The 114,101-nt window shown below is 68.2% G+C and carries 112 protein-coding genes (1 of these 112 only partly in view); 59 read left to right on the forward strand and 53 right to left on the reverse strand.

From position 1 onward, the window contains the following. A protein-coding gene (locus NVV99_RS11185) for an enoyl-CoA hydratase (protein ID WP_024102658.1) crosses the window boundary here: on the forward strand, nt 1-498 show its 3' portion. 282 nt of this gene lie to the left of the window's left edge; the window shows 498 of its 780 coding nt (coding positions 283-780); the start codon falls outside the window, past its left edge; the stop codon is at nt 496-498. A 61-nt stretch (nt 499-559) separates the two neighbouring features. On the opposite strand, the gene NVV99_RS11190 is transcribed toward NVV99_RS11185, so the two are convergent. Next, complete coding sequence (locus NVV99_RS11190; protein ID WP_006553414.1) at nt 560-1,135, reverse strand: TetR/AcrR family transcriptional regulator; 576 nt, start codon at nt 1,133-1,135, stop codon at nt 560-562. A 70-nt stretch (nt 1,136-1,205) separates the two neighbouring features. On the opposite strand from NVV99_RS11190, the gene NVV99_RS11195 reads away from it, so the two are divergent. Next, nucleotides 1,206-1,781: a dihydrofolate reductase family protein gene (locus tag NVV99_RS11195; protein WP_024102657.1), complete on the forward strand. Its 576-nt coding sequence runs from the start codon at nt 1,206-1,208 to the stop codon at nt 1,779-1,781. A 40-nt stretch (nt 1,782-1,821) separates the two neighbouring features. Here NVV99_RS11195 and NVV99_RS11200 read toward each other — a convergent pair whose 3' ends face one another. From NVV99_RS11200 to NVV99_RS11215, 4 genes are all read right to left on the reverse strand, one after another. Then, nucleotides 1,822-2,457 (reverse strand): TetR/AcrR family transcriptional regulator, encoded by a 636-nt coding sequence (locus tag NVV99_RS11200; protein WP_006553412.1) that lies wholly within the window; start codon nt 2,455-2,457, stop codon nt 1,822-1,824. A gap of 92 nt (nt 2,458-2,549) precedes the next feature. Then, nucleotides 2,550-3,212 (reverse strand): histidine phosphatase family protein, encoded by a 663-nt coding sequence (locus NVV99_RS11205; RefSeq protein WP_024102656.1) that lies wholly within the window; start codon nt 3,210-3,212, stop codon nt 2,550-2,552. Nucleotides 3,213-3,214: 2 nt separating this feature from the next. Continuing rightward, a complete protein-coding gene (gene pheA, locus NVV99_RS11210) occupies nt 3,215-4,141 on the reverse strand; it encodes a prephenate dehydratase (RefSeq protein ID WP_024102655.1) in 927 nt (308 codons plus the stop codon). Nucleotides 4,142-4,214: 73 nt separating this feature from the next. Then, nucleotides 4,215-4,877 (reverse strand): hypothetical protein, encoded by a 663-nt coding sequence (locus NVV99_RS11215; RefSeq protein WP_041803513.1) that lies wholly within the window; start codon nt 4,875-4,877, stop codon nt 4,215-4,217. Between the two features lie 108 nt (nt 4,878-4,985). Between NVV99_RS11215 and NVV99_RS11220 the strand changes: the two genes are divergently transcribed. After that, nucleotides 4,986-5,753 (forward strand): DUF2470 domain-containing protein, encoded by a 768-nt coding sequence (locus tag NVV99_RS11220; RefSeq protein WP_024102653.1) that lies wholly within the window; start codon nt 4,986-4,988, stop codon nt 5,751-5,753. Nucleotides 5,754-5,785: 32 nt separating this feature from the next. Here NVV99_RS11220 and NVV99_RS11225 read toward each other — a convergent pair whose 3' ends face one another. After that, nucleotides 5,786-7,087, reverse strand: coding sequence for an MFS transporter (locus tag NVV99_RS11225; protein WP_024102652.1), 1,302 nt, complete (start codon nt 7,085-7,087; stop codon nt 5,786-5,788). A 195-nt stretch (nt 7,088-7,282) separates the two neighbouring features. Between NVV99_RS11225 and NVV99_RS11230 the strand changes: the two genes are divergently transcribed. From NVV99_RS11230 to NVV99_RS11240, 3 genes are all read left to right on the forward strand, one after another. After that, nucleotides 7,283-8,089 (forward strand): CPBP family intramembrane glutamic endopeptidase, encoded by an 807-nt coding sequence (locus NVV99_RS11230; RefSeq protein WP_006553406.1) that lies wholly within the window; start codon nt 7,283-7,285, stop codon nt 8,087-8,089. Between the two features lie 199 nt (nt 8,090-8,288). Continuing rightward, a complete protein-coding gene (locus NVV99_RS11235) occupies nt 8,289-9,518 on the forward strand; it encodes an LCP family protein (protein ID WP_024102651.1) in 1,230 nt (409 codons plus the stop codon). Between the two features lie 131 nt (nt 9,519-9,649). After that, nucleotides 9,650-10,204, forward strand: a complete 555-nt coding sequence (locus NVV99_RS11240) for a ferritin (protein ID WP_024102650.1) — start codon at nt 9,650-9,652, stop codon at nt 10,202-10,204. An 84-nt stretch (nt 10,205-10,288) separates the two neighbouring features. Here the strand turns inward: NVV99_RS11240 and NVV99_RS11245 are convergent, their stop codons facing one another. From NVV99_RS11245 to NVV99_RS11260, 4 genes are all read right to left on the reverse strand, one after another. After that, the gene (locus NVV99_RS11245) at nt 10,289-11,206 is read right to left on the reverse strand and encodes a DUF5926 family protein (RefSeq protein ID WP_024102649.1); all 918 of its coding nucleotides are present in this window, start codon (nt 11,204-11,206) and stop codon (nt 10,289-10,291) included. Nucleotides 11,207-11,268: 62 nt separating this feature from the next. Further along, nucleotides 11,269-12,042 carry a glycerophosphodiester phosphodiesterase gene (locus NVV99_RS11250; protein WP_016694581.1) on the reverse strand — a complete coding sequence of 258 codons (774 nt, stop codon included), beginning with the start codon at nt 12,040-12,042 and terminating at the stop codon, nt 11,269-11,271. Beyond that, a complete protein-coding gene (locus NVV99_RS11255; protein ID WP_024102648.1) occupies nt 12,039-13,094 on the reverse strand; it encodes a DUF4328 domain-containing protein in 1,056 nt (351 codons plus the stop codon). The genes NVV99_RS11250 and NVV99_RS11255 overlap by 4 nt, the downstream gene beginning before the upstream one ends. Then, on the reverse strand, nt 13,094-13,420 hold the full coding sequence (locus tag NVV99_RS11260; protein ID WP_006553400.1) for a rhodanese-like domain-containing protein: 327 nt from the start codon (nt 13,418-13,420) through the stop codon (nt 13,094-13,096). The genes NVV99_RS11255 and NVV99_RS11260 overlap by 1 nt, the downstream gene beginning before the upstream one ends. A gap of 258 nt (nt 13,421-13,678) precedes the next feature. Here NVV99_RS11260 and NVV99_RS11265 point away from each other — a divergent pair, with 258 nt between their 5' ends. Next, nucleotides 13,679-14,614 (forward strand): LLM class F420-dependent oxidoreductase, encoded by a 936-nt coding sequence (locus NVV99_RS11265; RefSeq protein ID WP_006553399.1) that lies wholly within the window; start codon nt 13,679-13,681, stop codon nt 14,612-14,614. Between the two features lie 31 nt (nt 14,615-14,645). Here NVV99_RS11265 and NVV99_RS11270 read toward each other — a convergent pair whose 3' ends face one another. The 3 genes from NVV99_RS11270 to NVV99_RS11280 form a co-directional block, all read right to left on the reverse strand. Further along, a complete protein-coding gene (locus tag NVV99_RS11270) occupies nt 14,646-15,236 on the reverse strand; it encodes a hypothetical protein (RefSeq protein WP_242411670.1) in 591 nt (196 codons plus the stop codon). Nucleotides 15,237-15,392: 156 nt separating this feature from the next. Beyond that, on the reverse strand, nt 15,393-16,061 hold the full coding sequence (gene msrA / locus NVV99_RS11275) for a peptide-methionine (S)-S-oxide reductase MsrA (protein ID WP_024102645.1): 669 nt from the start codon (nt 16,059-16,061) through the stop codon (nt 15,393-15,395). A gap of 9 nt (nt 16,062-16,070) precedes the next feature. Beyond that, nucleotides 16,071-17,165, reverse strand: coding sequence for an acyltransferase (locus NVV99_RS11280; protein ID WP_033097862.1), 1,095 nt, complete (start codon nt 17,163-17,165; stop codon nt 16,071-16,073). Between the two features lie 297 nt (nt 17,166-17,462). On the opposite strand from NVV99_RS11280, the gene NVV99_RS11285 reads away from it, so the two are divergent. The 7 genes from NVV99_RS11285 to NVV99_RS11315 all read left to right on the forward strand — a co-directional run bounded on the left by NVV99_RS11285 (nt 17,463) and on the right by NVV99_RS11315 (nt 23,435). Next, nucleotides 17,463-18,086, forward strand: a complete 624-nt coding sequence (locus NVV99_RS11285; protein ID WP_006553395.1) for a superoxide dismutase — start codon at nt 17,463-17,465, stop codon at nt 18,084-18,086. Nucleotides 18,087-18,318: 232 nt separating this feature from the next. Further along, nucleotides 18,319-18,852 (forward strand): hypothetical protein, encoded by a 534-nt coding sequence (locus NVV99_RS11290; protein WP_024102643.1) that lies wholly within the window; start codon nt 18,319-18,321, stop codon nt 18,850-18,852. Between the two features lie 264 nt (nt 18,853-19,116). Then, entirely contained in the window at nt 19,117-19,815 is a 699-nt protein-coding gene (locus NVV99_RS11295) for a TMEM165/GDT1 family protein (RefSeq protein ID WP_006553393.1), read from the forward strand. Nucleotides 19,816-19,893: 78 nt separating this feature from the next. Next, complete coding sequence (locus tag NVV99_RS11300; protein ID WP_006553392.1) at nt 19,894-20,397, forward strand: MarR family winged helix-turn-helix transcriptional regulator; 504 nt, start codon at nt 19,894-19,896, stop codon at nt 20,395-20,397. Continuing rightward, nucleotides 20,394-21,641, forward strand: a complete 1,248-nt coding sequence (locus NVV99_RS11305) for an MFS transporter (RefSeq protein ID WP_197539104.1) — start codon at nt 20,394-20,396, stop codon at nt 21,639-21,641. The genes NVV99_RS11300 and NVV99_RS11305 overlap by 4 nt, the downstream gene beginning before the upstream one ends. Nucleotides 21,642-21,771: 130 nt before the next feature. Continuing rightward, nucleotides 21,772-22,539: an SDR family NAD(P)-dependent oxidoreductase gene (locus NVV99_RS11310; protein WP_024102641.1), complete on the forward strand. Its 768-nt coding sequence runs from the start codon at nt 21,772-21,774 to the stop codon at nt 22,537-22,539. A gap of 86 nt (nt 22,540-22,625) precedes the next feature. After that, on the forward strand, nt 22,626-23,435 hold the full coding sequence (locus NVV99_RS11315) for an alpha/beta hydrolase (RefSeq protein ID WP_024102640.1): 810 nt from the start codon (nt 22,626-22,628) through the stop codon (nt 23,433-23,435). Here NVV99_RS11315 and NVV99_RS11320 read toward each other — a convergent pair. Then, nucleotides 23,419-24,177: an IclR family transcriptional regulator gene (locus NVV99_RS11320; protein ID WP_006553387.1), complete on the reverse strand. Its 759-nt coding sequence runs from the start codon at nt 24,175-24,177 to the stop codon at nt 23,419-23,421. The two genes, NVV99_RS11315 and NVV99_RS11320, sit on opposite strands and share 17 nt — an antisense overlap. Continuing rightward, complete coding sequence (locus tag NVV99_RS11325; protein ID WP_024102638.1) at nt 24,174-25,688, reverse strand: APC family permease; 1,515 nt, start codon at nt 25,686-25,688, stop codon at nt 24,174-24,176. Before NVV99_RS11325 ends, NVV99_RS11320 begins: the two co-directional genes overlap by 4 nt. 354 nt (nt 25,689-26,042) lie before the next feature. On the opposite strand from NVV99_RS11325, the gene NVV99_RS11330 reads away from it, so the two are divergent. The 8 genes from NVV99_RS11330 to NVV99_RS11365 all read left to right on the forward strand — a co-directional run bounded on the left by NVV99_RS11330 (nt 26,043) and on the right by NVV99_RS11365 (nt 32,501). Then, nucleotides 26,043-26,624, forward strand: coding sequence for a MauE/DoxX family redox-associated membrane protein (locus tag NVV99_RS11330; protein WP_019290382.1), 582 nt, complete (start codon nt 26,043-26,045; stop codon nt 26,622-26,624). 21 nt (nt 26,625-26,645) lie between these two features. Further along, the gene (locus NVV99_RS11335; RefSeq protein ID WP_024102637.1) at nt 26,646-27,260 is read left to right on the forward strand and encodes a redoxin domain-containing protein; all 615 of its coding nucleotides are present in this window, start codon (nt 26,646-26,648) and stop codon (nt 27,258-27,260) included. 102 nt (nt 27,261-27,362) lie between these two features. Next, nucleotides 27,363-28,031, forward strand: coding sequence for a methylamine dehydrogenase light chain (locus NVV99_RS11340; RefSeq protein WP_033097867.1), 669 nt, complete (start codon nt 27,363-27,365; stop codon nt 28,029-28,031). Beyond that, nucleotides 28,028-29,329 (forward strand): hypothetical protein, encoded by a 1,302-nt coding sequence (locus tag NVV99_RS11345; protein WP_006553382.1) that lies wholly within the window; start codon nt 28,028-28,030, stop codon nt 29,327-29,329. Before NVV99_RS11340 ends, NVV99_RS11345 begins: the two co-directional genes overlap by 4 nt. Further along, nucleotides 29,326-30,918, forward strand: coding sequence for a multicopper oxidase family protein (locus tag NVV99_RS11350; protein ID WP_024102635.1), 1,593 nt, complete (start codon nt 29,326-29,328; stop codon nt 30,916-30,918). The genes NVV99_RS11345 and NVV99_RS11350 overlap by 4 nt, the downstream gene beginning before the upstream one ends. A gap of 9 nt (nt 30,919-30,927) precedes the next feature. Further along, a complete protein-coding gene (locus NVV99_RS11355) occupies nt 30,928-31,269 on the forward strand; it encodes a plastocyanin/azurin family copper-binding protein (protein WP_006553380.1) in 342 nt (113 codons plus the stop codon). Then, the gene (locus NVV99_RS11360; RefSeq protein WP_080678517.1) at nt 31,266-31,589 is read left to right on the forward strand and encodes a cupredoxin domain-containing protein; all 324 of its coding nucleotides are present in this window, start codon (nt 31,266-31,268) and stop codon (nt 31,587-31,589) included. The genes NVV99_RS11355 and NVV99_RS11360 overlap by 4 nt, the downstream gene beginning before the upstream one ends. A 60-nt stretch (nt 31,590-31,649) precedes the next feature. Then, nucleotides 31,650-32,501: a hypothetical protein gene (locus NVV99_RS11365; protein ID WP_024102633.1), complete on the forward strand. Its 852-nt coding sequence runs from the start codon at nt 31,650-31,652 to the stop codon at nt 32,499-32,501. Nucleotides 32,502-32,562: 61 nt separating this feature from the next. Here the strand turns inward: NVV99_RS11365 and NVV99_RS11370 are convergent, their stop codons facing one another. Then, entirely contained in the window at nt 32,563-34,140 is a 1,578-nt protein-coding gene (locus NVV99_RS11370) for a TM0106 family RecB-like putative nuclease (RefSeq protein WP_024102632.1), read from the reverse strand. A 149-nt stretch (nt 34,141-34,289) separates the two neighbouring features. On the opposite strand from NVV99_RS11370, the gene NVV99_RS11375 reads away from it, so the two are divergent. From NVV99_RS11375 to NVV99_RS11395, 5 genes are read left to right on the forward strand one after another with little or no spacing between them, the layout of a single operon-like run. Further along, complete coding sequence (locus NVV99_RS11375) at nt 34,290-34,973, forward strand: DUF6474 family protein (RefSeq protein WP_024102631.1); 684 nt, start codon at nt 34,290-34,292, stop codon at nt 34,971-34,973. Between the two features lie 35 nt (nt 34,974-35,008). Beyond that, complete coding sequence (locus NVV99_RS11380; protein WP_024102630.1) at nt 35,009-35,500, forward strand: hypothetical protein; 492 nt, start codon at nt 35,009-35,011, stop codon at nt 35,498-35,500. A gap of 34 nt (nt 35,501-35,534) precedes the next feature. Further along, the gene (locus NVV99_RS11385; protein WP_024102629.1) at nt 35,535-36,206 is read left to right on the forward strand and encodes a YcnI family protein; all 672 of its coding nucleotides are present in this window, start codon (nt 35,535-35,537) and stop codon (nt 36,204-36,206) included. Beyond that, a complete protein-coding gene (locus tag NVV99_RS11390) occupies nt 36,203-36,736 on the forward strand; it encodes a copper resistance CopC family protein (protein ID WP_024102628.1) in 534 nt (177 codons plus the stop codon). The genes NVV99_RS11385 and NVV99_RS11390 overlap by 4 nt, the downstream gene beginning before the upstream one ends. A 5-nt stretch (nt 36,737-36,741) precedes the next feature. Then, entirely contained in the window at nt 36,742-37,680 is a 939-nt protein-coding gene (locus tag NVV99_RS11395; RefSeq protein ID WP_024102627.1) for a copper resistance D family protein, read from the forward strand. A 4-nt stretch (nt 37,681-37,684) separates the two neighbouring features. Here the strand turns inward: NVV99_RS11395 and NVV99_RS11400 are convergent, their stop codons facing one another. From NVV99_RS11400 to NVV99_RS11430, 7 genes are all read right to left on the reverse strand, one after another. Further along, nucleotides 37,685-38,323 carry a UdgX family uracil-DNA binding protein gene (locus NVV99_RS11400; RefSeq protein ID WP_024102626.1) on the reverse strand — a complete coding sequence of 213 codons (639 nt, stop codon included), beginning with the start codon at nt 38,321-38,323 and terminating at the stop codon, nt 37,685-37,687. 19 nt (nt 38,324-38,342) lie between these two features. Next, nucleotides 38,343-41,525 carry a carboxyl transferase domain-containing protein gene (locus NVV99_RS11405; protein WP_024102625.1) on the reverse strand — a complete coding sequence of 1,061 codons (3,183 nt, stop codon included), beginning with the start codon at nt 41,523-41,525 and terminating at the stop codon, nt 38,343-38,345. Between the two features lie 72 nt (nt 41,526-41,597). Beyond that, nucleotides 41,598-42,350: an ABC transporter permease gene (locus NVV99_RS11410; RefSeq protein ID WP_024102624.1), complete on the reverse strand. Its 753-nt coding sequence runs from the start codon at nt 42,348-42,350 to the stop codon at nt 41,598-41,600. A 37-nt stretch (nt 42,351-42,387) separates the two neighbouring features. Then, nucleotides 42,388-42,972 (reverse strand): isopentenyl-diphosphate Delta-isomerase, encoded by a 585-nt coding sequence (gene idi, locus NVV99_RS11415; RefSeq protein ID WP_024102623.1) that lies wholly within the window; start codon nt 42,970-42,972, stop codon nt 42,388-42,390. A 52-nt stretch (nt 42,973-43,024) separates the two neighbouring features. Further along, nucleotides 43,025-43,993, reverse strand: a complete 969-nt coding sequence (locus NVV99_RS11420; protein WP_024102622.1) for a phytoene/squalene synthase family protein — start codon at nt 43,991-43,993, stop codon at nt 43,025-43,027. Beyond that, nucleotides 43,986-45,605, reverse strand: coding sequence for a phytoene desaturase family protein (crtI, locus tag NVV99_RS11425; RefSeq protein WP_024102621.1), 1,620 nt, complete (start codon nt 45,603-45,605; stop codon nt 43,986-43,988). Before crtI ends, NVV99_RS11420 begins: the two co-directional genes overlap by 8 nt. Next, nucleotides 45,602-45,739, reverse strand: coding sequence for a hypothetical protein (locus NVV99_RS11430; RefSeq protein ID WP_024102620.1), 138 nt, complete (start codon nt 45,737-45,739; stop codon nt 45,602-45,604). The genes crtI and NVV99_RS11430 overlap by 4 nt, the downstream gene beginning before the upstream one ends. Before the next feature lie 177 nt (nt 45,740-45,916). Between NVV99_RS11430 and NVV99_RS11435 the strand changes: the two genes are divergently transcribed. Together NVV99_RS11435 and NVV99_RS11440 are read left to right on the forward strand one after the other, a co-directional pair. Further along, a complete protein-coding gene (locus NVV99_RS11435) occupies nt 45,917-46,690 on the forward strand; it encodes a DUF427 domain-containing protein (protein WP_019290393.1) in 774 nt (257 codons plus the stop codon). Next, nucleotides 46,687-48,108: a DHA2 family efflux MFS transporter permease subunit gene (locus tag NVV99_RS11440; protein WP_041803511.1), complete on the forward strand. Its 1,422-nt coding sequence runs from the start codon at nt 46,687-46,689 to the stop codon at nt 48,106-48,108. The genes NVV99_RS11435 and NVV99_RS11440 overlap by 4 nt, the downstream gene beginning before the upstream one ends. Before the next feature lie 67 nt (nt 48,109-48,175). Here the strand turns inward: NVV99_RS11440 and NVV99_RS11445 are convergent, their stop codons facing one another. Together NVV99_RS11445 and NVV99_RS11450 are read right to left on the reverse strand one after the other, a co-directional pair. Further along, nucleotides 48,176-50,716, reverse strand: coding sequence for a bifunctional lysylphosphatidylglycerol flippase/synthetase MprF (locus NVV99_RS11445; RefSeq protein WP_242411669.1), 2,541 nt, complete (start codon nt 50,714-50,716; stop codon nt 48,176-48,178). Next, nucleotides 50,683-52,002: an alpha/beta hydrolase family protein gene (locus NVV99_RS11450; protein ID WP_033097879.1), complete on the reverse strand. Its 1,320-nt coding sequence runs from the start codon at nt 52,000-52,002 to the stop codon at nt 50,683-50,685. Before NVV99_RS11450 ends, NVV99_RS11445 begins: the two co-directional genes overlap by 34 nt. 314 nt (nt 52,003-52,316) lie before the next feature. Between NVV99_RS11450 and NVV99_RS11455 the strand changes: the two genes are divergently transcribed. Beyond that, entirely contained in the window at nt 52,317-52,460 is a 144-nt protein-coding gene (locus NVV99_RS11455) for a hypothetical protein (RefSeq protein ID WP_024102617.1), read from the forward strand. On the opposite strand, the gene NVV99_RS11460 is transcribed toward NVV99_RS11455, so the two are convergent. The 3 genes from NVV99_RS11460 to NVV99_RS11470 form a co-directional block, all read right to left on the reverse strand. Next, nucleotides 52,429-53,982, reverse strand: a complete 1,554-nt coding sequence (locus NVV99_RS11460) for a succinic semialdehyde dehydrogenase (protein ID WP_024102616.1) — start codon at nt 53,980-53,982, stop codon at nt 52,429-52,431. The genes NVV99_RS11455 and NVV99_RS11460 overlap by 32 nt on opposite strands. 65 nt (nt 53,983-54,047) lie before the next feature. Then, a complete protein-coding gene (locus tag NVV99_RS11465) occupies nt 54,048-54,779 on the reverse strand; it encodes a GAF and ANTAR domain-containing protein (RefSeq protein ID WP_024102615.1) in 732 nt (243 codons plus the stop codon). 159 nt (nt 54,780-54,938) lie between these two features. After that, a complete protein-coding gene (locus NVV99_RS11470; protein WP_041803509.1) occupies nt 54,939-55,238 on the reverse strand; it encodes a hypothetical protein in 300 nt (99 codons plus the stop codon). A 13-nt stretch (nt 55,239-55,251) separates the two neighbouring features. Here NVV99_RS11470 and NVV99_RS11475 point away from each other — a divergent pair, with 13 nt between their 5' ends. Then, the gene (locus tag NVV99_RS11475; RefSeq protein WP_019290400.1) at nt 55,252-55,389 is read left to right on the forward strand and encodes a hypothetical protein; all 138 of its coding nucleotides are present in this window, start codon (nt 55,252-55,254) and stop codon (nt 55,387-55,389) included. Nucleotides 55,390-55,448: 59 nt separating this feature from the next. Here the strand turns inward: NVV99_RS11475 and NVV99_RS11480 are convergent, their stop codons facing one another. After that, nucleotides 55,449-56,075 (reverse strand): SRPBCC family protein, encoded by a 627-nt coding sequence (locus NVV99_RS11480; RefSeq protein WP_024102613.1) that lies wholly within the window; start codon nt 56,073-56,075, stop codon nt 55,449-55,451. Then, nucleotides 56,072-56,455 (reverse strand): helix-turn-helix transcriptional regulator, encoded by a 384-nt coding sequence (locus tag NVV99_RS11485; RefSeq protein WP_024102612.1) that lies wholly within the window; start codon nt 56,453-56,455, stop codon nt 56,072-56,074. The genes NVV99_RS11480 and NVV99_RS11485 overlap by 4 nt, the downstream gene beginning before the upstream one ends. A gap of 67 nt (nt 56,456-56,522) precedes the next feature. Here NVV99_RS11485 and NVV99_RS11490 point away from each other — a divergent pair, with 67 nt between their 5' ends. From NVV99_RS11490 to rraA, 3 genes are read left to right on the forward strand one after another with little or no spacing between them, the layout of a single operon-like run. Beyond that, entirely contained in the window at nt 56,523-58,367 is a 1,845-nt protein-coding gene (locus NVV99_RS11490) for a long-chain fatty acid--CoA ligase (RefSeq protein WP_024102611.1), read from the forward strand. A gap of 18 nt (nt 58,368-58,385) precedes the next feature. Next, the gene (locus tag NVV99_RS11495; protein WP_024102610.1) at nt 58,386-58,769 is read left to right on the forward strand and encodes a DUF5313 family protein; all 384 of its coding nucleotides are present in this window, start codon (nt 58,386-58,388) and stop codon (nt 58,767-58,769) included. Nucleotides 58,770-58,816: 47 nt separating this feature from the next. Beyond that, entirely contained in the window at nt 58,817-59,305 is a 489-nt protein-coding gene (gene rraA, locus NVV99_RS11500) for a ribonuclease E activity regulator RraA (RefSeq protein WP_024102609.1), read from the forward strand. A 25-nt stretch (nt 59,306-59,330) separates the two neighbouring features. Here the strand turns inward: rraA and NVV99_RS11505 are convergent, their stop codons facing one another. Continuing rightward, entirely contained in the window at nt 59,331-59,552 is a 222-nt protein-coding gene (locus tag NVV99_RS11505) for an RNA-binding S4 domain-containing protein (RefSeq protein WP_024102608.1), read from the reverse strand. A 28-nt stretch (nt 59,553-59,580) separates the two neighbouring features. On the opposite strand from NVV99_RS11505, the gene NVV99_RS11510 reads away from it, so the two are divergent. The 3 genes from NVV99_RS11510 to NVV99_RS11520 all read left to right on the forward strand — a co-directional run bounded on the left by NVV99_RS11510 (nt 59,581) and on the right by NVV99_RS11520 (nt 64,069). Next, entirely contained in the window at nt 59,581-60,936 is a 1,356-nt protein-coding gene (locus NVV99_RS11510; protein WP_024102607.1) for a deoxyribodipyrimidine photo-lyase, read from the forward strand. Between the two features lie 308 nt (nt 60,937-61,244). Further along, nucleotides 61,245-62,609, forward strand: a complete 1,365-nt coding sequence (locus tag NVV99_RS11515; protein ID WP_024102606.1) for a TIGR01777 family oxidoreductase — start codon at nt 61,245-61,247, stop codon at nt 62,607-62,609. Next, nucleotides 62,606-64,069: an SDR family oxidoreductase gene (locus NVV99_RS11520; protein WP_019290405.1), complete on the forward strand. Its 1,464-nt coding sequence runs from the start codon at nt 62,606-62,608 to the stop codon at nt 64,067-64,069. The genes NVV99_RS11515 and NVV99_RS11520 overlap by 4 nt, the downstream gene beginning before the upstream one ends. A 144-nt stretch (nt 64,070-64,213) precedes the next feature. Here NVV99_RS11520 and NVV99_RS11525 read toward each other — a convergent pair whose 3' ends face one another. Next, nucleotides 64,214-64,804, reverse strand: coding sequence for a lipocalin family protein (locus tag NVV99_RS11525; RefSeq protein WP_024102605.1), 591 nt, complete (start codon nt 64,802-64,804; stop codon nt 64,214-64,216). Between the two features lie 30 nt (nt 64,805-64,834). Then, on the reverse strand, nt 64,835-65,506 hold the full coding sequence (locus NVV99_RS11530) for a fasciclin domain-containing protein (RefSeq protein ID WP_024102604.1): 672 nt from the start codon (nt 65,504-65,506) through the stop codon (nt 64,835-64,837). 300 nt (nt 65,507-65,806) lie between these two features. On the opposite strand from NVV99_RS11530, the gene NVV99_RS11535 reads away from it, so the two are divergent. The 3 genes from NVV99_RS11535 to NVV99_RS11545 all read left to right on the forward strand — a co-directional run bounded on the left by NVV99_RS11535 (nt 65,807) and on the right by NVV99_RS11545 (nt 67,891). Next, the gene (locus NVV99_RS11535) at nt 65,807-66,430 is read left to right on the forward strand and encodes a DUF1365 family protein (protein WP_006553346.1); all 624 of its coding nucleotides are present in this window, start codon (nt 65,807-65,809) and stop codon (nt 66,428-66,430) included. Nucleotides 66,431-66,507: 77 nt separating this feature from the next. Further along, nucleotides 66,508-67,080: a sigma-70 family RNA polymerase sigma factor gene (locus tag NVV99_RS11540; protein WP_024102602.1), complete on the forward strand. Its 573-nt coding sequence runs from the start codon at nt 66,508-66,510 to the stop codon at nt 67,078-67,080. After that, complete coding sequence (locus tag NVV99_RS11545; protein ID WP_024102601.1) at nt 67,073-67,891, forward strand: anti-sigma factor; 819 nt, start codon at nt 67,073-67,075, stop codon at nt 67,889-67,891. Before NVV99_RS11540 ends, NVV99_RS11545 begins: the two co-directional genes overlap by 8 nt. Before the next feature lie 22 nt (nt 67,892-67,913). On the opposite strand, the gene NVV99_RS11550 is transcribed toward NVV99_RS11545, so the two are convergent. After that, nucleotides 67,914-68,690, reverse strand: coding sequence for a putative protein N(5)-glutamine methyltransferase (locus NVV99_RS11550; protein WP_024102600.1), 777 nt, complete (start codon nt 68,688-68,690; stop codon nt 67,914-67,916). Nucleotides 68,691-68,750: 60 nt separating this feature from the next. After that, nucleotides 68,751-68,969, reverse strand: a complete 219-nt coding sequence (locus tag NVV99_RS11555; RefSeq protein WP_197539103.1) for a hypothetical protein — start codon at nt 68,967-68,969, stop codon at nt 68,751-68,753. A 13-nt stretch (nt 68,970-68,982) separates the two neighbouring features. Here NVV99_RS11555 and NVV99_RS11560 point away from each other — a divergent pair, with 13 nt between their 5' ends. The 3 genes from NVV99_RS11560 to NVV99_RS11570 all read left to right on the forward strand — a co-directional run bounded on the left by NVV99_RS11560 (nt 68,983) and on the right by NVV99_RS11570 (nt 75,204). Further along, the gene (locus NVV99_RS11560) at nt 68,983-71,097 is read left to right on the forward strand and encodes an MMPL family transporter (RefSeq protein WP_024102598.1); all 2,115 of its coding nucleotides are present in this window, start codon (nt 68,983-68,985) and stop codon (nt 71,095-71,097) included. Between the two features lie 172 nt (nt 71,098-71,269). Beyond that, nucleotides 71,270-74,560, forward strand: a complete 3,291-nt coding sequence (gene lysX, locus NVV99_RS11565) for a bifunctional lysylphosphatidylglycerol synthetase/lysine--tRNA ligase LysX (protein WP_024102597.1) — start codon at nt 71,270-71,272, stop codon at nt 74,558-74,560. Nucleotides 74,561-74,604: 44 nt separating this feature from the next. Then, the gene (locus NVV99_RS11570; protein ID WP_019290415.1) at nt 74,605-75,204 is read left to right on the forward strand and encodes a histidine phosphatase family protein; all 600 of its coding nucleotides are present in this window, start codon (nt 74,605-74,607) and stop codon (nt 75,202-75,204) included. Nucleotides 75,205-75,260: 56 nt separating this feature from the next. On the opposite strand, the gene NVV99_RS11575 is transcribed toward NVV99_RS11570, so the two are convergent. Next, nucleotides 75,261-75,743 (reverse strand): nuclear transport factor 2 family protein, encoded by a 483-nt coding sequence (locus NVV99_RS11575; protein ID WP_024102596.1) that lies wholly within the window; start codon nt 75,741-75,743, stop codon nt 75,261-75,263. 179 nt (nt 75,744-75,922) lie between these two features. On the opposite strand from NVV99_RS11575, the gene NVV99_RS11580 reads away from it, so the two are divergent. Continuing rightward, nucleotides 75,923-76,564: an MSMEG_1061 family FMN-dependent PPOX-type flavoprotein gene (locus tag NVV99_RS11580; protein ID WP_024102595.1), complete on the forward strand. Its 642-nt coding sequence runs from the start codon at nt 75,923-75,925 to the stop codon at nt 76,562-76,564. A 36-nt stretch (nt 76,565-76,600) separates the two neighbouring features. After that, nucleotides 76,601-77,512, forward strand: a complete 912-nt coding sequence (locus tag NVV99_RS11585) for an SDR family NAD(P)-dependent oxidoreductase (protein ID WP_019290417.1) — start codon at nt 76,601-76,603, stop codon at nt 77,510-77,512. Between the two features lie 3 nt (nt 77,513-77,515). On the opposite strand, the gene NVV99_RS11590 is transcribed toward NVV99_RS11585, so the two are convergent. Next, on the reverse strand, nt 77,516-78,421 hold the full coding sequence (locus tag NVV99_RS11590; protein WP_024102594.1) for a cutinase family protein: 906 nt from the start codon (nt 78,419-78,421) through the stop codon (nt 77,516-77,518). 137 nt (nt 78,422-78,558) lie between these two features. Further along, the gene (locus NVV99_RS11595; protein WP_231913191.1) at nt 78,559-79,329 is read right to left on the reverse strand and encodes a hypothetical protein; all 771 of its coding nucleotides are present in this window, start codon (nt 79,327-79,329) and stop codon (nt 78,559-78,561) included. A gap of 189 nt (nt 79,330-79,518) precedes the next feature. Between NVV99_RS11595 and NVV99_RS11600 the strand changes: the two genes are divergently transcribed. Then, entirely contained in the window at nt 79,519-80,001 is a 483-nt protein-coding gene (locus NVV99_RS11600) for a DoxX family protein (RefSeq protein ID WP_019290420.1), read from the forward strand. Between the two features lie 78 nt (nt 80,002-80,079). Here NVV99_RS11600 and NVV99_RS11605 read toward each other — a convergent pair whose 3' ends face one another. From NVV99_RS11605 to NVV99_RS11615, 3 genes are all read right to left on the reverse strand, one after another. Beyond that, nucleotides 80,080-81,531 carry a glutamate synthase subunit beta gene (locus NVV99_RS11605; RefSeq protein WP_024102591.1) on the reverse strand — a complete coding sequence of 484 codons (1,452 nt, stop codon included), beginning with the start codon at nt 81,529-81,531 and terminating at the stop codon, nt 80,080-80,082. Beyond that, complete coding sequence (gene gltB, locus NVV99_RS11610) at nt 81,524-86,119, reverse strand: glutamate synthase large subunit (protein WP_024102590.1); 4,596 nt, start codon at nt 86,117-86,119, stop codon at nt 81,524-81,526. The genes NVV99_RS11605 and gltB overlap by 8 nt, the downstream gene beginning before the upstream one ends. Before the next feature lie 300 nt (nt 86,120-86,419). Continuing rightward, nucleotides 86,420-86,980, reverse strand: a complete 561-nt coding sequence (locus tag NVV99_RS11615; RefSeq protein ID WP_006553330.1) for a TetR/AcrR family transcriptional regulator — start codon at nt 86,978-86,980, stop codon at nt 86,420-86,422. 68 nt (nt 86,981-87,048) lie between these two features. Here NVV99_RS11615 and NVV99_RS11620 point away from each other — a divergent pair, with 68 nt between their 5' ends. From NVV99_RS11620 to NVV99_RS11645, 6 genes are all read left to right on the forward strand, one after another. Continuing rightward, on the forward strand, nt 87,049-88,077 hold the full coding sequence (locus NVV99_RS11620) for an FAD-dependent monooxygenase (RefSeq protein WP_024102589.1): 1,029 nt from the start codon (nt 87,049-87,051) through the stop codon (nt 88,075-88,077). 94 nt (nt 88,078-88,171) lie between these two features. Continuing rightward, a complete protein-coding gene (locus tag NVV99_RS11625) occupies nt 88,172-88,489 on the forward strand; it encodes a hypothetical protein (protein ID WP_024102588.1) in 318 nt (105 codons plus the stop codon). Further along, nucleotides 88,490-90,856, forward strand: a complete 2,367-nt coding sequence (locus NVV99_RS11630) for a hypothetical protein (RefSeq protein WP_024102587.1) — start codon at nt 88,490-88,492, stop codon at nt 90,854-90,856. Between the two features lie 53 nt (nt 90,857-90,909). Beyond that, complete coding sequence (locus NVV99_RS11635) at nt 90,910-91,656, forward strand: hypothetical protein (RefSeq protein WP_024102586.1); 747 nt, start codon at nt 90,910-90,912, stop codon at nt 91,654-91,656. A gap of 229 nt (nt 91,657-91,885) precedes the next feature. After that, nucleotides 91,886-92,455: a hypothetical protein gene (locus NVV99_RS11640; RefSeq protein WP_242411668.1), complete on the forward strand. Its 570-nt coding sequence runs from the start codon at nt 91,886-91,888 to the stop codon at nt 92,453-92,455. A 13-nt stretch (nt 92,456-92,468) separates the two neighbouring features. Further along, on the forward strand, nt 92,469-92,768 hold the full coding sequence (locus tag NVV99_RS11645) for a YbaB/EbfC family nucleoid-associated protein (protein ID WP_255028757.1): 300 nt from the start codon (nt 92,469-92,471) through the stop codon (nt 92,766-92,768). Between the two features lie 122 nt (nt 92,769-92,890). On the opposite strand, the gene NVV99_RS11650 is transcribed toward NVV99_RS11645, so the two are convergent. The 4 genes from NVV99_RS11650 to NVV99_RS11665 all read right to left on the reverse strand — a co-directional run bounded on the left by NVV99_RS11650 (nt 92,891) and on the right by NVV99_RS11665 (nt 98,066). Beyond that, the gene (locus tag NVV99_RS11650; RefSeq protein WP_019290428.1) at nt 92,891-95,008 is read right to left on the reverse strand and encodes a catalase; all 2,118 of its coding nucleotides are present in this window, start codon (nt 95,006-95,008) and stop codon (nt 92,891-92,893) included. A 97-nt stretch (nt 95,009-95,105) separates the two neighbouring features. Beyond that, nucleotides 95,106-95,762, reverse strand: a complete 657-nt coding sequence (locus NVV99_RS11655; RefSeq protein ID WP_024102583.1) for a superoxide dismutase family protein — start codon at nt 95,760-95,762, stop codon at nt 95,106-95,108. Between the two features lie 86 nt (nt 95,763-95,848). Continuing rightward, nucleotides 95,849-96,595, reverse strand: coding sequence for a Clp protease N-terminal domain-containing protein (locus NVV99_RS11660; protein WP_024102582.1), 747 nt, complete (start codon nt 96,593-96,595; stop codon nt 95,849-95,851). Between the two features lie 49 nt (nt 96,596-96,644). Continuing rightward, the gene (locus NVV99_RS11665) at nt 96,645-98,066 is read right to left on the reverse strand and encodes a wax ester/triacylglycerol synthase domain-containing protein (protein WP_041803930.1); all 1,422 of its coding nucleotides are present in this window, start codon (nt 98,064-98,066) and stop codon (nt 96,645-96,647) included. Between the two features lie 219 nt (nt 98,067-98,285). On the opposite strand from NVV99_RS11665, the gene NVV99_RS11670 reads away from it, so the two are divergent. From NVV99_RS11670 to NVV99_RS11700, 7 genes are all read left to right on the forward strand, one after another. Then, a complete protein-coding gene (locus NVV99_RS11670) occupies nt 98,286-99,341 on the forward strand; it encodes an ABC transporter substrate-binding protein (RefSeq protein ID WP_024102580.1) in 1,056 nt (351 codons plus the stop codon). 20 nt (nt 99,342-99,361) lie between these two features. Then, a complete protein-coding gene (locus NVV99_RS11675; RefSeq protein WP_024102579.1) occupies nt 99,362-100,765 on the forward strand; it encodes an LLM class flavin-dependent oxidoreductase in 1,404 nt (467 codons plus the stop codon). 25 nt (nt 100,766-100,790) lie between these two features. Then, nucleotides 100,791-101,678, forward strand: a complete 888-nt coding sequence (locus NVV99_RS11680) for an ABC transporter permease (RefSeq protein WP_024102578.1) — start codon at nt 100,791-100,793, stop codon at nt 101,676-101,678. After that, nucleotides 101,654-102,376, forward strand: a complete 723-nt coding sequence (locus tag NVV99_RS11685) for an ABC transporter ATP-binding protein (protein ID WP_019290435.1) — start codon at nt 101,654-101,656, stop codon at nt 102,374-102,376. Before NVV99_RS11680 ends, NVV99_RS11685 begins: the two co-directional genes overlap by 25 nt. 123 nt (nt 102,377-102,499) lie before the next feature. After that, nucleotides 102,500-103,216, forward strand: a complete 717-nt coding sequence (locus NVV99_RS11690) for an SOS response-associated peptidase (RefSeq protein ID WP_019290436.1) — start codon at nt 102,500-102,502, stop codon at nt 103,214-103,216. Nucleotides 103,217-103,283: 67 nt separating this feature from the next. Then, nucleotides 103,284-104,543 (forward strand): glycosyltransferase 87 family protein, encoded by a 1,260-nt coding sequence (locus tag NVV99_RS11695; RefSeq protein WP_041803504.1) that lies wholly within the window; start codon nt 103,284-103,286, stop codon nt 104,541-104,543. 212 nt (nt 104,544-104,755) lie between these two features. Next, entirely contained in the window at nt 104,756-106,369 is a 1,614-nt protein-coding gene (locus tag NVV99_RS11700; RefSeq protein ID WP_019290438.1) for a catalase, read from the forward strand. A gap of 74 nt (nt 106,370-106,443) precedes the next feature. Here NVV99_RS11700 and NVV99_RS11705 read toward each other — a convergent pair whose 3' ends face one another. From NVV99_RS11705 to NVV99_RS11740, 8 genes are all read right to left on the reverse strand, one after another. Beyond that, nucleotides 106,444-107,442 carry an MDR family oxidoreductase gene (locus NVV99_RS11705; protein ID WP_024102576.1) on the reverse strand — a complete coding sequence of 333 codons (999 nt, stop codon included), beginning with the start codon at nt 107,440-107,442 and terminating at the stop codon, nt 106,444-106,446. A 46-nt stretch (nt 107,443-107,488) separates the two neighbouring features. Then, a complete protein-coding gene (locus tag NVV99_RS11710; RefSeq protein ID WP_024102575.1) occupies nt 107,489-109,771 on the reverse strand; it encodes a cation-translocating P-type ATPase in 2,283 nt (760 codons plus the stop codon). A gap of 26 nt (nt 109,772-109,797) precedes the next feature. Continuing rightward, nucleotides 109,798-110,760: a hypothetical protein gene (locus NVV99_RS11715; RefSeq protein ID WP_024102574.1), complete on the reverse strand. Its 963-nt coding sequence runs from the start codon at nt 110,758-110,760 to the stop codon at nt 109,798-109,800. Then, complete coding sequence (locus NVV99_RS11720) at nt 110,757-110,963, reverse strand: heavy-metal-associated domain-containing protein (protein WP_019290442.1); 207 nt, start codon at nt 110,961-110,963, stop codon at nt 110,757-110,759. The genes NVV99_RS11715 and NVV99_RS11720 overlap by 4 nt, the downstream gene beginning before the upstream one ends. Nucleotides 110,964-111,003: 40 nt before the next feature. Then, nucleotides 111,004-111,351: a metal-sensitive transcriptional regulator gene (locus tag NVV99_RS11725; RefSeq protein ID WP_024102573.1), complete on the reverse strand. Its 348-nt coding sequence runs from the start codon at nt 111,349-111,351 to the stop codon at nt 111,004-111,006. A gap of 267 nt (nt 111,352-111,618) precedes the next feature. After that, a complete protein-coding gene (locus tag NVV99_RS11730) occupies nt 111,619-111,825 on the reverse strand; it encodes a hypothetical protein (protein WP_006553307.1) in 207 nt (68 codons plus the stop codon). Nucleotides 111,826-111,871: 46 nt separating this feature from the next. Next, entirely contained in the window at nt 111,872-112,513 is a 642-nt protein-coding gene (locus tag NVV99_RS11735; RefSeq protein WP_024102572.1) for a dihydrofolate reductase family protein, read from the reverse strand. A gap of 81 nt (nt 112,514-112,594) precedes the next feature. After that, nucleotides 112,595-113,854: an MFS transporter gene (locus NVV99_RS11740; RefSeq protein ID WP_024102571.1), complete on the reverse strand. Its 1,260-nt coding sequence runs from the start codon at nt 113,852-113,854 to the stop codon at nt 112,595-112,597. Nucleotides 113,855-114,101: the final 247 nt, after the last annotated feature.

Below are 114,101 nucleotides of genomic sequence, written 5' to 3' on the forward strand. Positions count from 1 at the left end.
ATGTTCCCCCGGCCGGTCGTCGGAGCGATCAACGGCGCGGCCGCGGGTGTCGGCGTATCGCTCGCTCTGGCATGCGATCTCACCGTCGCGAAGGAGTCGGGATACTTCCTGCTGGCCTTCACCCGGGTCGGTCTGATGCCGGACGGGGGTGCGTCCGCGCTCGTCGCCGCGTCGATCGGTCGCGCGCGGGCGCTGAAGATGGCCCTGCTGGCCGAGCGACTTCCGGCCGGTGAAGCGCTGGCCTCCGGACTCATCTCGGACGTCTACGCGGACGACGAATTCGACAGTGCGGTCGAGACTCTCGTGCATCGGCTCGCCGACGGCCCGTCGACCGCCTTCGCTTCGACGAAGAATGCGATCAACGACGCGACGCTCACCGAACTCGACCACGCCTTCGCCCGCGAGCGCGAAGGGCAGCTCGTCCTGCTCGGCAGCGCCGACTTCACCGAGGGTGTGACGGCCTTCCAGGAGAAGCGCACCGCGAACTTCCGTCGTTGAACCGTCGACGATTCCGGTGGATCCGGCCTCGCTGAGCGGGGTCGGATCCACCGAAGTCGTTTCAGGCGTCGGGGATCACGCGTTCGACGGCCGCCCGCACCAGTTCGGCGACACGGTCCTCGTCGACGATCCCGGGGAGGGTGAGTCGGTCGAGCACGAGCCAGTTCAACGCGAGATAGAGCAGCACGACGGCGTTCTCACCGCCCGGCAGGCCGGAGTGCCGGTAGTTGGCGATGTTGAAATCCAGGTCGGCGCGCACCCGCTCGGTGAGCAGGGCCTGCAGTTCGGGCCGTCGGGTGGCTTCGAGGCGTAGTTCGAGGAGCGCGAGATAGCCGGCGCGGAACCGGATGAGCCGGTCGACCACCTCCGTCATCAGCTCGATCATGGATTCGCGGGTCTGCGGCGCCTGCGACTGTGCCATGACCTCGTCGGCGGGCAGGAGCCGCTCGTAGTAGCGGTGACCCACCTGGACGAGCAGGTCGTCGCGGTTGGCGAAGTAGTTCGACGCCGTCCCCGTCGGGACCCCTGCCTCCTTGTCCACCGCGCGGAAGGTCAGCCCGCGCGCACCGTCGCGCGCCAGCACCTCGATCGAGGCATCCAACAAGGCCTGTCGTCGTTCCGGATTCGTCCGAACCACTTGACACCACTCCATATGTAGTACTACCTTCAAACCACTCCATCCATAGTACTACGAATGGCGGTCCACCATGCGAAAGCTCGTCTACTACGTGGCAGTGACCCTCGACGGCTATATCGCCGGGCCGAACGGGGAGTACGACTTCTATCCGATCTGCGACGATATGGCAGCGGCGATGAGCGCGAGATATCCGGAAGCCGTCCCCACCGCGCTCCGCGAACAGGTCGGCATGCCGGTCGATACGCCGAACAAGGAATGGGACACGGTGATCATGGGGCGCGGTGCCTACGAACCCGGTCTCTCGCTGGGGCTCGCGAGTCCGTACAGCCACATGCAGCAGTACGTCGTGTCCCGCACTCTCGCGCCGGTCGACGATCCGCAGGTTCGGATCGTCGACACCGACCCGGTCGAGCTGGTCCGAAAGCTGAAGGCGGAAGAGGGGCTCGACATCTGGCTCTGCGGTGGCGGCAACATCGCGGGGCAACTGTTCGCCGAGATCGACCGGCTGATCTTCAAGAGCTATCCGGTGATCGCGGGCGACGGCATCCCGGCACTGTCGGGCAACTTCGTCCCCACGCGATTCGACGTCACCGCGCGCGAGGAGTTCAGCAACGGCACGCAGGTCACCTGGTTCGACCGACGCTGAACTTCGACCGCCGAAGTTCGATCGACACCGGATCCGGCCGTCAGACCCCGACGGTCTTGAGGGCGATACCGACGTACTTCTGCGCGACGGCCTCGGGGCTGAGCGTGCCCTCCGCGTGGTACCAGCGCGGGATCGACTGGCACATGCCGAGCAGGGCACGCGTGGTCTCGGCGGGATCGTCCACGTCGAACACGCCCGCGGCGACGCCCTCCTCGACGATCTGGCGCACCAGCTGCTCGACGCCCTTGCGCACCGCACGGTAGCGCTGGCGGTTCTCGGGGCTCAGGTAGCGGGCCTCACCCTCGAGCGCGGCGAGGCGGGCCCGCAGGGTCATGCGCAGCACAATCGCCTCGATGACGTTGGACAGCCTGCGCACCGGGTCGCCGTCGGCGTCCTCGGCGGCGGCGTGGGCTCGGGAGAGCACGTCGCTGGTCGAGAGCTCGAGAAGGGCGATGAGCAGCCCTTCCTTGTTCTCGTGGTGGTAGTAGAGCGCCGGGACGGTGACGCCGACGCGGCGCGCGATCTCCCGCACCGAGGTGCCGTGGAAGCCGGTCTCGTAGAAGGCGTCGAGGGCAGCGGTGAGGATGGGACTGAGCTGCATCGGTTCGAGGATGCGCCAGTCCGGGATCGCCTCACCGTTGGTGAGGGTGTCGGCCCCGTCGCTCGAAGCACCCATGAAACCGCACCTACCTACCGATCGCTACTTCATACGGACGCCCCGAGGATACCCGTACGTTTTGCGCTCGAAGGATCGAAAGGTGGGCGGTATCACCCCATCGGGTCGTCGGCACCACCGCGCGCAGTGTCGTGGAAGGGCGCGAAGAAGGTTCCCCAGCGCGCGCACTCCCAGCCACCGCCGGCCACCGGCACCAGCTCGACCGTCTCGGTGTTGGCCAGGTGGTTGGTGATGGCGAAGCCGGACGGCACCTTCCCCAGATAGGCGGCGACGAGCCGGATCGCGGCACCGTGACTGACGACCACGACGTCACCCGAACCGGCATCGAGATAGTCGCTGCGCAGCGACTCCAGGACGGGCAGGTACCGGTCGAGCACGTCGATCGCCGACTCACCGCCCGGGACCCGCGCCCGCAGGTCGCCGTTGTGCCATTCCTCGTAGACCTTCATGAACAGCTTGTGCGACTCCTCGTCGCTGCGGTCCTCGAGCTCGCCGACCTGCACCTCGTGCACGCCCTCGCGGACGACCGCGTCGAGCGACACCGCCGGTGCCGCGTGCTCGGCCGTCTGCCGAGCGCGGAGCGCCTGCGACGCGACGAGCAGCGACGGCGTCCGCTCGACGAGGTTCTTCCCGAGCGTGCGGGCCTGTTCGACGCCGAGCTCGGTGAGCTCCGCCCCGGGAAGTTTCGTATCGAGCCTCCGGGCGACGTTCGCCACCGTCTGGCCGTGCCGGGCCAGGATCAATCTGCCGCTCACCGTCAGTCCTCTCCGCGCCGCAGTCGGTCGAGCCACCGCGCATCCTCGTCGTCCGACACGGGTGGGACACCGTGTTCGGACACAGCGGGCCACGATCCGAGGAACCGCACCTGCGCGAAGCGGTGCAATCCCTGCAGCGCCTCGGCGACCAGCGCGTCGTCGATGTGACCCACACAGTCCAAGTGGAAGAAGTAGGTGCCGTATTCCCTGCGGGTCGGCCGGGACTCGATACGCGACAGATCGATTCCGCGCGTGGAGAACTCGGTGATGGCGCGCACCAGCGAGCCGGGCTCGTTGGGGAGTTGCAGCACCACCGAGGTGCGGTCGACACCGGTGCGCTTCGGCACGGGCCGCGGCCGGGTGATGAGCACGAAGCGGGTGCGGGCGCCCTCGAAGTCGGCGACCTTGTCGGCGAGGACGGACAGGCCGAGCCGCTGTCCGGCGAGCGCCGTGGACACCGCCGCGTCGACCTTGCCGGACGCGACGTCCTCGGCGGCTCCCGCGTTGGAGGCCGCGGTCACGACCTCGGCGTCGGGCAGGTGGTCCTCGATCCAGCGACGCACCTGCGCTGCGGCCACCGGATAGGCACCGATAGTGCGGATCCGATCGCGGGTGATCCCTTCGCGGGTGACCACCGTGAACGCGATGTCGAGTTCGACCTCGGACACGATCTGCAGGCGCGGCCCGAGCGCGAGGGCGTCCATGGTGGGCGGCACCGAACCCTCGACGGAGCTCTCGATGGGGACGACGGCACCGTCGGCCTTCCCGTCGCGCAGGAGTTGCAGGGCAGCGGGCGGGCCGGCGGCCGAGACGCGCTCGACGTCGGCGGATCCGTCGCCGAGCACGTCGAGTGCACCGAGGCTCTCGAAGCGGTCGAGGGCCATCTCGGTGAACGTTCCCGAGGGTCCGAAATAGGCGATACGTGGCACGTGTACGAGGTTACGCATCGGTCGTGACGGGAAGGCGGACTCTGCGTGAACCGCACCCGAGCGGTGGCCCGTGTCAGCCGGTGGTGAGGTCGAGCGCCTCGAGCTCCCGGACGACGGCGTCTGTGTCGTCGACCTCGACGACCAGCAGGATCTCCCGCACCGCCGCGGCGGCCTCCGGTACGAGTCGCCGGAGCCGGGCCACGTCGGGAGTCCCGAGGGCTTCGCGGACGTCGAAACCGCTCAGCGCCGCGACGGTGGCGGAGAGTAGGGCGACGACGTCGTCGGTGCCGGTCGCGCGGGAGGCGTAACCGGTGTCGGCGTGAGCGAGGACGGAGAGGAAGTCGGCGACGGCGTCGCCCCCGCGACCTGCGGTCAGGCCGGGGATGTGACCGGCCTCGGTGAGCGCGCGGGCGGCGTCGGCGAGCGCGGCGTCGGGCACGTGCGGGTAGACGACCAGCGGTGCCGGCGCGGTGATCGCGAGAACGTCCTCGAGGTCCTCGGCCGTGCAGTCGACCTGATACCGGACCGGACGCCACCCGGCGGGCGAGGGGAGTTCGGCCGAGGCGTCGAGCTCGACGACAAGTTCGCGGGTGGGTGATCCGGTGACGGCAGCGGCCGGGACGATCGGCGGGGCGAGCGTGCGGCCGGTCGCGGCGAGGGCGTCGGTGAGGCTGTCGTGCCGGTGTGTGAGCAGCGCGTCGAGCAGTCCGCGGGGCTCGTCGCGGGACGGCGGCATTCCGAGAGGAAGTGGGATCGGCACCGATCCAGGCTACCGACGGACCACTTGCGACCGCGATCACAATGACTTAGGTTTGCCTCACCTACATCGAGAAGGAGGGTTGGCATGCAGACCACCACATCCGTCATCCCCGCGCCGACCACGGCCGAACGCGTACGCACCGCTCTCATCCGCGCCGACACGACGCAGCTCGCGATCGACGGCTGCGATCCACTCCCCACCTCGGTTCATCATCTCCTCGACGACGGGCAGGTCGCGGTGGTCGTCGCCGAGGACAGCCTCCCCGTCGCCCTCGCCTGGCAGTCCGGCAGCGCAGGCATCCCCGCCATGCTCGAGCTCACCGACCACTCCCCGATCGCCCTGCGCAATCCGGTCCGGTCGCTCATCTGGCTCAGCGGCACCCTGCGTCCCGTGGAGCATCCGCGCCGGGTCGCCGCCGAGATCGCGGAGATCCTGCCGCATCCCGAACTCCTCGACGTCGGACACCGCTCCGAACTGCTGTGCCTGACGCTCGACTCCGTCGTCGCCGCCGACACCACCGGGGCCGAGGCCGTCGACGTCGCCGACGTCCTCGACGCCGCTCCCGACCCGTTCGCCGCACTCGAGACCGGGTGGCTCCAGCACCTCGAAGAGGACCACGCCGACATCGTGCGGCAGATCGCGCGACGCATCCCGCCCGCGCACCGCGGCGGACGAATCCGCCCCCTGGGCCTCGACCGCTACGGACTGCGGCTACGCGTCGAGTCCGAAGGCGACGACCACGACGTGCGGATCCCCTTCCACGAACCGGTCGACGATCCCGCCGCCCTGAGCCGCGCGCTGCGCCTGCTCGTCGGCTGCCCCTTCCGAAACGGACTGCCGCCGCGCACCTGAGCGGTACGCGGCGGCAGGGATCATCCGAACGATCAGACCTTCTGCAGGTCGATACCCTTCGTTTCCTTCATGATCAGCGCAGCGATGCCGGTCGCGACGCACAGCACCATGATGTAGACCCCGAAGACCCAGCCGATGTCCCAGCCGGTGAGCAGCTGATTCAGGTAGGGCGCGGTGCCACCGAAGACCGCCACCGAGAAGGAGTAGGCGAAGCCGATGGCCTGGGTACGCAGGCGGGTCGGGAAGCTCTCCGACAGGGTGCACGACAGGATCGCACCAGGGATCGACACGATGAGCAGGGCGAGAGTGGTCGACACGAGCAGCGTCCACCCGGCCGACGTGATCATCGACGTCAGCGGGATCTGCAGCGCGAACATGAGGACCGCGAAGCCGCCGAGCATCGGGCGCCGGCCGATCCGGTCGGAGAGCAGACCCCAGAAGGGCAGCGAGACCAGCGCGATGACCTGGGCGATGACGAGCATCCAGTAGGCGGTGTCGGCGTCCATGCCCTTCTGCGTGATCGCGTACGTCGAGACGTACGAGGTCCACGTGTAGTGCGCCGCCGTGACACCCGAGGTCATGCCGATCATCAGCAGGATCGCACGCACGACCACCTTGCGCGGGATGCGCGGTTCGTCGACCCGGGTCTCCTGCTGGTCGAAGACCTCGCTCTCCTCCATGCTGCGTCGCAGGTAGAGGGCGAACAGCGCCAGGAAGAAGCCGAGGAGGAACGGCACGCGCCATCCCCACTCGCCCACGGCGCTCTCGGAGAGCGTCGAGGTGACCGCTCCGCCGATCGTGTACGCCAACACGGAACCACCGAAGATCGCGACGAAGGCGACGCTGCCCCACGTGCCGCGGCGATGCGGCGGCGCGATCTCGCTGACGTACGAGTAGGCGGTCGCCGACTCGCCACCGTGCGCGAAGCCCTGCACCACGCGGGCGAGCAGCAGGAGCACCGACGCCCACACGCCGATCGACGAGTAGGTGGGCATGAGCCCGATGACGAGGCTGCCACCGGCCATCATGAGCATGGTCGTGACGAGCACGAACTTGCGGCCGCGCTTGTCGGCGATGCGGCCGAACACGATGCCACCGAGCGGTCGCATCAGGAATCCGACGGCGAAGACCGCGAGTGTGGACAGCAATGCCGAGACCGGATTGTCGCTGTTGAACATCGCTGCGGCGATGAACGGAGCGAACACAGCGTAGGCGCTCCACTCGTACCACTCGAGGATGTTGCCCACGGAGCTGGCGAGAAGAGACTTCTTCTTCGATGCGAGAGTCACCGAAGTTGTTGCAACAGAATTCTTCTCAGCTGTTTCGATGTTCATGTCCCTACTTCCGGGTCGCAGATTCCCCTCGGCCCCCAAGGCCCCTATCCGCACCCGAGCGATCGATCGGTCGGGCGATGTGAAGTGTGATGGGTCACATGGACCGCTGTCAAATTGGACACATCACCGCGAACCGGTGGGGTGCCTCTCCGCGGCGAGAGGACCGGCCACGCAGGGTCCGGCACAATCGCTCCGGTGACGACCCTTCGCGACTGGCTGCGGCCCGCATCCCGCAATCCCGAGCCGCCCCTCGACCCCACCGAGCGCCGCGCGCTGTGGATCGAGATCACCATCGTCCTGCTCGTCACCTTCGGCCTGAGCGGGATCTCGTCGATCCTGTCGCTGGCCGAGGCGGCGCTGGCACCAGAACCGCTGTCGGATCAGACCGTCGCCCTCAACACGCCACGCTCGTCGCAGGGGTTCATCGATCTCGCCCGCCAACTCCTCGGCATCGTGCGCCTGCTCGCCTGGGGTGCCCTCGGCCTGTACCTGCTCTGGCGCAGCGGTGTCGGACCGCGACTCGCGGGCCTCGCCCGACCCGGTCTGCGCCGGGACCTGCTGCCCGGCCTGGGGCTGGCCGCCCTGATCGGACTCCCCGGACTGGTGCTGTACCTGGTGGCGCGGGCCGCCGGCCTGAACCTGACGGTCGCGCCGAGCCTGCTCGAGGACTACTGGTGGCGACTGCCCACCGAGGTGCTGTGGGCGATCGCCAACTCCGGGGCGGAGGAGATCCTGGTCGTCGCCTATCTCCTCACCCGCCTGCGGCAGCTCGGCTGGTCGGAGAATTCGTCGTTGCTCGCCTCCGCCCTGCTGCGCGGCAGCTACCACCTCTACCAGGGCGTCGGCGGCGGGTTCGGCAACGTCGTCATGGGCCTGGTCTTCGGGCGCTACTGGCAGCGCACCGGCCGGTTGTGGCCGCTCGTGATCGCCCACGCGCTCATCGACACCATCGCCTTCGTGGGCTACCAAGCACTGAGAGGCCACGTCTCCTGGCTGCCCTGAACGTAGAGTTGTCCGGGTGAACGGCGACCCTCGCGACCCTCGGAACCGGCCGCGGCCTCCGCAGGGACTTCCCCCGCAGGGCCCTCCTGCCCGACGGGCGGTACCGCCGAACCCGCAGCGCGAGGTGCCACCGCAGCGACGGGGCGCTCCTCCGTCACAGCGTCGCGGCGGCCCCCCGCCGTCCCCCGAGGGCACCCAGGTGCTCCGGCGCGACGGACGACCGCAGTCACCGCAGGCGTGGTCGCAGGCACCCGCCCCGAACTACCGGCCCGCTCCGCGGCAGGACCGGCAGCAACCGCCCCCGCAGCAACGACGCGACTGGGCACCGACGCAGCGACCCGAACGGATCGCCGACCCCGCCCCGAACCGTCGCCCGCCGCGCGGGAACACACCACCGCCCGCACCCCCGCGACGCCCTGCGGCACCGCCTTCACGACCGGGCCCGCCCTCACGACCGGCACCACGCCGCCCGCTCGGTGCCCGGCGCATCCTGCGGCGACTCGCGATCGTCCTGGTGGTGCTCGTCGTCGCGATGGGCGCGAGCATGGTCTACCTCGACGGCACACTCGCGCGCGTCGATGCGCTCGCCGATTACGACGGCCGGGTCGGCGACACCCCCGGCACGAACTGGCTGCTCGTCGGCTCCGACAGCCGCGTGGGCCTCACCCCCGAGCAGGAACAGGAACTCGCGACCGGCGGGGAGGTCGGCGCCGACCGCACCGACACGGTGCTGCTCGTCCACATCCCGCCCGGTGGGGGCGCCACGACGATGGTCTCGCTGCCCCGCGATTCCTACGTGAGCGTCCCGGGCTTCGGCCAGGACAAGCTCAACGCGTCGTTCGCGTTGGGCGGACCGCAACTGCTCGTGCAGACGGTCGAGGGCGCCACGGGCGTGCACATCGACCACTACGCCGAGATCGGCTTCGGCGGGTTCGCGTCGATCGTCGACGCGGTCGGCGGGGTCGACATCTGCGTGCCCTATCCGATCGACGACCCCCTCGCCGGACTCAGGCTCGAACCGGGATGCCAGGAGCTCAACGGAGCGCAGGCCCTGGGCTTCGTGCGCACCCGCGCCACCCCGCTCGCCGACCTGGACCGGATGAACAACCAGCGCCTGTTCCTGTCGGCGCTGCTGAGCAAGGCCACCAGTCCCGGCACCTTCCTGAACCCCTTCCGGGCATGGTCGCTGATGTCGGGTGCGGCCGGGTCGCTGCGGGTCGACGACGGCGACCACCTGTGGAACCTCGCACGACTCGCGTGGGCGATGCGCGGCGAGACGGTCACCACGACGGTTCCGGTGGGCGGATTCGACGACGTCTACGGCATCGGCAACGTCTTGCTGTGGGATCGTGAGCGCGCCGTGCCGTTCTTCGGAGCCATCTCGGAGGGCGACCCGATCCCGCCGGAACTGCTCGCTCCGGTCCCCTGACGGACGCCGCGAATCGTCGTCGATCTTGGGGAAGGCTGTCCGAATTTTCCGTAGGGTAGCCGATGCTGCGTTGCCCAAGGGTAGCCAAGGCTTGGATGAAAAGCGTGTTGACCTGCACTAACGTCGTGATCATGACGACGATGGGCGACATGACCAAGACCAAGTTCCACACGCTGCTGCACGACCAGATCCGCCACGAGTTCACGGCGTCGCATCAGTACATCGCCATCGCGGTCTTCTACGACAACACCGATCTCCCGCAGCTGGCGAAGCACTTCTACGCGCAGGCCGTCGAGGAGCGCAACCACGCCATGATGATCGTCCAGTACTTCCTGGACCGCGACATGGCCGTCGACCTCACCGGCGTCGACGCGGTGCAGTCGATGTTCGAGGATGCCCGCGAGCCGATCGCGCTGGCCCTCGCCCAGGAGAAGAAGGTCACCGACCAGATCGTCGAGCTCGCCCGCACCGCGCGCGACGAGGGCGACTACCTCGGCGAGCAGTTCATGCAGTGGTTCCTGCAGGAACAGGTCGAGGAGGTTGCGACGATGACGACCCTGTTGACCGTGGCCGACCGTGCCGGTTCCAACCTCTTCAACCTCGAGGACTTCGTGGCCCGCGAGCTCAACTCGAAGGTGCGCGAGCCGCGCGGCAATGCCCCGCTCGCCGCCGGCGGCGCCATCTGATCGTTCCTCCATCCGGGGACAGCCCACCCGGAACGACGAAGGCCACCTCCCGCAGGAGGTGGCCTTCGTGCTGTCGTGAGCGGGTCAGCGCAGGGTGACCTGGCGGCTGCGCAGGCCGTCGCGCGACCGGCGCTCGGCGGCGGTGAGCGGTTCGTCCACGGCGAGGGCCTCGTCGAGGCGCTGCCCGAACTCGATGGTCGGGGTGACCCATTCGTCGGGGTGCTTCTCGCGGTCGAGGTCGAAGACCGGCACCAGCAGACCGTGGGTGCGGAACGAACCAGCGAACCGCGATCCCTCACCGAGGTGCAGACCGCCCGCCGCGTGCACGCGCGACAGCGCCGCCATCAGCGCGTCCTCGTCCTCGGGGCGCACCCAGCGCAGGTGCGCCTTCTCGCCCGGATCGACCCACCACGCGCCGCGGAGACCGTCGCCTTCGAGACGCGCGGACGGCAGCACGGCTTCGTTCGCGTGCTTGACGGTGTGCGCGATCTCGGCGCTCGGTTCGACACCGGCCGGGATCCACCAGTCGAAGTCGTTGTGGACGGTGATCGCCGGCACGGCTGCCGGGTCGATCAGCTCGGCCAACGGCGGGGTGTCGTCGTCGACGCTCGCGACCTGCAGCGACGAGCCCGGCTCGGCCGTGTGCGCCCAGTGCAGGGCCGCGGCCAGTTCACCCGCCGGGTCCGGGCCGAAGCCGGCGGCGAGCTGCAGGCCGACGTACGCGACCGGCTCACCGTTCTCCTCGCGGACCAGGGCCGCTACCCCGCCGGGGAGGATGGTCGCACCCACGACGCGACGGCCGTCCTCGGCCGCGGGCAGCTCCGCGAGGGCCGACGGCACGAACTCGCGCAGTGCCACGAGATCGCATTCGAAGGCGAGTCCTTCGAAGGGCCGGGACGTCGCGGCGGCCGCTGTTTCCCGCTCGAGTCGGCGCTGCTCGAGCTTCGCGGCGCGGTTGCTGCCGGGCTTGGGTCCGCTGTTTCTCTTGCTCTTCTTGGCCACGGCGTCAAACTACACGGCGACCCGTGTCGCGATGTCGAGGTCGCGGGACCGGGTGGGGGTGCTCACCGATCGAAGGCGGCGTCGAGCTGCAGCTTGGTGCGCCCGGGATGGTTGGTGGCGACCCACTCGACGCCCAGCTCGCGGCACAGTTCGACGTCGGCGGGGTCGTCGACGGTCCAGCAGTAGGTGGCCCGGCCCGACAGCGCAGCCCGGTCGACGAGATCGCGGTGCTCGCGCAGCGTCGCGATCGACGGACCGACAGCGGTCGCGCCGACGGTGGTCGCGGCACTGCCGCGCAGGTAGCGCGAGGTCTCCCCCAGCAACACGGTGGGCAGCAGCGGCGCGGCCCGGCGGATGCGCCAGACGGCCCCCGCCGCGAACGACATCACCACCACCCGGGAGAAATCGGCCGATGCCGGGGTCGCGAGACCGAAGCGGGCCAGTTCGGCGAGCAGTTTGCTCTCCACGAGACCGCCGTAGCGGACGGGATGCTTGGTCTCGACGAAGACCTTCACCGGGACACTCGTGAAGTCCATGACGAGTTCGAGCAGTTGCCGCAGCGTGAGCAGGTCGGCGGGCTCGCCGGGGCGTCCGTAGTCGTACTGCGCGAGCTCGTCGAGGGTCATCTCGCTGACGACACCGGTGCCGTTCGAGGTGCGGTCGATCGTGCGGTCGTGCACGCACACGAGGTGACCGTCGCGGGTGAGCCGCACGTCGCATTCGACGCCGTCGGCACCTTCCTTCAACGCGAGCTCGTAGGCGCCGATCGTGTGTTCCGGGAGGGCGGCGGACGCACCGCGATGCGCGACGACCCGGGGATGCGCGCTGCGGGTCACGGCGCCACCGCCTCAACGCGCTCCTCGTCGTCCGCTCGTTCTCCGGCCGATTCCGGAGCGTCGTCCTGTTCTCCGCGGGCCTGTTCCTGCTCGCGCACGGCGGCGGGGACGATGGGCGCGATCGGCGACGAGGCCGGACCTGCCGCGTGGGTGAAGCGGCGACGGCGCAGCGGCCGTCCCCACAGGTCGGCGTCGTCGAACAGGCGCAGGACGTGCAGGGTCGACAGCGCGACGACCGTCCCGAGCGCCGCGAGGACGGCGGTGAGCAGGACGCCGTCGGCGCGGGCCTGCAGGGTGTCGCGCTGACGCCACGCGACCAGCGCCACCATGAGCACACCGTTGACCACCCACAGCACCCACCAGGTGCGGATCGCGCGGAGCAACCGCGGGTCGCGGTCGGCGATCTCGGTGAGGAAGACACCGGGCATCGCGAGGTTGAGGCCCGGAACGACCAGCCCCGCGAGGATGGACAGCGGCGACCGCGACTCGGCGAGACCACGCTCGGCGTAGATGCGCCGGCGCAGGTCGATCAACCGCAATCCGGATGCGACCGCCGCGGCCAGCGCCACGACCGGCCCGACCACCTGGGTCGCCCACACCGCGGCATCCGACAACGCGAGCACGAGCGGGTCGACGAGACGGGTGCGGTTGTACAGCAACACTCCGTACCGGACGGCCTCGGCGACCGCCGCGAGACCGAAGACGACGGCGGTACCGACGAGCAGCGTCGGCGCGAGGTCGGCGGCGGTCTCGGCGCGATCGGGTTCGACGTCCTCGTCCGGGAGCGGATCGAGCAGTCCCCAGCGGGGCATCTCACGATAGGACGGGGTCTCGGGAGCCGGACACCCGTGCGCAGGCGACGTCGGTTCGGTCGTCGGAGCACCACCCGCGGGTCGCGCGACCCAGCGGAAGTTACGGCGCGACGGAGGAACCGTCCCGTCGGGGGCGACGGGTGAGAGCAGCACACCGCGGCAGGCCGGGCACCACTGCCGCGGCTGATATGTCACCGGCCAGCGATTCTCACAGCGCACACAGATCTGATAGGCCGACATCAATAGATCTTTGCCGGTTCGTCGCGCTCGGAGACGAGCGGGAGTCCGTGCTTCTGCCACGCCACCATGCCGCCCGCGACCTGGAAGGTCTCGTACCCGATGCGGGCCAGGTACTCGACCGCTCCGAGGGAGCGGCCGCCCTGCCTGCAGATCACGTAGATCTCGGCGTCGGGGTCGAGTTCCTCGATGTGGGCGGGCACGTCGGCGAGCGGAATGTGCAGCGCGCCGGGGGCGTGTCCGAGTTCCCATTCGTCGTCCTCGCGGACGTCGAGGAGGACGACCTCGTCGCCGAGTTCGGGTACCAGGTCGACCGACACGGTGGGCACGTCGGAAAAGCTCACGTCTCAATAGTGGCACGCGGCGTGAACGGATGTGGGTGTGGTCGTACCGATACTGTTCCGCAGGTGGGGCAGGTGGGTCTTCCACAACACTCCCCATCAACCCCATCCGCTGGAGTTATCCACAGTTTCCACAGGTTCATCAACAGGCCTATCCACGCATGGGGAATCACGCTCGAGACATCTCACAGTGGACAAGCACCCGCCGATGGCCCGCGCCGGTTCCGTCGCTGAAATGATCGGGTCATGGAATTACGCATCTTCACCGAACCCCAGCAGGGCGCCACCTACGACGACCTCCTCGCCGTCGCACAGACCGCGGAACGACTCGGCTACGGCGCGTTCTTCCGCTCCGACCACTACCTGGCCATGAACGCCGAGGGCCTGCCCGGACCGACGGACGCATGGATCACGCTGGCCGGTCTCGCCCGCGACACGTCGACGATCCGCCTCGGCACGCTCGTCACCTCGGCGACCTTCCGGTACCCCGGCCCGCTCGCAATCTCCGTCGCGCAGGTCGACGCCATGAGCGGCGGACGCGTCGACTTCGGATTCGGAGCCGGCTGGTTCGAGGAGGAGCACCTCGCCTACGGCATCCCCTTCCCCACGCTGAAGGAGCGGTTCGACCGCTTCGAGGAGTCCCTCGCGGTCATCACCGGCCTGTGGGACACCCCCGAGGGCGAGACGTTCTCGTACGAGGGCGAGCACGTGCGGATCGAGAACTCCCCGGCGCTGCCGAAGCCGTACCAGCGTCCCCACCCACCGATCGTCATGGGCGGCGCAGGCAAGAAGCGCACGCCGGCACTGGCGGCGCGCTACGCCGACGAGTTCAACGTGCCGTTCAAGTCGCTGGACGAGACGAAGGTCCTGTTCGAGCGGGTGCGCTCGGCCTGCCGGGATGCCGGACGCGACCCCGAGGAACTGACCTACTCGAACGCACTCGTGCTGTGCTGCGGCCGGGACGAGGACGAGATCGCGCGTCGCGCGGCACGGATCGGCCGTGAGGTCGACGAACTGCGGGAGAACGGACTCGCGGGCACGCCGCAGGAGTTGATCGAGAAGATCCGCACCTTCGCCGAGGCCGGGACGCAGCGCATCTACCTGCAGGTCCTCGATCTCGCCGATCTCGAGCACCTCGAACTGGTGGCGAACGAGGTCATGCCCGCCGTCGCGGATCTCTGACGCGCAGGCGGTGCTTGCAGTCCTAGCCGGGTCAGTGGCTGCTGGTGGAGCCGAGGAACGCTTCGATGTCCCGGCTCCACTCGCGGCTGCGCCGCACCTCGAGACGCCAGTGCGCGAGGGCGAACAGCCCGGCCGCGGCGGCGGCGGAGAACGTCCACAACCACACCCCGGACAGCACGGCGGTGAACTTCGCGGCGGAGGTGGTCAGCGGGGGCTGCGTGTATTCGCCGGTGCTCCCCTCGACCCAGACCTGCACCTCGCTGCCCGCGGTCGCGAGACTGTCCACCTGGACGAGCGCGTGACGCGTCTCGTCGCCCCAACCCCAGGTCGCGGGGGCCGAGGAGATCTTCACGGTCTCGCCCCATCCGGAGGAGTCGCTCAGGGCATCGGCGTCGAGGACGGCCGTGACGCTGACACGTTCGGCATTCTGCTTCTCGGAGAGTTCGAGCTGGGAGCTCCACATGGTGGCGGACACCCACACCGCGACGGGGATCAGGATCGCCATCACGGCGATCATGAGGGTGAAGCAGCGCGCCTCGAGCTTGTCGGTGCGACGCACGAGCGGATCCCGCCTGCGCAGACTTCGCCGTGTGCGCCGCAGATACCCCGCTCTGGTCGTCATGTCGGCAAGCCGTCCCTTTCCCCCTCTGGAATGATCCCTTCTTCCAGAATGCGTCCGCCTTCGGGGAAGTTCAAGGAACGCCAACGCATCTCACACTCGCACTGCGAGCGGAGATGTGGTGCGCGACACCGTCGAACCCTGAGGCCCGACGCTCTCTCAGGCGCCGAGGCCCACCGGGCAACTCACGCCGGTGGCGTGGACGGGGCAGTAGCCGTTGGGATTCTTCGCGAGGTACTGCTGGTGGTAGTCCTCCGCGTAGTAGAACTGCGTGAGCGGGGCGATCTCCGTGGTGATCTGCCCGTATCCGGCGTCGGCCAGTCGCTTGCCGAACGCTTCGGCCGTGGCCTCGGCGACCTCGATCTGCGTCTCGTCGTGGGTGTAGATCGCCGAGCGGTACTGGGTGCCGTGGTCGTTGCCCTGCCGCATGCCCTGGGTGGGGTCGTGATTCTCCCAGAACTGCTGCAGGATGTGTTCGTAGCCGGTCACCTTCGGGTCGAAGACGACGAGCACCACCTCGGTGTGCCCGGTCCGGCCGGAACACACCTCCTCGTAGGTGGGGTTGGGGGTGTAGCCGCCGGAATAGCCGACCGCGGTCGAGTAGACGCCGTCGAGCTGCCAGAACTCCTTCTCGGCGCCCCAGAAGCAACCCATGCCGACGACTGCGGCCTGCAGGCCCTCAGGGAGGGGGGGAACGATGCGGTTGCCGTTGACGTAGTGGGTCTCGGGGACGGGCAGCGGTTCGGCGCGACCGGGGAGCGCGTCCTCGCGCGTCACCATCTGCGACTTCGAACCTGCACGGGCGAGGATCTCGTCGAACCAGGACATGACCCGATGCTACGCGCGGGTCGGAGCGACAGTCCGTTCGTCGGAAGCGACCTGCTTCGGCGCGAGCCAGCGGCTCTTGATCCAGTGCGCAGCCGGAACCTCGACGCTGCGGTACAGCACCTCGGCGACGAGACCGCAGCCGATCAGCAGCAGCACGATCGCCGCGGTCGTGCCGACGATGCCCACGGTGTTCTCGTAGATCCGGTACATCACGAGGGTGTGGGTCAGGTAGATGCAGTAGCTGCGGGTCGCGACCCAGGAGACGACGGTCGAGCGCGCGAGGCGCCCGTCGTACCGCGCGACCAGCACGATCGCCGCGAAGACCACCGTCACCGTCCACAGATAGCGGCTGCCCGACCAGTAGACGTTGATGTCCGTGGCCATCACGATCACCGCGATCTGCGCGAACATCGCCGCCAGCAGGGCGCGCAGCGAAATCAGGCCGGCCCAGCCGAAGTACACGATCTGCCCCAGGAACAAGGTCGGCAGCGTCGACGCGATCTTCGACAGGAACGGCACCGTGTACGGCTCGGGCACGTACAGGTTGTAGAGGAGCACCAGCATGCACAGCACGGCGCCGAGCATCGGCACCGCCACCGGCGCCGTCCGCAGCAGCGACCGTCCCGCCACGCACCACAGGTAGAACGAGATCTGTGCGGCGAGCGTCCACACCACGCCGAGCACGATCACCTGTGGTTTCAGGAAGAACGCAGCCAGGAAGAAGGACAGGAACGCCTCGGAGACCGACACCGTGGTGTGGCCGCTGAAGGTGCCGTTGATGCCGAGCCACACGAGCACGACCGCGGCGAGGATCGCCACCCAGAAGGCCGGCAGGAGCCGCGCGGCCCGGGCGATGAGGAACTTCCGGCGGTCCTGCCGGATCGCGGACCGGGTGACGAGCATGCCCGTGAGCATCATGAACGCCGTCACCCCGACGGACGACAGGTGCTGGTTGAGGCCGGCGCCCTTGACGAGTACCTCGTAGGTGAGGTCGATGCCCCACCAGCCCGTCCCGAGGTCGTCGATCAGGTAGAAGGCGATGTGGGAGTAGAGCACGGCCGCGACCGCGACGAACCGGACGACATCGACGCCCGGCAGATCCACACGCGGTGCATCGGCCCCGCGTGTCGGTTCGTTCAGGAAGGGCCGAAACACGCGCCAATGTTAAGGTCCCGTTCACGCAGCCGTTGCCGATGGTCCCGATATCCGACTGTTTGCGCTGGTGAGAGCTATTTTCCGGACGCGTGGGCCGTTCCGGGTGCTCTCCGACACAGTCGCGGTCCGATCGTGTCCGCATTACGGGGAATGTTGCGGACGGTGTAGTTATGGACTTGGGTGGAAACCCGAGAAGGTACGGAATAACTGCACGGGCCGGACGGCCCGGTGAAGAAGGGACCCTTCGTGGCTGAATACACACTTCCGGACTTGCCCTACGACTACGCAGCGCTCGAGCCGCACATCTCGGCGAAGATCATGGAGCTGCACCATTCGAAGCACCACGCCACCTACGTCGCCGGTGCGAACACCGCTCTCGAGAAGCTGGCCGAGGCCCGCGAGAACGGCACCATGGCGGCCCAGGCGACCAAGCTCGAGAAGGACCTCGCCTTCCACCTGGGTGGTCACACCAACCACTCCGTCTTCTGGAACAACCTCTCCCCCGAGGGTGGCGACAAGCCCGAGGGTGAGCTCGCTGCTGCGATCGACGATGCCTTCGGTTCGTTCGACAAGTTCCGCGATCACTTCTCCGCGAACGCGAACTCCATCCAGGGCTCCGGCTGGTCGATCCTCGCGTGGGATTCGATCGGACAGCGTCTGATCATCGTCCAGCTGTACGACCAGCAGGGCAACATCCCGATCGGCCTGACCCCGCTGCTCATGCTCGACATGTGGGAGCACGCCTTCTACCTGCAGTACCAGAACGTCAAGGCCGACTACGTCAAGGCCTTCTGGAACATCGTCAACTGGGCGGACGTGCAGGCTCGCTTCGAGCGCGCTCGCACCGCCACCTCGGGCCTGATCGTCTAGTACGGATCGGGCATACAGGTCGCGAGACCGACAGCGAGGGCGCCGGGACACCGGCGCCCTTCGTCGTCTCCGGGCCTGGTCTTTCCTATCCGCTACAGGAATCGCTATCCGCCGCAGCAATTGCCGAGGCGGATAGCAAGAGGTGTAGCGGCAGTGCTGGCACTCGACACCTCTTGTGTGCCAACGAAGAAAACGGGCATTCTCCCCTTACCGACCGAGAGGGAGGAGTGGGATGAACGCCGAAGAACACAGCCGCATCGAGCTGTCCGCATTCCAGTCCGCCGGGTCGCTTCGAGGTTTCGTCGTCTCGGGCAGATGGCCCGCGACCACCCGCGAATGGGCCCAGGTGCTGGCGATGACGGTGCGGATCGCGTCGCTGCCGGGACTGCTGCCCACCTCGACGGTGTTCGGGGTCAAAGAAGAACTGCCCGACGACCCCGAGCCCGGAACCGTGGGCCTCGTGGTCGCCGAAGGTCCGGTGCTCGGCGAGCGTGCCGTGCAGCCCGGACGGTTCGCCGAGCATCAGCCGCCGGCACTGATCATGCTGCATCCGCCGTCGGAGACGACGCCGTCACTGCCGGAGAACGCCGGCGCCGCCTCGGGCTGCGTGCTGCTTCCCGGGATCCCACATCTCGGGCTCGAGCATCGCGCCGCATGGGTCGAGGCCGAACCGGACGGCACGGTGACGGCACTGGTCAGCAAGGTGGGAGTGGATCCGGGCAACGACCCCGACACCGCGATTCTGGCTATGCTGCTCGCTTCGTGAGGGCGCCCTGAAAACGAGAGTTCGGTTCTCCGAAAGTTAGCATTGCCTTTACAGAATTCGGTTCGCCGGGCTAACGTTGTCGTCGGCGAAGGGGAGTAGCCCCCAATCGCAGGGTCGACATACTGGCGGCGCCCGACAACGGCACTGCCCGGCCCCGCGGACCGGATCATCCTCCGGTGGGCGAGACCTTCGGCCGCTGGTCGCACCGTGCGTCCGGCGTCCGGAGGAAGCCCCGTTTCCTCCATACGAAAGGAGGAAACGCATATGTGGTCCGCGCTCGTCTTGTCCTTCGCAGTCGTCTTCGTCGCCGAACTCGGCGACAAATCCCAGCTCATGGCGATGACCTTCGCCCTGCGGTATCGCTGGTGGGTCGTCCTGTCGGGGATCCTGTTCGCGACCACCGCGGTGCACCTCGTGTCAGTGGCTGTCGGGCACTATCTGGGTGTCGCGATCCCCGCGACCGCCATCTCCATCGTCGGCGGCATCGCCTTCCTGATCTTCGGCGCGTGGACGCTGCGCGGCGACTCCCTCGACGACGACGAGCAATCCAAGGCCGGACGCGTCGCGCGTTCCGCCTTCCTCGCCGTGACCTCGGCGTTCTTCCTCGCCGAACTCGGCGACAAGACGATGCTCGCGACCATCACGCTCGCGACCGACAACAACTGGGCCGGGGTGTGGATCGGGTCCACCGTCGGCATGGTCGCCGCCGACGCGCTGGCCATCGTCATCGGTGCCGTGTTCGGTCGGCATCTTCCCGACAACGCCATTCGCTACGGTGCTTCCGCCCTGTTCTTCGGCTTCGGCGCGTGGATGCTCGGCGACGGCCTGTTCCCGGCGACCGGCGTCGTCGGACCGATCGCCGGCGCGGTGGCCCTGCTGCTGTCCGTCGCCGCGATGGTGGTCGTCCGCCGGCGCGCCCGCCGTGTCACGGAGGACGAGGCCCCGGCGCTCATGCGTCCCTGATCACCGTCCCGAACAGTGTCTTTCCACTCTGCACAGGAGTATGCTTGCCGATAGGCAAATAAATTCGGAGGTGGTTCCATGTCTGAACTCACGGACAGCACCCCTCGATCCGAAACTCCTCCGTTCGACGCGGAAGACGTCCATCGTCTGCGTATCGCGATCGGACGGATCTCCCGCCGCATGGGCATGTTCGCCTCGGAGGAAGGGCTGACGCGTTCGCAGTCGACCCTCCTCACGACCGTCGCCCGCCACGAGACGATCGGAGTCCGCGACCTCGCGGAGATCGAAGGGCTCAACCCGACCATGTGTTCGCGCATGGTGGGCAAACTCGAAGACGCCGGGTTGCTCACCCGGTCCCCCGACACCGACGACAAGCGTGTCGTCCGCGTCCACATCACTCCCGCCGGTGCCGCACTCTCGGCGGAACTGCGCGACCGCCGCACCGCCCTGTTCGCCCGTCACCTCACCGAACTGAGCGACCGGCACCTCGAAGCTCTGCACGACGCACTGCCCGCCCTCGAGGCACTCTCGCAGCGCGTCGCCGATTCACCGCGCCCCTCCGCCGAGAGGGGTCGCCCGTGACAATGCTCGCCGACATCAGAGGACAGACCTTCGCCGCCCTGCGCGGCCCCAACTTCCGCCTCTACATCAGCGGCCAGGCCGTCTCGCTCATCGGCACGTGGATGCAGACGGTCGCGCAGTCGTGGCTCGTCCTGCAGCTCACCGGCTCCGCGACCGCCATCGGCATCGTGCTCGCACTGCAGACCGTGCCGATGCTGCTGCTCGGCCCCTACGGCGGCGTGGTCGCCGACCGCTCCGACAAACGCCGGCTCATGATCGGGTTGCAGACCCTCATGGGTGTGCAGGCCCTGATCTTGGGGCTGCTCGTCGTCACCGACACGATCGCCCTGTGGCACGTCTACTTCCTGGCGGTCGCGCTCGGCCTCAACCAGTGCTTCGAGAACCCCGCCCGACAGTCGTTCATGCTCGAACTGGTCGGTCCGGAGGATCTGCGGAACGCCGTGAGCCTGCAGTCGGTCCTCGCCTCGTGCTCCCGCATGATCGGCCCGGCCGTCGCCGGCCTGGTCATCGCCGCGGGCGGACTCGGCGTGTGCTTCCTGCTCAACGCCGCGAGCTTCGTTGCCGTCGTCACCTCCTTGCTGCGACTCGACGTCTCCCGGCTCCAGCGCTCCCCCGCCGCCGCCCGCGCGAAGGGACAGCTGCGTGAGGGTTTCGCCTACGTCCGCAGCACGCCCGACCTGGCCGTCCCGCTGTCGATGATGGCGCTCGTCGGATGTCTGGCCTTCGAGTTCCAGGTGGTTCTGCCGGTCCTGGCCGACCACACCTTCGCTGCCGGTGCCGGGGCCTACGGCTTCCTCACCGCCGCGATGGGCGCCGGATCGGTGGTGGGGGGCCTCGCCGTCGCCACCTGGGGTCGCACCGGAACCCGGCCGCTGATCCTCACCTCCCTCGCGTTCGGCATCGCCATGGCGGTCGCCGCCGCGGCCCCGAACCTGACCACGCTCATCGTGCTCATGGTGATCGTGGGCGCACTGAGCGTGACGTTCACGTCCACCACCAACAGTTCGCTGCAACTCGCCTCCGCGCCGACGATGCGCGGACGGGTGATGGCCCTGTGGTCGGTCGCCTTCCTCGGCTCCACGGCCATCGGCGGTCCCATCGCCGGATGGGTCTGCGAGCAGTGGGGTGGCCGGGCCGGATTGCTGCTCGGTGCCGTCGCGTGTCTCGTCGCCGCGGCGATGGGAGTCGTCGCACTGCGCCGCCGGACCGCGACCCCCGCGGAACCCGCGGCCGTGACCGGTTAGGGTTCGTGACGAACGACACTCACACGCCGTAGGGCTCTGTGAGAGAACCCGACGGAGTCGGACTCGGTGCCAACGAGCCCGAACCCGTCGGGTTCACGCAGCCCTCGGCTCGGGACAGGAGATACGAACAGTGGAGATTCAGGGATCCGCCGCACTGGTGACCGGCGCCGCATCCGGTCTCGGCGCCGCAACCGCACGCCGTCTCGCCGACGTCGGAGCCACCGTCTTCGGCCTCGACCTGCAGCAGTCCATCGACCGCGTCGGCGATGCCGCACCCGCGGGTGTCACGCTCCTCGCCACCGACGTGACCAGCGGCGACGAGGTGCAGGCCGCCGTCGACCGCATCGTCGAGTCGGGTGTTCCGCTGCGCATCGTCGTCAACTGCGCCGGTGTCGGCTGGGCCGGCCGCATCCTGTCGAAGAACGGCCCGCACGACCTCGAGCTGTTCCGCACGGTCATCACCGTCAACCTGCTCGGCACCTTCAACGTCATGCGCCTCGCGGCCGACGCGATCTCCAAGACCGAGACGGTCGACGAGTCGGGTCAGCGCGGCGTCGTCATCAACACCGCCTCGGTGGCGGCGTTCGAGGGCCAGATCGGTCAGATCGCGTACTCCGCGTCGAAGGGTGGCGTGCACGGCATGACCGTCCCCGCCGCACGCGACCTCGCGCAGTTCGGCATCCGCGTCAACACCATCGCCCCCGGCATCGTCGACACCCCGATGCTCGCCGGTGTCACCGAGGAGTACCGCAAGGGCCTCGAGGCCGGTGTGCCGTTCCCGTCGCGGCTCGCCCAGCCCGCCGAGTACGCGCAGCTCGCGCAGATGATCGTCGAGCACGACTACCTCAACGGTGAGACCATCCGCATGGACGGCGCGCTGCGCATGGCGCCGCGGTAACCCTTCCTCCGGTAACCCCGCCTCTTCCGTGCGCGTTTCCGGCAGTTCCGGCTGCCGGGAACGCGCACATGCGTTAGACCGGACCCATGCGGATCGTTCTCGCCGTGGTGCTCGTCGTCGCGCTCGTCGGCGTCGCCGGGTGGGCGCTGCAACGACGCCTGATCTACCTGCCCGACAGCTCCACTCCCCCGTCCGCCGCGACCGTCCTGCCCGGTGCGGAGGACGTCGTGCTCACCACCTCCGACGGTCTCGCGCTCGACGCCTGGTTCGTGCCCGGTCGCGCTCCCGACGGCCCCGGAGCCGGCTTCACGGTTCTCCTCGCTCCCGGTAACGGCGGCAACCGACTCGGCCGCGTCGACACCGCCGCCGACCTCGCCGCGGCGGGTTTCTCGACGCTCCTGTTCGACTACCGCGGGTACGGCGGCAATCCCGGCGCCCCCACCGAGGAGGGTCTCGCCGCCGACGCCCGCGCGGCCCTCGAGCATCTCCGTTCACGCGACGACGTCGACCCCGCCCGGGTGCTGTACTTCGGGGAGAGCCTCGGCTGCGCCGTGGTCACCGCGCTCGCCGTCGACGAACCTCCCGCCGGGATGCTGCTGCGCTCGCCGTTCACCGATCTCGCCGCCGTGGCCCGGCACCACTATCCCTTCGTGCCCGCCGCACTGTTGAAGGACGAGTTCCCCGTCGCCGAACTCGTCGGCCACATCGACGTGCCGATCACGGTCGTCTACGGCACCGCCGACAGCATCGTCCCGCCGGCCCAGAGCTCGGCAGTCGCCGATGCCGCCCGATGGCTGCACGAGCGGGTCGAGCTCGACGGTCTCGAACACAACGATCCGCCGATGTTCGGCGCGCCCGTGGTGGACGCACTGATCCGGCTCAGAGCAGGCCTGTGAGCCTGGCGGAGCCGTCGACGAGGAATCTCACCAGATCGGGATCGGGTTGCACCTTCGCGGCCGACCCGTGCAGGTACAGGCCGCCGACGACGAAGGACGACGAGTCGCGGATCGGGACGGCCAGCGCCGCCCTGCCCAGCCGGGTCTCCTGGCACTCCTTCGCGTAACCGGACGAGATGATGTCGCGCAGCTCCCGCGCCAGCGACTCGCGCTCGCACATCGTGAACTCGGTGAGCCGGCGAAACTCGGCATCCGGAGCCGCCCCCGGCACGTGTGCCAGCATCAGCTTGCCGATGGCATTGGCGTGCAACGACTTCGACAGCGTGGTGATGGCGACGATCTCGTGGTCCGGATCCTGGTCGACGAAGCGGAGCCGGCTCCCGGCGAAGGACGCGACGTGCAATCCGAAACGCGTGCACCCCCGCAGGTCCTCCATCACGTCGTGGAGCGACTCGGACGGGGTGGATTCCGCTGCGGCCTGGGCGAGTTCGGCGGTGCGACGACCGAGCGCGAAACCCGACAGGTCGGGGACACGCACGAGATAGCCGTCCGCCACGAGCAGGTTCAGCATCCGGTAGGCGGTGGCGGGAGGCACTCCGGCGAACGCGGCGATCTCCTTGGCGGTGGTGCCGGGACCGAGCTGTGCGACGGCCTCGAGCATCCCCAGCGCCTTCTGCACGGCGTGGGGTTGTCGTCCTCCGAAAGTAGTCTCGGAGGACCGGATCGGCACGTGGGCGGTCACATCCGCTCCTCCTGTATGCCCCCCGTGACGATCCGCGGCCGCCCGTGCTCGTCGAGGACCAGTGTCCCCGCACCCGGCAGCAGATCCGAGGTCTCGACGGTGTCGAATGCTCCGATCGTCGCGAGGCTCTGCGGGCGGAGCCGGCGCAGCACCGCGCGCCAGACGGGTCCCGACACCAGGAGCGCGACGAGCGCCACCGGCACGACGAGCAGCGAGTGCGTGACCCCGTCGACGGCCGTGGCCACCAGCAGACCACCACCGAGCAACGCGACGAACACCGCCGCGACCCGCGTCCACGTGGTGTCCTCACCGATGCGGTGCAGGAACCGCAGGGATGCCACCGCGACCAGCGTGTACGCCGCGACCAGCGCGACCTCGACGACACCGTCGAAGACGGACGAATCCGCTTCCGCCACCAGGGTGTACAGGACGGCACCCGCGACACTCACCGCGACGAACGTCGTCACCGCGAGGTAGGGGGTGCGCAGGGTGCCGTGTACGCGGGCCAGAGCGGACGGCAGCACCCGTTCGACACCCATCGAGTACAGGAGCCTCGAGCCTGCCTGTGCGCAGCCGAGTGTCGACGCGAACCACGAGCACGCCATGCCCGTCTTCACGGCGAGCACGACCGCCCACGACGCACCGGAGTCGACACCGTCGAAATACGCTCCGATGATGAGCGATCCACGCCCGGTCAGCGAGGCGACGGCCGTGAAGACGAACAGCGCCCCGACGACGAGAGGGGTGATCAGCACCGTCCGGCTGACCGTGACGAGCGGCCGACGGGCCTCGGGCCCGAAGAACGCCGCGCTCTCGAATCCGGCCATGGACAGGACGGTCATGAGCGCCAGGAAGGGCAGCAGGCTCAGCGGTGAGACCGGCAGTTCGCTTGTCGTCGTTCCGCCCGCCGGCGCGACCAGCATCGTCGCGACGATCAGTACCAGCGAACACGTTTCGACGAGCAGGATCGCGCGGGTCGCGAACCGCACGCCGCGGATCGCGATCAGGGCGACGACCCCACCGAGCACCGCCGCCGTCACCAGCCACGGTCCCGTCCCCGGAAGATTCAGTCCCACAAGCTCACCGAGATCCAATACTGTGCGTGCTCCCTGGGCCAGCACGGAGATCGAGATGCCGAGATATCCGACGATGAGCGCCGTGCCCGTCACGAGCGCCGCGCGCGTACCGAGTCCCTGGAAGACGAAACTGTAGAGCGAACCCGCCGCGGCCAGGCGTCGCGTGAACTGCGTGATGCACCATGCGACCAGCACGACGACGCCGGTCGTCGCGGCGATGGTGAGCACACCCCCGAGTCCCGGAGCGCTCACGGTCATCCACAGGGCGATGAACACCATTCCGGTTGCGGGAGCGATCGTCGACAGCGACTGCCCGATCAGATCGAGCTGGGACAACTGCCGGCGGCCGAGCGCATGCAGGGGTGAGCGCACGTGATCCCCGGTGGGTTCCGCGTCCTGCGCGCGGTCGATCGCCGCCCGGAGTGCTGACGTCACGGCCGTGGTCCTTTCACTGGATTCGTCCGGACGCTAACCCCGTTCTGTTACAGCCGCATTACCTGCGCGAACACGACGTGCCGTCCAAGTGGGAATCCGCTCGCAGAGGCGATGCGAGGTGCATCACGCCATCGCCTTCCGCGCGGACTCGGGCGAACGCAAAACCCCACGTCGCCGGGCCCCGACGTCCCTGAATTCGAAGGCTCGTGTTCTCGTTCAGGGTGTCCCCGTTCGTTTCTCCGGCGTCGCACGCCCGACTCGAGACCACAGCAGGATGTGTCCATCCCCACCTGCGAGGGATCCGCCGGGACCTCGACGAGGTCCCGAAGCGAAACGGAAGGAGTGGTCGCACACATGCTGTGGGTGCTGATCGCATCGATCGTCGGAGGCACGCTGTTGCTCGCCGGCATCCCCAAGACCCGGGACCGCCAGGGTCTGCTGCGCACGGTGCGCGGGTACAAGCTGCTGCCTGCGCCGCTCGAGGACGCGGTGTCGTTCGCGCTGCCGTGGGCCGAGATCGTCCTCGGTGCCGCGCTCATCACCGGCATCGCCGGACGATGGGCGGCCGCAGGCGCCGCACTGCTGTTCCTGTGCTTCTTCGGCGGCCTGACGATCAACCTTCTCCGAGGCCGTCGTGACCTCGACTGCGGCTGTTTCGCATTCGATTCCCACGACATCCCGCGGATCGGGTGGTTCCACGCGGTGCGGGCCGGTGCGTTCGTGCTCGTCTCCGCAGCCCTGGCCCTCGTTCCCGCCGGCGCACCGTCGCTCGCCGAGCACCTCCTCGCCGTCGCGCTCGCCGCACTGGTGCTGGTCGTGGTCGTCACCGCGGTGCAGTTGCGGTCGATCGTGCATCCGGGCCGACGCCCGGTCGACGACCACCTGACGAAGGCCTCGATCGAACTTCGTGCCGCCTCGCCTCTCTCGCGGTACTGACACATCCGAACGGAGAAATCTGTGAACACCTTCCTGCTGATCGCGGTCATCGTGCTGGCCGTCGCCGTCGCGGCACTGTTCCTCATGCTGCTCGCCCTCGCCCGCGAGATCGGGCGCGTGCAGGTGCGTCTCGGCCCCCTCGGCGCCCGGATGATGGACACCGGCCCGAATATCGATCAGGTCGCTCCGAGCTTCCGCGGCCTGCAGGACCACCTCGGCCGCGAGGTCGGCGTCGGTGGCCACCGCGACAAGGCGCAGCTGCTGCTGTTCACCGCGCCGTCGTGCTCGACCTGCAAGAGCCTGCTGCCCGGCGTCAAGGCGATGGCGAAGGCGGAGAAGGACCTCGAGGTCGTCATCATCTCCGACGGCACGCCCGAGGAGCACCAGAGTTTCCTTGCCGGTTCGGGTATCGGTGCCGAGCTCAGCTACGTCGACGCCCGCGATGTGGGCATCGCCTACCAGGTGGGCACCACTCCGTACGGCGTGATCCTCGACGAGCACGGCAAGATCCAGGCCAAGGGCCTGTGCAACCACATGGCGCAGGTCGAATCCCTCCTCAACGCACTCGAATCCGGCACGCCCTCGCTGCAGCACCTGCACGAGGCAGCCAAGACTCGCGCCGCAGCCGGTCTGTGATCTGCGAGTGCCGACCGCCCCGTCGGTACGGGCGGAATCTCATCCCCTTCTCGAGATCGGAGTACGTCGTTGGACCTCAGACCCTCATCCGGGGAACCGGAGATGCACGAGAATCGATATCCGGTGGACGAAGCCACCGTCAAGGAACAAGCCGAATGGATGGCCGGCCGCGGCGGATCCTTCATCGGCCGCACCGGCCGCAGGATGTCCGAGCGGGTCTCCCGCCGTTCGGTGATCAGCAAGATCGGCCGGTGGACCATGGGTGTTTCCGGTGTGGCACTGATCAGTTCGCTGCCCGTCACTCGCACTGCGCTGGCTCAGGAGCCGCCGGCTCCGACCCCCGCCGAACCCGAACCGCTCGTTCCGGTCTACGACGGCAAGGACCCCGCCGAGTGCGAGTACTGGCGCTGGTGCAACATGGACGGCACCTCGTGCGCGGCCTGCAACGGCGGCGGTGTCACCACCTGTGCGCCGGGAAGCCGTCCCGGAGCGGAGTTCTGGGTTGGATGCTGCACGCATCCCGACACCGGTAAGACCTACCTGATCGCCTACTACGACTGCTGTGGTGCACCGTCGTGCTCGAACGCCTTCTGCGGTGAACCCGACATGCAGGCCATCATGTACAACCCGGTCTCGGGCAGCTTCGACCAGGAGATCATCTGGTGCGTGTCCGACGAATCCCAGTCGTACACTTGCACGATGGCACCGATCATCGGTGAGGACTGCCAGACCCGTCCCGCCGCACGACCGAAGGTGGGCGCCGGATCATGAAGCGCACCCAACGGGCGGTCGCCGCGACCGTCCCGCTCGCTCTCGCACTGTCCCTCGCGGCGTGCTCGAGCGACGACGACTCCTCCTCCGCGGCGGGCGAGGTCACCTACCCGACCGTCCCCTACACCACTCCCGGTGAGGGCATCTCCCTCGGTCACGACGATCAGGAGATCGGCGACACCATCCCGGAACCCGTGCATGTCTCGGAGATCCAGCCCGCGAGCGAGAACGACCTGCTTGCGGTCCTCCGGACTCCGGGCGGGCTCGAGATCGGTGTGAACGTCCTCGACCCGGTCACCGGTGTCGCGGGCAGTCGCATCGTCGTGGGTCCCGGCATCTGGGATCCGGTCATCCACGGGTTCGTCGGCGAGAGTTCCTCGGACCCAGCGGTTCTCGCCGCCGAAGTGTGGCGGCCGCGCGGTTCGCGCGGCCAGGCGGACTTCACCGTCACCACCTACTCGGGCGACCTGCTCGAGCCGGACGAGATCGAACTGCCCGACTACGCCCGCGCGCACTCGCGTCCCGGGTCCAGTGCCGTCACCTCGGACGGGAAGTACTTCGTGACGTGGGACGACGGCCTGTACGGCGTCCGCGTCGTCGATCTCGAGGCCGGCAAGGAGAGCGGCGCGCTGCAGATCATCGGGTGCGGTCCGTTCACCTGGCTCGTCGACCACAAGCTCTACAGCGTGTGCGAGGACACCCGCGAGCTGATCCAGATCTCCATCGACGATGCCGGTGTCCCCACCGAGACGGCGCGCACGAAGGTGCTGCCCGACGACTTCGTCAGCAACCGCAAGGTGACCTGGGCCGCGGACGCGAAGAAGGCACTGCTCGTCGGCGCGACCGGCGACGTCTTCGTCTTCGACTTCTCGAACGGTCTGCCGGAGGATCCCGTCGCTCCCATCGGGAACGCCGGACAGGATGGCGGCCGCTTCGCGGAGAACGCCATCAACAACACCGGCGACCGGATCGCGATCGAGTACACCGACAGCGAGATCCATCCGCACTCCGCGCGCGGTGGCGACATCGTCACGATCGAGCTGTTCGACGCGACCGGCCTCGCTCCGATCCGCACCCTCGATCTCGCGGCTCTGGGGATGACGGACATCGCGTCCATGGCTTTCTCCGTGGACGGATCGATCCTGTATGTGGTCGGTTCGGGCCCCGAGGTCGACGGCGAGTCGGCCCAGCGCATCGTCGGTGTCTCGGCGAGCGACGGCACCGAGGTCAGTGCCGCCGAGGTCACCGGCACCGTCGACGACATCCGTTCGCTCCTGACCCCGCAGGTGATCCGATGACACGACCCGGTTCCGGGCTCGTGCTCGCTCGCCGACGCTTCCTCCGCCTGGGCACCCTCGGTGTCGGGGCGGTGGGGCTCGGCGCGCTCGGGTTCGGTGCCACCGCCTGCAGCTCCGGTACGTCCGGACAGCAGGCGGTGGCCACCGAGCTCGACTACATCCGTCCCACCGATCCCGAGGTGGCCGCGGCCGAGGCGGCCCGCGCCACCTCGGGGGCGACGGCAGCCTTCGCGCTCGCTGCGGGGGTGGGCGCCGTGGACCTCGGTGGGCGGATCGTGAACACGTGGACCTACGGCGGGGCCGCCGTCGCACCCGAGCTGCGGTTGTCGAAGGGCGACCGGGTGCGGGTGTCGGTGGACAACGGGCTTCCGCAGGAGACCACGCTGCACTGGCACGGCATCCGGATCCGCAACGACATGGACGGTGCGGCTCCGGTCACGCAGGAACCGATCGGCGCCGACGGTGGCCGGTTCGAATACGACTTCGTCGCACCCGATCCGGGCACCTACTGGTACCACTCGCACAGCGGACTGCAGGCCGACCGTGGTCTGTTCGGGGCTATGATCATCGAGGACCCGAACGACGCCACCGGCGCGGACGCCGACGCGGTGCTCGTGCTCGACGACTGGGTCGACGGTCTGGGCACCACCCCCGACGCGGTCCTGGCCGCGCTCAACCCGCAGGTCGCCGGGCACGGTCATGCCGGGCACGGCGCGGGGCCGGCCGAGTACACGGACGCCGATGCCTCGGTGGCGCAACAGATCACGTCGGCAGGCCACGGGGACTCCGTCCCGCTCGGCGGCATGACCCAGCACATCGCGTACCCGCTGCACCTGATCAACGGGCGTCCGCCGAACGATCCCGCCGTGGTGGAAGCCGCTGCGGGGCAACGGTTGCGTCTACGGGTCGTCAACGCGGCCGCGGAGACGCCCTACCGTTTCGCCGTGGCCGGTCACGAACTGACCGTCGTCGCCGTGGACGGCTTCGACGTGCAGCCGACGACCGCCGACACCGTGATCCTCGGCATGGCGCAGCGGGTGGACGTGCTCGTCACGGTGCGTTCCGGTGCGTGGCCGATCGTGGCGAAGGTCGAGGGGCGCGACGGCTACGCGTCGACCGTGCTGCGGTCCCACGACGCGGTGCCGATGTCGAACCCCGATGTGGGAGGAGACATTCCGGAGCTGAACGGGCGACTCGTAGCCGAGAGCGAACTGCGGCCCGCCGAATCGGTGCTGCTCGAGAATCGGGACGTCGACCGCGACTACCGCGTCGAGCTGATCCAGGCCGGCGACCGCTACGTGTGGGGCATGGCCGGCCCCGACGCCGGCCGACTGGTGATGAAGGAGGGTGAACGGATCCGGATCACGATGGTCAACTCGTCGCCGATGTGGCATCCCATGCACACCCACGGCCACACCTTCGCCGTACCGGGTTACGGCGGTCTGCGACGCGACACCGTCAACGTGCTTCCGGGGACCGAACTCGCCATCGAGTTCGACGCGGACAATCCGGGCGAGTGGATGTTCCACTGTCACAACGCCTATCACTTCGAGGCAGGAATGACCGCGAATCTGCGGTACATCCGGTGAGGACGAAATATGAAGAAGTTTCTTTCCGCGGTCGCGGGCACGACACTCGCGATGGGACTGCTGACCGGATGCGGCAGTGCGGACGCCGACGAACCCGCGGTCGTCATCGAGGTCTCCAACATGTCGTACAGCCCGGCATCGGTCACCATCGAGAAGGGCCAGACCGTGCAGTGGCACTTCGACGACTCGGGACTGCCGCACGATGTGGCGGGCGACGGACCGCTCGAAGGTGACCTGAAGAGCGAACTGCTCACCGAGGGCACCTACGAGTACACCTTCGACGAGGCCGGCACGTTCACCTACCACTGCACGCCGCACCCCGCGATGGTCGGCACGATCATCGTCGAATGATGCGGATCCGGTGGGGGGTGGCCGCGTTCGCGGTGCTGGCCGCGACCTGGTGTGCCGGCTCCCCCACCGGGCCGGACGCGGAGATCGTCGTGCGCGACGTGCACTTCGCGCCGGTGGACGTGACCGTACCGGTGGGCGGCACCGTCCGGTGGACGTTCGACGACGGCGGGGTCCTGCACCACGTCGGATCGGAGGGCGAGTTCGACAGCGGCATCATCCCCGAGGGGAGCTTCGAGCACACCTTCACGACGCCGGGCGTCTACGAGTACCACTGCTCGGTCCACCGGTACATGACCGGAACCGTCACCGTGACCGGGTGACGGACAACGCCGTCCGCCGTCCGGTCGTATCCGTAAGCACCACAGCAAAGGAGCATCCCGATGACAGAAACACTCGTGCGTGAGCCTCTGGCTCACCCGCCCCTCGGAGTCGACGTACCGGAGATACGCCCGACGCTCGAGAGCGCCGTCGCGAAGAAGACCCGCGGCGGCCTGATCGCCGGTGCCGCGGTGGTCGGCGCCGCCGCCGGTCTCGTCGCGGCCGCCTCGACCCCGACGGCCATGACCGCCGCGGTGATCGCCACCGGCGCGGTGACCGCACTGGCCGCCAACTGGTCGACCTGCGGCATGTCGGTGGCCGGCGTGGTCGCCGCACCGAAGCAGCCGGGACGCCGTGGGTCGTCGACCCCGATCCGCCGGCTCGGCTGGCACACCCTCGGATCGCTCGCGACGGGCATCCCCACCGGCGCGCTCTTCGGTGCGCTCGGCGCGCTCGTGACCGGCTCGGTGCCGTGGGCGTGGATGCTCGCGGCCTGGGGGGTGATCGCGCTCGGTTACGGCCTGCACGAGCTGGGCATGATCACCCTGCCGACGCCCATGCGGCGTCAGCAGCTCCCCCGCCACCTGCGGCGCACGATGGCGCCGTGGAAGGTGTCGCTGCTGTTCGGTGCGCTCATCGGCCCCGGCTTCATGATCTTCATCCGGTCCAGCGCGTACTACCTGCTGGTCCTCGGCGTGATCGCCTCGGGTTCGCCGGTGCTCGGCGCCGCGATGTTCGCAACCGTCAGCCTCGGCCGCTGCATGCCGAGCGTACTGGCCATCCTGCACACCCGCCGCGGTGGTTCGATGCCCGGCTTCCTGTCGGCGATGTGCGTCGTCGACCGTCGTGTCCAGACCCTCACCGGCGGTGTCCTCATCGCCCTGGCGGCCTTCGCTCTTGCCGCACTGGTCTGATCTCCCGTGCGTGGTTCCGGTGGCCGAGGCCGCCGGAACCACGCACGTGGCATGCTCTGCGCTACAGGTCCTCGACGAACGGGATGTCGAGCACCGCACGATCACTCATCCACTCGCGCAGGACCTTCGTGGCGATCACGTCGTCCTCGTTGTACTCGAGCAACCGCACACGCTGCGCCGGATCGGGCTCGCCCGCCATGCCCACGGCCTCGCGGTACCAGCTCATCGACGCCTCACCCCCGGCCTCGGCGTCGCGCCAGTGATGCCCCGCGATCGGTGCGATCTTCTTCAGCCCCTTGCCGTTCGGACACACGAACTGGTCGGTGACGGCCTGGAAGATGTCGACCCACTCGTCCGAACCGATGAACGCCTTGACCTCCGCGAGCTCCGGCACACCCGGGAAGCCGTGGAACCGCCGCGCCGACGACAGCAACCACTTGTCCTCCGCCGACCGCGAATAGCAGTAGGCCGCAAAAGTCTTCCCGCGACGTTCGGCCGCGCGCCGCTGGTCCGACAGCCAGCGCCAGAACTCGGCGAACGAGCGTGCCTCGTCGTCGGTCGGCACGGGCTCCCACGTCGCGAACGGGATGTACTCGGAGGACGATCTCGAATTGAGCAGCGTGCCCCACAGATAGGCGCCGTGCTCGTGGTAGCTCTCCATGTCGATGTCGACCTCGACGTCGGCGCGGTGGACGTGCACGTGCCGGTAGCGACGCACGAGCGGCGCACCGGCGATCCACGCCCGCGCCGTGACGATCGCGTCCTCGAACGAACCCTGCGGCCACGCTTCCGGTTCCCCGCCCTCCCACCGGGCGAGGCCGTCGATGGTGTGCACCTCGAGTTCGCGCAGCACGGCGGCACGTTGCCCCGGCGCGACGAGCGACACATCCCGGGTGACGGTGAGTTCGGCGCGGCAGCGGTCCCACCACGGGCAGGTCTTGCACTCGCCGATCTGCGACGGCGCCGTCGGAGTGAGACCCCGCGCGATCTCGAGTCGGTCCGCCAGGCGGGCGTCGTAGTCGTCGAGGATCTGGTCGAGATCGTGCACGAGGATGCAGTCGCCGCCGTAGCCGATCGCGCCGGCGACCTTCGCGGGGCTCGCAAGTCCGTGACGTTCGAGCATCCGGTACAGGTGCGCGAGGCGCATCTGGTCGCGCACCTGACTGCGCACCTTGCGGGTCTCGTCGACAGCGGGTGCCCACGCGAACAGATCGGTGGTGAGCGCGCCGTGTCCGGGATCGGTGACCTTGTGGTTGACGACGATCACCGGGATGTAGCCGCCGTGTTCGGCGTCGCGCAGCAGGATCTCCGAGCGGCCGCGGCGTCCGGTGTCGGGTTCGCTCGGCAGCACCGCACCCCAGATGCGGTCGGCGCCCGCGCGGCACGCGCCGAGTGTGCGCTCGGCGCGCTGCGACATCGGTCCTTCGGGGGCGACGAGCACCCACCCGTCCGGGTCGGCGTCGAACAGCGTCTGGCGGATCGCCTCGCGATGCGCAGCCGCCGCCTCCTGGCGTTGCCGCGCACCCGGATTCTCGGGTGCACCTGCGAGTTCGTCGGGGAAGGTGGCGTCGAGATAGACCCGGTGGCGGCACCTCGTCAGCGCAGCGGCCTCGAGGGAGACGGCTGTGCGCTGTGACACTCCGCGTCGGGGCCGCGGTAGTTCTCCGGTTGCGTCCACGACATTCCAGGGTATTCCCTGCACAGGCGACGGCTCGCAGCAGCACCGTCACGTTAGGCTGACGCGGGGCGCCGGAGCGTCGTGTCGTACCGAATGGAGGGTGCTGTTCGATGGGGTTGTTCACACGGAAGCGTCGCGCGACTCGCAGGGCGGAAGCGAAGGCGCTGAGGACCAAGGCGAAGATCGAGGCCAGACTGGTCGCGAAGAATCGGCTCGAGAACGACCGGCGGGCAGCGAAGGCCAAGGCGAAGATCGACAAGAAACTCGCGAAGTCGCAGGTCAAGCTCGACCAGGAACTCGCGAGGTCGCAAGCCAAGGTCGAGAAGGAACAGATCGCGACCCTCAAGGCACAGAAGAAGGCCGCCGAGAACCAGGGGCTCACCGCGGCGAAGGTGCGCCGTTATCTCGGCGTCGCGCGTCTGCTCGCGCCGGTGCTCGTCCCGATCGTCTACCAGGCCGTGACGGCGCTGCGCGGTCAGCTCGACTCGCGTCGCGCGCAGCAGCTCGGGGTGCCGATCGAGGAACTGGGTTCGTTCACCGGTCACGGTGCCCGGCTCAGTGCCCGCATCGCGGGTGCGGAGCAGTCGCTCGCGAAGGTCGAGCAGCGCAACCCCAAGGACGCGGAGACGCAGAAGTTCGCCACCGCGACCCGCGAACGTCTCACCGATCTGACCGCCGCCGTGCAGACGGCCGAGCAGATGCCGGCCGCGCGCCGGAAGTCGGCACACGCGGCGATCTCGTCGGAACTCGACGGCATCGAAGCGGATCTGCTCGCGCGCCTCGGCGTGCGCTGACGCGGCCTGCACATCAGGAACGAGCACGACCGACAGTGACCAGGTATCCGACCGTTCTCGGCACCACCGCGGGCATCGCCACCGCGGTGCTGGCGGTGGCCGCCCACGGCGCCGCCGGCGGTGGTGTGCCGACGGGACCGGTCGCGGTACTGCTGGTCGCGGTCGCGGCGATCGTCGGGATCCTCGGCGCGCACCAGCCGTCGCTGTCCCCGCTCGTGCTCCTCGCCGGTGGGCAGGCGGCCACGCACGTCGCGCTCACCGTGCTGGTGCCCGGTCACGAACATCTGTCGGTGTCCATGCTGGGCGCCCACATGCTCGCCGTCGCCGTGTGCGCGGTGCTGCTCACCGCCGCGGCCCACGTGTACGCGGCGTGCGGCACCGCGCTGCGGGTCGTGCTGCTGCGCGGCCCCCGGGTCGCCGCGCCCGCCGTGCTCGCCCCGACCTCGTCGACCGACCGGCTCGTGTGGGGACGTGCACCCCCGGCCATCTCGCGGAGAGGACCACCGCTCGCCACGGCTGCGCTGTGACGATCGATCCTCCAACCACGAGAAAGACCCATACATGTTCGAGTTCTCCCGTCGCGCCCTCGTGGGCGCGACAGCAACCGCTGCGCTGATGGTCGCGGGCGCCGGCATCGCTTCGGCCCACGTCACCGTCGTCGCACCCGGAGCCGAGCAGGGCGGTTACACCGTCCTGACCTTCCGGGTCCCCACCGAGTCCGAGACCGCCGGCACGACCGCCCTCACCGTCGAGCTTCCGGGGCTGCGCTCGGCGCGCACCGAGCCGCTGCCCGGCTGGACGGCGACCGTCGAGAAGGATCCCGAGTCGCAGCTCGCGACCTCCGTGACGTGGACCGCCGAACCGGACGTGCAGGTCGGGCCGGGACAGTTCCAGCAGTTCGTCCTGTCCGTCGGGCCGCTGCCCGAGGAGGACGAGGTCGCCTTCCCCGCGATCCAGACCTACAGCGACGGCGAGGTCGTGGCGTGGGACGAGATCACGACCGGCGACGAGGAACCCGAACGTCCTGCCCCCAGCCTGACCCTCGCGGCGAGCAGCGGCGACGGGCACGGCGGCAGTGGTGACGCGCACGCCACCGAGACCGAGCAGACCGCCGGCGCGTCGGAGGACACCACCGACAGCACCGCGCGGTGGCTCGGCGGTATCGGCCTGGTGCTCGGTGCGCTCGGCGCCGCACTCGGCCTCGGCGCCGTGATCCGGGGGCGGCGGGCATGAAGCGCATCCTCGTTCTCCTCACCGCGTTGATCGCGGCGCTGACCCTGTCCGTCGGTTCCGCAGCCGCCCACTCGGTGGTGCTGTCGAGCTCGCCCGAGGACGGCGAGCAGATCGCCGAGGCACCCGATCGGGTGACCGTGACGTTCAACGAGAACCTGCAGGAGCAGTTCGCGGCTCTGACCGTCGTCGGGCCGGACGGCAACCTGTGGTCGAAGAGCGACCCGCTCATCGAGGGTGCGAACGCATCCGTCGAACTAGACGGTCTCGGCCCCGTGGGCGAGTACACGATCGCCTACCGGGTGACCTCCGCCGACGGACATCCCGTCAGCGGAACCCGCACCTTCACGCTCACCCAGGAGGGAACCGGCACGCCCGGTGAAGCGGCGTCCGGTGACACCGCGACCGGCGAGACCGGCGCGGAGTCGGGCGAGAGCGACAGCAGCGGACCTGCCGTGTGGTGGTTCGTCGTCGCAGGTGTCGTCGTGGTCGCCGCAGGTCTCGCCTTCGCGCTGCGCAAGCCGAAGGCCTGACCCGCATGATCCCGGAACGCCGGCAGTGGCTCGTCGTGGCCGCTGCCGGCGTTGCCTTCGGAACCGTCGCGGGCATCGCCGTGGCCGGTTCCCTCGCCCTGCCCGCCCCCTCGAGTTCGGTGCGGGCGATCGGGCTGTGTGTCGGCTCGACCGTGCTCGGACTCGCGGTCCTGGCCGTGATGGTGCAGCGGCAACGCCGTCCCGCGGTTTCCTCCGACACGCTGTGGCGGACGATCGCCACGCTCGGCGGTGTCTGGCTCGTGCTCGCGAGCATCGACCTCGCCTGGGCCGCGTCCACCGCGGCGGATGTTCCCGCCGCGGACCTGGACGTGGGGCGGTTCGGGCAGTTCGTCGGCACCACCACGGGACGCGTGGATGCGGCGGCATGGGTGTGCATCGCCGCGATCGTCGTCGTCGCCGCTGTGGCGTACCGCCGGTCGGCGGCGTGGTCCACCCTGCCGGTGCTCGTCGCCGCGGCGCTCGCGTTGATCGCCCGGCCAGTCACCGGCCACATGGCGCAGCAACCGCTGGGGTCGCTGTTCAACGCCGTGCATGTGCTCGCGGCCGCGGTGTGGTTCGGGGTGCTCGTGGCGCTGGCCGTCACCGTGCGGGGCCGCGGAGCGTGGGCGGAACTGCTGCCGCGCTACTCGCAGCTGGCCCTGCGGTGCGTGGTGGCGTTGGTGATCACGGGCGTGGTCGACGCGGCGGTACGGCTCGGCTCGGTCTCCGCGCTGCTGGGCACCGGCTACGGACGCGTCGTGCTCGCGAAGGCGATCGTGCTGTGCGCCCTGCTGGGGCTCGCGTGGAACTGGCGGAGCAACTGGCTCCCCGCTGCCGCGTCCCACCGTCTCCCGGAGGAGGAGTCGCTGCGCAACGCCGTCCTCGAGGTGTGCGCGATGTCGGTGGCGCTCGGGCTCGCGGCCGGATTGGCGACCACCGGCTGAGCCGTCACAACGTGGCCGCTCGTTCCAGGTCCTGCACGAACGAGCGGAACATGTCGTCGCGCTGCGATTTCGCCCGCAACACCGCCGACGGGTGCACGGTGACGACCACCGCCGGATCGCACGACCCGCACAGCTCCTCGGGCAGGTGCAGGACCTCCCCGCGGTGCTGTGTGAGCTTGAAGTCCTTACCGAGCAGCGACTGCGCGGCCGTGGCTCCGAGGCACACCACCACGTCGGGGCGGACGGCGTCGAGTTCGGCCTCGAGCCACGGCCGGCACGCCGCGACCTGCCCACCCGACGGTTTCTTGTGGATGCGTCTGCGGCCGTTGGCGGACCGGTCGAAGCGGAAATGCTTGACGGCGTTGGTCACGTACACCGTCCCGCGATCGATGCCCGCGCGTTCGAGGGCCTTGTCGAACAGGTGCCCCGCGGGCCCGACGAACGGTTCTCCCGCGAGGTCCTCCTCGTTGCCCGGTTGTTCGCCGACGAAGAGCATGCGTGCGTCGCGCACCCCTGCCCCGAAGACCGTCCGCTCGGCGGCCTTGTAGAGATCGCATCCCCGGCATCCCGCGGACGCGGCGGCGAGTTCGGCGAGGTCGCGGCTGTCGGGTACGTAATCCTGTGCGCCGGGATAGGTCACCATGGCTGTCGCATACCCGGCTTCACCGCGGTTGCACCAGTCGCTCGATCCAGGCGCGGCTGTCGGCGGGGTCGATGACGTCGTCGAGTTCGAAGCTCGTCGCCGCCTGCAGGGCCTTGCCCTGCTGGTAGGCGAGGGCGACGAGCCGGCCGAACAACTCCTCGCGCTCGCGGGGTGTCTCGGCGGCGTCGAGTTCCTTGCGGAATCCGAGACGCACGGCCCCTTCGAGTCCCATTCCGCCGATCTCCCCCGTCGGCCACGCGACGGTGAATTCGGGTGCGTGGAAAGATCCGCCGGCCATCGCCATCGCGCCGAGGCCGTAGCCCTTGCGGAGGATGATCATGCCGAACGGGACCGTCAGGCGTGCGCCGGCGACGAAGAAGCGCCCGAAGCGGCGCACGGTGGCGTCCTTCTCCGATTCCGGTCCGACCATGAATCCCGGTGTGTCGCACAGACTTACCACGGGCAGCCGGTGCGATTCGCACAGTTCCAGGAAGTCCGCGGCCTTGTCGGCGGCCTCGGCATCGATCGCCCCACCGAGGTGGGCGCTGCTGTTGGCGAGCACGCCGTAGGAGGCGCCTTCGACGCGCATCAGGGCGGTGACGATGCCGACGCCGTAGTCCGGGCGCAGTTCGAGCACCGATCCTAGGTCGGCGATCGCGTCGATCGCCGACCGCACGTCGTAGGCGCGGAGACGGTTCTCCGGCACCACATGTCGCGCGAGACGCGGGTCTGGTGCCTGCCGGTCCTCGTGCGGCGCGGTGAAGTACGCGAGATATCGCCGGGCGACGTCCACGGCGTGCGCCTCGTCGCGCGCCGCGACGTGCACGACGCCGTTGCGGCGTTGCACGTCGATCGGCCCGATGTCCTCGGGGCGGTGCACGCCGAGTCCTCCGCCCTCGATCATCGCGGGGCCGCCCATGCCGATGTTGGCGTCGGGGGTCGCGATGAGCACGTCGCACACCCCGGCGAGCGCGGCGTTGCCCGCGAAGCAGCGGCCGGAGACGACCGCGACGGTGGGCACGCGTCCGCGCAGCGACGCCATCGAGCGGAAGGTGGTCAGGTCGAGGCCAGCACCGGAACCGGCGTCGACGTCCCCGGGTCGCCCGCCACCACCCTCGGCGAACAGCACGAGCGGCACCCGCCGCCGGGCGGCGAGTTCGAGCAGCCGATCGGTCTTGCGGTGGTTGTTGCGGCCCTGGGTACCTGCGAGGACGGTGTAGTCGTAGGACATCACGACCACCTCGGCCCCGCCGATCCGTGCGGTGCCGCCGACAAGTCCGTCCGCCGGGGTGTTCGCGATCAGGTCCTCCTCGCTGCGGCGGCCGCGCTGGGCGGCGAGGACGAGCGGTCCGTATTCGACGAAGCTACCGTCATCGACGAGGTCGGCGATGTTCTCGCGCGCCGTGCGCCGGCCCCGCCCGTGCCGCTTCGCCACGATCTCGGGCCGCGCCGCATCGGTGGTGACCTCGTGCCTGCGGCGGATCTCGTCGAGGTCGGCACGGTCGGCGTCGAGGTCGGCCGCGGCGATGTCGTCCGTCGCGGTGTCCGTGTCGAGCACGCGGACCACCGCGAGCACGGTGCCCGGCTCGACGGTGCGTCCCGGCTCGACGAGCACACGTTCGACCACGGCACTGCCCGGTGCCCGGATCTCGTGCTGCATCTTCATCGCATCGAGCACGGCGAGCGGCGCACCGGCCGGAACGGTGTCGCCCGCGCGAGCGATCTCCACGACCGTGCCGACCATCTCGGCGTGCACCGCCTGTTCGTCGGCGCGCAGATCCGTGTACTCCACCGGTGCGGTCGGGGCGGTGTCGACGAAATCCGCGAGCCGCTCCCCCAGCCACGTAGTGCGGACATTGCCGGACCGGAACTCCTTGTCGTCCAGGATCTTCTGCAGGAGGTCGCGGTTGGTGCCGACACCGTCGACGATGAACTCGCCGAGTGCCGTCGACGCCTTGCGCAGCACGGCCACGCGATCGCCGGAACGCACGTACGCGACGACCTTGGCGAGCAGCGAGTCGTAACGCCCGGTCACCTCGAGGCCGGGCCGGCCGTGGGTGTCGACGCGGATGCCCGGTCCGGTGGGTGGCGTGAACGCGGTGAGCGTCCCGGCTGTGGGCAGGGCGATCCCGTCGGCGCGCGGCGTCTCGGCGTTGACGCGCACCTGCACCGCGATGCCCTGCGCCGCCGCAGGACGTCCGCCGATCTTCTTGCCGTCGAAAGTGATTCCTTTCGGGAGACCGAGTTCGTCGAATCCCGTCCCGCGAGCGACCGCGATCTGGGTCGCCACGAGGTCGACGCCGGTCACCTCCTCGGTGACGGTGTGCTCCACCTGGATCCGGGGGTTGACCTCGAGAAACACGAAACCGTCGTCGTGGACGAGGAATTCGACGGTGGACAGCCCGTGGCACCCGACGTGCCCGATCAGCCGGACGGCTGCGCCGTGCAGCGCCTCCCGCAGGGCGTCGGGCAGGTCGGGCGCGGGTGCGATCTCCACGAGTTTCTGGTGCCGGCGCTGCACGCTGCAATCGCGGTCGCCCAACGCTACCGCGCGGGTACCCGACCCCGACTCGGCGGCCACGACCTGCACCTCGACGTGGCGGGCACGCTCGACGAGCACCTCGGCGTACAGCCGGTCGTCGTCGAAGGCGGCGTGTGCTTCGGCGGCGGCGAGCCGGAGCGCCTCGTCGAGATCGGCGGCATCGCGGACCACGCGCATGCCGCGACCCCCACCACCCGACAGTGCCTTGACGACGATCCCGCCCGGACGGTCGCGCAGGAAGGCCCGCACGGACTCCGGATCCGTCGTCTCGACGGCAGCGGTCACCGGGATGCCGAGTTCCTCCGCCACCGAGCGGGCGGCCCGCTTGTCGCCGAGGACGCGCAGTGCTTCCGGGGACGGCCCGACGAAGGTGAGTCCGGCGTCCGCACAGGCCTGCGCGAAGGCGGCGTTCTCGCTGAGGAATCCGTAACCGGGATGCACCAGCGTGCACCCGGTCGCTCGGGCGACCCCGATGATCGCCCCGGGGTCGAGATAGGCCGAGGGACCGGACTCCGGTAGGGCCTCGGCTCGCGTGGCGGCGCGGACGTGCGGAGCGTCGGCGTCGTCCGCGGCGTGGACGGCGACGGTGTCGAGTCCGAGGTCCCCGGCCGTGCGGACGACACGCAACGCGATCTCACCCCGGTTGGCTACGAGCAACATCGACGATCCTTCCCTCGGCAGCGGTTGTATCAACTCCTACTCCGGTCGGCACCCGCACCGCAGACCGCCGTCTCACGCAACGACCACGGGACGGTAGCGCAGGGCGCGACCGAGACCGAGCGCCATCAGCACGGACGTGATCGACGCCGTCGCCATGATCGCGGCGAGCACGACCACCTGGAACCGTCCGGCCTCCACCGGCGACAACCCGCCGAAGATCGCGCCGACGAACGCCCCGGGCAGCGTCACCAGACCGGTCGTCTTCGTCTGGTCGGTCGACGGGATCATCGCCGCGTGCACGGCGAAGCGTGCGGGTGAGAGTGTCGCCTGCCGCATCGTCGCGCCGAGTGCGAGCCAGCCCTCCACCTCGGGCCAATGGTCGTCGACGGTTTCGTGGAAGCGGCGACCGGCGAGGGCCGCGACCGTCATGGTGTTGCCGATGATGATGCCGCCGAGCGCGAGCGCGTAGCGCGGGGTGGCCTCCACCGCGCCGGTCGCGAAGACGACACCCGCCGAGACGAGCACGCCGGTCAGCATCGCGGCGGCCGTCACCCCGCGCACGACGGCCTCGCTCCCGATGCGTCGGCAGGCCGTCCACCACGCGACGGTGAACATCACGACGAGCACCACCGCGACCCACCGGGCGTCGGTGATGACGCCGGAGAGCACGACGCTGATGAGCGCGAGTTGCACCGCGCCGCGGGCGATGGCACCGACGGGCGCGAATCGGTGCGGTACCCGGAACGCCCACAGCACCGCCGACGAGATCACGGCGAGGGCGAGGATGCCGATGATCGTGGGGATCAGGACGGTCGGGTCGATCACAGGGTCGACGTTAACGTCCCGGTCGCCGGGTGAGGCCCTATCGTCGCTCGGGCGCGGCGTGCGGCAGATCCGCGGTGGACGCCACGGGCCAGTGCAGCGGATCGGGGCCGAGCGTGCGGAGCTGCTCCACCTGCTCGCGGCACCACACCGACACCTCACGGCGTCCCTCGACGACGTCCTCGGAGAACTCCGTCCAGTCGGCCCATTCGGTGTCGTGCACCTCCGACGGTTCGGGGGTGGGCGCCGGCCCGTCGTAGAGCACGCGGAAGACCGGGCAGATCTCGTTCTCCACGATGCCGTTGTCCATCACCGCGCGGTAGCGGAAGGACGGGAGGACCACCTCGATGTCGTGCACGTCGAGCCCGAGTTCCTGACGCAGCCGGCGGCGCACGGCCTCGGTGAGCGGCTCGTCGGGCGCCGGATGACCGCAGCAGCTGTTCGTCAGGACACCGGGGAAGGTCGACTTGTCCAGGGCGCGCCGGGTGAGCAGAACGTTGCCGCGGGGGTCGAAGACGTACGACGAGAAGGCGAGGTGCAGCGGGGTGTCGGTGGTGTGCACCGTGGCCTTCGGCTCGATCCCGACCGCGCGGCCTGCGTCGTCGAGCAGCACGACCTGTTCCATGTGATGTCCTGTTCTGTATTCGTGTCCGAATGCCGGCTCGGCCGGGCGGGCCTCACCGGCCGAGCGGCGCGGTGGGCGTCCCCAGTCTCGACCGTGAACGCAGCGTGGTCCAACCGGCCGAGGCCAGCCGCGGTGCCGCCACCGACAATCGCCGGCGCCGCGACACGCGTGCGCGCTGGTGGAGTACCCGGTATCCGCTCTCTTCCACCGCCCGCAGGATGTCGCCGTAGAGGACGAAGGCGGTCCGCATCGCGGGGCGCACCGTGGGGTCGAGCAGGTCGATGCCCGGTTCGGCCACACGGTAGATCGAGCGGGTGTGCGCGATCAGGTGCGCGAGGGCGCGTTCGAGCCGCACGTCGCGCTGCCCGGTCCGGCGGCAGTGCCACAGCAGGTCCTCGTCCACGTCGAAGGCGGCGAGGATGTCGGTGGGCAGGTAGATGCGGTCGCGGTCGAGGTCCTCACCCATGTCGCGGATGAAGTTGGTGAGCTGGAAGGCCTCACCGAGTGCGGCGGCGGGAGCCTCGGCCCGTTCGCGTTCGCCCTCGATCCCGAGGATGGGCAGCATCTGCAGCCCGATGACGGCGGCCGAGCCGTACATGTACTCCGACAGTTCGTCCATCGTGCGGTACCGCGACCGGAACAGTTCGGTGCCGGGGATGTCCATCCGCATCGACCGCAGGAAGGCGTAGTAGTACTCGTGCGGGATGTCGTACCGCTGCGTGGTGTCGACGAGGGCCCGCAGCACGAGACCGAATTCGTCGTAGGTCGGCGGCCTGCCCCCGAGCGCGTCGGACAGACGGCGTTCGAGCGCGTCGAGAACCGGTGCCGCGTCGACCGGTTTCACGTCGACGATGTCGTCGACCATCCGCGCGAAACCGTAGAGGGCGTGCACCCCGGCCCGTTTGGACGCCGGGAAGATGCGGGTCGCGAGGAAGTAGGTCTTGCCGTGACGCCGGTTGAGCTCACGGCACAGCTGATACGCCTCGTGCAGATCGGGATCGATCCCGTCGAGTTCACCCATGAGCAACCGCACCTGCTTCCATCGGAATCGACATCGTCGTAGGCCCGGCAGTCGCACCACCGGAGATACGTTCTGCGGCAAGACGTCCGGAGATGAGCACGGTCGGGACGCCGACACCCGGCGTGGTACCCGACCCGGCGAGGACGACATTGTCGACGCCGTGCACGAGGTTCGGGCGGCGGAAGGGCCCGGTCTGCCGGAACAGGTGCGCCGCCGAGAAGGGGCTGCCGTCGAGCATGCCCTTGTCGGCCCAGGTCTGCGGGGTGTCGATGTGGTCGACTCGCATCGAACTCGCGAGTCCCCGATAGCCGCGCTGCTCGAGGACCTGCTGGATCTCCCGCATGTACGGCCTGCCGAGTCGGTCCCAATCGAGGGGTGCGGCAGCGAGATTCGGGCACGGAGCCAGCACCGAGACCGGTTCGCACTCGACACCGCCGCGCACGACCCGCAGGGACGGATCGGTCACGGCAGGTCGCGTGATGAGCAGGGACGGATCGGCCATCAACCGGCCGCGGCCGCGCGGTGCGGTGATCCGCGCGAAGGTCTCCGCCCACTCCTCACCGAAATCGATGGTGTGGTGGGAATCCGGCCAGGCCTGCGTCACCTCGGTGGGCACCGTGCCGTGGAAGACGACGGCCGAGGGCGACGCGACGGTGGCGTTGCGGGCGCGGCGGCGCGGCGGGACCCCGGCGCGCAGCAGCAGGTCGTCGACCACGGGCAGGTCCACGGTGAGGACGACGGCGTCGGCGGCGAACTCCCGGCCGTCCGCGGAACGCACGCTCTTCGCGCGGCCGCCGTCGACGCGGAGTTCCGACACCTCGACCCCGGTGTGCACGGTGCCGCCGTTGCGGACGAGCGCATCGACCATCGCGGCGGCGATGGTGGACATGCCGCCCCTCGGGAAGTAGACGCCGAGCGAGGTGTCCATGTGGGCGATGGCGCCGTAGACCGCCAGGGCCGTCGACGGTGCGGTGCCCGCGTACAGGGCCTGGAAGGTGAAGATTCGCCGGAGCCGGTCGTCCCGGATGAACGACCCGACGCGCGATCCGAGCCGGCCGAAGCCGCCGAGCCGGATGAGGTTGGCGGTGTCGCGCAGCGCCGCGGGTGTCGACACGAGGTCGAGCGGCGAATCGAAGTTGGAGTCGATGTAGCGGTCGAACTCGGCGTCGAAGATCGACGCGAGCCAGCGGCGCAGCCGCCGGTATCCGCCGGCCTCCTCGGAACCGCACACGCGCGCGATCTCGGCGGTCATCTCGTCCGGATCGGAGTACACGTTCAGGGCGGTGCCGTCGGCGAAGCGCGCGTGGTAGCCGGGTGCGAGCGGGGTGAGGTCGAGCGCCGGGATGGTCGAGTCGAAGGATTCCCCGACGGCCGCGAGCGCGTCGGCGATGAGGTTCGGCATCGTCAGCACACTGGCGCCGTTGTCGATGTCGTAGAGATGCCGCCCGTCCTCGAACACCGGGTACGTACCCACGCGACCACCGACCGTGTTCTCGCGTTCGAGGACGGTGACGCGCTTGCCGGCACCGGTGAGGTGGAGCGCCGCGGACAGTCCCGCGAGGCCCGCACCCACCACGACGACGGACTCGACGGAGCCGCCGACGGACCTCACGCCTTGCCTCCCTGCGCGCGCGGGGTCGTCTGCTCCGTGCGCGTGCGTGCTTCCATGAACAGCTGGAGGAAACCTACGGACGGGTGCGGGTGCGGGTGCCGATTCTCGTTCTGCCGGGTTTCGTAGTTGGGCATGATCGGTGTTCCTCTGGTCGTCGCCTGAGCCGCGTGGGCGTGCGTAGTGGTTCGTGTCGGTCGGTTCGGGTGACGGCCCTCACGCCGTCTCTCCCCGTATTCGGAGCCCGTCGTCGAGCGGATGGGTCGGGTCTGCGGATTCGTCCCGGCCCTGGACGGGCGCGATACGGTCGAGGTATGGCTGCCCGCAAGACCGCTGTACTCCGACGGCCGTCGGAGACCGACGACTACCTCTACGAACCCGTCGATCGCAGGATCAGAGGTGAGTGGTTCGGCCGGACGGTGGTCGACAGCACCCGGGCCGTGCTGGTGTGGGCACCCGGCAAGCCCGTTCCGTTCTATGCCTTCCCCCGCGAGGACGTCCGGCTCGACCTGATCGCGGCCTCCCTGTCACCGAGCCGCTCCCGACAGGACGTCTGGCAGTGGTACGACATCGTCGTCCGCGACCATCGGGCCTATTCACCGGTCTGCCAGCTCGACGTCGACGGTCTCGACGACCGTCTCGTCTTCCAGTGGTTCCGGTGGGGCGAGACCGGGCCGGGCGACGACGTCGACGAGGGCGAACGGTGGTTCGAGGAGGAGACCGAAGTGTTCACCCATCCACGCGATCCCTATCACCGCGTCGACGCCCTGCGCAGCTCCCGGCACGTGCGGGTGACCATCGGCGACGTCGTGGTCGCCGAGACCCGCAACCCCGTACTCGTGTTCGAGACCGGCCTCCCGACCCGCTACTACCTCCCTCCCGAGGACGTCGACTTCTCGGTGCTCGAGGAATCCGAGTGGCGGACGAGCTGCCCCTACAAGGGCGTCGCCCGGTACTGGTCGTTCTCCGGCACACCGCCTGCCGAGAACGTCGCATGGTCGTATCCCGAGCCGTTCCCCGGCATGGAGCCCATCGAGGGATACGTGTGCTTCTACGACGACGCCGCGGAGATCACGGTCGAGGAGTGAGTGCGTCGGCTGCGGGACGCAGCGCTGCCCCGATCCCCGAGCCGCGGGCCTGGCGCGCACTGGCGGCCCTGTGCGTGGGTCTGTTCATCACCCTGCTCGACCAATCGCTCGTCGCGGTGTCGCTGCCGCGTATCCGCGAGGATCTGGACGCGAGCATCAACCAGGTGGTGTGGGTGTCGGCGGCCTATCTGCTGACCTTCGCGGTGCCGCTGCTGGTCACCGGTCGTCTCGGCGACCGTTTCGGTCAGCGCAACGTCTACCTGGTGGGCATGGCGATCTTCACGGCCGCGGCCTTCGCGTGCTCGATGGCTCCGACGATCGAGTGGCTGATCGCGCTGCGTGCGGTGCAGGGGCTCGGCGGGTCGCTGATCAACCCGCAACCGCTGAGCATCATCCACCGGATCTTCGCGCACGACCGGCGCGGTGCGGCCACCGGTGTGTGGAGCGCGGTGGCCAGCTCGGCGGGTCTGTTCGGGCCCGTCCTCGGTGGGGTGCTCGTCGGTACCGGTGGGTGGCGGTGGGTCTTCTTCGTCTACATCCCACTGGGCCTGATCTCTCTGGTGATGGTCGCGCGGTACGTGCCGAAACTGCCGACCGGGGCGCGTCGCATCGACGTGCTGAGCGCCGTCGTCTCGCTGGTCGCGGTCACCGGCGTGATCTTCTCCCTGCAGCAGGGTCCCGATGTCGGCTGGACCGTGTGGGTGTGGGTCGTCCTCGGTATCGGGATCGTGGCGTTCGGGGTGTTCGTGCGTCTGCAGCGGACCGCGGCGGCCCGCGGCACCGAGGCGCTGGCCCCGCTCGGGTTGTTCACCCGCCGCAACTTCACCCTCGGGGTGACCGCCGTGGCGACGCTGGGTTTCACGGTCTACGCCGTGAACCTGCCGATCATGCTCTACCTGCAGGTGGGTCAGGGACTGTCCGCGCAGGTCGCAGGTCTGATGCTGGTACCGATGGGCGTGATCTCGGTGATCATGGCGCCCTTGATCGGGCGGGTCACCGATCGGGTTGCGCCGGGCCGGATCTCCCGGATCGGTTTCTCCGCGATGATCGCGGCGATGCTGTCGTTCGGTGTGGCGATGCATCTCGAGGCCACCGTCGGCTGGCTCCTGATCCCGATCGTGCTGCTCGGTTTCGCGAACTCGTTGTGCTGGGCCCCGAACTCGACGATCGCGTTGCGCGACCTGCCCGGTGACCTCGTAGGCGCCGGATCGGGTGTGTACAACACCGCCCGGCAGGTCGGTGCGGTACTCGGTGCGGCCGCCCTCGGTGCGGTGATGCAGATGGGTGAGGGGACGCTCGGGTTCGGTGCCGCGATGGGCAATGCGGTGTTGCTCCCGGTGGTCTTCCTCCTGGTGGGACTGGTGGCGGTCTCCCGTTTCCGAGAGAGTTCCACCGTCACCAGCGCAACGGGTGCGTGAGCAACCGTCATCGGCGCAACGGGTGCGTGAGCAACCGTCATCGGCGCAACGGGTGCGTGAGCAACCGTCATCGGCGCAGCAGGTGCGTGACCAGGCGTCCGCCTTCCTCCAGGGACATGTGGGGAAGATAGGCACGACCGACCGCGATCCCGATGGTCGGCAGCGCCGCCGGGTCCGGGAACACCATGTACAGCGGGCGGTAACGGGGCTGGAACTTCGCCTTGAACGCCAGCAGCGAGCGGAATCCGTATACCGGTTCGAGCGTGCGGCCGAGCAGATCGAGCAGGGCGTCGAGGGCTCCTCGGTCGAGTCCGGACCCACCGTCCATACTCGCGAGGGGCGCCCCCGACAAGCTCAGGAATTCGAGGCCCTCGTCGGCGGCGGACCGTGCCGCGGACGCGATGAGGAATTCCATGGCCGGCCGGAAGCCGTCCGAACGTCGCCGCATGAAGTCCAGCGTCAGCCCGACCACCTTCCCGTCCCGGTGGACCGGCATCCACGACGTGATCGCATGGACGTGGTCGTTCGCGTCGACCGCGAGCAGCAACCGGACTTCGGGATCGCGCAGTTCGGCGACTCCTCCGAGCGTGAACCCCATCTCTGGCAGTCCCTTGTCGGCCACCCATTCCTCGGAGATGTCGACGATCTGCTCGGTCACCGACAGCGGCGCGGCGGCGAAGGTCGTCCATCGCGCTTCGATCCCGTCCTTGGCAGCACGGTTGAGGGCGGTGCGGACGTCCTGGAACTTCTTGCCCTTGAAGGCGAGGTCCGCGAGATCGACGACGGTCTCCTCACCCACCTGCAAACAGGTCCAACCGTGGTCCCGGGCGATCGTCGCCGTCTCCTCGCCCACCGAGTACAGGCACGGTGTCCATCCGTTGCCGAGGCAGTACGCCGCGAACTCGTCGATCGTCTCGGTCATCGAGGCGCGCTCACCGATCGGATCCGTCGCCGTCAGGGCGACACCCGAGTGGACCCGATACGCCACGGCGTGCCTGCCGTCGGTGCCGAACCAGTACCGATTCCCCGCCCAGGTGGTCATCCACGACATCGATCCGCCGCCCGGGTCGTGCAGGAGTTCTCGCACCCGCTGCTCGTCGCCGAGGTCGACCCCGGCAGGGGGCACGAGGAAGCTGCGCCACAGGAGCACGCAGAAGGCGACCCAGACGATCACGCCGATCCACTCGAACAACAGGGTGGCGGCGGTGTCGAGGGGCATCACGGGAGGCTCGAAGAGCTGGAGGTAGACCGGTGGAAGGAGCCGGCGCGGCGCGTCGCGGAGCAAGGTGCCGATGCCGGGATCACGATCGAACCCGTCCGCCACCAGCGTGCCCACCACCACGTACGTCATGAGCGCGATGCCTGCGGCGGCTGCGGTTCCGGCCCATACCCGGCGATAGGTTCCCTGCGGTGCACGGACATCGAACAGGGTGCGGGTCAGCAGTAACAGGGCGAGCACGGAGACCAGCGCGAGGAGTGGCGCGAGTTCCATGGATACGGAGCTGTGCCGGTGGATTCCGTACAACAGGGAGCGGGTCTCGTCCTGTTCGGTCACGCGGACGATCGTGCTCGCGGCGGCCACGACGATCAGCACGATGTGTCCTCCGACCGAGAGGAACCATGCTGCCCGCCGCCCTCGACGCAGTCCTTCGGCACCGATCAGCAGCAGTACCGACGGCATGAGATTCGCGACGAGCGGACCTGCACCGGAGAGCCGAAGGGCCTGTTGCCCTTTCCGGCACTCGTCGTGCAGCGCGGGATCGGCACACACCTCGACGAGTTCTCGCGGGGTGTAGGGAACCTGCTCGAACAGCTCGCGTAGCGCGGACAGCGGTCCGATCGAGTGTGGGGAGAGCGCCGCGAAGATCGGGCCGAGCACGCTCGCTGCGACCACGAGCGCGACGAGCGTGCGGCGCTCCCGGATGGTGCCGCCGAGCACAGGACGGCGCACACCGCGTCCGAACAGGAGCGGGCCGGCGAGCAACCCGGCCAGCGCGACGGTCACCCTGTTCACGTCCTGCAGGTGTCCGGCGAACAAGGCTGCGGTCACCAGGAAAACCAGCAGGAGTGTCCGGATGCGGCGACGCCACAGGGTGCCCATCGCGGTGGTGGAGGCGAGCAGGACGCCGAGCACCCACGCCAGCGGGTCCTCGGTGAGGTGGGTGTGCAGCTCCCTGCCCCACAGGTTCGGCACCAGGGAGGCGACCTGAGCAACGAGCAATGCGAGTGCCGCGCCCAGGCCCTGTGAGACGAGCGCGGCGAGCGTGAACCTGCGACTGCCGATGCGACGTTCGACCGGCACCGCGACGGCGAGGATCGCAATGCTTCCGAGCACATACTCACCGGGACCGGAGGCGAACAACCCTGAAGTCCACAGTGTCCACAGGTGGCCGTCGGTGATATTCGGGATCCCGAGCGACATCTCGGATGCCGTTGCGTGCGACGGCCCGTTCCTCACAGAACCGGTGACGACCGCCAGGAACCAGGTCAGCACGAGCAGTCCGCACGAGACGGGCGCCCGGAGCACCACCGTCCCGGTGCGGGACATCAGCACCCCCGCCCCTGTGCGGCGCATCAGTTGCCGAGCCCGAGCCGTTGTGCGAGCCATGGCAACTCCTTCTCGAGCCCTGCGGACCACAGGGCGAAGCTGTGTGTGCCCGGCAGTTCGGTGAGGTGGACGTCCATCCCCGCGCTCCGAGCCAACGAAGCGAGTTGTTCCACCCCGGCACGGTATTCGGAATCGTCGAGTCCCACCACGAAAGCACCGGCGGAATCGGGATACCGATTGCGTGCGAGCAGGTCGGCAGGATTGTTGCGCGCGAATGCTTCCGCATCACCACCGAACACGTCCCGGATCGTCGACGCCCGGTCACCGATGGTCGGCTCGGCCTGTCCCGACATGTCCAGAAAGGTCGGGTAGACATCTGGCCGGGTGGTCGCGAGTTGCAGTGCGCACGTTCCGCCGTACGAGAGTCCGCCCACGGCCCGTGCCCGTGGGTCGTCGTCGACCTGCAGGTCGTCCCGTACCCACGCCGGAACGTCGACGGCCAGATAGGTCGCCACGTTGCCGAGATGCGAGTCGGCGCACAACGGGTTGTCGAACTGACCTCCGGTGCCGTCCGCGAGCACGACGACCGGCGCCAGGCCGTGATGCTGCGCGGCATAGGCGTCCATGGTGGACGGGAGATGTCCGCCCACGAGCCAGTCCTCCGGACTGCCGGGCTGTCCGGCGAGCAGTACCAGCACCGGCAGTTCCGGTCGTGGATCCGAGAAGTAGGCCGGCGGAAGGTAGACGCGGGCTTCCCGCGCCCGGAATCCGGAGACTGTTCCGGGAATTGTCACAGAGGTGACCGCACCGGTCGCAGGCAGATCGTCCGACGCCGACCAGTCCTCCACCGGCACGGTCTGCGATGCCCGGAGGGAGGGGTCGTCGAAGGGGACGGTCCGGTAGTCGCTGATTCCGAGAACAGTCCGAACGGTGGGATAGGCGTCGTAGACCGCGTCGATCCGGCCCGCGGCGGAGATCACGACGAGTACCGCAGACACCACGAGTGCCGTCGCGACGAGTGGTCGGGCCCGGTCGCGACGTCGCACGAACCATCGTCCGATCAGTAGGGAGACGGCGAGCAGTGCCGTTGCCGCCCACCCGTACACCGCCCACGGCAGACGATCCGGGAACGGTTTCCACACCTTCTCGATCAGGAGCGCGGCTACCACCGTCGAGCCGAGGGCGGCGGTTACTGCGAGGGGTACTCCGTGTGCGAACCACACCCGGTAGCGGCGGAGGAGCAACACGATCAGACCGATGACCGTGAGGATCGCGAACACCGCGGTCGCCGTGGGGGTGGTGAGCGGTATTCCCAGCACTCCGTTCACCATCCTGGTCGAGGACATGGCGATCAGTATGCGCGGCCTTACACCCACCTGTCCGACATCACCGTCGAGACCATCGCAGAACAAGCGGAGGTTTCTACACGCACGCGCTGATCGCCGCTACGGCGGCCGGTGCGGTGCTGTTCGTCGCGGTGGAACGACGCGTCGCCGAACCCGCGATCGGCTGGTGCTCCTGTCGACCCTCGGCGCGGACACCCCGATCTGGGTGCTGGGCTGCTGGTTCGCCGTGCTCGGCATCGGATTCGGCACGTCCATGCAGCTTCTCGTGCTGATCGTGCAGAATTCCGGTTCTCGAGGCGTACAACGACGCGCTCGTGCCGATCTACCTGTACATTGCGCCGCTCGTGGTGGTCGCCGGGGTCCTGCTGTGCCTCGTCGTCGAGAAACCCCTCGCGACCACCATCGCGTGGAAGAGCGATCCGGCTCCTAGCGACCCGGCAGCCACTGCATCGACTTGACGAAGGGGGCGAGCACCTTCGCCCACACCCGCCGCGGAAGTCCGCGCGGGCCGTCGAGATTGAGCAGGCGCGTCGTCGCGATCGTCTGCGCCTCGGTGTACTTGTACAGGCCCTCCGCGCCGTGGCGGCGTCCCATGCCGGAGATGCCCATACCGCCCATCGGTGCATCGGTGCTGCCCCATGCCGGGGCGTATCCCTCGTCGACGTTCACCGTGCCGGCACGCACCCGCGCGGCGATGGCCTCGCCCTGCGCCTTCGTCGCGCCCCACACCGATGCGTTGAGCCCGTACTCGGTGTCGTTGGCCTCGCGGATCGCTTCTTCGACATTCTCCACCGGATAGATCGACACCACCGGGCCGAACGTCTCGTTCCGGTAGCACTCGGCGTCCTCGGGCACGTCGGTGAGCACGGTGGGTTCGAAGAACAGCGGTCCGAGGTCGGGCCGCGTCTTCCCGCCGGCGACGACGGTCGCGCCCTTGGCGACGGCGTCCTCGATGTGCCGGGTCACCGTCTTGACCTGGCTCTCGCTGATGAGGCAGCCCATCTCGGTACCGAAGTCGTAGTCGGGACCGAGCGACATCTCGCGCACCCGTGCCCCGAACATCCGGATGAACTCGGGGGCGATCGACTTCTCGACGTAGATCCGCTCGATCGAGATGCACAGCTGCCCGGAGTTCGAGAAGCATGCCCGCACGGCGGCGTCGGTGACCTCGCGCAGGTTCACCCCGGAGGTGACGATCATGGGGTTCTTGCCGCCGAGTTCGGCGGAGAACCCGATCAGGCGCCGGCCGGCCTGCTCGGCGAGCAGACGTCCCGTCTCCGACGAACCCGTGAACATCAGGTAGTCGGTGCTCTCGACGATCGCGGTGCCCACCACGGTGCCGGGACCGGTGACCACGGCGAAGACGTCGCGGGGGACCCCGGCCTCGTAGAGGAGTTCGACGACGGCGAGCGCGCAGTAGGGCGTCTGGCTGTCGGGCTTGAGCACCACGCTGTTGCCGGCGAGCAGGGCGGGGATCGCGTCGGAGACGGCCAGCGTCATCGGGTAGTTCCACGGCGCGATCACGCCGACGACGCCCTTGGGATGGTGCAGGACGGTGGTCTTCGTCAGGACCGGCAGCATGCCCGTGGCCTTGCGGGGGCGCAGGAGCTTCGGTGCGACGCGCGCGTAGAACCGCGCGGTCATCGAGATGTCGAGCACCTCTTCCTGCGCGGAGACACGGGACTTGCCGGTCTCGGCCTGCGCCATGTCCATGAGCTGCTCGCGTCGGGACAGCACGAGCTCGCGGTAGCGGTGCATGATCGCGGCGCGCTTCTCGACGGGCAGCTTCGCCCACGCGACCTGCGCGATGCGGGCCCGGTCGATCGCGGCCTTCGCGTCATCGGCCGTGCCGACCGGCACGGTGGCCAGCTCCCGGCCGGTGAACGCCTCGACGACGGGGCGGGTGGTCCGCTCGGCGGCGTCGGGGATCGCGATGAGGTCGGCAAGACGCTGGAAGGTCGCAGCGCTCGGAGCTGGCATGTTGCACCCCTACCGGTGAGTAGTACTTGCAGTTTCACTAAACCTACCCGGGTGCGTGTGTGCTGTCACACAGGCGTGGCGTCGAGGCCCGTCTCCCGATCGTCGCGTCGCTCGGGACCTGCTTCGACGATCCCCTGAGCGACCTCCGCGAGGGGGACGTTGCTGTCCTGCGAGAGCCGGCGCAACAGTTCGAAGGCCGCAACGGCATCGATACCGAAACGCTCCATGATCATGCCCTTGGCCTGCCCGATGATGTCGCGGGTCGCCAGGGCGGACGCGAACTGTCCCCGACTGCGGGCCGCGCTCATCGCCATCGCGGCATGAGCGGCCAGGACCTCGGCGGTCGCCTCCGCCGGAGGACCGAACGCCTCGGCTTTCGCAGAGAACATGTTCAGCGCTCCCATGCTCTCCTGATCGAGATACAGCTGGAACGACAAGGTACTGAGTACACCCGCGTCCACCGCGGCCTTCGCGAAACGCGGCCAGCGGGTCTCCGTCCGCAGGTCTTCGGAGCGCACCACGAGATATTTGAAGCTCGCATCGAGGCACGGACCTTCCCCGAACTGTTCCTGGACGTCGTCGAGATGCTCGGCGAGTTCCGACGTCGCGGCGAGAGAGCGGAAATGCTTCCCTCCGGTCACGATGAGGACGTCGGCGCAGTCGGCCCCCTCCACCAGTTCGACCGCGGCCGCGGTCACGCCGCGCAGGGTCTCGTCGAGATCGGCCGGATGGTAGAAGCCGCGAGCGAGCTGGGCCATACGCCGCCCGAGATCGCCCGCTTCCGACGCACGTGTCATGGGTTCATCCCTTCTCCACCGAGTTCGCAACCCCGCGGATCCGCCGACCGTATTGCCCGATTCAGCGAGCTCTACACCGCCGTCCTCCTCATCGGAACACGACTTCTTCCATTTCTACCCCGATAGTCTGGACTGATGGATCCGCCGGTGACCCGGTATCTACCCCGCGATGGTCACAATCCGGCCTACGGGGTGGCCGGAACCGGCCCCACCGACGTCGTGTGGTTCTTCGAGGTCCAGATGCATCTGGACCTGTTGTGGACCGATCCGTACATGCACTCGCTCTTCGAACGCCTCGCCACCTGTTCGCGCGCCGTCTGTTTCCAGCGCCGCGGTTTCGGGCTCTCCGATCCCGTCGACCACGTGCCCACGATCGAACAGCAGGCCGAGGACGTCCCCGCCGTCATGGACGCCGAGCAGATCCGGCACGCCACCCTCATCGAGGATCGGCCCGATCACCCAGGAAGCCGGCGTGGGAACCCTGGTGCTCTCGCACATGGTCCCGGGCAATCGGCCCGATTCCACCTGGGAAGGATGCGGCGCCGGATTCGACGGGCGCCTCGTCATCGGCCACGACCTCGACGTGATCGGCGTCGGAGCCCCGGCCTGACCCCGTGCGCCGGAGCCCCGGCCTGACCCCGTGCGTCGGAGACGCAGCGTGAGCCCGTTCTATTCGCCCGTGTAGAACGCACTCGTCCGCTCGGCGGCTGCGCGTGCCTGTTCGGGGTCCTCGCCCGCGGCGATGTCGGCCTCGCACCAGCCTTCGCTGCTGTCGCGGACGAACTGCAGACCTTCCTCGGACATCGACCAGGTCTCGAATTCCTTCGGATCCACCGTTTCTCCCGATTCGATGTGCAGTCCGAGTCCGAGAAGCGCCTGGTCCCAGCCGATACCGACTGCGCCCGGACCGTACTGCTCCCAGTGCTCGTCGGGGTGGGCGATGTGCGTCAGTTCCAGGCGCGCCCGGTCTCCCGGTTCGGGCAGGACCGACACCTCGATCCAGCTCATGCGACCAGCGAATTCCCAGGTGGCCGTGAACGTCCGGGGCGGTTCGCAGGTGAGGACCTCACCGCCGGCGTTGCCCTGGAGCTGGTACCGGCCACCGACCTCGAGGTCGCCCTCGACGGGCAGGAACCAGCGGGGGATGCGCTGCGGGTCGGTGCACGCCTCCCACAGGTCCTCGGCGCTCGTGCGGTAGCTGCGCGAGATCGTGACGACCTTGGCCTCGTGGTCCTCGACGGTGCGACGACCGACCGTGCGGCGACTCGTCTCGTTGCTCTTGATCACGTTCTTCATGAGGATTTCCTTCTCTCGTCGGAAGCAGGGAGCGCGGGCGGGACGGCGTCGCGGCTCCGCCGCTTACGCTTGCCGCGCGCGATCTCGGTCTCCAGGGCGTCCAGCGCCGCGAATACCGGCGTATGCAGACCCGCGAGCCAGTCCTCGAGTTCGACGAGGACCTCGGGATCGAGTTCGTAGTAGCGGCGGGTGCCGTCTTTGTGGACGGCGGCGAACCGCTGGTCGCGCAGGATCTTGAGATGTTGCGAGACCGCCGGCTGGGAGATCGAGAACTCCCGGCCGATCGCCGCGACGATTTCACCGGCCACCTGCGGACCGCCCGCGAGCAGTTCGAGAATGCGGCGGCGAACCGGATCTGCGAGGACCTCGAACCCGTGCATGGACCAACTATATAAGTTCCTACTTATATTCACCAGAAGGACGGTTCCGCTACCTAGACTGCGACATATGACGACAACGACGCGCGTCTCCGAGGAAAAGGTCGACCGAGCGGTCATCGACGAACGGGCCCCCTCGGTCGCCCGCCTGTTGCTCGATCGAGTGGCCGCCACACCCGACGCCGAGGCCTTCCGCTACCCCGACGGGAAGGACGGCTGGACGTCGGTCACCTGGGAACAGACCGGGGATCGGGTACGACTGCTCGCGGCCGGCTTGATCTCCCTGGGTATCGAGGCCGAGGACCGCGTGGCCCTCGCGTCGTCCACCCGCTACGAATGGGTGATCGGCGACCTCGCCGTCATGTGCGCGGGCGCCGCGACCACCACCGTCTACCCCACCACCCACGCCGACGACGTCGCGTTCATCGTCGCCGACTCCGGCAGCCGGATCGTCATCGCCGAGGACGCCGGGCAGGTCGAGAAGCTCGTGAGCCACCGCAGCGATCTGCCCGAGGTGGCGAAGGTCGTGGTCGTCGAGGGCACCGGCGACGGTGATTGGGTCATCAATTTCGACGAGCTCGCCGACCTGGGCCGCGGCCTGCTCGCCGAGGATTCCGGAGCGGTGCTCAACCGCATCCACAGCATCAGGGCCGAGCACCTGGCCACCCTCATCTACACCTCGGGTACCACCGGCAAGCCGAAGGGCGTGCGCCTGCCGCACTCGGCGTGGACCTACGAGGCCGCCGCCATCGACGCGCTGCACATGCTCAGTTCCGACGACCTGCAGTATCTGTGGCTGCCGCTGTCGCATGTCTTCGGCAAGGTGCTGCTCACCCTCCCTCTGCAGATCGGCTTCCCCACCGCGGTGGACGGACGTGTCGACAAGATCGTCGAGAACCTCGCGGTGGTCCGCCCGACCTTCATGGGTGCGGCCCCGCGCATCTTCGAGAAGGCCCACGCGCGCGTCGAGGGAATGATGGAGGAGGAAGGCGGCGCCAAGAAGAAGATCTTCGACTGGGCCGTAGGCGTGGGCCGGAAGGTGTCGAAGGCGAAGCAGGCCGGCAGGTCGCCCGGACTGCTGGACAAACTGCAGCACGGCCTCGCCGACAAGCTGGTCTTCTCCACCATCCGCGAACGCTTCGGCGGTCACCTGCGGTTCTTCATCTCCGGTTCGGCGGCGCTCAACCCCGAGGTCGGCGAATGGTTCGACGCCGTCGGCATCCCCGTCCTCGAGGGTTACGGACTCACCGAGACCTCTGCCGCGACGTTCGTCAACCGTCCCTACGCCAACCGCATCGGCACGGTCGGCTGGCCCGTCCCGGGCACGGAGGTCCGCATCGCGGAGGACGGCGAGGTGCTCGTCCGCGGCCCCGGTGTGATGACCGGCTACCACAACCGGCCCGACGCGACCGCCGAGTCGCTCTCCGACGACGGATGGTTCCACACCGGCGACATCGGCAGCCTCGACGACGAGGGCTACCTGCGCATCACTGACCGCAAGAAGGACATGTTCAAGACGTCGCAGGGCAAGTACGTCGCCCCGTCGTCGCTGGCAGCGACCTTCAAAGGCATGTGCCCGTACGCGTCGGAGATCGTCGTCTACGGCGAGGGCAAGCCCTACTGCGTGGCGCTGGTGGCGCTCGATCCGGAATCCGTCGGCGAGTGGGCGAACAAGAACGGTGTGAGCGGATCGTTCGAGGACATCGCACGGCACGACAAGACCCACGATCTGATCTCCGGATACATCGACGAGCTGAACCTGCAGCTCAACCGGTGGGAGCAGATCAAGAAGTTCACGATCATCGAGCGTGAACTGTCGGTCGAATCGGGTGATCTGACGCCGAGCATGAAGCTGCGCAGGAAGGTCGTCGTCGACAACTTCGCCGACAGGCTGGCAGGCCTCTACGAAGGGTGACGGCCTATCCTGGGTCTCATGATGAGTAGTGCACGACCGAATTTTCTGCAGCGGATCGGCTACATGTTCGGTCGCGCGCTACCGCCCGAGATGCGGGAGTGGGTACGCGACGACGTCCTGGGCCCCGGCGGAACGCGCCGCTACCTGCTGCGATGGAACCTGCCGATCATCCCGCTGCTCCTGCTGTTCCTGCTGATCCCGGGGCCGGTGTGGATCCCGATCGCGATGATGCTGTTGCTGCTGCTGCCATGGGTCTACTTCTCGGTGGCGTTGAGGCCCATCTGGCAGCGGCACCGCCTCCAGCAGCACGGTCTCGATCCGGAACTGCTCAGCGCGAAGGCACGCGCCCGCGCCGCCCGCGAACGAGAGGACTACGAACGCCGTTTCGGTCGCGCGTCCTGACCGGACCTCCCACGGTGCGGGGCAGCGTGTCCGCTTATCCTCGCACCATGAGTGACACCCCTGCCTTCACAGCCACAGCAGACCTCGCCGACGAGATCGGCCCGGACATCCGCAGCTGCGACACGCAGTTCATCCAGTTCGGCGGCCGCACCGAGTTCGTCGGCCCCATCACCACCATCCGCTGCTACCAGGACAACCTGCTCGTCAAGCAGACCCTCTCCGAGCCGGGCAACGGCGGCGTGCTCGTCGTCGACGGCGGTGGCAGCATCCACACCGCGCTCGTCGGTGACATCATCGCCGGTCGCGGTGTCGACAACGGCTGGGCCGGGGTCATCGTCAACGGCGCGGTCCGCGACTCCGCCATCCTGCGCACACTCGACATCGGCATCAAGGCCCTCGGCACCAACCCGCGCAAGAGCACGCAGACCGGCTCCGGCGAGAAGAACGTGCCCGTCGAGATCGGCGGCGTGACGTTCAACCCGGGCGAGATCGTCTACAGCGACTCCGACGGCGTCGTCGTCCGCGTCGAGAACTGATCAGCCGAGCGCGCGGGTCGACCCGCTATTCGTGCGCGACCCGCGCGCCCGCCCCGGCGATCTCCACCACGTCGCCCACCTTCAGCTGACGGCCGCGACGCACCTCCACCTCACCGTTGACCGACACCAGGCCGTCGGCAATCACTTCCTTGGCCTCCGCACCCGACTCGATGAGGCTTGCGAGCTTGAGGAACTGACCGAGCCGGATCGACTCGTCACGGATCGGTACATCGAATGCGTCGGACATGGCACCCATTGTCCCCGACACTGGATCCATGGCCCGCCCCAGCATCATCTGGTTCCGTCGTGATCTCCGACTGAACGATCTGCCCACCCTGCTCTCGGCCACCGAGGCCGCCGACGACGTCCTCGCCCTGTTCGTCCTCGACGACGCACTGCTCCGCCCGTCCGGTGCCCGCCGGCGCGACTTCCTCATGGGATGCCTGCAAGCCCTCGACCGGGATCTCGACGGGCGCCTGCTCGTCGTCCAGGGAGACCCGATGATGCTGGTGCCGCAAGTCGCCGCCGAGTTCGATGCGGCCGCGGTCCACATCAGTTCCGACCACGGTCCCTACGGCACGCGACGCGACCGAGCGGTCGCCGAAGCGCTCGGCGACGTCCCGCTGGTGGCCACCGGCTCGCCGTATGCCGTCACGCCGGGCCGCATAACGAAACCCGACGGCACTGCATACAAGGTGTTCTCGGCCTTCCGCCGCGCCTGGAACGACCACGGATGGCACACACCCGCGGCAACCGGACCGGACACCGCCGACTGGGTCGACCCGAGCGGCTGCTCCACACGCGTGCCGATTCCCGAAGCCGGCGACGAACCCACACCTCCCATCGGAGAGGCGGCCGCACTGGAGCGATGGCGCGAATTCCTCGACGACGGTCTCGAGCGGTACGCCACCGACCGTGACCGGCCGGCCTACGACGGCACGAGCGGCCTGTCGCCCTATCTGAAGTTCGGCTGCATCCATCCGCGGACCCTGCTGCACGACATGAGGAACCGGTCGGACGAGGGGGCCGTCACCTTCCGCAGCGAACTGGCGTGGCGCGACTTCTACGCCGACGTCCTGTTCCAGCGGCCCGAGACCGCCCGGACCAACTACAACAGCGACTTCGACGCCATCACCTACGATTCCGGACCCGACGCCGACGCCCTGTTCGCCGCGTGGTGCGAGGGCCGCACGGGATTCCCGATCGTGGACGCCGGGATGCGACAGCTCCTCGCAGAGGGCGTCATGCACAACCGGGTGCGGATGATCGTCGCGTCGTTCCTGACGAAGGACCTGCACCTGCCGTGGTGGCGTGGGGCGCGACATTTCATGAAGCATCTGGTGGACGGCGATCTGGCCTCCAACCAACACAATTGGCAGTGGACGGCGGGCAGCGGCACCGACGCCGCTCCCTACTTCCGGGTGTTCAATCCGACCCGGCAGGGCGAGAAGTTCGATCCGACGGGTGAATACGTACGCAGATGGGTACCCGAACTGCGGAGCATCGACGGCGCTCGTGTGCACAGCCTGCCCGACGGCCCTCCGGACGGATACCCGGAACCGGTCGTCGATCACGCACACGAACGCCGCGTCGCTCTGGACAGATACGAGCGGATTCGCTCACCCCGATGAAGAAGACGGCGAAACGACCCATCCGGTCGTGGCGGTGCTCCGAACAACTTCTGGACGGACAACCTGTTCGCCGTACACCCAACGAAAGGACATCGCAGTGCGCGCTCTCGTCGAGGCAGCTTTCATGGCCATCCACAACCCGCTCGTCGACGCATACACCTTTCTGATCAGCGTCCTTCCTGCTTGAGTGGATACGGTGCAGGAGTCCGCCCCGGCGCCGTCACCACCGGGCGCCCCGGTGCCGTCACCACCGGGCGCCCCGGCGCCGTCACCACCGGGTGAGCATCACTGCAAACAGGAGGCAGGGCATGGGCATCGAATTCTCGAGCGTCGTCGACGCACCGCGTGACGAGGTGTTCGACTGGCACTCCCGGCCCGGCGCCATCCTCCGCCTGATCCCGCCCTGGCAGCCGATGAACGTCGTCGCCGAGGCCGACTCCCTCGAATCCGGTACGGCCGTCCTCGGTCTCCCCGGCGGTCTGCGCTGGATCTCCCGGCACAGACCCGAGGATTACGACCCGCCAGCACGTTTCGTGGACGAACTCTCCCACGACGGCCTATTGTCGCGCCCCGCCACCGTCATCGGCTCGTGGCGCCACGAACACCGCTTCGACGTCGTCGACGAATTCCGCACCCGCGTCACCGATCGCGTCGACACGCCGGTACCGGGCTGTTTCCTCACCCAGACCTTCCGTTACCGGCACCGCCAGCTCGCCGACGATCTCGCGAGCCACCGCTGGTCGCACGCGCAGGGCATCCGACCCGGGACGGTCGCGGTGACCGGATCGAGCGGACTCGTGGGTACTGCCCTGACGGCCTTCCTGTCCACGGGTGGCTACCAGGTAGTCCGCCTGGTGCGCCGGAAACCGCAGCGCACCGACGAACGATGCTGGGACCCTCAGGATCCGGCGCCCGACCTACTCGAAGGCGTCGACGCCGTCGTTCACCTCGCGGGCGCGTCGATCGCGGGACGGTTCACCGACTCCCACAAGGCCGCGATCCGCGACAGCCGCATCGAACCGACACGCCGACTCGCCGAACTCGCCGCGACCACACCCAACGGTCCCGCGACCTTCGTCTCCGCGTCCGCGATCGGCCTCTACGGTTACGACCGAGGAGACACACCGCTCGACGAGAACGCATCACGTGGAACGGGTTTCCTCGCCGACGTCGTCTCCGATTGGGAGGCCGCGGCACATCCCGCGGAGAAGAAGGGCATGCGGGTCGTGCACGTGCGCACCGGCATCGTACAGACACCCCGCGGCGGAACGCTCCAGTTGATGCGGCCGCTGTTCGCGAGCGGTCTCGGTGGCCGGATCGGCGACGGCCGGCAGTGGTTCTCCTGGATCGACATCGACGACCTCCTCGATGTCTACCACCGTGCCCTCACCGACCCCGGCCTGACCGGACCGGTGAACGCCGTTGCACCGCAGCCGGTGCGCAACGAGGAGTACACCCGGGTACTGGCGTCGGTGCTGCACCGTCCCGCACTGCTGCCCGTCCCCGGTTTCGGCCCCCGGTTGCTGCTCGGCGACGAGGGTGCACGCGAGGTCGCCCAGGCCGATCAGTTCGTCGTCCCGAAGGCGCTGATCGACGCCGGGCACCGGTTCCGGCGTCCCGATCTCGAAGCGTCGCTGCGCCACCAACTCGGCCACATCCTGGAGGAACCGTGAGCGGAAAACGTGTCCTGGTCACCGGAGCGACCGGCTACATCGGTGGCCGGCTCGCTCCGCGCCTGCTCGAGGCGGGTTACCGGGTACGGGTGCTCGCGCGCAGCCCCGACAAATTGCGCGACGTGCCGTGGGCCGACGACGTCGAGATCGTCCGTGGCGACCTCGACGACGCCGAATCGCTGCGCGCGGCATGCCGCGACATCGACGTCGTGTACTACCTGGTGCATTCGATGGGTGGTCGCGACGAGTTCGTCGACGCGGAGAAGCGAGCGGCGCAGAACGTCGCCGACGCGGCACGCGACCACGGCGTCTCCCGCATCGTGTACCTCGGTGGGCTGCACCCGGAGTCGGGTGATCTCTCACCGCACCTGTATTCACGGGCCCAGGTCGGACGTATCCTGACGGATTCCGGTGTTCCGACGCTCGTGCTGCAGGCCGGCGTCGTGATCGGTTCGGGTTCGGCGTCGTTCGAGATGATCCGGCATCTGAGCAACCGGCTCCCCGTCATGACGACCCCACGCTGGGTGAACAACCGGATCCAGCCCATCGCGGTGCGCGACGTCCTGCACTATCTGCTCGCTGCCGCAGATGCACCCCTCCCCCGCAGTGGCACCTACGACATCGGTGGGCCCGACGTCCTGCGGTACGGCGAGATGATGCAGCAGTACTCGGAGGTCGCCGGTCTGACGAAACGCCGGATCCTCGTCCTGCCCGTCCTCACACCGAAGCTCGCCGGTTTGTGGATCGGTCTGGTCACGCCGATTCCTCCGCCTCTCGGTCGCGCGCTCCTCGAATCGCTGTCGACCGACGCGGTAATGCGCAACCATGACGTCGACTCGATCATCCCCCCACCGGAATCCGGCCTCACCGGCTACCGCGACGCGGTCCGGCTCGCCCTCGGCCGTATCGAACGGGGAGAGGTCGAGACGACGTGGACGAACGCATCACCGGTCGGTGCACCCGCCGATCCGCTTCCGTCCGACCCGGACTGGGCCGGCGAGGTCGTCTTCACCGACGAGCGGTCACTCGAGTCGGATTCGTCCCAGGAGAAGGTGTTCGCCGTCGTCGAGAGCATCGGCGGCGAGAACGGTTGGTATTCCTTCCCGTTGGCGTGGACCATCCGCGGCTGGCTCGACCGGTTCGTCGGCGGCGTCGGACTCCACCGCGGTCGCCGCGACCCGAAAACCCTGCATACCGGTGACGCCCTGGACTTCTGGCGCGTCGAACGGATCGAACGTCCGACGCTGCTGCGCCTGCGCGCGGAGATGCGGGCACCCGGCGGAGCGTGGCTCGAGTGGCGGGTCGAACCGCTGGAGTCGGGCCGGTCGCGCGTGCACCAGCGGGCGATCTTCTTCCCGCGCGGAGTCGCCGGTCGTCTCTACTGGTACGCGCTGGTTCCCTTCCACGGCATCATCTTCCGCGGCATGCTCGAGAACATCGCGGGCACCGCCGGCCGCTAGAGCGATCCGCTACGTTGTTCGCCATCCGCTGCGGCAATTGCCGTAGCGGATGGCGAATTCGCGAGGGGATGTTCTCGGGACGACGGATCTGGGTGGTGTGCGGATCTTCCTCGGGATCCGCACACCACCACGATCGACCGAGAGTTACACGGCGCAGAGCGGTTTGATGTCCTGCAGTCCCTCGGTGGTGGGCGAGGTGAGCATCAGGCACGAGTTGTACCCGCTCGCCTCGACGACGTTCCGGATCTCGCGCCACGCGTCGTCGCTGACGACGGGCGAACGCGACAGCACGAATCCGGAGATGCGCGTCGGGTCACCGACGACTGCCCACGAGTAATCGTCCGCGAGGTACGTGACGATGTAGTTGCTCGGTCCGTCGAGCGAATCCTGGAAGGGTACCCCCGGAAAAGACACATGCAGTGCGGCAGTGTCGTTCACGCGGGCGTTCCCGATGATCCCGCGACGATCACCGGTGAACGTGGTGCACGAGTTCTCCACGCGCACGTTGCGTTCGTCGAGCAGCGTGTAGAACGCCGTCGTGTCGCGAGCGCAGTCGATGTTGTAGGGAGCCGGATTGGCGGCGAGCTGATACCACTGCCCCACATACCGGTTCACGTCGAGCTCGGGAACCGGAGTGAGCGGCGCTGCGGCGGCGGGCGTGGCGAACAGGAGCGCGCCTGCGGCGGCGATGAACGCCGCCGCAAGCCCCCGAACGCCGTGTCGGGATCTACGCATGCCTTCTACCTTTCCGTCGTCCGGTATCGGTTACTGCTGGGGCATGAGAACGCCGTCGATCAGGTACACGGTGGCGTTCTCGGTCTCGATGCCACCGCAGATCACGTTGGCGTCGTTGACGGTCCACATCTCACCCTCGCCGGCGACCTCGACGGTGCCGCCCTGGACGGTGGTCTGCGTGCCGGCGATATCGGCCGGGGTCAGCTCACCGGGAACCACGTGGTAGGTGAGGATGTCGGTCAGTAGAGCCGAATCCGTCTGCAGCGTCTGGACGGTCTCCGGCGGCAGGGCGGCGAACGCGTCGTCGACCGGCGCGAAGACGGTGAACTCGCCATCGTTGAGCGTCTCGACCAGGTTGACGTCGGGGTTGAGCTGGCCGGACAGGGCCTGCGTGAGAGTGGTCAGGATCGGCACGTTTCCGGCGGCCTCGGCGACAGGCTGGTTCGCGAGTTCCTCGACGGACGACGGGCCGGTAGGGTTCGCGGCGACATAATCGGCGCAGCCCGGTCCGACGGGGCCGGCAGCGGGGGCTGCGGTACCGGTTGCAGCCGTAGTGGTTTCCTGCATTGTCTCCTGGGTGGGCTCCATCGTGGTGGTGTCGGTGGTGTCCGTGCCCGAATCATCCGAACACGCCGCAACACCCAGCAGGGACATCGCACCGATTCCGACGACGGCCAGGCTCTTGCGCGCAGTGATGTTCATGACTGTGGTTCCCTTCGTAGGCCGTGGCCGGAAACGGCCACGTCGATCAGGTGTGTCACCGGTCATTCGAACCTCGGGTCGGCCCGGATGGGTCGGATCGAGAGATTTTTTCTCGGATCGGTATCCGGTGTTCGACCCATCCGTATTGCGGTCGGCTCCGAATGCACGTCATGGACGACGTCGAGGATCTCCGACCGGCTCACGTATTCGTGTTGCCCGGTGGGCGTCCGGTCGGCACCACAGCCGATTTCCTCACGTGCACACTGTCGGGGAAACCGACCCCGTGCCCCGGAGACGACCATGCATCCTGACCTTCCCCGCGCAGTCGCGATGATCGGCGACGACGTCGAGTTCCCGGGTGGCCGGGAGGCGGTCGTGCCGGCGATCTACCGGACCTTCGTCCGCCACGCGCAGGGCTCGGCCGAGCGCCCCTCGCTCGAGTACCGCGGCTTCAGCTGGGTCATGGATGTCGACGAGTCGATGCCTTCGTCCTGGTGGTTGCGCACGCTGATGCGGTTCGAGCCGTGGGACCACTTCGTCGCGAGCGATTCGGACACCTTCCGCGGGCGGGTCGAGGATCAGCTCGTGGCCGACGGGGTGCGGGTTCCGGTCGGGCGCATCACTGCGCTGCTGAACATCCGGCGCCTCGGTCTCGGATCGGATCCGCTGAACCTGTTCTGGTGTCACGATCCGAGCGGTTCCCTGGCCTGCGTGGTCGCGGAGATCCATTCGCGCCGGAACGGACGGCACTGTTACACGCTGCGCTCGGACGAGATCGACATCATCACCCGGGCCGGCGACACGTTCGCGGTCTCGGTCGCCCTGCGGCGACCCGGCGTCCCGGTGTTCACCGCGACCGTCAGCGGCGAACGGCTGCCGGCCGATCTCACGACTGTTCTACGTGCTCGGATGTGGATGGGGTGACGCTCGTGGTCGACACGGTTGCCTTGAGTGGAGGGAATGTCCAGGCTAGGCTTTCCCTCGATGAGCGGACTGAGCCGATGACCGGCGTCGGAGGCCATACCGATACCCTCGGCGAACTGCTCGGGCGGGTGGCCCGGCAAGACCCTACGGCGTTCGCCGAACTGTACGACGCGACGCGTTCCCGAGTCTTCGGCATGGTGCTGCGGGTCCTGCGGGATCCCGGTTACAGCGAGGAGACCACCCAGGAGGTCTACCTCCAGGTATGGAGGTCGGCCGACAAGTACGACCCGCGTCAGGGTTCCGCTCTGTCGTGGATCATCACGCTCGCCCATCGGCGTGCCGTCGACCGGGTCCGCAGCGAACAGTCCGGAGCCGACCGCGAGTCGCAGTACGGTTCGACGAACGTCGACGCGGCCTTCGACTCGGTGAGCGAGGAGGTAGCGCAGCGCGACGATCGCCGCCGGGTGAACGAGTGTCTGGGTTCGCTCACCGAACTGCAGCGACGCTCGGTCGAGCTCGCCTACTACAGAGGCTTTACGTATACCGAAGTGGCAGAAGAACTTTCGTCCCCGTTACCGACGGTCAAGTCGCGCATCCGGGACGGCCTGAAACGACTGAAGAATTGTCTGGGGGTGACTGTGGATGGCTGACGAGGCGAACGATTCCTCGCGCGATCTGCTCGACATGGCACCCGTCTTCGCATTGGATGCCGTCACGCCCGACGAACGTCGAGAGCTTACCGAGCGACTCGCGGAAGCAGACCCGGAGGTGGCCGAACGGTTCGGCGTCGAGGTCCGCGAGGTCCGCGAGACCCTCGCAGCGATGTCGGCCGGTACCGCGACCGAGCCGCCGCCCGAACTCCGGGTGCGACTGCTCGATCTGGTCCACGCCGAACTCACCGCGAAGACGCCCGCCGAGAAGACGCACACGGAACGACCCGGTGACCCGGAGGCGACCGAGGCACCTCGGGCGGAGGACGATCACCGTCCCCCGCCCGTCTCCCTCGACGAGCGCCGCCAGGCCCGACGGCGGAACTTCCTGCTCGCCGCGGCAGCGGCCGTGATCGTCGCGATCGGCGGCGTCGTGGTGGCCGGTCAATGGCAGAACACGTCCGAGCCGGGCACGAGCGAGCGGGTCTTCGCCGCCGAGGACGTACGGACCTCGTCGGGCGAGCTCGACGGTGGCGGCACCGCGACCGTGGTGTTCTCCAAGGAGGAGGACGCCGGCGTGCTGGTGATGAACAACGTCGCCCCGCCGGCCGAGGGCAGCGTCTACCAGATGTGGCTGGTCGGGCCCGAGGGAATGGAGCCCGCAGGCACGATGACCCCCGACGACGTCGCGCCGTCGACGACCGCGGTGCTCGAGGACATCTCGGGTGCCACCGCGCTCGCCTTCAGCGTGGAACCGACGGGCGGGTCGACCCAGCCGACCGCGATCTTCGCTCAGCTGCCGCTCGACTGACATGTTCGCGGCAGCGAGCACGTCATCGGCGGATGCCGATGACGACGGTCGCGTCGGCCTCCTCGAAACCCCGCGTGTCGGCGTCGAGTCCGGCCCGGGTCATGAGGTCGCGCACGACGGGTGCCTGCGACGCGGCCGACTCGACGAGCAGCGACCCACCGTCGGTGAGCCACCGACCCGCGTCGGCGACGAGCCGACGGTGGACGTCCAGTCCGTCGGGTCCGCCGTCCAGTGCATGTCGCGGCTCGCTGCAGCGCGCCTCCCGCGGCATCGACGCGATCGCCCCCGACGGCACGTAGGGCGCGTTGGCGACGAGCACGTCGACGCGACCGCGCAGCGTGCCCGGCAGGGCGTCGAACAGATCGCCGACGAACACCCGGTGGGGCGGCAGGTTCAGGCGGGCACACGCGGTGGCGACGGGATCGATGTCGGCCGCGTAGACCTCGCAGGCCTCGACGGCGGTGGCGAGCGTGGCACCGACGGCACCGCACCCGCAGCACATGTCGACGATCACGGCGCCGGGCCGCGCGAGTTCGATCGCGCAGTCCACCAGGTACTCGGTGCGGCGACGGGAGACGAACACCCCCTCTCGCACCGCGATGCGCCTGCCGTGGAAGAAGACCTGTCCCAGTACGTGTTCGAGGGGTTCTCCGCCGGCCCGCCGCGCGATGAGCCGCTCCAGATCCGAGGGTGTGGGAGCGGCTTCGACGAGCAGCTGCGCCTCCTCCTCTGCAAACACGCACCCGGCCGCTCGCAGTGCGGAGACAACGTCGGCGTGGGTCCGGTGGGCGGAGACCATGCGGAACCCTACCGCGCGCTCATCCGGCGAATCTCTCCGTTTCCCGGGGCGGGGGCCGGCTCACACCCCGGGAAGGGGTGGAATCTCCCGATCATGGGTATTCCGCGGGCTGTCACGAGGAGCGCTGTGGGAACGAACGATCTCGAGCAGGAGCCTGCGCAGGGTCGCCGGGTCCGAGACCGCGACCGGAGAGTCGCCACCGGTCGCGTCGTCGCGCTCGAGTTCGATCACACGCCGGTAGGCGTCCACGCCCCCGGGTGGGTCGACATATCCGTTCACGCCAGGAGGAATCTTGAGCACTGCTACCGCGCCCCCACGTAGAACCGGCCGATGGCGGTGGCTGCTACCCGCCCTGTTGCTCATCGCGTGGCTCGTGGCCGCCGGTGGCGGCGGCCCGTTCGCAGGCAAGCTCAGCGAGGTCGCCTCCAACGACGCGAGCACCTTCCTCCCGGCATCGGCCGAATCCACCCGCGCGGACGAGCTGTACGCGCAGTTCGACGAGAGCGAGTTCATCCCCGCGATCGTCGTCGCCGAACGCGACGGTGGGATCACCGACGAGGACCTCGCCTTCCTCGCCACCGAATCGGCCGGACCGCCGCCGATCCCGTCCGAGGACGGCGCAGCGGCGCAGATGATCGTGCCGCTCGACGCCTCCGGGGAGGTCCAGGAGGCCGTCGAGGAACTCCGGACGACCCTCGAAGGCGCACCGGACGGCCTGACCGTCTACGTCACCGGCCCCGCCGGGCAGGCCGCCGACCTGTCGTCGGCCTTCGGCGGCATCGACGGACTGCTCCTGCTCGTCGCGGGCGGTGTCGTCCTCGTCATCCTCGTGGTGGTCTACCGCAGCCCGATCCTGCCGTTCGTCGTCATCATCTCGGCGCTGTTCGCACTCGCCCTCGCGAGCCTGCTGATCTATGTGCTCGCCGACGCCGGAGCGATCGCGCTCAACGGCCAGAGCCAGGGCATCATGTTCATCCTCGTGTTCGGCGCCGCCACCGACTACGCGCTGCTGCTGGTCTCCCGGTACCGCGAGGAACTGCGACTGCAGCAGGACAAGTACGCCGCGATGCGCAGCGCGCTCCGCGGCTCGATCGAGCCGATCGCGGCGTCGGCCGGCACCGTCATCCTCGGTGTGCTGTGCCTACTGCTGTCGGACCTGAACTCCAACCGCGGTCTCGGCCCGGTGGCCGCCATCGGCATCGCGACGTCGTTCCTCGCGTCGCTCACCTTCCTGCCCGCAGTGCTCGTGCTGCTCGGTCGCGTCGCGTTCTGGCCCACCCGCCCGGTCTACGACCCGAACGCCGACGCCGACGACATGCAGAAGTCCCACAAGGTGTGGGGCCGGGTGGCCGACTTCGTCGGGTCGAAGCCGCGTCCCATCTGGATCGTGTGCAGCCTCGTGCTCGTCGCCTTCGCCCTGCTGGCACCGCAGTTCAAGGCGAGCGGTGTCGCGTCCTCGGATCTGTTCCTCCTGCAAACCGATTCGAAGTCCGGCCAGGAGGTGCTCGGTGAGCACTTCGACGCCGGCACCGGTTCGCCCAGCATCGTCGTCGCCCGCGAAGGCGCGCTCGAGGGTGTCGTCGGCGCCACCGAGGGCGTCGAGGGCGTGACGACCGTCCAGCCCGTCCCCGGCCCCGACGGCGCGCCGCGCGTGGTCGACGGACTGGTCGCGGTGCAGGCGACGCTCTCGGATCCCGCCGACTCCCTCGCCGCCGAGGAGACCGTCGAACGCATCCGCAAGGCGGTGCACGCCGTGCCCGGGGCCGAGGCACTCGTCGGCGGACCCACGGCCGTCGACCTCGACACGAAGGACACCGCGACCCGCGACCGCACCGTCATCATCCCGGTTGTGACGCTCGTGGTGCTGCTGGTGCTCATCGCGTTGCTGCGGGCGGTCGTCGCACCGATCCTGCTGATGCTCACCGTGATCGTCTCGTTCGCGGCGACCCTCGGTATCTCGTCGCTCGTGTTCAACCACCTGTTCGGTTTCCCGGGCGCCGACCCGGTGGTGCCTCTGTTCGGGTTCGTCTTCCTCGTGGCGCTGGGTATCGACTACAACATCTTCCTCATGACCCGCGTCCGCGAGGAGACGAAGAAGGTCGGTACCCGTGCGGGCACCCTGCGGGCGCTGACCGTCACCGGTGGTGTCATCACGTCCGCCGGCGTGGTGCTCGCGGCCACGTTCTCGGCGCTGGCGGTGATCCCACTGCTGTTCCTGGCTCAGCTGGCGTTCATCGTCGCCTTCGGTGTCCTGCTCGACGCGCTGCTCGTGCGGTCGCTGGTGGTGCCGGCCCTGACGATCGACATCGGCAAGAAGATCTGGTGGCCGAGCAAGCCGGCGCGGGCCGAACCGTCCGAGCCGGACGCCACCGAGGACGTCGCGACCGCGGGAGCGCCGCGCTCATGAGCGCGCTGAGCGCGCAGTGCTACTGACAGGCGCATGAGCGGATGAGAACGGCCGCGGGACCGGGCATGTGACCCGGTCCCGCGGCCGTTCGTCCCACGGCTGCCGCGTTTGCCCGTTACCGTTCTATTCCATGTCTGCGGATTCCGCCGCTCCTGTCGAGCGCCCGCGTCCGGTGGAGGACGCCCGACCGCCCTCCCGGCCGTCGCTGACCGACCGTGTCGGTGGACGTCTGTCCGCCGTACCGCACATCTTCGGCCTGATCCTGGGCATCTACGCGGTCGTGGTCGCATTGTGGTCGATCTCCCCGACCCTGCGTTACTGGATCCACGCCCCGCGCGAATATCTCGACGAGTACTACTTCGACGCCCCCGACACGAGCCTGTCGTTCGCGCTCGTCCTCGGCCTGCTCGCCGGTGCGATCGCCGGCCGAAAACGCATCGCGTGGTGGATCCTGACGATCTACCTCGGCGGATTCTCCATCACCAATCTCGTGATGAGCATCGTCGAGCGCGACCCGAACCACCTCGTCGCGTTGGTCGTCCACCTGCTGATCGTCGCGCTCCTGCTGCTGTCCTATCCCGAGTTCTACACGCGCGTGCGGCGCGGAAACGCCTGGGCCGCACTCGGTGTGCTCGTAGGTGGTCTGGTCGTCGCGACGCTCATCGGCTGGGGCCTGGTGGAACTGTTCCCCGGCACCCTGCCCGCTACCGACCGGTTCCTGTGGGCGCTCAACCGCGTCACCGCGCTGACGTTCATCGACAACGACCAGTTCGGTGGCCGCCCGAACGGGCTGGTCAACACGATCCTCGGCCTCCTCGGCGCCCTCGCCGTGCTCGCGGCGGTCGTGGTGCTGTTCCGTTCACAGCGAGCGAGCAACGCGCTCACCGGCAGTGACGAATCGGCCATCCGCGGTCTGCTCGCCCAGAGCGACGATTCGCTCGGCTACTTCGCGACCCGCCGCGACAAGGCCGTGGTGTTCGCCCCCAGCGGCAAGGCCGCGGTGACCTACCGCGTCGAACTCGGCGTGTGCCTCGCGAGCGGTGATCCGATCGGCAACCCCGAAGCATGGCCGCACGCCATCGACGAATGGCTCGACCTCGCCCGCGCCTATGGGTGGACACCCGCGGTGATGGGGGCGAGCGAGAACGGTGCGACGGCCTACCACCGTGCGGGTCTGAACGCGCTGCAGCTCGGCGACGAGGCCGTCCTGCTCACCCGCGACTTCAGTCTCGCCGGACGCGACATGCGACCGGTGCGGCAGGCCGTCAACCGCGCCCGCAAACACGGTGTGACCGCGCGGATCATGCGTCACCGCGAACTGTCACCCATCGAGCTGTCGGCGGCGATCCAGCGCGCCGAGGCCTGGCGCGACACCGAAAACGAGCGCGGTTTCTCGATGGCCCTCGGCCGGCTCGGCGACCCGCTCGACGGCGACTGCCTGCTCGTCGAAGCGGTCGCGGACGGCAAGGTCGTCGCGATGCTCTCGCTCGTGCCCTGGGGATCGGACGGCGTGTCACTCGACCTCATGCGCCGCGACCCGCAGGCCCCCAACGGCGTCGTCGAACTCATGGTCTCCGAGCTCGCCTCACGCGGTGCCGAATTCGACGTCGAGCGGATCTCGTTGAACTTCGCGGTCTTCCGGTCGGTCTTCGAGGAGGGCGCGCGGATCGGTGCCGGCCCGATCCTGCGGTTGTGGCGGTCGATCCTGCTGTTCTTCTCACGGTGGTGGCAGCTCGAGGCGTTGTACCGGTCCAACGTCAAGTACCACCCCGAATGGGTGCCCCGCTTCCTGTGTTTCCGCGACAACCGGCTCATCCCGCGCGTCGCGCTCGCGTCGGCGATCGCCGAGGGCTTCCTCACCCTCCCCACCTTCGGTCGTCGGAACACCCAGCAGCACACGGGAACACACTCGGCGTTCCCCGAGGACCAGGTGGCCGCGGCAGAACTGCACGACGACGGCAGCGCACCCGACGTCGAGCTTGCCGACGGCACGCCCGCCGTCTCGCACGGACGTCGCCGCCCCGAACAGGTCCAGGTGCGGATGAACACCCTGCAGCGGATCGTCGAGCACGGTGTCGATCCCTATCCGGTCGCGCATCCCCCGACCCACACGGCCGCCGAGGCCCGGGCCGCGAAGTCCGGCACCCCGGTGACCGTGGCGGGACGCCTGCTGCGCATCCGCAACTTCGGCGGTGTGCTGTTCGCGGTGCTGCGCGACTGGTCGGGCGACATCCAGATCCTCATCGACCGGCAACGGGTTGCCGGACAACGCTTCCTGTTCGACCTCGGTGACCTCGTCGAGGTGTCGGGCGAGGTGGGACGCAGCCGCACCGGCGAGATCTCGGTGCTCGCCGACTCGTGGCGCATCGACGGCAAGTGCCTGCATCCGCTGCCCGACAAGTACCACGGCCTCGTCGACCCGGAAGCCCGCGTGCGGCAACGCTATCTGCATCTCGCGATCGACCGCGGGGCACGCGACCACCTCGCGGCACGCAGCGCGGTGGTGCGGTCGCTACGCGACGAACTGCAGGCGCGCGGCTATCTCGAGGTGGAGACCCCCATCCTGCAGTCGGTGCACGGCGGCGCGAACGCCGCACCGTTCATCACGCACATCAACGCCTACGACGCCGATCTGTACCTACGGATCGCCCCCGAGCTGTATCTGAAGCGGTTGTGCGTCGCGGGCATGGCGAAGGTCTTCGAGATCGGCCGGGTGTTCCGCAACGAAGGTGCGGATTTCAAGCACAACCCGGAGTTCACGATCCTCGAGGCATACGAGGCGCACAGCGACTACGAGAAGATGCGGGTGGTCGCACGCGAGTTGATCCAGGCAGCGGCCCGCGCTGCACACGGACGCGAGATCATCCTGCGGCCCGGACCCGACGGTATCCCGGTCGAGATCGACATCTCCGGCGAGTGGCCCGTCAAGACCTTCCACGACGCGATCTCCGAGGCGCTCGGGACGTTCGTCGACGCGCAGACCCCCGTCGACGTCCTGCGACGCCTGTGCGACGAACACGAGATCCCCTACAACCCGGCCTGGGACGCCGGCGCCACCGCGCAGGAGATGTACGAGCACCTCGTCGAATCGAAGACGGAGTTCCCCACCTTCTACACCGACTTCCCGACCTCGGTGTCGCCGTTGACCCGGCCGCACCCCCGCAAGCCGGGTGTCGCGGCGAAGTGGGACCTGGTGGCCTGGGGTGTCGAGCTGGGGACCGCCTACAGCGAGCTCACCGATCCGCTCGACCAGCGTGCTCGCCTCACGGAGCAGTCGCTGCTCGCCGCGGGCGGTGACGAGGAGGCGATGGAACTCGACGAGGAGTTCCTCGAAGCACTCGAATACGCGATGCCTCCCACCGGCGGCCTCGGTATGGGTGTCGACCGGATCGTGATGCTCGTACTCGGAGGGAGCATCCGCGAGTCGCTGGCGTTCCCGTTCACGAAGCCGCGGCGCTCCTGACGGGTGGTTTCACGTGAAACCGCTCTACCTGGCATCGTGAGGTCGTGCAGCTACTCCTGATCCGTCACGCCGAGCCGAACAACGCCCGCGCCGAGACCGGGGGCGCCGACCCGCCGCTCACGGAGGCCGGTCGTCTCCAGGCGTCGCGGTTGCCGGACGCGCTGTCCCCCTACAACATCACCCGCCTGTTCTCGAGCCCGCAGTTGCGGGCCCTGCAGACGGCCGAGCCGGTCGCGGAACGACGCGGGCTCGACGTGGAGAAGATGGAGGACATCGCCGAGTACGACTACGGCCACGACCACTACTTCACGATCGACGCCGCGAAGGACGTCGCACCGGCCGCCTACAAGCGCATCCTGGCAGGTCACCTGCCCGATTTCGTGGACGGGGACGCCTTCCGCACGCGGGTGCTGCGAGGGATCGACCACGTGGTGGACACGTGCGACCACGCCGAGACCGTGGCGCTGTTCGCTCACGGTGGGGTCGTGAACATCGTGCTGCAGCACCTGCTCGAGCTGCCCCGGCCGCTGATGTTCCCCATCGAGTACGCGTCGGTGACGCGCATCCTCGTCTCACGCAGCGGCGCGCGCCGCGTCGCGTCGATCAACGAGACCGGGCACGTACGCGACACCCTGCGCGTCTGAGCGCCCCCGGAGCCGGCCGCGGGTGAGCCCCCAGCGCCCACCCGCGAGTCGTGGGTTCAGCGCCGTGCGCTCGCGAGGAGGTCGCGGGCGGCGGTGCTGCCGTCGAGCAACCGCGACGTGCGGCGCACGATCTTCCAGCTGCCGTCGATCCGGGCGAGTTCGAAACGATTGGCGCTCACCCGCCACACCCGGAACGAATCCGAATCGGCGTTGCGGCGCAGCAGCAGGGAGTGGCAGGTCGCGACGGCGGTGTCGCCGTCGACCCGGATGTGCACCGGGTCGAGCAGATGACCGCAGCCCTCCTCGATGTAGTCCTGGTGCGGTCGGGTGCGCACCATCTTCATGATGGCGTCGCGACCCTCCATCAGGCGGATGTCGACGTCGTAGACGGCGTCCTCGGCCCACAGTTCCCCCACCGCCTCGGCGTCACCGGCGTCGACGGCCGGGCCGTAGGCCGTGAGGACCTCGTGGATCGCAGCCTTGTCCTCGAGGAGCTGTACGCGTTCGAGGAGGGAGGCCAGCAGGGCGGAGTCGGTCATCTCGATCCTTCCGGGCGGGGGCGTCGCCACCCGTTCTACCGGGGTCCGGAGTCCTGCCTCCCGGGTCGTCCCGGTGACCGGAAGCAATCGACTGTGCAGCCCCTGACCAGGGCATGACACGGACGCCGACGTGATCTTCCCGTGCAGGATTGATACGGTCACCGCCGGAGGTGCACCGGATGGATGCGGACAGGATCGACGAACTCGTACAGGGCGGGATACGGACACAGGACCAGCTCGAGGCCGTCCTGGGCATTCCGCACCCGGCGATCGTCGACAAGGCGCGACCACACCTGACGCCGCTCATCAGGCATTTCCTGTCGCTGGCGCGGTTCTTCACGATCGCCACCGCCGACGCCGTCGGCAACTGCGACTGCTCGCCGCGCGGCGACATCGAGTCGGCGGTGCTCGTCCTCGACGACCACACGATCGCGCTGCCCGACCGGCCCGGCAATCGCCGCGCCGACTCGTACCGGAACATCCTCGAGAACCCTCACGTCGGGCTGCTGTTCTTCGTCCCCGGCGACGAGGAGGTGCTGCGGATCAACGGCCGCGCCACGCTGTCGACCGACCCCGACCTGCTCGGGAAGCTGTCGCTGCAGAACAAGCCGGCGCAGCTCGCTGTGATCGTGCAGATCGACGAGGTCTTCCTGCACTGCGCGCGGGCGTTGCTCCGCGCCAAGCTGTGGGATCCGTCGACCTATCCCGACCGCGCGGCGGTCCCCTCGATGCGCGACATGCACGCCGAACTCCACTCGATCGAGATCCCGGCCGACGCCGAGCCGGGCAAACGCGAGCTCTACCGCGAGTTCCTGTACTGACCGGACCACACGCGGCGAGTGCGTCACGATGGTGGGGTGACCTCTCGGATCGCCCAGATACGCCGCTGGCGCGCCGGCGCTGCACTACGCAGCCGCCTGCGCGACCTGACCGGCGCCCTCGTCGTCGTCACCGGTGGTGGTAGCGGGATCGGCCGGGCCTCGGCGATCGCCTTCGCCGCCGAAGGTGCCATCGTCGTCGTGGCAGACAAGGATCTCGACAGCGCCCGCGAGACGGTGGCGCTCGTGAACGTCCCGGCTCCCGGTGCCGGAGGTTCCGAGGCCGTCTTCGGCGGCGCCGCTCACGCCTACGAACTCGACGTCTCCGACGAACAGCAGGTCCGGAAGTTCGCGCAGACCGTTCGCGAACGGCACGGCGTCGCCGACGTGCTCGTCAACAACGCGGGCATCGGTGTCATCGGTGCCTTCGCCGACACTCCGCAGAGCGTCTTCGAGAACGTGATGGACGTGAACTTCTGGGGAGTGGTCTACGGCTGCCGCGCCTTCACGGAGCAGATGATCGAGGCCGGCACGGGCGGGCAGATCGTCAACGTCTCGTCGGCCGCGGCGTACATGCCGCAACGCAACCTCGCCGCCTACACGACGAGCAAGGCCGGGGTGTTCATGCTGTCGGAGTGCCTGCGCGCCGAACTGCTCGAACACGGGATCGGCGTGACCGTCGTGTGTCCCGACCTGGTGGACACCAACCTCACCCGGGCGACGGAGTACGTCGCGCCGAACAAGGAACTACGAGCAGCACGACGCACCCGCACCCTCGCGATGTACCGACGCCTGCACATCGCGCCGGAGAAGGTGGCCAAGGCGATCGTCGGGGCGGTCCGTCACAACAAGCCTGTGGTGACGGTCGCCCCGGGCGCGAAGGTCCGCAAGTGGCTGATGCGCTTCGCGCCCCGTGTCATGCGTGTGGGCGCACGATTCGACATCGATTGATGGTCAGGCCTTCGAGGCGATCCAGTCGTGCAGCCACCGCGTGGCCGTCGTTCCGCGACCGTCGACCACGTAGTTCGAGTAGTCCTGGTGGATCTGCGACTCGTAGAAGGTTCGGATCTTTTGCTCGCGCAGCTCGTTCGCCTCGGGCGTGAGCTGTAGCTGCAGCATCGGGATGCCCCCGGCGGTCATGATGTCGTTGTAGAGCGCCGTCGCCTCGTCGCGGTAGTTCTCGAGCTGCTCGAACGGGCTGCCCGCCGAGATCGCGAGGAAGCCGGCCAGTCGCGTGACGAAGTCCTCCGGCGGCGTCGAGCAGTAGAGGTCGCCCACCGCGCAGATGGTGCGCACGTTGGGCGTTACGAATCCGAAGCCTCCCGCGCGGGCACCTCCCGCACCGGTGCCGGCGACGGGCGGACCGACGAACGGGTCGAGTTCGGAGCGGCGCGGATCGGACAGCAGACCCACCGCGACGAGGCGGTGCGGACCGATCACTCCCAGCCCGGTGCCGATCTCGGCGGCGAGATCGCCTGCGGCATCGGCACCCTGGCTGTAGCCGACGAGGGCGAAGTTCGTGAGGGGGCACCGCTCGGCGGTGGCCGCGATGATGCCGCGTGCGTTGTCGACGGCGCGATTGCGGGAGGCCGCGTACACGTCGCCCTCCCACGGAAAGGCCGTGGCGGGATACGCGACGTAGTCGACGCGGGCGCCGGCGGGAAGATTGGACGTGACCTGGGCGAGCATGCCGTTCCCGCGGCCGGGGTCGGGGGTGTTCGAGGTCTCCCATGTTCCAGGCACAGCGACCACGTTCAGGGTCGGACACCCGGGCGGATTGGCTTGCGCCGCAGGCATTGCAGCGAATACTGCTGCACATGCCGCCACTGCGGCCACCGTTGCCGCCCACACTCTTCTCATAGCCATGTCCCCGCCCCGCTACTGTCCTGGTGCCGCGTCCCTCCCCGGCAGTATCGAGTAGAAGGATGACATATTCGTGAACCGGATGTGATGTATCCGAGTCCGGAACGTTGTCGGGAAACGACGGGGCCGGCGGATCAGCCGCGGACGACGGTCACCTGTCCCCCACCGATGTTCGTCACGAAGACGTTGCCCGTCCCGTAGTCGACCGCCGTTCCCGGAACCGGCCGCTCGACGACGCTCCCTTCGGCGGTCGAGGCGGGTTCCGCGACGACGATGTCGGGTCCGAAAAGGTTTGTCACATAGATGTTTCCGCTGAACGGATCGGTGACCACCGCGCCCGGCGGAGGCGGTGGCGGGGCCGGGAGCTCCGCCGGCGCGACGGCACGGTCGACGACCGTGACACCGCCCGTACCGACATTCGTGACGAAGACGCCGTCGGTTCCCGCGTCGAGGATCAGCTCCGGCATCCCGGGGAGCGGAGCCTGTGCAGGCCCCGCAACGGGCTCGGGCGTGACCTCCGTCCGGTGCACCGTGACCGCACCGGTACCGACATTGGTGACGGCGACGTTGCCGAGCCCGCCGTCGACCCGCATCTCCACGAGCGCGGTGGACACCTCGGTGCGTCCCGGGACACGCCCCTCGGGATGCGTGACGGTCACGGCGCCGGGACCCACGTTGGTGATGCATGCGTTGCCGACGCCGCCCTGGAGTCCGAGCAGGCGGGGACCGTCGAATCCGAAAACCGGTGGGACGGGCTCGGCGCCGTCGATCGTCACGAGCCCGCCACCGTTGCGGATGCACGCGTCCGCAGGGTCCGCGGTCGCGGCCGGAGCCGCCGCGACGGCAGCCACGACGGCACCCGCACCCATCACGACCGTCGCCAGTGCCCGTCTCGTAGCCGTCATGCGCAGAACCATAACGGGTGCGACGCCCGGCGACACGGAAATATCACAAGCGCAGCGCGTCCGGTGGTCCCTGTCGAGCGGATTTCTGTGGATCCACCCCCGGAAAGCAGGGGCAGCTCCACCGAAACCCGAGGAACGATGACCAAGCACCCCGCATGTAAGGGTAGGCATGCTTTACTTCCGCACGTGATGAACTCAGTGCGCCATTGGCCGGACCGTTTCGGCGATCACGCCGTCGCCGCCTTCCGCATCGCCGTCGGTTTCCTGTTCCTCTGCCACGGCACCACGAGCCTGTGGGCGTGGCCGGCGGAACCCTACGGCGGAACCACCGCACAACTCGGCGCATGGCCCGGCTGGTGGGGTGCGATCATCCAGGTCGTGTGCGGCACCGCCCTGATCGTCGGTCTCGGTACCCGGCTCGCGGCCTTCCTCGGCTCCGGATCGATGGCGTACGCCTACTTCTGGGGTCACCAGGCCGACGGCGCACTGCCCATCCAGAACGACGGTGAATCCGCCGCGCTGTTCTGCTGGGCGATGTTCGTCCTGATCTTCCTCGGCTCCGGATCGTGGGCCGTGGATCGCCTCCTCGCGCGGCGGCGCGAGGAGGCCACACCCGAACCGGCGCCGGCCACCGCAACCGACACCGATCCCGCGTCGCTCGTCGACGCCTGACCCCACCCACGAACGCCGCCCCCCGAACGCCACTGGGCCGCACACCTTCCGGTGTGCGGCCCAGTGGTCGTACCTCGTTCAGCGCTGCGGCATCGTGGTGGTCGCGATCGGCGCCGGCAACGCCGTCTCACCCTCGAGGAAGCGGTCCACCGCAGCGGCGCACGCGCGACCCTCGGCGATCGCCCAGACGATGAGCGACTGTCCGCGACCCATGTCGCCGGCGACGAAGACACCGTCGACGTTGGTGGACCACTCCGACGAACGGGCGACGTTGCCACGCTGGTCGAAGTCGACCCCGAGATCGGTGAGCAGACCCGGCTTCTCGGCACCGGTGAAGCCCATCGCGAGCAGCACCAGATCGGCCTCGAGTTCGAAGTCGCTGCCTTCGACCTTCTCGAAGCGACCGTCGACCATCTGCACCTCGTGCGCCTTCAGCGCGGTGACCTTGCCGTCCTTGCCGATGAATTCCTCGGTGTTGACGGAGAAGACGCGCTCGCCGCCCTCCTCGTGCGCCGACGAGACGCGGTACATGAGGGGGTAGGTCGGCCACGGGGTGGACTCGGCGCGCTGCTCCGGCGGCCGCGGCATGATCTCGAACTGGTGGACGCTTTCCGCACCCTGACGGTGCGAGGTGCCCAGGCAGTCGGCGCCGGTGTCGCCACCGCCGATGATGACGACCTTCTTACCCTCGGCCGTGATGGTCGGGGCCGGCAGATCGCCGAGTTGCACGCGGTTGGCGATCGGCAGGAACTCCATCGCCTGGTGGATGCCGTCGAGCTCGCGTCCGGGGATCTGCAGGTCGCGGGCGACGGTCGCGCCGCCGGCGAGCACCACGGCGTCGAACTGCTCGCGCAGCTCATCGGCGGTGATGTCGACACCCACGTTCACGCCCGGCTTGAAGACGGTGCCCTCGGCCTCCATCTGCGCGAGACGGCGGTCGATGAAGCGCTTCTCCATCTTGAACTCGGGGATGCCGTAACGGAGAAGACCACCGATGCGGTCGGCCCGCTCGAACACCGTCACCGAGTGACCGGCACGCGTGAGCTGCTGTGCCGCAGCGAGACCGGCAGGCCCGGAGCCGACTACCGCGACCTTGTGGCCGGTGAGCTTCGACGGCGGAACCGGCTTGACGCGGCCGTCGTCGAAGGCCTTCTCGACCAGCTCGACCTCGACCTGCTTGATGGTCACCGGGTCCTGGTTGATGCCGAGCACGCACGACGCCTCACAGGGCGCCGGGCAGAGCCGGCCGGTGAACTCGGGGAAGTTGTTCGTGGCGTGGAGGCGCTCGATCCCGTCCTCCCACTTACCCTTGTAGGCGAGGTCGTTCCACTCGGGGATGAGATTCCCGAGCGGGCAACCGTTGTGGCAAAAGGGGATACCGCAGTCCATGCAACGGCTTGCCTGGGTCCGGAGGGTGTCGAGCGGGAACGGCTCGTAGACCTCCTTCCAGTCGAGGAGTCGCAGCGGGACAGGCCGGCGGACCGGCGTCTCGCGGGAACCGTGCTTGAGGAAACCGGTGGGATCAGCCACGAGCAGCCTCCATGATCGCCTCGTCCACGTTCGCACCACGGATGGTGGCGTCCTTGATAGCCATGAGTACCTTCTTGTAATCGCGAGGCATGACCTTCGCGAAGTGGCTGACCTGTTGTGACCAGTCGGCCAGGATGCGGGCTGCGACCTCGGAGCCCGTTTCGTCACGATGCCGTTCGACGGCGCCCTTGAGCCACGCGAAGTCCTCGCCCTCGAGATCCTCGAGGTCGACCAGCTCGGTGTTCAGGTTGTTCTCGAAGTCCTTGTCCGGGTTGTACACGAACGCGACGCCACCGGACATGCCCGCACCGAAGTTGCGGCCGGTCTTGCCGAGGATGACGACCTTGCCACCCGTCATGTACTCGCAGCCGTGGTCGCCGACGCCTTCGACGACGGCCGTGGCTCCGGAGTTGCGGACCGCGAAGCGCTCACCCGCGATGCCACGGATGAGGACCTCACCCGAGGTGGCACCGAACAGGATGACGTTGCCGGCGATGATGTTGTCCTCGGGCACGAAACCCTCGGCCGCATTGTGCGGCGGGCGCACGATGATGCGACCACCCGACAGGCCCTTGCCGACGAAGTCGTTCGCGTCGCCGTTGAGCCGCATCGTGATGCCGCGCGGGACGAACGCACCGAAGCTGTTGCCGGCCGAACCTGCGAAGGTGATGTCGATCGTGTTGTCCGGCAACCCTTCCGCACCGTACTTCTTGGTGAGCTCGTGGCCGAGCATCGTGCCGACGGTGCGGTTGACGTTGGTGATCGGAGTGTCGAACGAGACCGACGTACCCGACTCGAGAGCGGGCTGCGCTTTCGCGATCAGCTCGTTGTCGAGTGCCTTGTCGAGAGCGTGGTACTGCTCCTTGGTGCAGTGCATGTCCTGCTCCCCGAAGATCGGGGAGGTGACCTTCTCGAGCAGCGGCGACAGGTCGAGCTTCGACGCGCGGTAGTGCTCGACGGCCTTGCGGGTGTCGAGGACGTCCACCTGGCCGATGGCCTCGTCGAGACTGCGGAAACCGAGTTCGGCGAGGTACTCGCGCACCTCTTCGGCGATGTACAGCATGAAGTTCTCGACGAACTCCGGCTTACCGGTGAACCGCTTGCGCAGCACCGGGTTCTGCGTCGCGACACCCACGGGGCAGGTGTCGAGGTGGCACACACGCATCATGATACAGCCCGAGACCACGAGCGGCGCGGTCGCGAAACCGTACTCCTCGGCGCCGAGGAGAGCGGCGACCACGACGTCGCGGCCGGTCTTCATCTGGCCGTCGACCTGCACGACGATGCGGTCGCGCAGACCGTTGAGCATCAGCGTCTGCTGGGTCTCGGCGAGACCGATCTCCCAGGGAGCACCCGCGTGCTTGAGGGAGGTCAGCGGCGACGCGCCGGTACCACCGTCGTGACCCGAGATGAGCACGACGTCGGCGTGTGCCTTCGACACACCCGCGGCGACCGTGCCGACACCGAGCTCGGAGACCAGCTTCACGTGGATGCGGGCCTTCGGGTTGGCGTTCTTCAGGTCGTGGATCAGCTGCGCGAGATCCTCGATCGAGTAGATGTCGTGGTGCGGCGGCGGCGAGATCAGGCCCACGCCGGGCGTCGAGCCACGGACCTCGGCGACCCACGGGTACACCTTGTGCGGCGGCAGCTGGCCGCCCTCACCGGGCTTCGCGCCCTGCGCCATCTTGATCTGGATGTCGGTGCAGTTGCTCAGGTAGTGCGCGGTCACACCGAAGCGACCCGAGGCGACCTGCTTGATCGCCGAGCGCCGCCAGTCGCCGTTCTCGTCCGGGGTGAAACGGCTCGGATGCTCGCCGCCCTCACCGGAGTTCGAGCGGCCACCGAGACGGTTCATCGCGATCGCGAGGGTCTCGTGCGCCTCGGCCGAGATGGAGCCGTAGCTCATCGCACCGGTCGAGAAGCGCTTGACGATCTCGCTCGCCGGCTCGACCTCGTCGAGCGGCACCGGCGGGCGCACGCCCTTCTTGAACTCGAACAGACCGCGCAGCGACGCGAGTCGCTCCGACTGGTCGTCGACGAGCTTCGTGTACTCCTTGAAGATCGAGTACTGGCCGGTGCGGGTCGCGTGCTGGAGCTTGAACACCGTGTCCGGGTTGAACAGGTGGTACTCGCCCTCACGACGCCACTGGTACTCGCCACCCACCTCGAGCTCGCGGTGCGCGCGCTCGGACTGGCGGTCGAGGAAGGCCGTGCGGTGACGGGCCGCGACGTCCGCGGCGATCTCGTCGAGACCGACACCGCCGAGCTGCGACTGCAGACCGGTGAAGTACTCGTCGACGAGTTCCTGCGACAGGCCGATGACCTGGAACAGCTGCGCACCGGTGTAGGAGGCGAGCGTGGAGATGCCCATCTTGGACATCACCTTGAGCACGCCCTTCGAGGCCGCCTTGATGTAGTTGGCGATGGCCTTGTCGAGGGTCATGCCCTCGGGCAGGTCGCCGTTCTGCAACAGCTCGTCGATGCTCTCGAACGCCATGTACGGGTTGACCACGGCCGCACCGAAACCGCACAGGGCGGCGATGTGGTGGACCTCGCGGGCGTCGCCGGCCTCGACGAGCAGACCGACCTTGGTGCGGGTCTTCTCGCGGACGAGGTGGTGGTGCACCGCGGAGGTGAGCAGCAGCGACGGGATCGGCGCCAGCTTCTCGTCGGACTCGCGGTCGGACAGCACGATCAGGCGTGCGCCCTTCTCGATGGCCTGCGAGACCTGCTCGCGGATCGAGGCGAGGGCGCGACGCAGACCCTCACCGCCCTCCGCGACCGGGTACAGGCCGCGGATGATGACGCTGTTGAAGCCGGGGAACTGCTTCTCGTCGTTGACGTGGATGAGCTTCTGCAGGTCGTCGTTGTCGATGACCGGCGCACCGATGAGAATCTGCCGGCACGACGCCTCGGTCGGGTTCAGCAGGTCGCCCTCGGGGCCGAGCATGCCGCCCATGCTGGTGACGATCTCCTCGCGGATAGCGTCGAGCGGCGGGTTGGTGACCTGGGCGAACAGCTGCGAGAAGAAGTCGAACAGCTGACGCGGACGCGACGACAGCACGGCGATCGGCGTGTCGGTGCCCATCGAGCCGAGCGCCTCGGCTCCGGAGGCCGCCATCGGCTTGACGAGGAGGTCGACCTCTTCGCGGGTGTAGCCGAATACCTGCTGCCGCAGCACGACACGCTCGTGCGACATGTAGGTGTACTTGCTCTCGGGCAGATCCTCGAGACGGGTGACGCCGCCTGCGACCCACTCCTCGTAGGGATGCTCGGCGGCGAGCTCGCGCTTGATCTCCTCGTCCTCGACGATGCGGCCCTTGGCCGTGTCGACGAGGAACATGCGGCCCGGCTGCAGGCGACGCTTGCTGACGATCTTCTCGGTGGGGATGTCGAGCACACCCACCTCGGAGGCCATGACGACGAGGCCGTCGTCGGTGACCCAGGCACGTGAGGGGCGCAGGCCGTTGCGGTCGAGCACGGCGCCGATGACGGTGCCGTCGGTGAAGCACACCGAGGCCGGTCCGTCCCACGGCTCCATGAGGGCCGCGTGGTACTCGTAGAACGCGCGACGGGCCGGATCCATCGAGTCGTGGCGCTCCCACGCCTCGGGGATCATCATGAGCACGGCGTGCGGCAGGCTGCGACCACCGAGGTGCAGCAGTTCGAGCACCTCGTCGAAACGCGCGGTGTCGGACGCACCCGGCGTGCAGACCGGGAAGATCTTCTCGAGCTTGTCGCGACCGCCGAAGACCTCGGTGTCGATGAGTGCCTCACGGGCGCGCATCCAGTTGGCATTGCCCGTGACGGTGTTGATCTCGCCGTTGTGCGCCACGCGGCGGAAGGGATGCGCGAGCGGCCACGACGGGAACGTGTTGGTGGAGAAGCGCGAGTGCACGAGACCGAGGGCCGAGACGACGCGCTCGTCCTGCAGGTCGCGGTAGAAGCCCTTCATCTGGGGCGTGGTGAGCATGCCCTTGTAGACGAAGGTCGACGCCGACAGGCTCGGGAAGTAGACGGTCTCGCTGCCGGGACCGTCCTCGCCCGCGCCGTGGTGGCCGAGCTCGTGCTCGGTGCGCTTGCGCACGACGTACGCGCGGCGCTCGAGCTCGAGGCCGGTGAGCGCGCGGGCGCCGGAGGCGATGAAGATCTGCCGGAAGGTGGGCATGGCGTCCTTGGCCATGGAACCCAGCTCGGACTCGTCGATCGGCACCTCGCGCCAGCCGAGGACCTCGAGGCCCTCTTCGGCGACGATGCGGTCGACCTCGGCGGCCGCGGCGTCGGCCTTGGCGGTGTCCTTGGGCAGGAACGCGATACCGGTCGCGTATGCGCCTTCGGCGGGAAGATCGAAGTCGACGAACTCACGGAAGTAGGCGTCGGGGACCTGGATCAGGATGCCGGCGCCGTCGCCGGTGTTCTGTTCCGCTCCCGCTGCACCGCGGTGTTCGAGATTCACCAGGGCGGTGATCGCCTTCTCCACGATGTCGCGACTGCGACGACCGTGCATGTCGACGACGAACGCGACGCCACAGGAGTCGTGCTCGTTCGCCGGGTGGTAGAGCCCTCGAGGCCCGGGGAGATGAGTCATACCTAGCCTTCGTTGATGCGATAGCACCGACGACCAGCAGCGCTGATGGCCATCTACTGCCGTAGACGGGTATCGGCCGGGTGCCCGATACCTTCGACATCGCCAGTATCCGCTCATCCGCGACGGTGCGGGTGCCTTTTCGGCAGCGCGAGCGTGGACCCGGCGACCGGTGGGACGTCGTGGTCCCACCGTCTTCGAAACGAACGATATGCCAGGTGGCGGGGGGTAATGCAAGCAAGCCTGCCCTATTCTTCCGCCCACCTGCGGAAACGCAGCCGTAACGCACCGGAATCGCGGGCGTCACCCTGCCGTGGAAAGCAGCATTCGCACCATTCGGGACACGCCGTCGCGCGGGTCCGGCCCGTCGTCCTGCGAGGTGCAGCGATGCAGGATCAGTCCGTCCAGGTAGTCGATGAGAACCCGCGCGGCGGTGGCGGAATCGTCGACGCCGAGGCCCGCGAGCACGGTCCCGATCCATCCGCGCAGTTCGCTGCGGCGGGTTTCGACCCCGGCACGCAGTTCGGGCGTCGCCATCGCCTCGACGAACATCGCGAAGCGTGCGCGGGTCCGCACGAGGTCGTCCCCCGTCACGAACATCACATATCCGTGCGCCAGGTCTTCGAGCTCACGTGCGTCCCCCGGCAACGCGGCGCCGATCGCCTCGAGCTGGACCCGGTCCCGCTCGAGGAGCCTGTCGAGCACCCCTTCGACGAGAGCCTGGCGGGTGCGGAAGTAGTTCGACGTGGAGCCGGCCGGCACACCGGCGATGGCATCCACGCGGCGGTGGGTGAGGGCGCGCAATCCTTCGGTCCCCACGAGTTCGATTGCGGCGTCGAGGACGGTGGCGCGTTTGTCGGTCACGAGAGACATTCTACGAGGATCACTACAGGGGTAGTGACTGTCCACTACATACGTAGTACCGTCATGACATGACCGTGAAGCCAGGCAGTGCAGCGATCCTCGGCGGCGGAATCGGAGGGCTCACCGCCGCGAACACCCTCCTCCGCCACGGATGGCACATCGACGTGTTCGAACGATCTCCGGAGCCTCCGCGCACCGGCACCGCGCTCGGGATGTGGCCTCCTGCCCTGGCCGCACTCGAAGTTGCCGGCGTCGGCGGACGGGTGGAACAACTCGGCGTGACACAGCGCTCCGCGACGCTCAGACGCTGGGACGGTGTGGTGCTCGCCCACGTCGGGGACCTTCGCCGGGCACCGGTCATGGTTTCCCGGCCCGCCCTCCTCGACATCCTGCTGTCCGGCCTCCCCGACCACATCGTGAAGTTCGACGCCCCCGCGCCACCGCTCACGGCCCTCGCCGGATACGACGTGATGATCGGCGCGGACGGAATCGGCAGTGCGGTACGTGACGAGGTGTTCGGTCCGACCTACCGGCCCGTGCACACCGGGTACGGAGCGTGGCGCGGCTGGGTCGGCGGCTCCACCACGAACCATGGAGAAACCTGGGGTCCCGGCGCGCTCTTCGGAATCACCGACCGCGACGGCGACCTCACCAACTGGTTCGCCGCCGTCCGCACCACCGAAGGCACCGGCGGCACCCTCGACGACCTGTACGGCCGCTTCCACGACTGGCACCCCGGCGTACGTGACATCCTCGGCCGCCTCGACCCCGACGACGTCATGTACCACGACCTGTACGAATCCCCCCGTCTCCCGTCGTACGTCCGCGGCAACACCGCACTGATCGGCGACGCGGCGCATGCGATGGCACCGAATCTCGGCCGCGGCGCATGCGAAGCAATCGTCGACGCCACGACACTCGCGACGCTGTTGTCCGAGCATCCGGTACCGATCGCTCTGCAGCGCTATGACCGTGCCCGTCGACGCCGCACCCAGCTCCTCGTGCCCGCGTCACGGGCGGTCGCCAGGATCGCGACCGCGTCCCGGCTGACATCTCTCCGCGACTCCTCCATCACAGCATTCGGCCGCATCGCCTGAAACGTTCCGATAATCACCCGGTCGAGGGAACCGATCGTCACGCTGCTGCGTCCAACCCTGATGGAACGTCTGCCGGACAGGAGTTGGTGAGCTGATGTCAGCGCTGAAGGTCGACCCGGACTCGTTGAAGAGCCTGGCCTATGCCCTGGAGGGAGAAGCCGAGACCATCTACGCGTTGGAACCGTCCGCGGCGCTCGAGTCGGTAGCGGGCGCGATGCCATCCTCAGCGGTCGGTGGTGTCGCCGGACGCGCGGGAGCACCACTCGACACCGCCTACCGCGCTATGGCCAACTGCCTGCGACGCATGGCCGAGGCCACCGAAGCGGCCACACGGAACTACGAGGTGGCCGAGGAGGAATTCAGCCGCCAACTCGCGGCCGTCGGATCCGACTTCGAAGGAACGGCCCCGTAGATGTGGTCTCCTTCCGCGATCCGCTCGCTCGATCCGGCTGCGCTCACCACGGCTGCCGACGCGGTCGAGTCCGCAAACAACACATTCCGGGAGTCGACCCACCGCGTCGACCGGAATGTGGATGCCACGTTCGGTGGATGGGACGGTGAAGGCGGGGCGGCCGCCGCGGCACGTGCGTGGAGTGACCGGGTGGCCGGCCAAGGCATCAGCCGCGCTGTCGACGAGCAGGTCGACGCCCTCCGCGACGCCGCAAACACGCTCATTCCCGCCCGCGCCACCGTCGTCGGAATCGTCGACAACGCGGTTGCAGCCGGCTTCACCGTCCACGACGACGCGCGGGTCGAGGCACCCCGAGCCCACACGGGCGACGCGCAGACCGACCTCGTCGTGCAAGCGGGTCTCGACGACACCGCCATGAACTTCGAGGTCCAACTGAAATCGGCGGTGCGCACATTCGACGAACTGGATCGAGACGCCGCCGTCCGACTCGAGCAGGTCAGCATCCGGCTCTCCACGTTCGGCGGCGAATTCCGTTCCCAGAACACACATTCCATCGATTCTCCGGACGGTGCTGCCGACGCTGCGCTCCTAGCATCCGGGGCTGCACGCGATACCGATCTCGAACGCATCGGACGCACCCTGTCGCTACCGTCGGGTGCGAGCATCGAGTACCTCGACGCCTTCTACAACAGCCTCGACGAGGACGAACTGGCGAACCTGCACGAGACGTACAAGACATGGGAAGCCGAAGGCAACCCCGACGCGGCGCGCTGGGCCGACGGTCTCGGCAACGGTCTGCTCATCCTTTCGAATCCCGAATACGGCGGGTCGTGGGAGTCGGTGCCGCAGGACATCCGAGACACCATTCGATACGGCTACGAACCCGACCCGAACGCCGAGCACCCCGGTGAACCACTGGACCGGCTGGATCGACTCGGCGCGATACTCGGCGAGGCCAACCCTCAGTATCGACCCGGAACCGAGATGGGCATCGAGATGAGCCGGGTCGCCGGATATATGGCGGGCATCCCCACCTACGCCGATCCCCACATCATTCCCACCCCCGACCCTTCCTATTACGACCACACGGCAAGCACATTCCTCGACATCGCCACCCGGAACACCGACACGTCGTATCACCTGCTCACCGGCACCGACGTCGACGGCAGCCCTGCGGACTTCAGTAGGGACGAGGTGCTCGTTCCGCTGCTCACCCGCGAATGGTCCGACGACGGAGCAACTCTGGCCGGCCTTACGGATTGGATCGCTGCCGACGCGTTGCCCGCCGACCCGGGTGACCCCGCCGCAGTAATCCGAGCCGAACGTGCGGGCGAGGCAGCATTCGGTTTGGCCGAGGTGTTGTCTGCGCCGGAATCGGAGTGGAACTCCGACAACAACTTCAACCGTTTCCTCCATATGCCGGGTGCCTCCCGGGAAGAAACCGACCTGACCATAGGTGACGTCAATCCTGTTGCTGTCCGTTCCTTCGCGACCGCCCTGTCACCGTTCGTCGGCGACATGGTCGGTTCCGTCGACGACGCCACCGCCACCAGCGGCTTCGGTGAACTCGGCCCGGTCCCGGCGACGCGCGTATTCACCCTCATGAACACCGACCCTGCGGCAGGTGCCCTTCTCAACGGTGCAGCAATCGCGCAGGCCACCGATTTCGACCGCCGGTTCGCTCTCGAACAACTCGACGGTGTGAACAAGTACAGCTACGGAACGTATTCGGGCCGGTTGCAAAGCCTCGTCGAGGTCGGTTTGAGCAGCACCTACGAGAACGAGAAGCTGGTCGAGCAGGCGGCGATCGACAACCGGAACCAGTCCAGAGCAGACGCGTATGCCGTGGCCCAAACCCTCGTCACCGGTGCGGTGACGGCGTTGCCGGGTGGCGTGGTCACGGGTCCGCTCGTGTACTCGACAGGGGTTTTGTTGCAATCCGAAATCGTCGATGCTGAAGGGCAATACGTGGGGCATCCGTCGGGGGTCGAGGGGTTCGATTCCGAAATGTATCTGACGGAGACGGGCGCCGAAAATACTCGGAGATACAACATGCTCAATGCGTTGGTCGACGCCGGAAGAGTGGATCCAGCGGACATGCCCTTCAGCCAGGCAGAGGGTCACACTATCCCTGAACGCACCAAAGCCGATGAACACGTCCTGACGAATCAAGCTGCCAGCATCATTTCGGAAAACGGGATCGATTACGGGTCCCAGGACATGTATCTCGGATCTGCCTCGAACGGAGCGGGCGACCTCCGAAATATCGTCTATGCAGACCAGAGGGACGGCACCGACGGATTTCGCGATGTGCTCGTAAACGATGTTGTTCCGGCCGGAGGAGAAAGGTGGAACTACGGCGCATGACAACAACGTGCCCGCGGGGGAACCGGAAACTCGTTACCACTCTAGTCGTTTTCATGCTTGTCGCATGCACGTCGGAAACCGAGCCGGCACCGCAGCAATCCCCTTCCCTTCCCGTAGACGCGAGCGAATACCAAGCGCCGGAGCAGGTTCGCAACGCGACCTACGTCTGGTCGGCGGAGCCCGGAATTGATCTGCTGGATAACCGTGGAAAATTGATCCGGGCATCGCACGAATCGATGATGATCGCATTCTACGGAGGTATCGAAACAACCTACCCAGGATTCAGCAATGCGATCGATCCCAGGTATGCGCGCAGGATAAATACCATCGCTACGCGCGCGCTAGTGGGCACGATCCGAGCGCACCTTCTTCAGGTGCATCAGACAGAAAAGGGTTTCAACGCGACCGTCTGCATTCAGCCCTCACACTATGCAGTGCGAAGAGACGACGGCCAGTATCACACTGTGCATGGCTCGGCCATCGAAGAGAGAGTCGAGTTCAACCACCCCACCGCTGAGGATCGCGACCTCGCCCGGGTCCGACCCAACGTCCCACCGAGCACCACTCCCCGCCCGCCATCTCCTCCCATCGCCGACGCGACTCACCAATGGTCCGCGCCGACGGAGGACGTCTTCGCGGGCACCGAGTGGTTGATCAGTTTCGGCGCAGATCTCGGCGATGCCAAGAAACGTTGCGAAGAGTGGGGACGCAGCATCGAGCCGGGGGTGCCCGATGACGGGGCCGAGTTTCTCGTCTCCCCCACCCCACCCGAAACCCTGCCCGCCTACCCGGGCTGGTGAGCACATGAACCGAATTATTTGCGCTGCAATAGCATTCCTTGTCGGATCATCCCTACTTGCAAGCTGCACACCCGATCGAGCGCCGGCACCGGTTGCGCCCCAGACCATCATCACCGCCGAGTACGAACCACCCGGACAGGTCCGAAGTTCCACCTTCGTGTGGTCCGCAGAACCGGGAATCGACCTTGCGGATCAACGCAGCATCCTCACCCGAGCCGCGTACGAATCCATGATCATCGCCCACTACGGCGGACTCGATACCACCTATCCCGGGTTCGCCGGAGCACTCGTCCCTTCCTACGCACGCAAAGTCCCAACTGCGCTGGAAACATCCCTCGTCGGAACATTTCAGGCGCACATCCTCCAGGTGCTCGATACGGCGGCTGGGTTCAAAGCAACCGTGTGCACCCAATGGTCGAAGGTGGGCATCAGGGTCCGAGACGGCGACTATCGCATCAACCAATTTTCCGGGCAGGAGGAATTTGTCGAGTTCACCCGTGACACCGAGGAACATCGGCTCGAAGGGCAACTCCACAGGCACGACCCGGAACCACCGACACCAAGCGATCAGTACCTGACTTCTCTCCCCACCACCGAGCACCAATGGTCCGCTCCTACGGAAGATCTGTTCACCGATACCGGACTCAGAATCGACTTCGGGGGCGACTTGGGCGAAACGATGTATCGATGCGAAGCATGGGGTCGCAGCATCGAACCCAGCTTGCCGCCCTACAGAAGTTCCGAAACCATCATCTCCCCCACCCCACCCGAAACCCTCCCCGCCTACCCGGGCTGGTGAGAAAGGAACCGTGTTGACGTATCCAGAAGAACTCTCCATCGCCGTCAGGCGTGTGCAGGACACGATCGAACGGATAGTAGGCAACGGATCGGTCCACGACATCCGTATCAGCGTCACCCCGACCGGCCGCATCGTCGCCCTCGAGATCCCGCCCGAGGCGTACAACTGGTCGCCGGACGTGCTCGCGACTCGCATTACCGCCGCCCACGACCTCGCATCCGCGGACGCCGACGAGCAGGCCCGCTACGCGCGCGCCGAGTTGGCCGACGACCCGCGTATCCGGCGCATCGTCTCGAGGATCGGGCAGCGCTGACCTCGAGGTGAACGGCCCGTAAATAACAACTGGCCGCAGCGATAAGAATCAGCTGCGGCCAGAGGTAACGAAAGAATAACTTGGGGCACCCGAAACCGTAAGCCCGTCTCAGGTGAGGTCTGTCACAAAGTGTCTCGTTGCCACACCCGGTGGGTACCGAGCAGATCGAGCACCTGCGTAACCGCCGTCTGGGGATCGTCCGCGACGACGACACCCGGTGCCGCCAGACCCTCGAGTGCCGCAGCTCCCGGACCCCACGCCGCCAGCGTTTTCTGGTGGCGGAACGTCTCGTCCACGAGGATCTGCACCCTCTTATCTGCGGGTGCAGCGGCCAGAATGACCGCGTCGAACTCGATCGAGCGGGCCGTGAGGAAGGTGCGCGAGATCGGCACGACTCCCCCGAGCATCCCGCCGTGCGGGGCGACGACCAGCGGGACGCAGTCGGCCGCGTCCACGGCCTGCACGGCCGCGAGCACCTGATCGACGTCGGTGGTGTCGTCGGCGACGATGCCGATCAACCGGCCCTGCACGGGCCACGTCTTGCCGACCTGCGCCAGCGCGGGGCTCTGCGGGAGATCGGAGACCTCGACGGTCGGCTTCGGAGCGGGCAGACCGAGACCGGCCGCCACCTTCTCGCACAACCCGGTGTCGATGTTCGCCAGGATCTGCAGCTGCCGCTCCTTGATGGACTGCTCGTAGCACTTGCCCAGCTCGAAGGTGTAGGCGTAGGCCACGTGGTCCTGCTCTATCTCCGACAGGCTCAGGTAGAACTGGCGGACCTGCGTGTAGTGGTCGTCGAACGACCGGGAGACCTCACGCTCCTTCTTCGCCGCCGGTACCTCCACCGGCAGGTCGACGAAGGCACCCTCGGTGACACCGGCCATGAACGGGCATCCCGCGTCGAGCGAGTTCGGCTTGTACGGAGCGACACCGGTGTGGACGGCGTGCTGATGGAAGCCGTCGCGGAACATGTCGTTGACGGGTGCGTGCGGACGATTGATCGGGATCTGCCCGAAGTTCGGTCCGCCGAGTCGCGTCAGCTGGGTGTCGAGGTACGAGAACAGGCGGCCCTGCAGCAGCGGATCGTCGGTGACGTCGATGCCGGGGACGAGATGGCCCGGGTGGAAGGCGACCTGCTCGGTCTCGGCGAAGAAATTGGTGGGGTTGGCATTGAGGACCATCGTGCCGATGATCTGCACGGGCGCGAGTTCCTCGGGGACGATCTTGGTGGGATCGAGCAGGTCGATGCCTTCGAAGACCTGCTCCGGGGTGTCCGGGAAGACCTGTACACCGAGATCCCATTCGGGGTAGGCACCGGCCTCGATCGCGTCGGCGAGGTCGCGGCGGTGGAAGTCGGGATCGAAGCCGTTGATGAGCTGGGCTTCCTCCCACACCAGCGAATGCACGCCGAGCCGCGGCTTCCAGTGGAACTTCACCAGCGCGGTATCACCCTCGGCGTTGACCACACGGAAGGTGTGGACGCCGAAGCCCTCCATCATGCGGTAGGAGCGCGGGATGCCGCGGTCGGACATGTTCCACATCGTGTGCGCCGTGGCCTCGGTGTGGAGCGAGACGAAATCCCAGAACGTGTCGTGAGCGCTCTGTGCCTGCGGGATCTCGCGATCCGGGTGCGGTTTGGCCGCGTGGACGACGTCCGGGAACTTGATGGCGTCCTGGATGAAGAACACCGGGATGTTGTTGCCGACGAGGTCGAAAGTGCCTTCCTCGGTGTAGAACTTCGTCGCGAAGCCACGAGTGTCGCGCACCGTGTCGGCCGAGCCACGGGAACCGAGCACCGTCGAGAACCGCACGAACACCGGTGTCTCCACGTCCTTCTGGAGGAACTGGGCACGCGTGATCGAGCTTGCGGCACCCGTCGCGCGGAAGACGCCGTGGGCACCGGCGCCACGGGCGTGCACCACGCGCTCCGGGATGCGTTCGTGGTCGAAGTGGGTGATCTTCTCGCGGAAGTGATGATCCTGCAACAGGATCGGCCCGCGCCGACCGGCCTTGAGCGAGTGGTCGGTATCCGTCAGCCGCGCCCCCTGAGCCGTCGTCAGGTACTCGCCCTGCTGGGCACGGCCGCGCGGCAGATCCGCGGGAGTGCCGGTGGCCGTCCTGACCTCGGGCTCCGCCTGATCGGGCTTGGGCTCGGGCGGAGTCGTGGGCGTCGTGGGTTCCTCCACGGGTGGCACGGTGGACGAGGGAACACCGGGGATCTTCGGGGTGTCGGCGGGCATGGGAACTCCGATTCGTGTTCTGTCGTCGGGGCTGGACACGTCTTTTCCACGGCTACCCGGAAGGACGGCAGCCAAACGCGGCGGCGGGGCCGTCGGGTCAGAGGTCCTCGTCGATGCAGGCGAGCCGGTCGCCGGCCTGTCCGGCCTCACCCGGTGCGGTCTTGGTGTGCTGTGCGTGGAGCACCACCGAGTTGGCTTCGCCGTCGCGGAACTCCCAGTCGACGGTCGTGGACGCCTCGGCGTTGCCCTGCGCGTCGGTGGTGATGTCGAGCCAGATCTCGTTCTGCGGATTGGCGTAGGCGGGATCGGTGGACGGGGAGTCGGGGTTCGCCGCCGGGTCGACCCGGTTCTGGTAGTGCGGCCCCGAATCGGACGGGTTCGGCCCGCACGGCCGGGTGTGGACGTGCGCCCCGAAGTCCCGATCGGGTTGCAGACCCATCACCCTGAGGGTGACGGTGGTCCGGCCGTTCTCCTCTTCGGATTCGACGTCGAAGGTCGCGCCGACCGGCACGGCCGCTTCGTCGTAGGTGAAGGCATTGTCGTCGTCGCCTCCCTCGTTCGGGAGCCCGAAGGCGTCGCCACTCATCCCGGGCAGCGGCGTGGGCATGGAATCGGTGGTGGTGGTCGTGAGCGAAGTGGGTGGGGTCTCGACGGTGGTCTCGGTGTCGGTGGACGAGTCGTCGCTGCTGCACCCGGCAGCCACGAGCGTGGCGACGGAGAAGCCCGCGACGAGACATGCGTGACGTGTGTTCATGACTTCGACGTACCCCGAGGGGGCCGTCGGCGAACCTGGCCGCAGGGGACGTGCCCGCGCCGGGGGCGCGCAGGTCCTGCCCGGTGCTACGACCCGGCCTCGCCGTCCTCGGCCTTCTGTGCCTCGACGATCGCGGCGAGATCCTCCGCGACCTTCTTCTCCACGGCGCTCTTGTTCACGCCGGCCGCCGAGAGCACGCCGTCGCCGTTCTCGAGTTCGAGGAGCGCGAGGAGGATGTGCTCGGTGCCGATGTAGTTGTGCCCGAGTCGCAGGGCTTCGCGGAAGGTCAGCTCGAGGGCCTTGCGGGCACCCGCGTCGTACGGGATGAGTTCGGGGACGTCGCTCGACGGTTCGGGGAGCGTCGCCACGGCGGCCGAGCGCAGCGCCGCGAAGTCGACATCCTGGGCCGCGAGTGCGCGGGCGGCGAGCGACTCGGTGTCGACGATCAGACCGAGAATCAGATGGACGGGCGTGATCTCGGGGCTTCCCGTGGCACGCGCTTCGTTCATCGACGCCATCACGGTGTTCTGCGCGCGCGGGGTGAATCGCGAGAACCCCTGCTCGGGGTCGAGGTCGTTGTCGCTCCTCGAGACGAACCGTTTCTGGGCTGCCTGCTTGGACACGCCCATGCTCTGCCCGATCTCCGACCACGACTTGCCGGACCGGCGGGCCTGATCGACGAAGTGGCCGATCAGGTGATCGGCAACCTCACCGAGGTGGTCGGCCGCGATGACGGCATCGGAGAGTTGTTCGAGCGGATCGTCGTGGACCTTTTTGATCGCATCGATGAGGTCGTCGAGCCGGATGGGATGGGACGGCCGAATGGGTTCCATGCGTCAACTCTAAGTTGACGCATGGTTTTCGTCAACCTTGGGTTGACGATCAGGTTTGCGCGGTCGCCGTAGCGGAGAGCGAGACCTCGATGCGCGTGCCCTCGCCTCCCACCGCGAGCACGTCGCCGAAGCCCTCCACCAGCGACTCGACGAGGACGGGCAGGTCGGGGACCGCGGCGGAGTCTGCGTTGATTCCGATGCAGCAGTGGCTCGTGTGCGACATCAGCGTGATATTGACGGCCGAGCCGACGGTGGGAGCGAACGGGTAGTACCTCAGCACCTCCGCCCCGGCCATGTACAGCGGGATCGGGGAACCCGGGACGTTCGACGCGAGAAAGTCGATGTGCTCGAGGATCCCACCCAGCACACCGGCCGGGAGCACGTTCAGCACACCCGCGATGGCGGACGAGAGCGGCACGGCCGGTTCGTCCCGCCACGACCGGACGATCCGGTCCACCCGGTGCATCGACGCGACCGGATCGGCGACATCGAGGGGAAGAGCGAACCGCGCCAGGGTGATCCGGTTTCCTCCGATCGCGTCACTCTCGCGCCGGAGACTGATCGGCAGCGTCGCCCTCAGTTCGGCGACCTGCGCGCCGTGCCGGGAATGGTAGTGCTTCAGCCCCAACAGGATTCCGGCCAGGAAAGCGTCGTTGAGCGAGGAGTCCGCTGCCCGTCCGGCCTGCCGCAGAGCGTCGAGCGGCAGATCGAGGGCTGCGACCTCCCGGACGGTGCTGCGGCCGATCATCACCGGGGAGAGCGTCGTGAACACCGGTTGCACGAACCGGGCCGTCGAGCGGGCCGTGTCCACCACGCTGCGCAGCGCCGCGACCGGATTCGTCACCGACCTCAGACCGGAACGCACGAGCCACGGCACACCCCTCTCCACCATCTCGCCGGCCGTCGAGAGGTACCAACCCACGGAATCGGCGAGGGCCGACGCCGGAGCCGAGGTCGGCGGATCCTCGGGCAGTGGCCCGCGGTCGGTACCGTCGCGCTCGAAGTCGACCATCTCGTTCGCGATCTGAATGCCGCCGATGCCGTCGGTGAGCGAGTGGTGCACCTTGAGAACGATCGCGGCGCGACCGTCGGCGAGGCCGTCGACGATCGTCGCCTCCCAGAGGGGACGGTCCTTGTCGAAGGCCGACATCGCCGCGGCGCGCACGAGCGGGAGCACGGCGTCCAGTCCCCCGGGATGCGGGAGCGCGATGCGCCGCAGATGCCAGGACAGGTCGAAGTCGGGGTCGTCCACCCATCGCGGTGGGGTCCGCCCGAACGGGGATTCGACGAGCTTGCGGCGGAAGCTCGGCACCGCACGTGTTCCGCGCTCCATCATCCGGACGAAGCGCTCCTGGTCGGGTGACCGGTCGAGCAGAGCCACCGCGACGATCGTGGACCGCAGGACGGGGTCCTTCTCCATCCGCCACGACATCAGATCCGGCTGCGACATGTGCCGACCGTCCGCACCCATGCGCACCACCTCCCGCCTCCGGTTCTCCTCGCACGGTAACCGCCGCGATGTGCGGATACCGGCGATATCGGCCCGCGAACAGCACCGATGGGCCGGATCGAGGACCTTTCGCTCATGCTGACGCAAACCCTGGTCCCCCGCCGACGGATCGCACAGGATCGGTGACGACTTCGACGCCGTCGAAGTTCGCTCCCCATCGCCAGTACCGTGAGGAAGTCCATGCCCCGTCTACGTCGTGCCGGATCGACGGCCGTCATCGCGCTCCTTCTGACCGCGGTCGCGGCATGTAGCTCCGGTTCCTCGGGCGACGGCCTCGCTTCCGACAGCGCGCTGCCCACGGAGATCCCGGCGGGCACCAAGCTCGTCATCGCCGACCAGGGTGAACGACAGCTGTCCCTCCTCACCGGTTCCGGACAACTCGACGCCCTGCCGTTCGAGTACGAGTTCGCGACCTTCCAGGGCGCGCCCGCGATCCTCGAGGCCTTCCGCGCCGACGCGGTCGACGTCGCGTGGGCCGGCGAGATCATGACCGTCCAGTCGCTGGTCGCCGGTGACGACGTGCAGGTCGTCGCGGCCATGCAGACGAACAACAGCCTCAACATGGGCATCGCCCCGAACGCTTCGGACATCACGACGCTCGCAGACCTGAAGGGCAAGCGCATCGGCTACGCCGAGGGCACCTCGCAGCAGGCCTTCGTACTCCGCGGTCTCGACAAGGCAGGCCTGTCGGTCGACGAAGTCGAGCTCGTGTCGATGTCGCTGCCGGATTTCCCGGATGCACTGCGCTCCAACCAGATCGACGCCGCTCCGATGAGCGAGCCGGTCTTCTCCCGGTACATGCAGACCCCGGGTGCGACGTCGCTGCCGCGCCCCGAGATCGAGGACCTCAGCGAAGGCATCTCGTACCTCTACTCGAGCAAGAAGGCCCTGTCCGACCCGGCTACCGCCGCAGCGGTCCGCGCCTACGTCACCGCGTACATCACGTCCGTCGACTGGGCCGACAACAACCGCGACGCGTACATCGACACCTACTTCGTGAAGAGCCAGGGCCTGACGGCCGAGGCCGGCGAGCGCATCCTCGACACCTCCGGGATCACCACCTTCCCGCACCTCGACGAGGAGCTCATCGCGACCCAGCAGCACACCATCGACGTCATCGATGCCGCCGGTGAACTGCCCGAGCCCGTCGACGCCGCCGACGCCTTCGATCTGCGCTTCGACGAGGTCGTCACCGAAGCGGTCGCCGAGACCGGCGCCTCCCACACCCGCAGCTGACCTTCCGAGGGGAATCCGACATGACGAACCGCCAACTCAACCTCAACGCCTTCATCTACCCGACCGGCCACCACGAGGCCTCGTGGCGCCATTCCGGCAGCGTGCCCGAGCGTCTCTACGACGTCACCTACTTCCAGGAACTCGCCCGCCTCGCGGAGAGCGCGAAACTCGACGCGGTGTTCTTCGCCGACGGTCCGGCTCTGCGCACCGAGGTGAAATACCGTCCGGACTACGGCCTCGAACCGATCACCACGCTGGTCGCGATGGCCACGGTCACCACGCATCTCGGGCTGATCGCCACGGCGTCGACCACCTACTACGAGCCCTACAACCTCGCCCGGTTGTTCTCCTCGCTCGATCACATCTCCGGTGGCCGCGCCGCCTGGAACATCGTCACCACCGCGACCGACGCAGCGGCAGCGAACTTCGGGTACACCGAACACCCCGACGTGCACGAACGATACGCCCGGGCACGCGAATTCGTCGACGTCGCGATCAAGCTGTGGGATTCGTGGGAGGACGACGCACTCGTCCTCGACAAGACCGCCGGCGTCTACGCCGACCCGGACAAGATCCACCGCATCGACGTCGAGGGGGACTACGTCAAGGTGCGCGGCCCGTTCGGTTCGGCCCGCTCGCCGCAAGGGCGCCCGGTGCTCGTGCAGGCCGGATCCTCCAACGACGGCCGCGATTTCGCGTCGACCTACGCCGAGGCGATCTTCACCGCGCACCAGCGCATCGAGGACGCCCAGGCCTTCTACACCGACATCAAGACCCGCGCAGCAGCATTCGGACGCAACCCCGATCACGTGAAGATCCTTCCCGGCCTGAGCCCGTTCATCGGCGCAACCGAGGCCGAAGCGAAGGAACTGCATCGCGAGTTCAACGAACTCACCATCGTCGAATACGGTCTCGGGCAGCTCCAGAAGATGGGCCGCATCGACGTGTCCCGGCTCGAGTTGGACGAGAAGGTGCCGGTCGAATTGTTCGCCGGCGCAGGCGACATCACCGACAACAACAACAGCCGCCGCCTGGTCTTCGCGAAGATCGTCGAGCGCGAACAGCCGACCCTGCGTCAGCTGCTGCACAAGCTCGCCGGCGCACGCGGCCACAACGTCGTCGCGGGCACGCCGGTGCAGATCGCCGACATCATCGAGGAGTGGTTCACCAACGGCGCCGCCGACGGCTTCAACATCATGCCGCCGCAGAACCCGCAGGGCCTTGAGGCGTTCGCTTCCCAGGTGGTGCCGATCCTGCAGGAGCGCAGCCTGTTCCGGACCGAGTACACCGGCACCACCCTGCGCGACCACTACGGCTTGCCGCGTCCGGAGAGCCAGTACGCACACGAACTCGCCCTGTCCGGTGCCACCGGTGATTTCGCACCGGGCGGCGCCACCGGCGACTTCGCACTGTCCGGCGTCTGATCGAACCGACGAAAGGACTGGAGCCATGAGCGTCTCCGTCGAACCCCGGCGTTTCGGCAGTGGCCTGGCCGGTGACGCCGACACCGACCAGAAGCCCGACTCCGGCGCGACGGCCGACCTGTCGCCGCGCACGACCCGCAGCCGCCTCGCTCCCGGCAAGCCGATCAAGTTCGGCCTGGCGATCGGCCCGGCGCTGTTGCTGGTGGCATGGATCGTCACCTCGGCCACCGGGGTACTCGATCCGAAGACCCTCTCGGCGCCGTGGACGGTCGTCACCACCGCATGGGAACTGATCGGCGACGGGCGACTGCAGTCGAACCTGTGGACCTCCGTCCAGCGCGCCCTGATCGGCGGGGTCATCGGCGTCGTCCTCGGACTGGTGCTCGCACTGGCCGCCGGCCTGTCGCGCATCGGTGAGGCGCTGATCGACGGACCGGTGCAGATCAAGCGCTCCATCCCCACCCTGGCGTTGATGCCGCTGGCGATCCTGTGGTTCGGCATCGGCGAGGAGATGAAGATCCTGCTCATCGCCCTGTCGGTCTTCGTCCCCGTCTACATCAACACCTACTCGGCGCTGCGCGGCATCGACGCCCGCTACGTCGAACTGGCCGAGACGCTGGATCTGTCCCGCGCCCAGTTCGTCCGGCGCATCGCCCTGCCGGGGGCGCTGCCCGGTTTCTTCACCGGCCTGCGCCTGGCGGTGACCATCTCGTGGCTGGCCCTGGTGGTCGTCGAGCAGGTCAACGCTTCGAGCGGTATCGGCTACCTGATGTACCAGGCCCGCAATTACGGCATGACCGAGATCATCATCGTCGGACTGGTGGTCTACGCGATCCTCGGATTCGGCAGCGACCTGCTGGTCCGTGCGGCAGAGAGGAAGGCGCTGGCATGGCGCAGGACGATCGGCAACTGACCGTACGCACCCGGGGACTGAGCCGCGGCTTCGACGGACGTGCGGTGCTGAACAACATCGACCTCGAGATCGCCCCCGGCGAGTTCGTGGCACTGCTCGGCCGCAGCGGCTCGGGCAAGAGCACCCTGTTGCGTGCCCTGGCCGAACTCGACCACGGCGTGCCCGGTTCTGGCACCCTCGAGGTGCCGCAGAAGCGGGCGGTGGTCTTCCAGGACTCGCGACTGCTGCCCTGGGCGCGGGTGCTCGACAACGTGATCCTCGGCCTCGACGGCGACGACGCCGCCGAGCGCGGCCGCACGGCCCTGGCGGAGGTCGGGCTCGCCGGACGCGAGAAGGCCTGGCCCACCGAGCTGTCCGGGGGTGAACAGCAGCGGGTGTCGCTGGCGCGGTCGCTCGTGCGCGAACCCGAACTGTTGCTCGCCGACGAACCGTTCGGTGCCCTCGACGCACTGACGAAGATCAGGATGCACGGACTGCTGCAGGAACTGTGCGCCAAGCACCGGCCCGCGGTCCTGCTCGTCACCCACGACGTGGACGAGGCTATCGCTCTCGCCGACCGCGTGCTCGTGCTCGACCACGGCTCGTTCGCCGTCGAACTGACCATCGACCTGCCGCATCCGCGAGCCGATCACGTCGTCGAGATCGCGGAGTACCGCCGCACCCTGCTCGAGGCACTGGGGGTCGAGGTCGCCGTCTGAGCGATCCACGCTGTCTCCGATGGAGCGACCCCCCGCTCCGTCTCCGTCCGAGCGATCCGCTCCGGAGCGATCGATGAGAGAGAATCGAATCGTCGCTCCGAAGTCGCCGACGGGAGATGCATCGTGTGTGGACGCTATGCCAGCACCAGTACCCGTGGGGATCTGCTCGCGGCCTACGACGCCGTCGAGGCAGTGGGTGAGGAACTGCCCCCGTCGTACAACATCGCCCCCACCCAGCGCGTGAACGTCGTGCTCGAGCGGGCGCCACGCGAGGACCCGGATGCCGAGCCGATCCGCATCGTGTCCTCGCAGATCAAGTGGGGGCTCGTGCCGTTCTGGGCGAAGGACCCGAAGATCGGGTCGCGGATGATCAACGCCCGGTCCGAGACCATCACCCAGAAGCCGGCCTTCAAGGCGGCCGCGGCGAAGCGGCGGTGCGTGCTGCCGGCCGACGGATACTACGAGTGGATGAAGGGTGAGGACGGGAAGAAGATCCCGTTCTTCCTGCACGCGGACGGGCCGATCTCGATGGCCGGGCTCTACGAGCTGTGGCCGGACCCGGAGCTGCCGGAGGACCATCCCGACCGCTGGTTGTGGACGTGCACCGTGCTGACCCGTCCGGCGACCGACGCCGCCGGGCACATCCACGAACGGTCGCCGGTGATCCTGCCCGATACCTTCGTCGATCCGTGGCTCGATCCCGACCTGAAGAACCGCGACGACGTCGACGCCCTGCTGAATTCGATTCCCGAACCGACCCTCGAACCGTACGAGGTGAGCACAGCGGTCAATTCGCCGCGGAACAACAACCCCGACCTGCTGCGTCCTGTCGATTCGTGATATTTCGGCCGTATGGCGTTCCCCACGTCGGACCGGAACGAATATCGGAATTGACTAAAGTTGCCGGGTGCGACAATCACGGCTGACTCCGACCGGTTCGACGACGCCTCCGTTCCTCACCGGATCTCGCGGTACCGCCGTCGCGGTGATCGCGTCGCTCGTCTCCGCGGGTGTGCTCATCGCGATCCTCGTCAGAAGCGAACTCATCGACTTCCTGGTCTACCGGATGGGCGCGCGGGTCCTGCTCGACGGCGCCGACATCTACGGACAGATGCCTCCGGTGACCGATGACTTCGCGTTGCCGTTCACCTACCCGCCGCTGTCGGCGATGCTCTTCGCTCCCCTGGCGCTGATCCCCGTGACGTTCGGCAAGATCGTCTTCACCCTCGTCTCGGTCGCCGCGCTCGTCGTCACCCTACGGGTCGTGCTGGACCGGCTCCGTCCGGACTTCGAGGCGCGGACGGCGTGGATCGTCACCGCGGTCGCGGTCGCCGGAGCACTGTTGCTCGAACCCGTGCGTGAGACGATCTCGTTCGGGCAGATCAACCTCGTCCTGATGGCGCTCGTCGCCCTCGACGTCCTGGTGAAGACCCCGAAGTGGCCGCGCGGAATGCTGATCGGACTGGCCGCCGCCGTCAAGCTCACGCCCATCGCGTTCCTGCTGCTGTTCCTGCTGCGGCGCGACCGGCGGACCAGTGCCACCATCATCGCGTCGACCTTCGGGTTCACCGCCCTCGCATTCGCCGTGATGCCCGCGACCTCCGCGAAGTACTGGCTGGACACCCTGCCGGACACCGGCCGGATCGGCGCGGCGTACTTCGCCACCAACCAGTCCTTCAAGGCCGTGATCTCCCGCTTCGGGCCGCCCGAACTCATGGCTTCCGTGCTGTGGCTGCTGGCCGTCGCGGTGATGCTGCTGGTCGCGGTGGTGGCCATCCGCCGTGCCCTCGAGCAGGGCGATCTCGTGCTCGCCCTGTTCGCGAACGCGACGGCCGTGCTGCTGGCGTCGCCGGTGTCGTGGTCGCACCACTGGGTGTGGGTCGCGCCGGCACTGCTGGCCCTCGCACTAGCGGCGTGGCGCGCAACCGATGCGCAGAGGCTCACCGCGATCGCCGTCGGCGTCGCGCTCGTTTTCCTGATCGGCCCGCACCACCTGTTCCCCACGGGGGGCGATCTCGAACTCGGTTGGGCCGCATGGCAGCACCTGCTCGGCACGCTCTACGTCACGGCCGGATTCGGATTCCTGCTCTGGCTCGCCTTCGGTCGGCGGACCGATCCGGACTCCGCCTCGCCGAAACAACTGCCGAACGCGGAGACCGCGAGTTGATCGCGTAGACGGTGCGCCGGTTGTCGGGCATCCGGGTTGTTGTTCGCGAAAGGCCGACGAGAACCCGGAAAGAACGTAATAGTGAGAGGATGTCGCCGCCGCACAGGACGGTCGACAACTCGATTACGAGAAAGCCCATCAACTGCATCCGAGGGGAGAACACCGTGACCGATGTTTCGTCGCAGGGCCCGGCCCGGAGAGACGACCGACGTGTGTTGACGAACCGCCAGGGCCATCCCGTATACGACAACCAGAATCAGAGGACGGTGGGCCCACGCGGACCCGCGACGCTGGAGAACTATCAGTTCCTCGAAAAGATCAGCCATTTCGATCGAGAACGCATTCCGGAAAGAGTGGTGCACGCGCGCGGTTTCGTCGCCTACGGATATTTCGAAGCCACCGGGAAATGGGGCGATGAACCCATCACGAACTACACGCGCGCGAAACTCTTCGCCGAGCCGGGGAAGCGGACCGACGTCGCCATCCGGCTCTCCACGGTCATCGGTGGACGCGACTCGTCGGAAACCGCCCGCGATCCGCGAGGTTTCGCGGTCAAGTTCTACACCGAGGACGGTAACTGGGATCTTGTCGGAAACAACCTCGCGGTCTTCTTCATTCGCGACGCGATCAAGTTCCCCGACGTCATCCATTCGCTGAAGCCCGACCCCGTCACTTTCCGGCAGGAACCCGCACGCATCTTCGACTTCATGTCGCAGACCCCCGAAGCAATGCACATGCTGGTGAATCTGTTCAGTCCCCGGGGCATTCCGGCCAACTACCGGACTCAGCAGGGCTTCGGGGTCAACACCTACAAGTGGGTCAACGCCGAGGGCGTGACACACCTCGTGAAATACCATTGGATTCCGAAGATCGGTGTCAAGAGCCTGACCGAGGACGACGCGGCGGCCATTCAGGCGCACGATCTCGGGCATGCCAGCAAGGACATGTACGAGGCCATCGAGCGCGGTGACCATCCCGAATGGGAACTGCGCGTACAGATGATGAGCGACGACGACCATCCGGAGTTGAACTTCGACCCCCTGGACGACACGAAGGTCTGGCCGGAGAACGAATTCCCCGCCATGCCGGTCGGCAGGATGGTGATCGACCGCAACGTCGAGAACCACTTCCTCGAGAACGAACAGATCTCCTTCGGCACCGGCGTCCTCGTCGACGGACTCGACTTTTCCGACGACAAGATGCTCGTAGGACGCACGTTCTCCTATTCCGACACGCAGCGTTACCGGGTGGGTCCCAATTACCTGCAACTTCCGGTCAACTCGGCGAAGAACGCCCACGTGGCCACCAATCAGCAGGGCGGACCGATGGCATACGGCGTCGACGATGTCGGCGACAACCCGCACGTGAACTACGAACCGTCCATCACCGGCGGTCTGCGCGAGGCCGAGTTCCCGACCCACGACGATCAGGGGCCGGAGATCCGGGGTCGTCTCACGCGCAAACGTATTCCGCGTACCAACGACTACGAGCAGGCCGGTCAGCGCTACCAGCTCATGGAGCAGTGGGAGAAGGACGACCTGGTGAAGAACCTCGTCGACGGTATCGGGCAGGCCGTCCGCGACGTGCAGGAGCGGATGGTGTGGCACTTCTTCATGTGCGACGACGAGCTCGGACAACGCGTCGGCGACGGACTCGGTATCAGTGCCGACGACGTACGGGATCTACCTCCGTTGCAGAGCCAGACCCTCGACGAGGACGAACTGCAACGCGCAGCGAATCTCGGCAAGAACGGTCCCCGTGATGTGACCGGATTACAGATGACGCATTGCGTGCCCAACGAGCGCGAGGTCCACGCGTCCTCGTAGCGTCTGTCCGTCTCGGCCCGGTGGGCAGTCACTTGTCGAAGTGGCTGCCCACCGGTCGTTCTCCGGAACCGTTCTCAGGCGGTGACGTCGACGACCACCCGGCCGCGCACCTTGCCCGCGAGGATCTCCTCGGCTAGTCGCGGGACGTCCGAGAGCGGTTCGACCCGCGACAGCGAATCCAGGGTGCTCGCAGGCAGATCGCGGGCGAGACGATCCCATGCCGACCGGCGCAGCGGAGCCGGCGCCATCACCGAGTCGACGCCCAGCAAGGCGACGCCGCGCAGGATGTGCGGCATCACCGTGGCATCGGGCATCGACGGCGACTCCGTGAGACCGCACGCGGCGACGGCACCGCCGTAGCGGATCTGCGACAGCACGTTCACGAGCGTCGAACCGCCCACCGCGTCCACCGCGGCATCCCAGCGTTCCTTGCCCAGGGGCCGGCCCTTGCCCTGCAGTTCGGCGCGGTCGACGAACGACGACGCACCGAGTTCGCTCAGGAAGTCGTGGGTCTCGGGACGGCCGGTCGCGGCGACGACCGTGTGTCCCGCGGCAGCGGCGAGGGCGACGGCGATCGACCCGACGCCACCGGCCGCGCCGGTGACGAGCAGTTCAGCGTCCGATGCGATCCCGTACCGCTCGAGCGCGTCGAGGCACAGGGCGGACGTGTAGCCGGCGGTGCCGATGGCCATGGCGTCGCGGGTGGAGAAGGCGTCGGGGATGCGCACGAGCCATTCGGGCTTCACACGCTGGCGCCGGGTGTACCCGCCAGACTGGGTCTCGGACAGACCCCAGCCGTTGACGACGACGCGGTCGCCCGGCTTCCAGTCGGGATTGCTGCTCTCGAGGACGGTCCCGGCGAGATCGGCTCCGGCGACCAGCGGGGTGCGTCGCGCCATCTTCTGCGGTCCCGCGATCACGAGACCATCCTTGTAGTTCAGCGAGGAGTACTCGACCTCGACGAGGACGTCGTGGTCGGGAAGGTCGGTGTCGGTCAGTTCGCGGAACTGTGCCACCTGGCCGTCGTCGGTGTCGTCGACGACCAGGGCACGGAAGGAGGACTGCTGTGTCATGGATCCGATCCTGACAGGCCGTCCTCCTCCCTGCAGCCGAAAGCGGTCAGGCCGCGTGTGCGCGGAACCGTCGCAGTCGCAGGCTGTTGGAGACCACGAAGACCGACGAGAACGCCATCGCGGCACCGGCGAGCATCGGGTTCAGCAGGCCCGCGGCCGCCAGCGGCAGTGCCGCGACGTTGTATGCGAACGCCCAGAACAGGTTGCCCTTGATCGTCGTCAGCGTCCGGCGCGACAACCGGATGGCGTCGACCGCGACCATGAGGTCGCCGCGGACCAACGTCAGGTCGCTCGCCTCGATCGCGACGTCGGTGCCCGTGCCCATCGCCAGGCCCAGGTCGGCGCGGGCGAGCGCCGCGGCGTCGTTGACACCGTCGCCGACCATCGCGACCACCGCGCCTTCGCGCTGGAGTCGCTCGACCACGTCGACCTTGTCGGTGGGCAGCACGTCGGCGATCACGTCGGCCTCGTCGATGCCGACCTCGGCCGCCACGGTGTGCGCGACGGCGGCGTTGTCGCCGGTGAGCAGGATCGGACGCAGGCCGAGTTCCCGCAGTTCGGCGACGGCCTTCGCGGAGGTCGGCTTGACTGCGTCCGCCACGACGACGATGCCGCGGGCCTTTCCGTTCCAGCCGACGGCGATGGCCGTGCCACCGGACTTCTGGGCCTGCTCGAACGCCTGCTGCAGCTTCTCGGAGAGGTGCTGCGACCAGTCGGCCAGCAGCTTCGGGCGTCCCACCAGCACCGCGCGGCTGATGTCGCCCTCGACGAGCACTCCCTGGACACCGAGACCCTCGACGTTCGTGAAGTCCTCGACCTGGTGCAGGCCGCCGAACCTGTCCGCAGCAGCATCGCTGACGGCACGTGCGATCGGGTGTTCCGACGCCGACTCGAGTGCCCCGGCGTACCGCAGCACCTCGTCGGCGTTCTCACCGTCGTCGGCGACGACCTCGCGCAGGGTCATCCGGCCGGTGGTGACCGTGCCGGTCTTGTCGAGGACCACGGTGTCGACCGAGCGGGTCGATTCGAGGACCTCGGGGCCCTTGATGAGGATGCCGAGCTGAGCGCCGCGACCGGTACCGACCATCAGCGCGGTCGGGGTGGCCAGGCCGAGGGCGCAGGGGCAGGCGATGATCAGCACGGCGACCGCCGCGGTGAAGGCCGCCGCGGGCCCGTTGCCGGTGCCGAGCCAGAAACCGAGGGTGCCGGCCGCGATCAGCAGGACGATCGGCACGAAGATGCCGGAGATCCGGTCGGCCAGACGCTGCACCTGGGCCTTGCCGTTCTGGGCGTCCTCCACCAGCTTCGCCATCTGCGCGAGCTGGGTGTCGGAGCCCACGCGGGTCGCGCGCACCACAAGTCGTCCACCGACGTCGACCGTTCCGCCGACGACACTGTCGCCCACACCGACCTCGACGGGAACCGATTCACCGGTCAGCATCGACGCGTCGACCGCCGACGTGCCCCGTTCGATCACACCGTCGGTGGCGATCTTCTCGCCCGGGCGCACGACGAACAGATCTCCGACCGCCAACTGCTCCAACGGAATTCGGGTCTCGGTGGTCCCGTCCGGTCCGAGGACCGCGACGTCCTTGGCTCCGAGTTCGAGCAGGGCACGCAGGGCGGCGCCGGCACGTCGCTTCGACCGTTGCTCGAAGTAGCGCCCGGCGAGGATGAACGTCGTGACACCGGCCGCGGCCTCGAGATAGATGTTGCCGCTGCCGTCGCCCCGCGCGATGGTGAACTCGAACGGGTGGACCATCCCCGGTTCACCCGCCGTTCCCCAGAACAGGGCGTAGACCGACCACCCTAGGGCGGCAAGGGTTCCCAGCGACACGAGCGTGTCCATGGTGGACGTGCCATGACGCAGGTTGATCCACGCCGCCCGGTGGAAGGGCCAGGCACCCCACACCACCACCGGTGCGGCGAGGGTGAGCGAAAGCCACTGCCAGTTGGTGAACTGCAGGGCCGGGATCATCGCCATCGCGATCACCGGCACCGTCAGGATCGCCGAAACGACGAGCCTGTGACGAAGCGGCGCAACGGGATCGGATTCGGGCACGTCACCGGTCCGGCCGGTCGCCTGCGCGGACGGCGGCGGCAGTGCGGCGCCGTAGCCGGCCTGTTCGACGACCGTGACGAGATCCTCGGGTGTCACGTCGTCGGGGTAGCTGACCTTCGCCTTCTCCGTGGCGTAGTTGACGGTCGCGGTGACGCCGTCGAGCTTGTTGAGCTTGCGCTCGATGCGATTGGCGCAGGATGCGCAGGTCATGCCGGTGATGGCGAGCTCGATCGATTCGGCGGCGACCGGCTGACTCTGCGTGGTCATGTGCGTCTCCTCGGAAGAATGGGCCGTCAGCGGCCGGAATGGCTGTGGTCACCGTGTGCGCCGGACCCCGGCTGCACCTCGCCGGTGCCTCCGGCGGTGAGGGTGAAGGCCGCGGTGCGAACCACTCCGTCGTGCTGGAAGTCGAGATAGAGGTGATAGGTGCCGACACTCGGGACGGAGGTGTGGAAGACGACCTCGGGACCAGGTCGTGTGGTGCCGTCGCCGGGTGTCCCGTCCGGATGGACGTGCAGATAGGCGAGGTCGCCGCCGCGCAGTGCCACCAGGTGTCCGTAGGCACCGAGATAGGGCTGCAGGTCGGTGAGCGGCCGTCCGTCCTTGCTCACCGTGAGGGTGAGCATCGCGTCGCTGCCCGACGACAGGTCGCCGTCGAGGGTGACCTCGTAGTCGTCGACGGTTGCGGTGCGGTTGTCGGCCTGCGGTGCGGCAGGAACGAATTCGCCTGCCACCGCGAGGTCGGTGCCCAACGTGAGCGGCTCTCCCCCGGTGGGTGTGAAGTCGGTGAAGACCCGCCACGTGCCGGGCGTGAGGTCGACGTCGACGGACCAGATGCCGGTGTTCTCGTCGAGCACGGGATGGACGTGCTGGAATCCGGTGAAGTCGCGGCGCACGGCGATCAGGTGCAGCTCTTTGTCGTGGGTGACGTCGAAGTCGGTCACCGGCGCGCCGCCGGGACCGTTGATCGCGAATGTCAGGTTCCTGTCCTCGCCCGACTCGAGGTCGGTCTCGGCGAGTGCGAGGGCATAACCGTTCCGGTACGTCATCAGACCTCCCGGGATCTCCTCCACAGCAGGTGTTTCGGCGGCGCTGCCGGTGACGGTGCCATTACCGTGACCGGCGTCGTGGGCGCTCGCGGCAGGATCCTCGGTCTGCTCTTCCACCGGGCCGACGGCCGCGCCGACGAGCAACGCGATACCGAAGACAGCGGCTACGGCGGTGACGAAGCCGGTGAGCTTGGCCGGGGTGTTCATGCGAGGCTGTAGCCGGCCTCCTCGACGGCGGCCGCGACGGCGGCATCGTCGAGGGACTCGGCGCTCGTGACGGTGACGGCACCGGTGGCCAGATCGACCGCGACGTTCTCGACGCCCGGGATCTCCTGGACCTCTTCGGTGACCGACGCGACGCAGTGCTGGCAGGTCATGCCGGTGACGGTGTAGGTGCTGGTCTGGCTCATGGGAACTCCTCGGATACGGGTCGTGAACGGGTCTGGACGATCAGGAACGGACGAGTCGCGCGATGGCGTCGCTGGCTTCCTTCAACTTGAGATCGGCCTCGTCGCCGCCGGCGCGCACGGCACCGGCCACGCAGTGCGCCATGTGCTCGTCGAGCAGACCGAGCGCGACGGCCTCGAGAGCCTTCTTCATCGCCGCGATCTGCGTGAGGATGTCGATGCAGTACTTCTCTTCCTCGACCATCCGCTGCAGGCCGCGGGCCTGCCCCTCGATGCGACGCAGTCGCTTGAGGTAGTCGGCCTTGGTGTTGTTGGCGATGTAGCTGTGCTGATGTGCGTCGTCGTGGGCGACGGCATCGGTGTGCACCGTCTCGCTCGGGGTATTCGGCATCGGAGTCGTCCTTGTCGCGTCGGTCGTCCTGCCGGATACCATACCCCCCTAGGGTATATACGGCAACCGACCGGATGCTCAGACTATTTGCGCAGGTAGAGGCGCATGACACCGCGATGGACACAAGAGTCGGCCCCGCATTCCTCGAGAATGCGGGGCCGATCCGAAGAGGTTCCGCAGGCCGGTGGACGAGACGCCCGAGCGCCTCACGAGGGGGTCGAGCGCCTCACGAGGCGGTCGAGCGCCTCGTCGATTCGTCGCGGGACGTCACGGCACGTGCATCATCTTCCCGGCGAGGGTGAACAGCCGGCGGGAGAGCCGGATGACGGGGATGCCCAGTGGGATCAGCAGGATCGTCACGCACAACACCGCACCCAGGAGCATCACCACGGCGGCGACGATCCCCAGAACGGTGCCGAGCAGGGCGGTGAGAAGTCCGAGCACGACATCCAGTAGGCCACTCAGAGCACGCATGACGACCTCCTACCCCCATCCCCCATTATGCGCCGGTCGCAGGCGTTCACTTCCTCCAGAACAGGTGATGCACCACCCCGCTCGCGCTGGGCGCGACCTCGAGGTGGAAACGGTCCCGTAGTTCGTCCGGGGAGTCCCAGAGCTTCAGACCGGTGCCGTACCGCACCGGCGCCACCACGACGTGCATGGTGTCGACCAGATCGGCCTCGAGGAACTCACGGATGGTGGAGACGCCACCTCCGAGTCGGACGTCCTTGCCCTCCGCGGCGGCGCGAGCCTGTTCGAGCACCGCGGCCGGTTCACCGTTCACGAAATGGAAGGTGGTGTCGGAGAGCGTGAAGGACGGACGTTCGTGGTGGGTCAGAACGAACACGGGGGTATGGAACGGCGGCTCGTCACCCCACCAACCCTGCCATTCGTGGTCCTGCCACGAACCCCGCTGAGGACCGAACTTGTTGCGTCCCATGATCTCCGCACCGATATTGCAGGAGAAGTCCCGGATGAAGTAGTCGTCGAGCCCCCGGCTCCCGCCGGGTTCGGTGCGCAGGTGCCAACTCGCCGTGGCGCCGGCCCACTCGAACATCGGACCCGGATCCAGGCCGAAGGGACTCTCGAAGCTCTGGTCCTCTCTCGCGCCGATGCCGTCGCTCGACACCGAAAAGTTCTGTACTCGCAACAACTGGCTCACTCTCTTCTCCTCACATCCCGATCGATCGGTACGAAGAGGAAGACCCCGTGAACTACGCGAAGTCATCGGACGCTGCCCGGATCACGGAGACGGAACCGGCGCCGTTCCCACCCGGGCGAGGAGCGCGAGAGCGACTGCACCGACGGTGGTGACGACCAGGGCCACCGGGGCCAGACGGTCGACACCGGAACCGACGACCACGCCCCCGAGAGCGGCACCGGCGGCCACTCCGAGATTGAAGGTCGCAACCACAACCCCACCGGCGGTCGTGCGGAATCGCGCGGATGCGAGTCGGAGGACCCGGACCTGCATCGCAGGCGGGAACACCCCGGAGACGAGTCCCCATAACACGATCGCGATCACGAACAACACCGGCACCGTCGGCGCGACGGTCACGATGACGAAGGCCGTGAGCAGGGCGAGGACCGTGGCGGGGACGGTTGCTCTCGGCCAACGGTCCGACAACCATCCGGAGGCCGTGACACCGACAGCGCCGGCCGCTCCGAACACCGCCAGGAGAATCGCCAGAGATCCGGATCCGAACCGGGCCGCGTCGGTGACGATCATCGAGATGTAGGTGAACACCACGAAATGTCCCAGGAGCACGAGTGTTCCTGCCAGAGCCGTGCCCGTCGACGCGATCGCACTGCGGTTCCATCCGGAGCCCGAGGCGCGCTCGTCCACCCCGGAACTTCCGCCTCCGGTGGTCCTCCCGGGGTCGGTGAGGATCAGTGCGAGGGCGATCGCGGTGACCGCCAGAATCGCCGACGCCCCTCCGAAGACACCGCGCCAGCCCACGACGTCGACCAGTGCCGCCCCGATCGGAAGACCCACCAGTCCCGCGACCGCCGGACCTGCGAGCACGATCGCCAAGGCCCTCCCGATTCGGTCGGGTGCCACGATCTCGGAGACGTACACGACGATCACTGCCCAGAACACGCCGTGTGCGGCCGCGGAGACGATCCGGCCGGCGAGGGCGATCTCGAAGGTCGGAGCGAGCGACGTCGCCAGCACCGCGGCAGCCACCACCGCGAGCGCGGCCGGGAGCAGCCGAGTGCGGCGGACGTTCCGCGCGACCCGGACGAGCGGCATGCTCGTCACGGCGATCGTGAGCGCCCACGCGGTGACCAGGCCTCCCACCACGGCAGGTTCCACGCCCAGGCCGCCTCCGATCTGCGGTAGGAGGCCGGACGGGAGCATCTCCACGGTCACCGTCGCGAAGGTCGAGAAGGACAGGGCGATCAGCGCGGCCCGGGGAAGTGTGTGATCGGTCGAAGAAGCGTTCGACATCGTCGTCGCCGTGGGAATTCCCGTCGGTTCACGTGCGTCGGTATCGGTCATGGCACCATGCTGAACGTTGACATCAGTGTCAAGGTCAAGCCCGAAACGGGGAGAGTCATGCGAATGAACGCGGGGTCTTCCCAGGTTCGACGACAGCCGTCCGGCCCGCTGACACCGCGCGTGCCTGCTGGTATTTTCGTGTCCAGTGATCAGCACCGTGTATCCGTGAGACAGATGTCCCGCGCCATCCGCGAACCGCGCCTGCAGGCGGCGGTGATTCCGTGTGCCCCGAGAGGGAACCCGCGCC

The organism is Rhodococcus sp. PAE-6 (assembly GCF_025290685.1).
In the GTDB taxonomy this organism is placed as follows: domain Bacteria; phylum Actinomycetota; class Actinomycetes; order Mycobacteriales; family Mycobacteriaceae; genus Rhodococcus; species Rhodococcus pyridinivorans.

What these genes read in the sequence shown, in the direction of transcription:
- NVV99_RS11195 (WP_024102657.1), top strand. Translation starts at nt 1,206, where the DNA reads ATGCGAAAGCTCGTCTACTACGTGGCAGTGACCCTCGACGGCTATATC.
- NVV99_RS11200 (WP_006553412.1), bottom strand. Translation starts at nt 2,457, where the DNA reads ATGGGTGCTTCGAGCGACGGGGCCGACACCCTCACCAACGGTGAGGCG.
- NVV99_RS11215 (WP_041803513.1), bottom strand. Translation starts at nt 4,877, where the DNA reads ATGCCGCCGTCCCGCGACGAGCCCCGCGGACTGCTCGACGCGCTGCTC.
- NVV99_RS11220 (WP_024102653.1), top strand. Translation starts at nt 4,986, where the DNA reads ATGCAGACCACCACATCCGTCATCCCCGCGCCGACCACGGCCGAACGC.
- NVV99_RS11225 (WP_024102652.1), bottom strand. Translation starts at nt 7,087, where the DNA reads ATGAACATCGAAACAGCTGAGAAGAATTCTGTTGCAACAACTTCGGTG.
- NVV99_RS11240 (WP_024102650.1), top strand. Translation starts at nt 9,650, where the DNA reads ATGACGACGATGGGCGACATGACCAAGACCAAGTTCCACACGCTGCTG.
- NVV99_RS11255 (WP_024102648.1), bottom strand. Translation starts at nt 13,094, where the DNA reads ATGTCGGCCTATCAGATCTGTGTGCGCTGTGAGAATCGCTGGCCGGTG.
- NVV99_RS11265 (WP_006553399.1), top strand. Translation starts at nt 13,679, where the DNA reads ATGGAATTACGCATCTTCACCGAACCCCAGCAGGGCGCCACCTACGAC.
- NVV99_RS11270 (WP_242411670.1), bottom strand. Translation starts at nt 15,236, where the DNA reads ATGACGACCAGAGCGGGGTATCTGCGGCGCACACGGCGAAGTCTGCGC.
- msrA (WP_024102645.1), bottom strand. Translation starts at nt 16,061, where the DNA reads ATGTCCTGGTTCGACGAGATCCTCGCCCGTGCAGGTTCGAAGTCGCAG.
- NVV99_RS11290 (WP_024102643.1), top strand. Translation starts at nt 18,319, where the DNA reads ATGAACGCCGAAGAACACAGCCGCATCGAGCTGTCCGCATTCCAGTCC.
- NVV99_RS11295 (WP_006553393.1), top strand. Translation starts at nt 19,117, where the DNA reads ATGTGGTCCGCGCTCGTCTTGTCCTTCGCAGTCGTCTTCGTCGCCGAA.
- NVV99_RS11300 (WP_006553392.1), top strand. Translation starts at nt 19,894, where the DNA reads ATGTCTGAACTCACGGACAGCACCCCTCGATCCGAAACTCCTCCGTTC.
- NVV99_RS11315 (WP_024102640.1), top strand. Translation starts at nt 22,626, where the DNA reads ATGCGGATCGTTCTCGCCGTGGTGCTCGTCGTCGCGCTCGTCGGCGTC.
- NVV99_RS11330 (WP_019290382.1), top strand. Translation starts at nt 26,043, where the DNA reads ATGCTGTGGGTGCTGATCGCATCGATCGTCGGAGGCACGCTGTTGCTC.
- NVV99_RS11340 (WP_033097867.1), top strand. Translation starts at nt 27,363, where the DNA reads ATGCACGAGAATCGATATCCGGTGGACGAAGCCACCGTCAAGGAACAA.
- NVV99_RS11345 (WP_006553382.1), top strand. Translation starts at nt 28,028, where the DNA reads ATGAAGCGCACCCAACGGGCGGTCGCCGCGACCGTCCCGCTCGCTCTC.
- NVV99_RS11350 (WP_024102635.1), top strand. Translation starts at nt 29,326, where the DNA reads ATGACACGACCCGGTTCCGGGCTCGTGCTCGCTCGCCGACGCTTCCTC.
- NVV99_RS11355 (WP_006553380.1), top strand. Translation starts at nt 30,928, where the DNA reads ATGAAGAAGTTTCTTTCCGCGGTCGCGGGCACGACACTCGCGATGGGA.
- NVV99_RS11360 (WP_080678517.1), top strand. Translation starts at nt 31,266, where the DNA reads ATGATGCGGATCCGGTGGGGGGTGGCCGCGTTCGCGGTGCTGGCCGCG.
- NVV99_RS11365 (WP_024102633.1), top strand. Translation starts at nt 31,650, where the DNA reads ATGACAGAAACACTCGTGCGTGAGCCTCTGGCTCACCCGCCCCTCGGA.
- NVV99_RS11375 (WP_024102631.1), top strand. Translation starts at nt 34,290, where the DNA reads ATGGGGTTGTTCACACGGAAGCGTCGCGCGACTCGCAGGGCGGAAGCG.
- NVV99_RS11385 (WP_024102629.1), top strand. Translation starts at nt 35,535, where the DNA reads ATGTTCGAGTTCTCCCGTCGCGCCCTCGTGGGCGCGACAGCAACCGCT.
- NVV99_RS11390 (WP_024102628.1), top strand. Translation starts at nt 36,203, where the DNA reads ATGAAGCGCATCCTCGTTCTCCTCACCGCGTTGATCGCGGCGCTGACC.
- NVV99_RS11395 (WP_024102627.1), top strand. Translation starts at nt 36,742, where the DNA reads ATGATCCCGGAACGCCGGCAGTGGCTCGTCGTGGCCGCTGCCGGCGTT.
- NVV99_RS11400 (WP_024102626.1), bottom strand. Translation starts at nt 38,323, where the DNA reads ATGGTGACCTATCCCGGCGCACAGGATTACGTACCCGACAGCCGCGAC.
- NVV99_RS11405 (WP_024102625.1), bottom strand. Translation starts at nt 41,525, where the DNA reads ATGTTGCTCGTAGCCAACCGGGGTGAGATCGCGTTGCGTGTCGTCCGC.
- idi (WP_024102623.1), bottom strand. Translation starts at nt 42,972, where the DNA reads ATGGAACAGGTCGTGCTGCTCGACGACGCAGGCCGCGCGGTCGGGATC.
- NVV99_RS11420 (WP_024102622.1), bottom strand. Translation starts at nt 43,993, where the DNA reads ATGGGTGAACTCGACGGGATCGATCCCGATCTGCACGAGGCGTATCAG.
- NVV99_RS11430 (WP_024102620.1), bottom strand. Translation starts at nt 45,739, where the DNA reads ATGCCCAACTACGAAACCCGGCAGAACGAGAATCGGCACCCGCACCCG.
- NVV99_RS11435 (WP_019290393.1), top strand. Translation starts at nt 45,917, where the DNA reads ATGGCTGCCCGCAAGACCGCTGTACTCCGACGGCCGTCGGAGACCGAC.
- NVV99_RS11445 (WP_242411669.1), bottom strand. Translation starts at nt 50,716, where the DNA reads ATGGCTCGCACAACGGCTCGGGCTCGGCAACTGATGCGCCGCACAGGG.
- NVV99_RS11450 (WP_033097879.1), bottom strand. Translation starts at nt 52,002, where the DNA reads ATGTCCTCGACCAGGATGGTGAACGGAGTGCTGGGAATACCGCTCACC.
- NVV99_RS11460 (WP_024102616.1), bottom strand. Translation starts at nt 53,982, where the DNA reads ATGCCAGCTCCGAGCGCTGCGACCTTCCAGCGTCTTGCCGACCTCATC.
- NVV99_RS11465 (WP_024102615.1), bottom strand. Translation starts at nt 54,779, where the DNA reads ATGACACGTGCGTCGGAAGCGGGCGATCTCGGGCGGCGTATGGCCCAG.
- NVV99_RS11480 (WP_024102613.1), bottom strand. Translation starts at nt 56,075, where the DNA reads ATGAAGAACGTGATCAAGAGCAACGAGACGAGTCGCCGCACGGTCGGT.
- NVV99_RS11485 (WP_024102612.1), bottom strand. Translation starts at nt 56,455, where the DNA reads ATGCACGGGTTCGAGGTCCTCGCAGATCCGGTTCGCCGCCGCATTCTC.
- NVV99_RS11490 (WP_024102611.1), top strand. Translation starts at nt 56,523, where the DNA reads ATGACGACAACGACGCGCGTCTCCGAGGAAAAGGTCGACCGAGCGGTC.
- NVV99_RS11495 (WP_024102610.1), top strand. Translation starts at nt 58,386, where the DNA reads ATGATGAGTAGTGCACGACCGAATTTTCTGCAGCGGATCGGCTACATG.
- rraA (WP_024102609.1), top strand. Translation starts at nt 58,817, where the DNA reads ATGAGTGACACCCCTGCCTTCACAGCCACAGCAGACCTCGCCGACGAG.
- NVV99_RS11505 (WP_024102608.1), bottom strand. Translation starts at nt 59,552, where the DNA reads ATGTCCGACGCATTCGATGTACCGATCCGTGACGAGTCGATCCGGCTC.
- NVV99_RS11510 (WP_024102607.1), top strand. Translation starts at nt 59,581, where the DNA reads ATGGCCCGCCCCAGCATCATCTGGTTCCGTCGTGATCTCCGACTGAAC.
- NVV99_RS11515 (WP_024102606.1), top strand. Translation starts at nt 61,245, where the DNA reads ATGGGCATCGAATTCTCGAGCGTCGTCGACGCACCGCGTGACGAGGTG.
- NVV99_RS11525 (WP_024102605.1), bottom strand. Translation starts at nt 64,804, where the DNA reads ATGCGTAGATCCCGACACGGCGTTCGGGGGCTTGCGGCGGCGTTCATC.
- NVV99_RS11530 (WP_024102604.1), bottom strand. Translation starts at nt 65,506, where the DNA reads ATGAACATCACTGCGCGCAAGAGCCTGGCCGTCGTCGGAATCGGTGCG.
- NVV99_RS11535 (WP_006553346.1), top strand. Translation starts at nt 65,807, where the DNA reads ATGCATCCTGACCTTCCCCGCGCAGTCGCGATGATCGGCGACGACGTC.
- NVV99_RS11540 (WP_024102602.1), top strand. Translation starts at nt 66,508, where the DNA reads ATGACCGGCGTCGGAGGCCATACCGATACCCTCGGCGAACTGCTCGGG.
- NVV99_RS11545 (WP_024102601.1), top strand. Translation starts at nt 67,073, where the DNA reads ATGGCTGACGAGGCGAACGATTCCTCGCGCGATCTGCTCGACATGGCA.
- NVV99_RS11550 (WP_024102600.1), bottom strand. Translation starts at nt 68,690, where the DNA reads ATGGTCTCCGCCCACCGGACCCACGCCGACGTTGTCTCCGCACTGCGA.
- NVV99_RS11575 (WP_024102596.1), bottom strand. Translation starts at nt 75,743, where the DNA reads ATGACCGACTCCGCCCTGCTGGCCTCCCTCCTCGAACGCGTACAGCTC.
- NVV99_RS11580 (WP_024102595.1), top strand. Translation starts at nt 75,923, where the DNA reads ATGGATGCGGACAGGATCGACGAACTCGTACAGGGCGGGATACGGACA.
- NVV99_RS11590 (WP_024102594.1), bottom strand. Translation starts at nt 78,421, where the DNA reads ATGAGAAGAGTGTGGGCGGCAACGGTGGCCGCAGTGGCGGCATGTGCA.
- NVV99_RS11595 (WP_231913191.1), bottom strand. Translation starts at nt 79,329, where the DNA reads ATGACGGCTACGAGACGGGCACTGGCGACGGTCGTGATGGGTGCGGGT.
- NVV99_RS11600 (WP_019290420.1), top strand. Translation starts at nt 79,519, where the DNA reads ATGAACTCAGTGCGCCATTGGCCGGACCGTTTCGGCGATCACGCCGTC.
- gltB (WP_024102590.1), bottom strand. Translation starts at nt 86,119, where the DNA reads ATGACTCATCTCCCCGGGCCTCGAGGGCTCTACCACCCGGCGAACGAG.
- NVV99_RS11620 (WP_024102589.1), top strand. Translation starts at nt 87,049, where the DNA reads ATGACCGTGAAGCCAGGCAGTGCAGCGATCCTCGGCGGCGGAATCGGA.
- NVV99_RS11625 (WP_024102588.1), top strand. Translation starts at nt 88,172, where the DNA reads ATGTCAGCGCTGAAGGTCGACCCGGACTCGTTGAAGAGCCTGGCCTAT.
- NVV99_RS11630 (WP_024102587.1), top strand. Translation starts at nt 88,490, where the DNA reads ATGTGGTCTCCTTCCGCGATCCGCTCGCTCGATCCGGCTGCGCTCACC.
- NVV99_RS11635 (WP_024102586.1), top strand. Translation starts at nt 90,910, where the DNA reads ATGCTTGTCGCATGCACGTCGGAAACCGAGCCGGCACCGCAGCAATCC.
- NVV99_RS11640 (WP_242411668.1), top strand. Translation starts at nt 91,886, where the DNA reads ATGATCATCGCCCACTACGGCGGACTCGATACCACCTATCCCGGGTTC.
- NVV99_RS11650 (WP_019290428.1), bottom strand. Translation starts at nt 95,008, where the DNA reads ATGCCCGCCGACACCCCGAAGATCCCCGGTGTTCCCTCGTCCACCGTG.
- NVV99_RS11655 (WP_024102583.1), bottom strand. Translation starts at nt 95,762, where the DNA reads ATGAACACACGTCACGCATGTCTCGTCGCGGGCTTCTCCGTCGCCACG.
- NVV99_RS11660 (WP_024102582.1), bottom strand. Translation starts at nt 96,595, where the DNA reads ATGGAACCCATTCGGCCGTCCCATCCCATCCGGCTCGACGACCTCATC.
- NVV99_RS11665 (WP_041803930.1), bottom strand. Translation starts at nt 98,066, where the DNA reads ATGGGTGCGGACGGTCGGCACATGTCGCAGCCGGATCTGATGTCGTGG.
- NVV99_RS11670 (WP_024102580.1), top strand. Translation starts at nt 98,286, where the DNA reads ATGCCCCGTCTACGTCGTGCCGGATCGACGGCCGTCATCGCGCTCCTT.
- NVV99_RS11675 (WP_024102579.1), top strand. Translation starts at nt 99,362, where the DNA reads ATGACGAACCGCCAACTCAACCTCAACGCCTTCATCTACCCGACCGGC.
- NVV99_RS11680 (WP_024102578.1), top strand. Translation starts at nt 100,791, where the DNA reads ATGAGCGTCTCCGTCGAACCCCGGCGTTTCGGCAGTGGCCTGGCCGGT.
- NVV99_RS11685 (WP_019290435.1), top strand. Translation starts at nt 101,654, where the DNA reads ATGGCGCAGGACGATCGGCAACTGACCGTACGCACCCGGGGACTGAGC.
- NVV99_RS11705 (WP_024102576.1), bottom strand. Translation starts at nt 107,442, where the DNA reads ATGACACAGCAGTCCTCCTTCCGTGCCCTGGTCGTCGACGACACCGAC.
- NVV99_RS11710 (WP_024102575.1), bottom strand. Translation starts at nt 109,771, where the DNA reads ATGACCACGCAGAGTCAGCCGGTCGCCGCCGAATCGATCGAGCTCGCC.
- NVV99_RS11715 (WP_024102574.1), bottom strand. Translation starts at nt 110,760, where the DNA reads ATGAACACCCCGGCCAAGCTCACCGGCTTCGTCACCGCCGTAGCCGCT.
- NVV99_RS11720 (WP_019290442.1), bottom strand. Translation starts at nt 110,963, where the DNA reads ATGAGCCAGACCAGCACCTACACCGTCACCGGCATGACCTGCCAGCAC.
- NVV99_RS11725 (WP_024102573.1), bottom strand. Translation starts at nt 111,351, where the DNA reads ATGCCGAATACCCCGAGCGAGACGGTGCACACCGATGCCGTCGCCCAC.
- NVV99_RS11730 (WP_006553307.1), bottom strand. Translation starts at nt 111,825, where the DNA reads ATGCGTGCTCTGAGTGGCCTACTGGATGTCGTGCTCGGACTTCTCACC.
- NVV99_RS11740 (WP_024102571.1), bottom strand. Translation starts at nt 113,854, where the DNA reads ATGACCGATACCGACGCACGTGAACCGACGGGAATTCCCACGGCGACG.